This window comes from Rossellomorea sp. FM04394, assembly GCF_041889765.1.
Classification (GTDB): Bacteria; Bacillota; Bacilli; order Bacillales; family Bacillaceae_B; genus Rossellomorea; species Rossellomorea aquimaris_B.
Window position 1 is genome coordinate 3116935 of record NZ_CP168654.1, and the last position, 115343, is coordinate 3232277.

The following is a 115343-nucleotide window of genomic DNA, read 5'->3' on the forward strand; positions in this document are numbered from 1 at the left end:
TACCTTCTCCATGTTCGCCTCGTCACTCTTTTCTTCACCGGCATAGCGTGCAGAATACACTCCCGGACGACCTTCCAACGCATCGATGGCCAATCCAGAATCATCTGCGACCACCAGTTCACCTAATACTTCCGCAACCGTTTCAGCTTTCAGAATTGAATTTTCTTCAAACGTTTCACCAGTTTCTTCAACATCCTCAATGTGAGGAAGGTCTAGTAATGTTTGTACCTCATATCCGTATGGAGCAAACATATGTTGAAATTCTTTGGCTTTTCCCCTGTTTTTCGTGGCTATGATCACTCGTTTTGTCATTGAAGTCCCATCCCTTTATTGAAATCTTTTTACTATATCTCCTAATGATTGTTGCTGAATTTGGAATAGCTCGTGGATTCCTTCTTGTCCAAGCTTTAACAGTTGGTGCAGTTGGTCCATCGTGAAGGTTGCTTCTTCTCCTGTTCCCTGCAGCTCTACAAATTCACCTTCACCCGTCATGATGATGTTCATATCCACTAATGCACTGCTATCTTCAATATAATTCAAGTCAAGAACCGCTCCATGCTCTTCAACAATCCCCACACTTGTGGCTGCTAAGAAACTTTTCAGTGGGAAAGAAGAGATTTTTTTGCTGTCTTGAAGCTTTGCCACTGCGATTGCAGTGGCAACGAAAGCTCCCGTGATCGAAGCCGTTCTTGTCCCGCCGTCTGCTTGAATGACATCACAATCAATCCAGATTGTACGTTCCCCTAATGCGTCCAAATCGACTACAGATCGGAGCGCCCTTCCAATAAGACGTTGAATTTCCATTGTTCTTCCTGAAACCTTCCCTTTGGAAGATTCACGGATGTTTCTTGTTTCCGTTGCTCTTGGCAGCATGGAATATTCAGCTGTGATCCATCCTTTTCCACTATTTCTCATAAAAGGAGGCACCCGTTCTTCGATACTGGCATTACAAATGACCTTCGTTTCTCCAACTGTTATTAAGACTGAGCCTTCCGGATGCTTCACATAATCCGTCTCGATCTCAATATTCCGTAATTGATTCTTTTCTCTACCATCTGTTCTCATATCATTACCTCCTGTATTTTCGTGCGTTATGTAAAAACGGTCTAATCAAAAATAGAAGAGGCGGCATTTTGCCAACCTCTTTTCGGATGATTCTATAATAGTATATCAAAAAATTGCTATTTAAAAACTAATTGCATTCACATTTTCTGGTCTTGTCACTGGTTCTGTGATGGTTTCTCCGTCTTTGGACACTGCCGTTGCTTCACCATTCACCAGTACAGAGACCCCTTTAATTCCTTTTTGCTCTGTTAAAGAAAGAACCAGGGAATTCAGCATATGTTCAGAAACCATTTTTTCTTCAAGGCTTCCATAAACTGCTTCGTTGAAATTCAGTGTAACGGTTCCATCCTCAAGTTTCGGATCATCCAATAGTTTTGCACCTGTAAAATCACTTGCCAGTGAAGATGAATATCCTGGTCCATCAATTAATTCATTCACCACCGCGGTGACTTCATCAACCGAATTCGAGCTCACACGCTTGGTGACAGGTACGTAATACGTTTTATCATCACTTTGGGACACGTAATAAACCGTGAGTGGTTTAGTGGAGGTAGGATCCACAACACCAGAAGTATCCACGTTGATTCCTACTTTTCTCGTTAATCCTTTCTCATCGATCGGTGTTCCATTAACAGGCATTTCAGTCAGGGGATAACCGTTCACCCGAAGCTCTACTTTTTCAACAGATTCAAATTGAGTAAGCGTCCACGTGACGGATTGAAGAATTTTCTGCTCATCTTCAGGCTGGTAGTTATTGAATTCCGGAGAGAAATCTGCAATGGCCGTCCCTTCTTTAATATCCACCGTCACTTGCGTATCAGCGGGAAGCACGGCTCTGAACCCATTCGGCAGCACGTTTTGAACCGGCCCGTTCACGACCAGGTACTCAAGAGCTTGCTTAGCCACACTTTCTTCCCCCGGAAGCGGCAATGATTGAGATACAACATATCCGTTTTTATCGATTAAATAAAGCTCGGTCATGACCGTTTCAGCATTGGCTTCTTCCTTGCTCACTTCTTTCTCTGCGTCCTCTCCTTTAGCCGTATCCACTTTTTCCCCTTCTTTTAAGTAGGATAGATCTTGAGGAGGATCGATCTTTTCTTTATCATCACCGAAACTGAGTAATCCACAACCTGAAAGATACACTGAAGAAGCTAAAACCGTTACAGCTATTGACACCTTTGCTTTTTTCGCCATTGGGAAACCTCCTAAAAGACAGTTTGTACTAACATATATACGAGCCTGGTCTATAAAATAGACCGAAACTTTAATAAAAATAGTACAGCCTAATGTGGAGGCGGCTTGGTCCTAAACTTAAACGGCTGTGTGTCGAATTTTGTAAAACGGTCGATATACTGAAAATAAGGTTGATATGTTGCAAAAACGGTTGATATATTGAAATGACGGTCGATACATCAGAATAACGGTTGATAAATTAAAATGACGGTCGATATCCCTGCCACCGCACTCGCTTCATTCCCCCGAAGCAGTTAAATCCCTCCACCATAGCGGATTTCACCAATTTTCAGTCCATTCATAGCCCGATTGCCCATAAAAAAACCATCCGACCACAAGATACTAATCCTGCAATCGAATGGTTTCTGCTTTTACTTCCCCAACTGTCAGCCAATCGGAGGCAATGCTTGAAAAAATGGCCGATGACCCCGTGGTGAAAAAGCGATGCTGTGGGTGCTGCACTCCCCTGTATAGGAGATTGTAATAATCAAGAATCGTACTCACTTCCCGTGCCGTTTCATCTCCGGAGCTTATCACACTGATCTCCGGACCCATGTAGGCTTTGATCTTGGGCTGTAAGAGCGGATAGTGGGTGCAACCTAATATCAGCGTATCAATACCCGAATCTTTAATAGGTTGAAGAGTCTCTTCCACTATGTCTGCCGCCATTGAGCTATTGTATTCCCCACTCTCTACTAAAGGGACGAATTTCGGACAGGCAAGTGAAGTGACATCCAGGCTGCCGTGCAGGGAGTGAAGAGCTTCTACATAGGCGCCGCTATTAATCGTTCCCACTGTTCCCAACACACCGATCCTTTTATTATGAGTGTGCTTGATTGCCGCTCTCGCCCCGGGGTGAATGACGCCTATTACCGGGATGTCCAAATGGGTTTGAATTTCATCTAACACAACCGCAGTGGCCGTATTGCAAGCAATAATCAACATTTTTATATCATATTTAAGTAGATATTCGGTCATTTCCCATGTGAATGTTTTCACTTCTTGAGCTGTTCTGGGTCCGTAGGGACAACGGGCTGTGTCTCCGAGATAATAAATGGTCTCTTTAGGTAACTGCCTCATCACTTCTTTAGCGACGGTTAGCCCCCCTACCCCTGAATCAATGATGCCAATTGGTTGAATCACATTATTCCCTCATTCTGGTTTCATTTCTTGATGAAGTTTTGCTAAATTACCTTTTAATAATAGCACTTCCTGTTCAGAGAAATCCGTCAGGACACTCTGTAAATAATCTTGCCTTTTATTGATGACTTCTTCAATGATTCTTTCGCCCTCTTTTAACATATGAATGCGGACTACCCGGCGATCATTCTCATCCTTCACGCGTTCCACTAACTGATTTTTCTCCATTCTATCAACCAGATCCGTTGTGGTGCTGCATGCCAGGTACATTTTATTGGAAAGATCACCAATGGTCATATCTCCATATTCAAATAACCACTGCAGGGCTATGAACTGCGGAGGGGTGATGGTGTACTGACTTAAGATTTCTCTTCCTTTTTGCTTGATGATGGAGGATATGTATCGCAGGTCTTTCTCAATATCTGCAACAACTTGTAAATCTCCTTTGGCTTCTTTAGAATTCGTCATGATTACTCTCCTTTTTAAATCAGAAACTAGACATGTACTCCTTATTAAAAACGGGAATCGATCCAATAAGACCTTCCTGTTTTAGCTTCTATTATAATATGGGACAAAAGTGACATTGCTTACAGCCTGTACTTCCCCTACTAGCATTTTCGCTCTTTTGTTGTAAAATTTCAAGACAAGTTCTCGGAATGTCCCATAACTAAAAGAGACTGACTCTCATTCAAACATTAAAAGGCATCCGCGGAAGACCCGTTAATTGTTTGCCATCAGAATCAGTCCCTTACTTTTAAAGCTTGAGTTCCCCCATGCGAAGAAGCTCTACAACAGCTTGAGATCGCCCCTTCACTCCAAGCTTTTGCATGGCGTTGGAAATATGATTTCGAACTGTTTTTTCGCTAATAAATAGATCACTAGCTATTTCTTTAGTTGTTTTGTCTTGAACTAACAGTTCGAATACTTCTTTTTCTCTTTTGGTGAGCAACGGTTTGTGTGTAAAATCATTGTCCTTCAATTATGGTAACCCTCCTTGCCTTCGCCAGCTTTAAACCGCGGGGATGGGTATTGTCGGTCGTCAGAATATCATATGTGAAGGGAGGGTTTAGAGTGACATAGAGGAGGAAGTAAAATGAAAAATAGGCAATGGATTCATTCACACACTACGAAGGGCTGGAAACCGCCCTTTTGCAGTCAAGCTTTGCCTTCATTTCTTCCGTCCAGGGGACACCTTTTCCAGTCAGCTTCGATATTTGGACCATGGTTCCTCTACCTGTAAAGCAAACCTCTTCTTTTTCATTCAGACCCATATAGTGTAAATCTACTGAAGAATTCCCCACACTATTTGCCTTCACACATACCTTCAGCTGTTCGTCGAAGAATACTTGTTTTAGAAAATCACATTGTAAATCTGCGACGACAGGAATCGTCTCATGATCAGGTTTTACCCAATTTTGCATAAACCCTTTGTGTTTAAAAAATTCGATTCTAGCTTCTTCGAAATAAGTGAATGGAATCGTATTGTTCATATGTCCAAACATATCAGTCTCGGAAAATCGAACGTTAATATGGATTGAAAATGAAAATTCTTTTTGCCATGTTTCTATATCTTCAATGTATGTAAAATGTTTCAAGTTGGCTCCTCCTTTTGGGAAATGAATATAGATTAAGAAAATGAATCACCATTCATTATTTATTATAAGCTTTTTCTGAAAAATAAGAAACCTATAATGAACAAAAAAAGCACTTCCCATGAGGAAAGTGCTTTTTGACTTTTAAGATTAATCAACCATATGGTCGCTTCCGAAGAAGTTTTTAAACATTTGGAAAGTTGTCTCTCTGTTCAGTGCTGCGATCGAAGTCGTCAAAGGAATACCCTTCGGACAGGATTGAACACAGTTTTGAGAGTTCCCACAATTTGCAAGGCCACCGTCGCCCATGATCGATTCAAGTCGCTCATCCTGGTTCATAGCACCCGTCGGATGGGCATTGAACAAGCGAACCTGTGATAATGGAGCAGGACCGATGAAGTCCGATTTACTGTTTACATTCGGACATGCTTCCAAACATACACCACATGTCATACATTTCGATAATTCATACGCCCATTGACGTTTCTTCTCAGGCATACGAGGTCCTGGACCAAGATCGTATGTTCCATCAATCGGAATCCAGGCTTTTACTTTCTTCAGGCTGTCGAACATGCGACTGCGGTCTACCTGCAGGTCACGAACAACAGGGAAAGTGCGCATAGGCTCCAAGCGGATCGGCTGTTCCAGTTGATCAACTAAAGCGGTACAAGACTGTCTTGGTTTCCCGTTGATCACCATTGAACATGCTCCACATACTTCTTCCAGGCAGTTCATATCCCAGTTGATCGGAGTAGTTTGTTCCCCTTTTGCATTGACCGGATTACGACGAATTTCCATCAATGCAGAAATAACGTTCATATTCGGACGATAATCAAGCTCGAACTCTTCTTGGAAAGGGGCTGCTTCCGGGCTTTCTTGACGAGTAATGATAAAACGGACTCTCTTGTTTTCACTCATCATTTATTTCCCCCTTTTTTCTTAGAATAGTCACGCTTACGTGGTGCAATCAATGAAGTATCTACTTCTTCGTAGTGGAATTCCGGTGAATTCGTCGCAGCATTGTATTTTGCCATCGTCGTTTTCAGGAATTCTTCATCATTACGTTCAGGGAAGTCAGGTTTGTAGTGAGCTCCACGGCTCTCGTTACGATTCAATGCACCGATCGTAATAACCCGGGCAAGCTGCAGCATGTTCCACAGTTGACGGGTGAATGTTGCCCCCTGGTTGCTCCATTTAGCCGTATCATTGATATTGATGTTTTGGTAACGTTCCATCAATTCCTGAATCTTTTCATCGGTTTGTTTAAGCTTATCGTTATGACGTACAACGGTTACGTTATCCGTCATCCACTCACCAAGCTCTTTATGGATGACATAGGCGTTCTCAGTACCATTCATTGACATGATCGTGTTCCATTTTTCTTCTTCCTGTTTCACATAGCGGTCGAATAAAGAAGAAGGTACAGATTCAACCGTTTTTTCTAAGCCTTCGATATATTTAATGGCATTAGGACCTGCAACCATACCACCATAAATAGCGGATAGTAATGAGTTTGCTCCTAAGCGGTTACCCCCGTGCTGAGAATAATCACACTCACCAGCAGCGAATAATCCAGGGATATTTGTCATTTGATCATAGTCCACCCATAGTCCACCCATAGAATAGTGAACGGCAGGGAAGATCTTCATTGGCACTTTACGCGGATCGTCACCCATGAACTTCTCATAGATTTCGATGATTCCGCCAAGCTTGATATCAAGCTCTTTCGAATCTTTATGAGATAGATCAAGATAAACCATGTTTTCACCGTTAATACCGAGCTTTTGGTTTACGCACACATCGAAGATTTCACGTGTTGCGATATCACGTGGTACAAGGTTTCCATATGCGGGATACTTCTCTTCAAGGAAGTACCACGGCTTACCATCTTTATATGTCCAGACTCTTCCACCTTCACCACGGGCCGATTCACTCATGAGGCGAAGCTTATCGTCCCCTGGAATGGCTGTCGGGTGAATTTGAATGAACTCACCATTTGCATAGTAAGCACCTTGTTGATATACGATCGATGCAGCTGAACCTGTATTAATGACAGAGTTCGTGGATTTACCGAAGATAATTCCAGGGCCCCCAGTTGCCATGATCACGGCATCAGCTGCGAACGATTTAATTTCCATTGTTTGAAGGTTTTGAGCAACGATTCCTCTTGCCACTCCTTCGTCATCCACCACTACGCCAAGGAATTCCCAACCTTCGAATTTATCCACTAATCCGGCTACTTCATGACGACGAACCTGCTCGTCCAGAGCATATAATAATTGCTGCCCAGTCGTTGCACCAGCAAAAGCGGTTCTATGATGCTGTGTTCCACCGAAACGACGGAAGTCCAGTAACCCTTCCGGTGTACGATTAAACATTACTCCCATACGATCGAGTAAATGAATAATTCCCGGTGCAGCTTCAGTCATTGCTTTAACCGGTGGCTGATTCGCTAAGAAATCCCCACCATAGACTGTATCATCAAAATGTTCCCAAGGAGAATCTCCTTCTCCCTTCGTATTAACGGCTCCATTAATACCACCTTGTGCACATACAGAGTGAGAACGCTTAACGGGTACCAGTGAGAATAAATCTACTTGCGTTCCTTTTTCTGCTGCTTTAATTGTGGCCATCAGGCCGGCTAAACCGCCACCGACAACGATGATTTTCCCTTTACTCATCGTGACTCACTCCTTTTCCTACCATACTTCGAGAGCACTTACTTAATCTATTAGACTTGTATCTATTTCTTCTTATACGAAAGCAAAAATTGCACGCATACCGACAACCGATAATGCTACAAAAATTCCGATCGTAACATATGTAGCAATTAATTGAGAACGAGGTGAAACAGTAATTCCCCAGCTTACGCAGAATGACCATAAACCATTCGCAAAGTGGAAGATCGTTGAAAGAACACCCAGCACATAAAATCCTAGCATGAATGGGTTTGATAAGATGTTTTCCATCATTTGAAAGTTCACTTCAGCTCCGAATGCTGCCGCAACTCTCGTTTCCCATACATGCCATGTAACGAAAATAAATGTGATTACTCCGGAAACACGTTGAAGTAAGAACATCCAGTTACGGAAATAGCCAAACTTACTTGCATTGTTCTTAGAAGTGAATGCAATGTAAATTCCGTAGATTGCATGGAAATACAATGGAAGGAAGATGATAAAAATTTCAAGGAAATAACGGAAAGGAAGACTTTCCATAAAGTGTGCCGCTTGGTTAAATGATTCTTCCCCACCAGTGGCAAAATGGTTCACGACTAAATGTTGTGTTAAAAATAATCCAACTGGAATAACACCTAGCAATGAATGAAGCCTGCGATAATTAAATTCTCGATTTCCAGCCATGATTTACCCCCCTTAATGATAAAATATGAATTCGTTTTCTAATGCATTTTCTAAGAATGACTAGACGACGATACATATTTTATATTGTAACAATTATGTGACATGTTCATTTTACTCCCAAGGAGTGGAAGCGTCAAGAAAACGTATACATAAATTCGACAATATCGCAAAAATATTTTTAATATAATGATAACAAAAAAGATGAGGCATTGCCCTGTTAAATGTTCGAAAATTCAAATAAATATCAAATAAAAGTTATACCACCAAAATATCCCATGGTCATTTTTTTGAGGTATGGGATGATAATTCCCCTTTTCATGTATATAATAGTTTTATAGAAAGAGGGGATTTACTTGGAACAGAAAAAAGAAGAAGTACATCAACCGTCCGTTCCAATCTTCGGATATGAAATTTTACGTGACATGTTGATTCCAGACATTTTAGGAAAGCATACACCCGATATTTTATACTGGGGTGGAAAACAGCTCTCTCGGAAATTCCCCCTTCAGTCATCAGAAGAAATGATATCGTTTTTCGATGAAGCCGGCTGGGGAACTCTTACACTGCTGGAACAAAAAAAGAATGAGATGACCTTTGAAATAAGCGGACCGGTGATAGAACGGCGCCTTGCCTTAAAATCGGATGTCACATTTAAACTGGAAACTGGCTTTCTTGCCGAACAAGTACAGTTACAAAAAAAGTGTGTGGCAGAAGCTGCTGAAGAACTACATAAACGGAGTCATTCAGTTAAAGTGATTGTAAGATGGGACGAGAAAGATAAAGTGGAATAGTCTTTACACAACATACTATTAATACTCTAATAAAGGGTTGCCCCACCAATTGATGGGGCAACCCTTTTTCACTTGTCCCGTTCTCTTCTTGTGGCTGTTATAACGTGACTTCTTCCATTTTCACCGCGTCCAGGTTAAATGCAGTATGTAGGACGCCTGCTGCTTTTTGCATATTTTTCTCGTCTACCACTGCAGATACTTTGATTTCAGACGTGCTGACCATTTTCACCACGATGTCATTTTGGGCTAATACTTCGAACATCTCCGCTGCCACACCCGGATTTGAGATCATACCAGAGCCTACGATCGATACTTTGGAAAGCTCACTTTCATGCTCAACATGAGTGAAGCCTAATTGCTCTTTGTTCCGTTCCAGAACAGCAAGGGTCTCCTCCAGATCTTGTTCTTTAATCGAAAATGATAAATTGGTTGTATTCTGATCGGTCTGGCTTTGAATAATGATGTCTACATTCAGATGATTTTGGGCTAAAGTGGTAAACACCGAAGATAATCCCGTCAATGCGTTTCCAAGTCCAAATACAGTTACACGTGTAATTTCACTTTCAAAGGCTACGCCTCTCACAATCAGGTTTTGTTCCATGCTTGCTTCCTCCTCAATATACGTTCCTTCAACTTTTTCAATACTGGACCTGACTTCTAACGGGATTTGATAATTCTTGGCAAATTCCACTGCCCGTGGATGCAGGACTCCAGCCCCTAAATTAGCCAGTTCCAGCATTTCATCATAGGAAATGGACGGTAACTTCCTTGCTCCTTGAATATAACGCGGGTCTGTTGTGTACACCCCGTCTACGTCTGTATAAATGTCACAGCGCTCAGCTTTCAAAGCAGCCGCAATCGCAACGGCAGTGGTATCCGATCCGCCGCGGCCGAGCGTTGTGATTTCACCCGTTTCTGTCATACCCTGGAATCCTGCTACGATCACAACTCTCCCGGATTGAAGGTGATGCATCATCTTTTCAGTATGAATATTGGTAATCCTCGCATTGCTATGAACGGATTCTGTTTCGATCCCGGCCTGCCAGCCAGTGAATGAAATGGCATCATGTCCTGCTTGGATCAGAGCCATCGTAAGGAGTGAAATGGTCACCTGTTCCCCTGTTGAGAGCAGCATATCCATTTCTCTTTTACTCGGTTGTGATGTAATTTCCCTCGCCAGTCCAACGAGGGTATCCGTCGTTTTACCCATGGCGGATACCACCACCACTACATCATTTCCTCTTTCTTTTTCTTCTGCAATTCTTGACGCAACATTTTGAATTCTTTCTACAGAACCTACTGAAGTCCCACCGAATTTTTGAACAATAATACTCACAGCTTCTCCCTCTTTCTAATTGAGTGCAATTTTACGACTCATTTTTTGATGGTGAAGAGTACAATCACAATCATCCTAAACGTTCATGGAACAGGCTCTTTTCCAAAGAAAAGCTCCTGTGCTGGATAATAAAAAAAGCAATGAGAATAGTATCTCATTGCTTTATGAACATACAGCAGAACAGACAAAATAGGTTCATCGGCATTGTGAGATAGCTCTCCAAGATTGAATCATCTTGACAATCCTACATTTCTTAAACGTAGAACCAGCGGAATCAGCATGAGTCTGAAACCACTTCGGCGAATCTCCCCTTTCCAGGCATCTCGACAGAGCTCATACTCCTCTTTGCCTGTACTCTTGAAGCTCGCACCTCTATCACCACTTTAAAAAGTGATAATGTTATAAATTTTCGTTAATTATAGCATAGGGGGAAAATTGATTCAATGTCTAATTGAAACAATATTTTATTTTATTATTCATTGGTGAGCAGTCTTGTATGAGCATGCGGTGGTTGATTTCCGCTTCAGGTGCTCGCTTTCTGCTGGCGGTGGTGAGCTTGCTAAGCTTTGTATAAGCGGTAGTGTGATGACATGGACCGTTCCTTTTCGCTCCAGGCACAATATTCCCCGGGGAGGAAGTCGAGCCTCCTCGGGCTTTGCCCTGCGGGGTCTCGACTTTTCCTCTATCTCCCGCAGGAGTAAAGTGCCTTCCGCTACAATCCACTCAGTGCTTCTAATGAAACAACAGTTTCTAATATCCTTTATTTCAACTTCTCAGCCAAAACCTTAGCAACGGCTTCAGGAATCCCTATCTCAATAAATTCCTCCACCGTTGCTTCTTTCATTTTCTTCATAGATCCAAAGTGTTTGAGGAGTTGCTTCTTCCGCTTTGGTCCGATGCCATCAATTTCATCAAGAGTAGATTGGAATGCGCTTTTCCCTCTGAGTTGTCGGTGGAAGGTGATGGCGAATCGGTGGACTTCATCCTGGATCCGCTGAAGCAAGTAAAATTCCTGGCTTCTCTTTTCAAGAGGAATGATTTCCAAAGGATTTCCATACAGCAGTTCCGATGTCTGGTGCTTATCGTCTTTTGCAAGGCCGCCAAGTGGGATATCCAACCCCAATTCATTCTCGATGACATCCCTCGCCGCTTCAATCTGCCCTTTCCCACCATCGATGATGATGAGATCCGGTAGAGGGAGACCATCCTTCAAGACTCTCGTATACCGTCTGCGAACAACCTCACGCATGGAATCATAATCATCAGGACCCTTCACGGTTTTGATTTTGTACTTTCGATATTCTTTCTTCGCGGGTTTCCCGTCAAGAAACACAATCATGGCAGATACGGGATCGGAACCTTGGATATTCGAGTTATCAAATGCTTCGATCCGGAAGGGAGTATAAATGCCCATATGTTCCCCAAGGCGCTCAATTGCCTTAATCGTTCTTTCCTCATCTCTTTCGATCAGGGCGAACTTTTCTTCCAGGGCCTGCTTCGCATTTTTCTCGGCAAGTTTCACAAGCTCCCTCTTCTTCCCCCGCTTTGGCTGGGTGATTTTCACGTCTAACAGCTTAGCAGCCAATTCCTCATCAATCACTTCCGGCAAAAATATTTCCTTTGGCTTAAAGTGATTTGATTTAGAATAAAACTGTCCTAGGAACGTAAGAAATTCATCCTCCGGTTCATTGTATAGAGGGAACAGTGACACATCCCGTTCAATGAGCTTACCTTGTCGTACGAAGAATACTTGAACACACATCCAGCCTTTATCGACGGAATAGCCAAAAACATCTCGATCGGTGAAATCGGTCATGGTCATTTTCTGCTTTTCCATCGTCGCTTCAATATGGAGAATCTGATCGCGGAATTCCTTCGCTCTTTCAAATTCCAGATTTTCAGATGCTTCATTCATTTTCACCGTAAGTTGATTCTTAATGTCCTTGTAACCTCCATTTAAGAATCGGGAAATTTCGTCAGTCATTTCACGGTACGTATCTTTGCTCACTTCTTTAATACAAGGAGCAAGACATTGGCCCATGTGATAGTACAAACACGCCCGATCAGGAAGGGTGGAACATTTCCGTAACGGATACAGACGATCCAGCAGCTTTTTGGTTTCATTAGCGGCCCCTACGTTTGGATAGGGACCAAAGTACCGCCCTTTCCCCCTTTGAACTTTACGGGTAGTTATGAGCCTTGGGTGCCTTTCATTCGTTAACTTAATAAAGGGATAGCTTTTATCATCCTTTAACATGACATTGTACTTAGGATCATATTTTTTGATTAGATTCATTTCGAGTACAAGGGCTTCCAGATCAGATGAGGTCATGATATATTCAAAGTCCTCTATTTCGCCTACCAATCGTTGAGTCTTTGCATCATGAGAACCCGTAAAATAGGAGCGCACACGATTTTTCAATACTTTTGCTTTTCCCACGTAAATAATCGTGCCTTGCCTATCCTTCATTAAATAACATCCGGGCTGATCTGGTAATAAAGCTAATTTATTTGTTATGGTAGGGTTCATTGTCTCTCTCCCTTCTTGTCCACCCATTTATAGACCGTGATGGTTGAATAAACAGGATCGAATAACTCCTGTGAATGAAATGATTGGACTTTTTCTATTTTTCCATTAAGGTCTTCAATACCCTGTTGTTTAAACCCTTTAACCACTGCATCGGTCAGATAGACCTCTTTTTGTGTATGCTCAATGTCTTGAAGAAATTGAGCATATGTTAACACACGGTTATGTGAGTACGGAGCATCAAGATACGAGTATACTCTTGTTTCTTCCCATGTGTACACCATAATGGGGCTTTCATCATTTTTCTCCTCGAAAAATGCCGCAGTTTGATATACGGCAGGCGGAGAAGAGTGGTAGCCTGACAACAAACTCACACTTGTTCCTATATGCAAAATGAACCACAGGCTCAGCACGATCATCTTCAAGATACTAAGTTTTTTCATCCATACCATTAATAAGAAAAAACCAAGTAATAAGGACAAAGGCAGAATATGTCTCGGCTTATCGATGTTTTGAGCAAATAGGCCCCAGAAAAAATAGGAGCTGAATGCAATCAGAAGCAAAGTAACGCCTGTACCAGGTTTCGTCCACCTTCCTCCATTTTTGACAGTTACTAAAAAGAGAAGCAGCGTGATGACCATGATAGAAAGTGATTGAGTAAATAATCCGTTCCAACCTATATTGATAAATATATAGTTCCCTAATCTTTCAAAAAATCCTGTATCGGGCTCTACTGTTCCTCCCCATTCAGTAAAGTGTCCGTCTGTAAACCCAAAGGCAATCTGCAGCAGGGTCTTTAGACTTCCTGCATTGGCCGCCAAAGCCGATAGCCATACTCCTTGAGAAAGTAGGAGGAGAGTGAGATGAAAAGCGATGGCTTTCACTTTTTCTGAACCATTTCCACTCTCCTTCCAAAACACAAACCAATAGTATAGGATCCCCGCACCAAAACCGATGTAGGATAATCGTATACCCATCAAAATGGCAAATAGTAGAATGGGAAGAACAGCCGCATCCTTCGTTTTCAGTATGACAGCCCGGTGCAGACTCCATAGATACCACCATAATACCGGGATAGCCGCACCTTCACTCATGGCTTGAACGGTCATCGCACTTGGGTAAGAAAGGGAAAATAGGAAAAGCGTCGCAATGATCGCTTTCTTTCCCGCAAGGTAATGTCCAAACAGCCAATAAACAGGAAGAATCGAACTAACCAGCATAATCGTATTAAAAAGCTGAAGGGATAGAACCGCGTCATCGATAAAGGTGTGAACCATCATTCCCCCGAAAATGAAAAAAGGGTACCCCGGAAAATGAGGCTGCATCTTCAATAAATCAAATTCGAGGACTCCCAGAGCATAATCGACTTCGTCCCAGCTGGAAGCATAGGGCGGAAGGAATATAAGTCTATATATGAAGTACAGGCTGAATACAGCCAGAATACTTATCATCCATTTGTTAATATGTTTATCGATCATTGTTTTTCTCCTGTTTCTCTCCAAATAAAAACCAACTCAGTTTGAAAACCTTCTTAGCCTATTGTAAGGCTTTCTAAGAATGGTTTCCAATCATGAGTTGGTTCAGGGGGATTTAAGCATTTATTGAATTCACATCTTCTGATTTCTTGATCGTCTTTTTCTGTTGTTCCATCCCGGCAGGTACGGACTTTCGTTTAAAAGGATTAATGAGTTTATCCGTTCGGATCAAGTATATCCATAAGAATACGAATCCGAAGTAGAACCAGTAGGCAAGAACCTGTTCAATCGTCGGGTTGTGGCTGTAGCCGAACATTGCCGCCATGAACAGACCGACTTGACCGCTGATCAGAACATCATTACCTGTGTCTCTCTCATAGTGAAGCTCATCTTGAAAGTGCTCAGGCATGATCTCCACAAGATTATATACTTCCGCGGGTTTTCCTTCTGCTGTTGTATATAAAGAGCCCATGATCCCAAGATCCTGCAGGATTCCAACTCCTTGAACAAGTAAGCCCGCTGCGATGAACATGATCAGCAAGCCTGTCACATTAAAGAACGTTTTCAATTTGAATTTCATGGCACCTGAGAAGAACGCATATCCAAGAACCATGGCAAGTAACAATCCACTAAGCGCTCCGTAGCTTGTGAATACCTTCGTTACGTCCCCTCCACTGATGGCAGCGAAGAAAAACACGGTTTCGACACCTTCACGAAGAACAATGAGATAAGAGTGAATAATCATGGCGGATACACTTCCTGCCGTCAGTGCCGCATTGATTTTCTTCTCCATCTCCGTGTTGATTCCTTTAGACTGTTTCCTCATCCAGCCAACCATATGAGTTAAGAGGAGTACAGAGGCAAACATGATTCCGACCTTCAAATATACTTCCGCTCCAAAGCTTGCAAAGCCTGTCAGGACGACTTGGAACAGTAAAGCGACTAAAAAGCTGGATACAAGAGCAAGCAATACTCCCACGTAAACCCATTTCTTATATTTGTCTGCTTTCAGCCTTGTAAGGTAAGAAAGAATCAGCCCTACAATCAGAATAGCTTCCAAAGACTCTCTCAGTGTGATCAAAAATGCTTGGAAATCCACTTTGTTTCCCCCTTTGTTACCTCGGTGCTACTGTTTATTTTTACGTTTATTGATGGTAATCAGAACAATGAGAATCAAAATAAGTGCAAGTGAGAAGTAAAGCCAGAAGCTTGAACTTCCTCCTTCACCTATCCCATCTAAAAACCCAAGATTCTCCTCATTCAAATGACTTTCGTCCGCTTTTTCAGAAGGAATGGGAAATAACGGTCTCAGGGTTTTGATGATTGACTCTACTTCTTTATCGAAAGCCTCGGGATCATTATCCTTGCTTCCGATCCCAAATAATCCCGGATTGCCCAAAGAATTTAACGCAGAATCAAATGAAGCATAAATTTTATCCGCATCTTCCTGACTCTTTTCTTCCACCATATGTGGCTCTAAAACGTTAAAGGTCCCTCTTGCCTTTGCAAGGAGAAGCTTTGCCTGGCCATAGTCATCAAACTGCTCTTGGGCAAAATGCAATCTTCTTTCGATATTCAGCATCAATGCTGCTCTCCAGCTTTCTAATAAAAGATCCTTGTCTTTTTCCTCGAAGGCTTTGTTTATGTCGGGCTGCACCTTTGAAAAATACAGTTCAAAATCCTTTTCATACGAATCATATATTTTCTTTGCGTTATCCCAGTCATCATTCGCTAAGCTGTTTTCCAGCTCTTTATACGCTTCTGCGATTTTCTCTTCTCCTGGATCCCCATAAGAATAAGCAGATGCCTGTGAAGGGATAAATATGTAATTGAGAATAAATATCAATGTAAGGCTAAAAAAAAGGCTTTTTTTCATATGGAAATCCTCCTACATTTTCAATGATAATGATTATCATTATACTTGTCAATACGATTTTAAAGGCTTTCAAGTGATGTTTCAGAAATTTTGTGAACATTATGTTGAATATCTACCTTTTTTACAGGCCGTTTCATTTCTTTCATAATGGCCGGTAACACATTAAACATATAGGCTTTGAACTTGATGAAGGATTGACCCTTCGTCCGGACTCTATATTCAATCGGGACTTCCGTCATTCTGAAGCCTTTACGCATGATATTTAGAGTCACCACTTGAGCATAGTTATAGTCATGAATGATTTCTGCATGTTCCATTACTTGTTTCGAGAATGCCCTCATCCCTGATTGACCATCATGGATCCACGTTCTAAGTAACACGCATTGTAGGAATGTAAAACAATAATTGCCGAGACGGCGATGAATTCTCATCCCTTCGATGGTTCCTTTAAAGCGGGATCCCATCGTATAGTCTGCTTGATTCTTGAATATAGGCTCTAATAGCTCGGGAATTTGAGATGCGGGATACTCTCCATCCGCATCAATCATGACGCCAATGTCAGCTCCCTTCCGTAACGATTCCTTTAATCCCCTTCTTACAGCTGCCCCTAATCCTGAATTGCGCTCCATATGTACGATATAGTCTGCTCCTGCTTCTTTCGCTACTTTAACGGTGTCATCGGTCGATCCATCATTTACAACCAATACTTCCACTTTAACGTGAGGATGGAACCCTCTGGGAATGTCACGGATGACATCCCCGATGGTTTCCTCTTCGTTATAAGCAGGCAAAAAAACAACAACCTTCTGTTTATTCACGATGCTCTTCCTTTCTTCTGAATGCTTCTTCTAAAACAGGTCCACGTGCATGGCTTGGGAATGGTGCTCCCAGGATATGAGCGATGGTACTGGCCATGGAAACAAGACTATACTTTGTCTCTATCTTGCGTCCCTTATGGATATTAGGTCCATGCATGATAAATGGAACGAATCGTTCTCCTTCATCAAGATGCCCATGTCCCCCGATTCCATCAGCCTGCCCATGATCGGCACAGATAAATAATGTTGTATTTTCCATCTTGCCTTCCTCTTTCATCCATTGGACAAAATCTTCAATCAAGCTGTCTGCTTCTTTTATCTTTTGTAAATATTCATCATATAAGACCCCGCGGCTGTGCCCCGTTTGATCCGTCGCGATCATTTGAACGATGAACAAATCGGGATCCTGTTCTTTCATAATATGTTTCGCTTTTCTCATAATCGTCGGATCCGCTTTATCGTTATGCATGACGGCTGTGAACGTATCAACGTCAGACCCCATGGAATCGACCAGATGGGCAACACCTAGAAGCCTTCCCTTCTTCCCTACTTTTCGTAAAGAGTCAAAAATACTTTCGACTTTAATCCCCAGCTTCCAAACCATATTGGAGGTGATTCCGTGTTCAAACGGATACGTACCGGTGAACATGGATGAAAAACACACAACCGTACGGGCAGGATATACCGTTTCCATGTTAGAGAATTCTGTTCCCTCTGCCTTAAGAGAATCCAAAAACGGGGTTTCCGCTTCTTGGAATCGTTCCTTCCTCATACCGTCCACCACAATGACCACTACACGATCTGCCCGATCCTCTTTCCATTCTTCCGCTTCCTTTGCATACTCTTCATACACCTTTGGCTTCCAATCGAATAAATAACGGTGAAGAATGAATGTGAAAACCAAGAGACCTCCAAAAAAGCTCAAGAACTGGACGATTGGCAGCTGCTGGCCTGTAGCTAGGAGCGAATACGTGTATTGCCAGTAAGCAAGTAATAAAAGAACTTTAGGGAGCTGCTCCTGAGCATTCCCGCTTGTAGAGTCACTGTTCTTCAGTACGAGCTTCCAGAACCTCGTGAAGTTGAGCCACGACGTTCCGATGCGTAAATGGTAATATAATGTTCCCCAGAACAAAATCGTGAAGAAAAAGTAAAGACCGACCCCTAACAGGGATAACCCGAGATTCCAATCCCATCCAATGATCAGGTAAGCAACAATCGGTATCCACAGGTAGTTTCTCAGAAATAATGGAAAATCATAAACAAAAAACAATATAAAAAGTGGCAGGGTGATCGCTAAACTAATCGTGAAATTCAACCAGAATGATAACGATGCAACATCACCAATATGAAAGAGAAGCATCGTCCCTACCGTAAAAATGGGTGTGAAGGGCTTACCTTCATTTAATAAATTCCAGCAGCGTGCTGCTACCTTTTCAAACTTAGAGGCGCTTTTCACTTCATGCCCCTCCTTTTCTTTTTCTTAATTTTTTTATGAGAGTTGGGGAAATGGGATACTTCAATAAGGCATAAAGACCGACAGAATATGAGAATACGAATTTTATTCCATGTGTCAAAACCGCAATGGCAATTCCTTTTTCAAACGGTATGGAGAATTGGCTGAGACCAAAAGCCATGATCGTTTCATAGTTCGCAAGCCCGCCGGGAGTAATTTGAAAAACCTGCCCGAGTATGGTCAGACTATTCACCCATATCCCTTGAAAAGTGGATATTCCTGTGCTTGTTGCGATACAAACAGACAGTAAAAGGGCCGCTTCCAATATCCAACTAATGAAAACAAGGAAAAACGCATAGAAAAATCCCCTCCCCTTTATGAGGGAGAGCATGACTTTCCATTGATGATGGAGAAATTGACGTTTGTAATAAGAGATCACTCCTATCGCCAGGGTAACTCCTCCCACAACTAAAAGAATTTCTTGTGATAATGGATTTTCCAAAGCTACAAACGATATCCCCAAAGAAACCAATAGACAAAGTGAGAGAATATCCATCAACCTTACTATAATAACAGATTGTGCAGAAGCTGATTTAGACAATCCTTCTCTTTCATATAAAATATACGAACGAATCACATCGCCGCCTTTGACTGGCAGTAGATGATTAAGTGCCAAGCTGTACCAAAGCCCATACATGGCACTGGCAAGCTTGATGTTATCACCCAATAGTTTTTTCGTGGCCATGCCTTTTAAATAAAATGAAGAACCATAAATGAACAACCCCGACATCACCAGGACGGGATGAAGAATCAGTTGGGATAAAAGCCGTTTAAACTGCATATGGTCCCAGCCAGTTGCAATGAACCATATGAAGTAGCAAACGATCCCGATTCCGATTAAGTACGTAAAATATTTATAAATGCTTTTCATTTTGCTTTGCCCACAGAAGGGTATTCCCTATTCCGTCTTCAATGGTGGTGGTTGGAGAATATCCCAAATGCAATTCAGCCTTGGAAATATCTGAATGTGTAGAAATAACATCTCCCATACGGTACGTGTCGTAGTGTACGTTCATTTCAGGAAAATGGGGACGAAGAATCTCTAATAAGGCAGTCATTTTCACAACCCGGCCACTTCCCAGATTATAGGTTTCTCCCCTTTTCCCCTTTTGTAAGGTCAATTGTATTCCATGGATGATATCATCAATATACGTATAGTCCCGTCCACTATCACTGCCAAAAATGGAGATGGACTCGTTCTTTAAAAGTTTCGATATGAATTTAGGGATCGCCATATCCGGTCTTCCCCAGGGACCATACACCGTAAAGAAACGAAGAATGTTCACATGCATATCGTACATATGAGCATACATATGGCAGAAGCTTTCTGCACTCCATTTAGAAGCTGCATATGGAGAAATGGTCATCCCATCTGCATCTTCTTCCTTTAACGCCCTTCCCGGTTTATCTCCATAAACAGAGGATGATGAAGCGAACAATAAGCGCTTGACTCCCGCTTCTCCACAAGCTTCTATAATATTAATCGTTGCTTTAATATCATAATCAACATACTTCAGCGGCTCTTCCAATGAATAGGCCACCCCCGGCAATGCAGCTAAATGTATGACCGCGTCGGGCTTTAATTTATGGATGATGGCTTTGGTCTTCTCACGATCTACCAAATCCACCTCATATAAATCCCTTGCAGGGAATTGAATCTCTTTCAAATGCTGTTTCTTCCGATCGGTTGAATAATAGGTATGGAAACAATCAATGATTGACACCTGATAACCCTTACTCATAAGACTTTGGGTAAGGTGCATCCCGATAAATCCCGCACCGCCTGTTATCACGATTTTCACTTTCATCACACTCTCTTGACTTTTAGACAATAGGTCTAGTTTAGCACAATTCCCGCTGGAGAATAAAAATTACTTAAAAATAGAGACTGACCCCATATAACGGGCCAGCCTCTATATACTAGATTATAATTGATTCAGGATGTTAAGGATAGCTTCACTGTGCTGCTTCGCTTCATCTGCTTTTTCAGAAGAGATCGCTTCAAACCATTTTTGAGAAAGATCAAACAGCTCTTGTGATTTCTCTTCTCCAAGTTGGTTCTTCACGTTCACCTCTAGCATTTTAACAAACATATTTCCTTCCATTGCCTCTACCTTGGCTGTCGCAACATCACCGGACTCTACAGCTGCTGCAGCTTCTTCGTGATACCCTGCTGCTTTCCCTTTGATTGCTTTTGTATAAAGTGAATTGACTTTCTCAGCATCAATCGTAGATGGATCATTTTCCAGCGAGAAGATAGAATCCAATTCATTCGCGCTAGCTTCGTCTCCACCAGCTAAAGATCCTTTAATCGCTTGAAGGAACCCATATCCTTCTGCTTGCATAATCGCTAACTCTTCCGTATTTCCTTCTTCAACCGCTTTGCTGATTTTTTCAGCATACGATTTGGAAGCAAGGTAATAGCTTTGATAGATGGATTTATCTGTCACTTGCTTATAAACAGCGAAGTCTTCCGCATTTGAATCAGCCAATGCCTCTTCCTGTAGAGACAGACCGTTGTTGATGTTTTCTACCATGCTGGATTCACCTGATAACTCGTATAAGCCATCACGCTTTTCTGCTGTAGGGATGAATACATTTTCAGCTAAATACTTGACCTCAGCAAACTTTGCTTTTGCATCATCCGCTTTATCAGCCTCCAGATCTTCCCCCGCTTGACCTTGTAATCCTTTTTGAACTTGATAGAAATACGATTGTGTTAATTTATCAATGATTTGACGTGCAACGTTTTTCTCAAGCTCACCTGATTTACCGCCGGAAATAGCCGCTTCAATCCCTTGAGAAAATTCACCATTCACTTCATTTACTGATGCTTGCAACTCAGAAGTATAAATGTCATTTACAGTATCCCAATTTACTTCCTTGTCTTCTTTCATCTTCTCTAATTCAGCTTTCATATCTGAATACGCTTTAACCTGTGATTCCGCATTAAGTGTCATCTCATCTTTTGCTTCTTCTTTTGGTTCTTCTTTCTTCTCTTCTGACGATTGATCTGCTTCTTTTGGTTCCTCCGATGCGCTACCGCAACCTGCTAATACAGAACCTGATAAAAGAAATGCTGCAAAAATTTTGGATAAGTCTCTCTTTTTCATATGTATGTACCCCCAGAATGTATTGAATATATAAATGATAATGATTTTCATTTCCGTTTAAAATTATATCGAGAATGATTCTCATAGTCAACGTTTTTTGAAAATTTTGTTCAAACAAAAAAAAACACCGGGGCTGTAATGTCAGCCTCGGCATTTTAAAAGAATTTCTTATGCATGTTTGTTTAATAGTTCAGCAAGTGCTTCCTTAGGTTGGAAACCGATCACTTTATCTACAACTTCGCCGTCTTTAAGGACAACTAATGTCGGGATACTCATAACACCGTATTTACCTGCTGTTTCCTGATTTTCATCAACGTCAACTTTGACGATTTTCACTTTGTCGCCCATTTCGCTATCTAACTCTTCCAGTACTGGAGCGATCATTTTACAAGGTCCACACCAAGGTGCCCAGAAATCCGCTAATACCAGTCCAGAATTTGTTTCAGTTGAGAATGATTGATCAGTTGCATTTGTAATTGCCATTTATATGCGCCTCCTAAATCTTTGAATGTAACGTAAGTATATCACCGTTTTTTGGGGGATGCTATTAATCTGCTCGTAGGTAATATGCCCTTCATAAAACGGAATATACAAGGAATGCAAAAATAAGGAGCAGCCATCTGGCCGCATCCTTATCGGTACTTCATATTATGTTCATACCCTCATAACGCCACTGTAAAACGTCGGTGTGGATTAAGAAGAAGATACTTTAAGCTTTTTAAATTCTTCTGTAAGCATCGGTACCACTTCGAATAGGTCACCAACGATTCCGTAATCCGCTACGTTAAAGATGTTCGCTTCTGGATCTTTGTTAATCGCAACGATTACTTTTGAATTCGACATCCCTGCTAAATGCTGGATTGCTCCGGAAATACCACATGCAATATAGAGGTCAGGCGTTACCACTTTACCTGTTTGGCCAATCTGTAAGGAATAGTCACAGTAATCTGCATCACATGCTCCACGGGATGCCCCTACAGCCCCACCAAGTACATCTGCCAGTTCCTTAAGAGGATTGAAGCCATCTTCACTTTTCACTCCGCGTCCGCCGGCGATAATGACTTTCGCTTCTGATAAGTCTACACCTTCGCTTGCTTTACGAACGACTTCTTTAATGATCGTACGTAAGTCCTTGATGTCGACGGAAAGGGAAGTGACTTCTCCTGTACGTGACTCATCTTTCGCTAATGGTTCGATGTTATTAGGGCGGATCGTCGCAAAAATCAATCCGTCAGTCACGATTTTCTTTTCAAATGCTTTTCCTGAATAAATCGGTCTTGTGAAAACGAGGTTTCCGCCAGCTTCCTCAAGATCTGTCGCATCCGAGATCAATCCTGAACTTAATTTGCTTGCCACTTTAGGAGATAAGTCTTTCCCAAGGGCAGTATGTCCAAAGATGATTCCTTCTGGTTTCTCTTCCTCAATCACAGAAAGAATCGCTTGTGAATAACCGTCCGAAGTATATTGTTCCAGCTTATCGTTTTCGACAACCACTACTTTGTCTGCTCCATACTGAATCATTTCTTCGCCTAAAGCGCTTACACTTTTACCAATTAAAACGGCTACCACTTCTCCGCCTTCAGCTACTGTTTTACCTGCCGCAATTGCTTCAAAGGAAACATTACGTAATGATCCGTCCCGAACTTCTCCAAGTACCAATACTTTTCTCGCCATGTTAAATACCCCCTGAATGTTAGTTATTCCTTTGACCTTGCCTTATATAACTTTCGCTTCATTACGAAGAAGTGAAACAAGCTCTGATACTTGAGCATCCAATTCGCCTTCTAACACTTTACCTGCTTCCTTCTTCGGTGGAAGGTAGATTTCAATTGTTTTTGTTTTCGCTTCTACTTCATCTTCATCTAAATCCAAATCATCCAATTCCACTTCATCAAGAGGCTTTTTCTTTGCCTTCATGATTCCTGGCAGTGATGGATAACGAGGCTCATTCAAACCTTGTTGTGCCGTTACTAATAGTGGCAGAGATGTTTCAATTACCTCAGAGTCCCCTTCTACATCGCGAGTGACCGTTACGGTTTCACCATCGATTTCCAACTTTGTGATCGTTGTTACATATGGGATATCAAGTTGCTCGGCTACTCGGGGACCAACTTGTCCAGATCCACCATCAATCGCAACATTACCCGCAAGAATCAAGTCAACTTCCTGCTCTTTTAAATAGTGAGCCAACACTTTCGCTGTAGTGAATTGGTCTCCATAATCAAGATCGTCTTCTGTGTTGATCAGGACTGCTTTGTCTGCCCCCATCGCCAATGCTGTTCTCAGCTGCTTCTCGCTTTCTTCTCCGCCAACTGATACGACCGTCACTTCTCCACCATGTGCATCGCGAACTTGAATTGCTTCTTCCACTGCATATTCATCGTAAGGATTTATGATAAATTCAGCTCCATCTTCAGCAATTTGACCGTTTTGGATCGAAATTTTCTCCTCAGTATCAAACGTTCTTTTCAAAAGTACATAGATGTTCATCCGTAAGTCCCTCCTAATAATGTAAACATTCTTTCCCTTAAAAAGATTTCGACAATTTAACCCCTTTGAATGGGCAGCTTGAACGGAAACTTCCATTCAAGACTGCCCCTCAATAAGAGTTTACTATATTACAAGAATGTATTCTAGCCTTTAAAGTGTGGTTCGCGCTTTTCGACAAAAGCTGAAATACCCTCTTTGGCATCAGCTGATACAAATATTTCACCGAAAAGATCCGATTCTCTCATTACGCCTTCATAGAAACGGTCATCTTTAGTATAACTCAACAGCTCAATGGCTGCTTTCATCGCTCCAGGGCTCTTCTTCGCAATCTTATCGGCCATTTCCTTCGCTTTATCGAAGAGCTGATCTTCAGGGTATGCCTTATTGGCAAGTCCCCACTGTACAGCTTCGGTTCCGCTGATTGGTTCACTCGTTAATAGCATTTCTGCCGCTTTTGCCCTGCCTACCAATTTAGGTAAGCGCTGGGAGCCGGCAAATCCAGGAACAAGCCCTAACTGAAGCTCTGGTAAACCAAGCTTTGCATTCTCGCTGACCAATCGGATGTGACATCCCATTGCAAGCTCCAATCCCCCGCCTAAAGCGGCTCCATGAATGGCTGCAATGATCGGCTTTGAAAAGTTCTCCATCCGTTCGAAAACGTCCTGGCCTTTTTTCGCCAATTGAGAGAATTCTTCTCCGCTTTCAATCGTCGTGAATTCTTTAATGTCAGCACCCGCAGAGAAGAAGCGGCCCTCACCTTTCAGTAAGATCACTCTGACGTCAGCGTTTTCTTCAAGCTCATCCAGAACTGCATCGATTTCTTTAATAAGTCCACTGGCTAATGCATTAGCAGGAGGCCTTTGGATCAGAACCGTTGCTACCTTTCCCTCTAATGACCATGATAAACTTTCCATCTCTCATCCCCCTAAACTAATTTAGTTCCTGCCGCCACATCCATGAAGTAATAGTTTGTGAATAGCAGGGACTTGAGCAACTAAGTCATACTTCTGATCGTTCATCACCCACGTTGTCACCATTTCATCCAGAGTGCCGAAGATCATTTGCCGGGCAAGCCGGACGTCCAGATCACTGGAAAACTCTCCGGATTCTACTCCGCTAATCAGGATTTTATCGACTAATTGCAGATATCCCTTTAACACATCATTGATCTTTAAGCGGATCTCCTTATTGGACTGCCTGAGCTCCAGTTGTGTCACAATCGCTAGATGGTGATCATCCGACAGAATTTTACAATGATTTTCAATCATCACTAATAATTTCTCTGAAACTGTCTGTTTTCCTGCAATAACTTCCTCAATTTTTTCGACAAAGAGTACCATTTTTTCTTTAAACAACGAAATCAGGATATCTTCTTTATTTTTAAAATAGAGATAAATCGTTCCATCAGCGACTCCGGCCTGTTTCGCGATCTTGGACACTTGTGCCTGATGGTAACCATTTTCAGCTATAACGATAACAGCAGCATCGATAATTTGTTTGTATTTAGGTTTATTTCGTTTCATGGGTTCTTGACCTGCCTTAAGAAAATATGAATGACTGTTCATTCATATTTTTATATTAAAAGGTTTCTCTTTACTTGTCAAGAAGAGATGCCTTGTCCAATTATACAACAAAAAGAAAAAGCCCAATGGTATTCATTTAACTTGTTTTCTGTTCTTCCTCTATCTTTTGGCGCTCTTCGTCTACAAGTGCCCTGCGTAATATTTTTCCTACAGCCGTCTTTGGAAGCTCTTTTCTAAATTCATAAATCCGGGGTACCTTGTAGGCTGCCAGGAATTTACGGGCAAATTCATTGAGTTCTTCCTCTGTCAGGGACTCCCCTTCTTTCAGGACCACATACGCCTTTACGGTTTCTCCCCTGTATTCATCTGGAACGCCTGCAGCTACAACCTCTTGAATCGCAGGATGTTCATAAAGGACCTCTTCTATTTCACGAGGGTAAATATTAAAGCCTCCGGCAATGATCATATCCTTCTTGCGATCAACGACATAGAAGTAGCCTCTCTCATCCATATACCCCAAATCTCCCGTCAATAGCCAGCCATCCTTTAACGTTTGTTCGGTTTCCTCTGGACGATTCCAGTAACCCTTCATCACTTGGGGACCTTTCACGACGATTTCACCCATTTCATTCGGCGGAAGCGGTTCCCCTGTTTCAAGTGAAAAGATGGCTGCATCCGTGCTTGGCCAAGGAACTCCTACGCTTCCCTTTATTCTTTCTTTATCCCAAAGAAAATTGGAATGCGTGACAGGTGAAGATTCTGTCAATCCATAGCCTTCAACCAGTTTCCCTCCGGTGACGTCTTCGAATTGCTGCTGCACTTCAACCGGCAATGGGGCGCTTCCACTAAGGCATGAGTCGATGGAGGATAAGTCATAATCCTTCAGGTCGGGATGATTCAACAGGCCGATATAGATGGTGGGTGCACCGGGAAACAGGGTGGGTTTCTGCTTTTGAATGGTTTTCAAGGTTGTTTCGGGATCAAATTTAGGGAGTAGGATCATTTTGTATCCCTGCATGACGGATAAGATCATAACCGCTGTCATTCCGTACACATGAAAGAATGGAAGTATTCCAAGAACCCGTTCTTCGCCTTTTTTACATTTATAAAGCCACGCATCACACATGGAAGCATTGGCTACAAGATTCTTATGGGTAAGCATGACCCCTTTTGGAAAACCTGTCGTACCGCCTGTGTATTGAAGGAGGGCCACATCGTTTTCAAAATCAAATTCATGTTGCGTGCTTTCCGGTTTGGCTGTTTTCATAATCTCCGTAAAAAGATGATTCTGTCCTGAATGGTTCACTTTTACCACAATGCCATATTGTTTCTTCTGGATGAATGGGTAGATGAGATTCTTAGGAAATGGAAGGTAGTCTTTGATAGCGGTTACAATGATGTGTTCAAGTTCGGTATCCTTCATTGCTTTTGATACTCTTGGATACAAAATATCCAATGTCAGGATCACCTTGGCACCTGAGTCCTTCATTTGGTATTCAATTTCCCTCTCCATATATAATGGATTGGTTTGTACGACAATTCCACCTGCGTAGAGAATGCCATAGTACGCGATGACGGATTGAGGAGTATTCGGCAGCATGATCGCCACCCGGTCATCTTTCTTGATTCCAAGCGTTTTAAGATAATGGGCGAATTTGAGTGCCGATTCATGTAATTCTGTGTAGGTCAACTCCTTGCCCATAAATTGAATGGCCACTTTACTGCCATAAAGGGTAGCTGCCTCGGTTAAATAAGACTGCAGTGGTTTTTCAATCAGATCGAGCTCCGTTGGAATCTCTGCTGGATATTCAGCAAACCATGGTTTGTTCATTGTAATCCCTCCCTTTGAATATTTAGAAAATTTCTTCTATTCACCATTATAATATAAGGGGACTTCAGTTACAATTTGAATTCAATCCACTCGATACTTTTTTCCTACTCTTCAGGCTTGACCTTCCTCACAGATGATTTTCACAAAGAAAAAAGACTGCCTATTCAACCATATGACAGTCTGCTCGTACATTATTATTATTTTAGCATTGTTTCAATCTCCAAGCTCTTTTCACAGAGTGAATCGATTGTGTTAACCATCGTTCTAAGTTCTACCGCTACGTAAAGAACAACATATAAATGATTCCAACGAGTAAAAAGCCCCCACATAGAGTGAGTAAAACCTTCGCCAATGTTTCCATATTTCCTCTCCTTACGATATACCTGCCCCTATGACATAGGATAAACCAACTGAAATAACTAATGAAATGAAGCCCACTGCCCGGTTATCATTTGCAATTTCTTCGTCAATCTTAAATTTAGGCGTCAGAAATTCATAAATGAAATAGCCGATCAGTAATAGGAAAAATCCGAACACACCCCATCCGATCGTGGTCAGGATAGTATCATTGTGGCTGATGGAATGGCGGAAAATATTCGCAATCCCAAATATTTTCCCTCCAGTTGCCATCGCCACGGCCAGATTACCTTTTTTTATTTCTTCCCAATTTCTATACTTTGTCACCAGTTCGAAAATGGCCAGGAACAGAATCAAACATAAAATGACCACGCTGTAATTACCAGCCGTCTGAACAAATTCATTTTCCCAAAAGTTCTCCATTGCAAAGCTCCCTTTAACGCTTTAATTAAGCCGTTTTTTAGAATTCCCACATAGGGCAGAGTCTTATTTAAATTGAACGACTGTGACACCCGTACCACCTTCGCCTGCATCTCCGAAACGAATGTTTTTAACCGACCGGTGATTTTTCAAGTACTCCTGAACTCCCTGTCTTAAAGCTCCCGTACCTTTCCCATGAATAATGGAAACGCGTGGATACCCTGCGAGGAGTGCATCATCGATGTACTTCTCCACTCTAGATAACGCATTTTCGAAACGCTCACCACGTAAATCCAGTTCAAGACTGACATGAAAGTCTTTTCCTTTCACTGTGGCGAGTGGCTTGGTTTCAACCTTTTGTTGAGATTGAATGAATTCAAGATCTGATTCCTTCACCTTCATTTTCATGATGCCCATCTGTACTTGCCATTCTTTCGCAGACACTCGTTCAACCAAGTGGCCTTTTTGATCAAAGCTCAAGACTTTGACTTCGTCCCCTGGTTTTAACTCATGCTTCGTTTGGTTGACTTTTTTCTTTTGACCGGACGTTTTCAATTTCGGTGTAGCTTCTTCCAATTGTTTTTTCGCATGGATCAGTTCATGCTCTTTGATTTGAGCTGATTTTTCCTGTTGCATTTTTCGTAAATCTTTAATCACTTGTTCAGCTTCTGCCTTTGCCTTTTCAACCACTTCAGTCGCTTTTTGTTGAGCTTTTTCGTACAGTGTATCTTTTTTCTCGTAATACTCCATCATTTGCTTTTGCATATCTTTATGCATTTTCTCTGCTTGTCTTAAAAGTTCATGGGCTTCCTCAAGCTCCCGTTCACCCTGACGTCTGCTGTCTTCGAGGGAGGCAATCATATTCTCCACTTCTTTGCTATCCGTTCCGATATGGGACTTCGCTCTATGAATGACATGATCGGATAGCCCCAAACGCTTCGAAATCTCAAATGCATTACTTCTTCCCGGAACCCCGAGCAAGAGCTTATAGGTGGGACTTAATGTTTCTACATTAAATTCCACACTCGCATTCACGACCCCTTCACGATTATATCCGTACGCTTTCAACTCGGGATAGTGGGTGGTAGCCACGACTCTTGCTCCCGTCCCATGCACTTCATCCAGAATGGAAATGGCCAGGGCCGCACCTTCTTGAGGGTCTGTTCCTGCACCTAACTCATCAAACAACACTAAGCTCTCATGATCTACTTTTTTTAGGATGTCGACTATATTCACCATATGGGAAGAGAAGGTACTTAAGCTTTGTTCAATCGATTGCTCATCCCCGATATCAGCGTAAATGGTGCGGAAGACGCCCACTTCAGATCCATCAAGGGCCGGGATCGGGAGACCGGCCTGCGCCATCAAACTTGTTAATCCCAATGTTTTCAGGGTAACGGTTTTCCCCCCGGTATTTGGACCCGTAATGACAATGGAAGAAAAGTCATTCCCTAACTCAATGTCATTCGCCACAGCCTCATCTATAGGGAGAAGAGGATGCCGGGCTTTATTTAACTTTATTCGTCGTTCATTGTTGATTGTTGGTTTAGATCCTTTGATGGATCGTCCGAACTTTGCTTTTGTGAACATAAAATCGATGTCTGATAAAACACTGACGATCAAGAGCAGTTCTTCTCCGGCTTCTTGTACGCTTTCAGAGAGTTCCTGGAGAATCTTTTCGATTTCTGATTGTTCTTTTAATCGAAGCTCACGCAGTTGATTATTCAGCTGAACTATTGCTTCAGGTTCAATAAACAGGGTTTGCCCCGATGATGATTGATCATGAATGATGCCGCCATATTGACCCCTGTACTCCTGTTTCACTGGAATCACGTATCGATCATTACGAATCGTGATGATCGCATCGGATAACATTTTTTGAGCGTTGGATGAACGGATCATTCGTTCAAGTTTTTCACGGATCCGTCCTTCATTGGCCCGGAGCTGTGTACGGATGGTGCGGAGGGCTTCACTGGCTGTATCCAGGATTTCTCCGTTATCATCCACGACTTTCCTAATATCCTGTTCTAAATAGGGTAGGGGGATGACCGTGCCCATTTTCCCTTGAAGCAGGGGAATGTCCACCTCTTCCTCCAGTAACTCTTCTACAAAAAGAGTAAGCTTCCTGCTTGCCCGGATCGTACTGGCCACCTGAACAAACTCTGAGGGAGAAAGCATCCCTCCTATCTGTGCACGCTTGACGTGTGGACGTATATCGAAAATCCCGCCTAATGGGGCATGACCTTTCAACCTGAGGATGGTCATGGCTTCATCCGTCTCTTCATGAAGAGCTGTAATTTCCTCATACTCCAAGGACGGCATGAGAGAGGCTACCCTTGCATGCCCAAGTGCGGATGCAGCATATTGCTTTAATAATTCTTTGATCTTATCAAACTCTAACGTCTTTAATACTTTAGAATTCACGGAATGTATTCCACCTTTATCAGTTTCGCTTAATAAATTCGATTAACTCTTTCTTATCCCATGTATTGATCACGGATTCTTTTTGGATCCAGCCTTTGCGCGCCGTTCCGATCCCTATCTTCATAAATTCCAGGTGATCAGTACTGTGAGCATCTGTGTTAATCACCAATTTCACATTCTGCTCCTGGGCTTTTCGGATATTTTCGGCAGAAAGATCGAGACGATTCGGATTTGCATTAAGCTCCAATGCCGTACCGGTTTCTTTCGCCAGCTGGATAAGAAGATCCATATCTACGTCATAGCCTTCTCTTCGGCCAATGATTCTCCCTGTAGGATGAGCGATGATATCCACATGGGCACTCTTCAGGGCCGTTGTCAGTCTTTCCATGATCTTTTCCTTGGATTGTGAAAAGCTCGAGTGAATCGAGGCAATCACAAGGTCCACTTTTTCAAGGATGTCATCCTCATAATCCAACGTACCATCAGGGAGTATATCCATTTCGATTCCAGAAAGAACTTCTATGTCATCATACTTCTTGTTGATCTCTTTAATTTCATCGATTTGCTTAAGTAATCGTTCCGTAGTCAGCCCGTTTGCCACACGTAAGTACTGGGAGTGATCTGTGATGGCCATATATTGATATCCTTTGGCACGGCAAGCCTCAACCATTTCTTCGATGGAAAACGCACCATCCGACCAGGTGGAGTGCATATGAAGATCCCCTTTTATGTCTTCTAAAGTGATGAGGGAATAATCTTTATGGAACTCTTCCACTTCTTTCCCATCTTCCCTCAGCTCAGGTGGGATCAAGGGCAGATCAAAATGGTGATAAAACTCTTCTTCGGTTTTAAATGTCTTTATTTCACCGGTTTCAGTATTCTCGACGCCATATTCACTGATCTTTTCCCCGCGTTCTTTGGCCAGCTGGCGCATGCGGACATTATGATCCTTTGACCCTGTGAAATGGTGAAGGGCCGTAGCAAATTCTTCAGGCTTCACGATCCGGAAGTCAATGCTTACATCCCAATTGTAGGAGAGAGTAAGTGAAACTTTCGTATCCCCTGCCGCGATGGTTTCAACGATATTGGGCAGCTTCAACAATCCTTCCTTTACCTCTTGGGGATGCTCTGTTGCCAGAATGAAATCAAGGTCCTTGATCGTTTCCCTCATCCTTCTTAAGCTTCCCGCTCTTGAAAAGGTCTGGATACTGTCCATCCCGAAAAAAAAACCTTCAATCTCCTCAGCGATGCCATTCATAAAAGCGATCGGCAGGCGATTTGGTCTTTTCCCCACCTGTTCGATGGATGCCAGGATCTTCTCTTCCGTCTTCTTACCGAAGCCTGCTAAACCTTGTACTTTATTTGCTTTACACGCTTCCTCCAAGTCTTCGATACGTTCAACCCCGAGTTCACTGTAAAGCTTTGCAATTTTCTTTCCACCTAAACCAGGTAATTGAAGGAGGGGGATCAATCCCTTTGGAACTTCTTCCTTTAACTCTTCAAGGACAGAAGATGTGCCTTCATTTATGTATTCCTCGATAACTCCAGCCGTTCCTTTGCCGATTCCGCTCAACTTCGTAAAGTCACTTATTTCATGTAAGCTACGGTCATCATTCTCAAGTGCAGCCGCCGCTTTTCGATAGGCGGATATTTTAAAAGAGTTTTCGCCCTTCAATTCCATATATATCGCAATTTCCTCTAATAATTTTATAATATCTTTTTTATTCAAGAGATTCACCCACTATCTTAGAATTAACGATTAGGATCCTTTAAGCTTCCCAGTCCTCAGCAAAAGCAAAATGACTCCATTTATATAGTAGCAAAATTGGTATAAAAAGAAAAAAGACTGACATATAAGATGAACTTTTTTCGTTAAGGTCAGCCTAACGAATCAGAGTTCCATACTTATAGTCAGCCCCTTCTTCAGGCTACATATTCAATCCACCAAGATTTCACCATATCAGAGAAAACTGGGGTATGTTTTACCATCGCTTGCGCAATAAACGAGTTATTGATGAATGCTTGAACCGACTCGATCGGCAATAATACGGCGATAAATAATAGAATAAAAATCATTAAGTATGCTTCAATGAAGCCTAATATCCCTCCGCCAAGAACATTCAACTGCTTTAATAGAGGCAGATGTGCGACAAAGTCCAGCATCGATCCAATGATTTGCAGAATGATCCGTACCGCAAAGAATATCAGGGCAAATGCAATGACCCGGTAATACGCTTGATCTAGATTCGTCGATTCAAAAATCATATTCAACGTGGATTGCTCGTCCAGTACAGGATAAGGAATCCATAAAGTTAATTTTGGTGCAAGCTGATCATAATATATGTATGCTACAATAAAAGAAACAATAAATCCGAATATGTGGATCACCTGCAAAATGAATCCACGTTTTAAACCTATTAAAAATCCTATCACCAGGATGATCAACAAAGCTAAGTCCAACATCTTTTTTTCAATCCTTTAATCGTTTAATTTCTCGCTCCAGATCTTCAAACCTTTCTTGAAGTTTGATGTAATCATTCACGGCATTCACCGCTGTCAAAACGGCGAGCCTGCCTGTGTCGAGAGACGGATTCATGGAGTTGATTTCTCTCATTTTGTCATCCACCTTCGAACAAACAAAACGGATCTGACTTGTTGATTCAGTCCCAACAATCGTATATTGTTGACCATATATGTCTACAGTGGTGCGATTTTTTTGTTCTTCAGACAACCTGAAAGCCCCCCATTCATAAGAATCCTAAACATAATCATACCATGAAATCTTTTTATTTTGGAAGGAATTTGTCATATCAGCTCACATTTTTTATAATACTTAAGAATTTTGTCATAAGGAGAGAGAAACTTGGCTAATACCGTCATTCAAGCAAACAAAGAAATGATAGAGAAAATGAAGCACCATTACGGAAACGTACTAACGGACAAACTGCCACCGGGTGCTGTTTTTGTAGCAAAACCTTCCGGCTGTACAATCACGGCATATAAATCGGGGAAAGTGTTGTTTCAGGGATCTAACGGAGAAGGAGAAGCAAGTCAGTGGGGCACCAGTGAACCTCCAAAAGTGAAATCACCTTCCAAGGGAACGACGACACTGCCTGAAAACTTTGCCGATTGGTCTGTCATCGGATCCGATGAAGTGGGCACAGGCGACTTTTTCGGACCGATCACTGTCGTGAGTGCTTACGTGAAGAAGGAGCATATTCCACTCATGAAGGAGCTCGGGGTAAAGGATTCCAAAAATTTATCCGACCCTCAAATTATCAATATTGCAAGGGATTTAATTGCAGCGATTCCGTATTCCCTGCTCATACTCCACAACCCAAAATATAATGCGATGCAAGAAAAAGGAATGACTCAAGGGAAGATGAAGGCTCTCTTGCACAATCAGGCTATCCTGAATCTGCTGGACAAAATGTCCCCGGAACTACCTGAAGGAATATTGATTGATCAGTTTGTTGAAAAGAATACATACTACAAGCATATTTCTGCACAAAAGAAAATCCAAAGAGATCGCGTGTACTTCAGCACAAAAGGTGAAAGCATCCATTTGGCTGTAGCCGCAGCATCGATCATTGCCCGTTATGCCTTCCTAAAGGAAATGGACAAATTGAGTGCCAAAGCGGGTGTCGAAATCCCGAAAGGAGCCGGTAAGCACGTGGATGTTGCAGCAGCCAAAATCATCAAACGCAGAGGGATTGAAGAATTAAAATCCATGACAAAGTGGCATTTTGCGAATAGTGAGAAGGCGATGAAGTTAGCCAGGAAATAAATAATATCCCCATCGGTTGTGCCGGTGGGGATTTCTCTTTGGATGGTAGTGTTATCTTGGTTCAGCAGTTGAATTATGAACGATATTCTCCTGCTGAATTTACTGCTGAATTCACCGCAATATTCACCTGTTAAAATCCCCTCGATATTCTCCTGCTGAATTCATCGCAATATTCACCTGTTAAAATCCCCTCGATATTCTCCTGCTGAATTCACCGCAATATTCACCTGTTAAAATCCCCTCGATATTCTCCTGCTGAATTCACCGCAATATTCACCTGTTAAAATCCCCTCGATATTCTCCTGCTGAATTCACCGCAATATTCACCTGTTAAAATCCCCTCGATATTCTCCTGCTGAATTCACCGCAATATTCACCTGTTAAAATCCCCTCGATATTCTCCTGCTGAATTCACCGCAATATTCACCTGTTAAAATCCACCTAATATTCTCCTGCTGAATTCACCGCAATATTCACCTGTTAAAATTCCCTCGATATTCTCCTGCTGAATTCACCGCAGTATTCACCTGTTAAAATCCGTTCATTTTTCAACAGGCAAAACCCTCTCCAAACAGCAAAAAGGTGCCAGACCATTGTCTGACACCTTCCAATTGAGTGTATTACCCTCTCAACTCGGCTCCTGCTTTTTCCTTCACTGTTTCCAGTACTTTATCATGTACTTTCACTACTTCTTCATCCGTCAATGTCTTCGCCGGATCGAAGTACTTCAAGGAGAACGCAAGGGATTTCTTGCCTGCTTCCATATGCTCCCCTTCATAAAGATCGAAGACGGACACTTCCTTCAGAAGCTTGCCTCCAGCGTCTTTAATGATCGATCCAAGCTCCCCGGCTTTCACATCCACGTCCACTACAAGCGCGATGTCTCTTGTAATCGATGGATGACGCGGGATTGGCGTGTAGCTTAATGCCGGCTTTTCATAATGGAAGATTGGAGATGCCTTCAGCTCGAACACATAGGTTTCGTTCAGGTCCAGCTCTTTTTCCGCTTCCGGATGAATCGCTCCTACAAAACCGATGACTTCATTGTCCAGTAGAATTTCAGCCGTTCTTCCCGGGTGCATGCCATCTACAGCTGCCTGGCGGTAAGAGACTGCTTCAGAAACGCCGATTTCTTCGAACAGCCCTTCAAGGATACCTTTCGCAACGTAGAAGTCAGCAGGTTTCTTCTCTCCCTGCCAAGGATGCAAGTGCCATAGGCCCGTCAAAGCCCCTGCGATATGCTCCTCTTCCTTAGGAAGCTCTTCTCCTGGTTCCTGTAAGAAAACGGATCCCACTTCATAAAATGCAAGTGAGTCATTTTGACGTGCTTTATTGTACGAAAGCACTTCAAGAAGCTGTGGAATGATGCTTAAACGGAGATTGCTTCGCTCTTCACTCATTGGCATCAATAAGCGGACAGGCTCTCTTACGTCCAGTGCATATTGGGTTGCTTTCTTATCGTTTGTCAGTGAATACGTAATCCCTTGCAGGAGTCCTGCTCCTTCTAAATAACGGCGGACCGTACGGCGTTTCAACTGATGATTTGATAATCCGCCAGGTGTTGATTCTCCCTTGGGCAGAGTCATTGGAAGGTTGTCATAACCGTAAAGACGTGCCACTTCTTCAAGTAAATCTTCAGGAATGGTAATATCCCCTCTTCTTGTAGGAGCCGTTACAACAAACGTTTCTCCATTGACCGTAACATCAAATTGAAGTCGGCGGAAGATATCTTCGACTGTGTCAGTTGAAATGGATGTTCCCAGTGAAGAATTGATTTTTTCTAATGTAATCTCGACTTTAACTGGTTCAACGTCCAGTTCGTTGAATAATACAGTGCCTTCAAGCACTTCCCCCTGTGCATATTCTGCCATCAATTGAGCCGCTCTTTCGCCTGCTTTCAGGACACGGTCAGGGTCCACTCCCTTTTCATAACGGGTGCTCGCTTCACTTCGCAGTCCGTGGTCTTTCGAAGCTCCCCTTACGATCGCACCTGTGAAATAAGCCGCTTCAAGAAGGACAGTCGTGGTATCGTTCTGGACCTCTGAATTCGCTCCACCCATCACTCCGGCAAGGGCAACAGGCTCACTGCCATTTGTGATCACCAGCTGGCTGCTTGATAGGGTTCTTTCTGCATCATCAAGTGTGACGAATGTCTCCCCATCAGTCGCACGACGAACAAGGATTTCCTTTGAACCAAGTCGATCGTAGTCAAATGCATGAAGCGGCTGACCATATTCCAATAATACGTAGTTCGTAATATCGACTACATTATTATGTGGTCGGATCCCGGCTGAGATCAACGCATTTTGCATCCATAAAGGAGATGGGCCTATTTTGACATTTTTAATGATTTTAGCACCGTATAGAGGATTATCTTCTTTCGCCTCTACTTTTACCGATACATAATCCGATGCCTTTTCGCTGCTTTCGGATAACTCCGTTTTAGGAAGTTTTACGTCACGATCCAAAATGGCTGCTACTTCATACGCCACTCCCAGCATGCTTAAGCAATCAGAACGATTAGGCGTTAAGCCCAATTCAAGGATCGCATCATCAAGATTCAATAATTCCACAGCATCTCTGCCTACTTCAGCATCATCCGAGAATACATAAATTCCTTCTGCATGTTCTTTTGGTACGAGCTTGCCTTCCACCCCAAGCTCTTGCAGGGAACAGATCATACCGTGAGATGCTTCGCCGCGGAGCTTGGCTTTCTTGATTTTGAAGTTACCCGGCAGGACCGCTCCAACCTTTGCAACAGCCACTTTTTGACCCTTCGCCACGTTTGGTGCCCCGCAAATGATTTGAGCAGGTTCTTCCTCCCCTACATCCACTAAGCATTTATTTAATTTATCCGCATCTGGATGGGGCTCACATTGCAGGACATGGCCGACGACGACATTTTTGATTTCTTCCCCGATCCGTTCTACACCTTCTACTTCAATCCCGCTTCTTGTAATCTTCTCTGCTAACTCTTCAGGTGTGACACCCGATAAGTCTACATAATTTTCTAACCATTTATATGAAACAAACATGTGTTAGTACCTCCTACCGATTTTCTTTTACTCTTGAGTTCCGAACTGAGTGACAAAGCGCGTGTCGTTTGTGTAGAAATGACGGATATCATCGATTCCGTATTTCAGCATGGCAATACGTTCAGGTCCCATTCCGAATGCGAAGCCTGTATATTTCTTTGAATCAAACCCTGCCATTTCGAGAACGTTCGGATGAACCATTCCAGCCCCAAGGATTTCGATCCAGCCAGTTCCTTTACATACACGACAGCCTTTTCCGCCACAGATTTTACATGAGATATCCATCTCGACAGAAGGCTCTGTGAATGGGAAGAAGCTCGGGCGCAAACGGATTTCACGATCTTCGCCGAACATTTTCTTCGCAAATACATTTAGTGTTCCCTTCAGGTCACTCATGCGGATGTCTTCGTCGATGACAAGCCCCTCGATTTGAGTAAATTGATGAGAGTGTGTTGCGTCATCTGTATCCCGGCGATACACTTTCCCCGGACAGATGATTTTAATCGGTCCTTTACCTTTAGCCATTTCCATCGTTCTTGCCTGCACAGGTGACGTATGGGTACGCAGGAGGGTTTCTTCTGTAATATAGAAGGAATCCTGCATGTCCCTGGCCGGGTGTCCCTTAGGAAGGTTCAGGGCCTCGAAGTTATAATAATCCTTTTCCACTTCAGGTCCTTCAGCAACGGTGTAGCCCATTCCGATGAACAGGTCTTCGATTTCTTCGACAATCATCGTAAGCGGATGATGATTCCCTTTTTTCACAGGACGCCCGGGTAACGTGACATCGATGGTTTCAGATTGAAGCTTCTTTTCAACCGCTTCTTTTTCAAGAACGGCCTGTTTTGCTTCAATCGTTTCTGTAATCGCTCCACGAACTTCATTCGCAAGGGCTCCCATCTTAGGGCGCTCTTCTGCTGAAAGTTTCCCCATGCCTTTCAGAGCTTCGGTTACAGGTCCTTTTTTCCCCAGATAAGCTACACGGATATTGTTCAGTTCTTTTAAGTCCTGTGCTACGTTCACTTTTTCGATTGCTTCTTGCTGAAGGGATCGTAATTTGTCCTCCATTTATACTTCCTCCTTTAATGTATATCGTCCGAATGATCGTACCGGGTTGGTTTAAAAACAAATAAAAAAACCCCATCCCAAAAAGGGACGAGGTTTATATCGCGGTACCACCCTTATAAGCATATCTATAGGCTGCAGACATACTCACTTCATTCGGATAACGGCTTTGCCGGAGCATCTTTACATTCATCAAATGAATGGTCCCGATGCCAACTCGAGAGGTGAAATCTTCACATCATGTTTTCTTAAGGATGCTTACAGTCCAGGGCATCCTCTCCCTTGAAGAAGGTCATGTGCTACTTTCCTCTTTCAACGTTTTTAAGTTATATGTGCATTATTATAGTGAATTTCCCGCCATAATTCAAACCTTTTCACGAAATTCACTGCCCATTTTTAAAATAGTATAATAAAACCCCTGCAGCGATCGCTACATTTAATGATTCACTCTTTCCATAGATAGGAATATAAAGGTTTTGATCGGTCTCCCTTAAGAGCTCTTCCGACATGCCATTCCCTTCGTTTCCTACGATGAGGGCATAAGAAGATTGTGGCTTGATCGTGGTATACTCCACACCTTCTTCAAGAGCCGTCCCATAAACGGTGATGCCGCGCTCTTTCAGTGCTGATATGGTTTCAGGTAATCCCCTTCTGACAATCGGTATATGAAAGTGACTTCCTTGTGCAGAGCGTAATACCTTAGGGTTATATGGGTCAACCGTCCCCTTGCCTAACACAATCATGTCAATGCCCGCTGCATCGGCCGTGCGAATGATCGTCCCGATATTCCCGGGATCCTGAAGGCCATCGAGAAGCATGAATGTTGCTGCCTTTTCAATATCATACTCATCTTCTTTTTGCTTACATACGGCAAAGATACCTTGAGAGGTCTCCGTATCAGACAAAGCTTTACCGACTTCTTCTGAAACCATGGTGATGGAAATGGAGTCTACCGTCCATTTCTGCGGCAGATCGATTCCCTCCACTTGAATCAGTTCAAGGACCGTATCCTCCTGCTTTAATGCTTCCTCCACCAGGTGAAAGCCTTCAATTATGTATGTACGGGATGAATCCCGTTCTTTTTTTGTTAATAATTTTTTCCACTGCTTCACAACAGGGTTTTTCGAGGATTGAATATACTTCAATCGTATCCGCTCCTTTAAATTACTATTCAACGTCTCATTATACCTTAACTTTCCTACATAATAAATTCAATCCTGAGACAAGATAACAATGAATTCCTCATCCTATCGAAAAAGGAGAAATGTGTGATGAATCTTAACTTACGAAAAGCGATCATACACAACGTATCTGGTAACAACCAGGACGAGCTGAGAGATACCATCGTTGACGCAATCCAGGGAGGAGAAGAAAAAACCCTTCCAGGTCTCGGTGTACTCCTTGAAGTCTTCTGGCAAAACGCAGATCCCCAGGAACAAAAAATGGTCCTCGAAACATTGGAGGAATCATTGCAGCAGCAGCAACCACAGTAATGACTTGGGTAACCCTGAAAATGGGTTGCCCTTGTTTATTTCCACCCTCCATATTAAAATCTTCCCCTTATTAGTTTTACTGCATCTCTTTCAGTGGTAATGAAAAAATACATAAGTAAACGGAAGGGGAAAAGGATGTATGAGTCAGAAGAAAAGCGCATTAGTGATCATCGACATGATTAATACGTTTGATTTTCAAGGCGGAGAGGAATTATACGAAAACACGTTGAAGATTGTAGGAAATATACATGAGTTGAAGACAAAAGCGAAAAAAGCTGGCATGCCGATTATTTATGTAAATGATAATTACGGTCTATGGCAGGACAATATGAATGACATCATCGAGCATTGCAAAAAGAAAAAAGGAGAAACCGTAATCGAAAGACTTCACCCTGATACAGATGACTATTTTATCATCAAACCGAAGCATTCCTGTTTTTTCGGGACGCAGCTTGATATCCTCCTTCACCAGCTGGATGTAAAACACCTGATCTTAACAGGAATCGCAGGGGACATCTGTGTACTCTACACCGCCAATGATGCCTATATGAGAGAGTATGAACTATCGATACCGAAGGATTGCATGGCTTCAGAAACAGATGAAGACAATGAGAGTGCCCTTCGCATCATCAAGAAAACGATTGACGCCGACATGACCCTATCGAATCAAATGACTTTATAAGGACAACTACACCATCTCATGAAAAAGAGACCCTAATCCGATAGGGTCTCTTTCCTTACAATCAATCAAATGTAATTTTCGCCACTGTATCTTTATCTAACTTCTTGATCACTTCTGTAATTAATTTAACCGCATTCTCATAATCATCGCGATGAAGCATCGCTGCATGGGAATGAATATAGCGGGTCGCAATGGTGATCGACAAAGCAGGAACTCCGTTGGCCGTTAGATGAATCGCCCCGGAGTCAGTACCACCGCCGGCGATGGCATCAAATTGATACGGAATGTTATGCTCATCCGCTGTATCTGTTACAAAGTCACGAAGCCCTTTGTGAGAAACCATGGATGCATCATACAGGATGATTTGAGGGCCTTCACCCATTTTACTTGATGCTTCCTTGTCAGAAACGCCAGGTGTATCTCCTGCAATTCCAACATCTACACCAAAGGCAATGTCAGGCTGGATTTTAGCTGCGGAGGTTCTCGCACCGCGCAGACCTACCTCTTCTTGCACTGTACCTACACCATACACCACGTTAGGATGTTTTTGATCTTTCAGGTTTTTCAATACATCAATGGCAATCGCACATCCGATGCGGTTATCCCATGCTTTCGCAAGGAGCATTTTTTCGTTGTTCATCACTGTGAATTCGAAATGAGGGACAACCATATCCCCCGGCTTCACACCCCACTCCTGTACTTCCTCACGGCTTGAAGCACCGATATCAATAAACATATCTTTAATATCAACCGGCTTTTTACGGGCTTCCGGAGGCAGGATATGTGGTGGTTTTGAACCGATTATACCCGTTACTTCCCCTTTACCCGTCACGATCGTCACACGCTGGGCAAGCATGACTTGTGACCACCAGCCGCCAACTGTTTGAAAACGCAGGAACCCTTTGTTGTCGATTTGAGTGATCATGAAGCCGACTTCATCAAGATGCCCGGCCACCATGATCTTAGGTCCGTTTTCGTCGCCGACTTTTTTAGCGATCAAGCTTCCAAGATTATCTGTTGTGATTTCATCTGCAAATGGCTCTATGTATTTCTTCATTACGTTTCGTACTTCTCGTTCATTACCCGGTACACCTTTTGCATCGGTTAAATCCTTGAGCATTGTCAATGTTTCATCTAATTTTGTCACTATTTCGACCCCCTAAATGTTGATACCCTACCATTATACTAAAATCTGTCGGATTCATCAAAATTTCCTGAATCTTCTTTACTGTCCGGAAGTAGATGTCACCGATTAATATCCTTCTTTTTGACGAGTATAATTCACTTCATTCTTCTTTACATACGCTTCGAATACCTCTTCATGGGAGAACCCTAACAGTTCACCCAAATACACATAATGCCTGAACAATTGTTGGAAATGCCCGACCGAACGTTCTTCAGCAAAGTGATTCGCCGATTTGAATACTTCCAGGAATTGTTTCGTGACATCTTCATTTCCGAAATTCGTTTCCCCTAAATCAAACTGCTGGATACCGATTTCAAGCCCCAGGGAGAGAATAAAATGAATTCCGTCTACAAATTCTTCAAGGATCACTTCCTTTGATGAAGATGATTTCTTACTCCAAAACTTAAAGCTTCTCGTTTCATTGGCCAGTTCCCCAACTTCGACAAGCAGTGCAAGGATCTTCTTTTCAATTAAATCTGCATTCTGCAACCCGTGTTCTTCTTCGATATGCTGATCCAGCTTCTCCTGCATGTCCAATAACTTTTCAATATTCATGACGTTTTCTCCTCTCACGATGTCTATATTTTTTATGTTCTCTCTTAGTATGACAAATTTTCAAACAAATTTTAAATAAAATGAAACCTTTTTCTGTTTTTATCGTAAATAATAGGAGAATACTTATGCCTAGGGAGGTAATGGTAATGCTTTGGCTTATTCGGTTAGTGATTTTTTCCCTTATTGTTTATCTATTATACCGCAGTGTGAAATACATTATGGACCCAAAGCGAAAACTGGAACTTGCCCAGGAGCAGAAACGCTTTTACTTTCTCGATGATCAGGAAAATGTACGTAAGAATTTTCACGTAACGTATAAAGGAGTTCTTTTTGAAGGAGAAAAATATTTAGGGGCAACAGAAGAATCCTTCGAAGTGGTTTCCATCTTTCTTTGGTCAACAAATATCTCTTCATTAAAGGGGTTTACCCAAGAAGATTTTCAATACCTACAAAATGAAATCAGAGAAAGATACCCGAATGCAAAGTTGGATTGGAAAAGTCCCATTCGTGAATTCCTTCAAAAAAAGCAGTAAAAAAACGGCTGGTCAGCCGTTTTTTATTTACCCGGAAAGAACTCTCTCCATTCAATCACTCTTACTTTTTCTCTTAGAAGGTAAAATAGAACGATGAGTGCCAGGAAAATCATGACGAGTATAGGAGGGGAAAATTGTTTGATGTATTGACCGAAAACCGTGTAAAAAAACGCCAGGGGAATATTTGAAATTACAGAGGCTCGGATGAAAGGCTTAAGCTTTTTCTTCCGTTCAAGTAAACATAGGTTCAACAGCTGATAATGGACAAAAGGAATTAACCGCAGTATGGCGATTTGACCGGTTGTGAGAGTAGCATTTCTTCCAAACCATTTCTCCTTCAATCTCAGGAGCTTTTCATAAAAAGATGTAAAGCTCTTTATAACAAAATAAAAAGTAACAGATAAGAGCGTTAATCCAATCAATGAGTACAGAGTGCCGAATATACTTCCGAAAAGCACTCCTCCCGCCATACATACAAGGGCTACCGGAATGAACAAAAATTGCCTTAGGATATGAAACAAGATAAACAGAACAGGAGCCATATACCCGCTAGCTTCCATGAGGGCGAATGCAGCAACCAACCGTTCGTCCATGGCTAAGGTGACCTCCTTCTGCTTTTCTAAGTTGTTTATACGTACTCTCTATATAGTATGTAAAGAAGACGGGTTAAAGAATGAAAAATTTAATTTCTACAATTTAGTATTCAGCCAGATAAACAGTACACTATGAAGCATGACGAGAAGCGGGAACCCGAAAGCAAATACTTTATGTTTCGTTTTATGTCTGTATACCTTCATTCCCATATAGGCGCCGATGCTGCCACCCAGAATCGCGACCTGCCACAAAGTACTCTCCTTGATGCGATATTCATTCCGCTGCGCTTTTCTTTTATCCCTGCCCATGATGATAAAGCCGATGATATTGATGACAATGGCATATAGATATAAGATACCTGTAATTGTATCCATGATTTCTACCTGCTTTCTGAATTGATTATTGATATAAGAAGGTTCTTCTCGTAAAGTTTGTTACTTTCTTAAAGAAGAAAGTAGTAGTTGATTTCCGCTCCAGGATGCTCGCTTTCCGCGGGGCTGGCGGTGAGCCTCCTCTGCTGCGCCTGTGGGGTCTCACCTGTCCAGCTATTCCCGCAGGAGTCGAGCATCCTGCAGCGAGAATCAGCTTTCTGAGCATGTAACCTTAATGGAAAACAATTTAAAAAAGAGTCTTAACAAACAATTTAATTTAAGGTAAGGAAAGATAGATTTTCCTTTTATGGAAATTATTTTTTAGTAATATTGTTTTCTTGCACACCGTGAAGCTCTGTCACGAAAAAACTAATAAAAATGGTGAGGGGAACTGCGTAGACTCCTACGGAAGTACGGGCGTGCCGAGACCCCGGAAGCGAAGCTGAGGAGGCTCGGCCGAACGTCCGCGGAAAGCGGAGCAGTTCCCCTCACCATTCAGCACATACTAATGGACAGAGGCTAAGCGAATAAAGCCTATAAGAAAGGACCGGCCAGAGGCCAGTCCTTTTTTTGTCTGCTAGCTTAGCAGGTTATTATTTGTTTAGTTGAGCTTTAGCAGCGTCAGCTAATTGGTTGAATGCTTTTTCGTCAGAAATCGCAAGCTCAGCAAGCATTTTGCGGTTTACTTCGATACCAGCAAGCTTCAATCCGTGCATTAAACGGCTGTAAGAAAGACCGTTCATACGTGCAGCCGCATTGATACGTGTGATCCATAATTTACGGAAATCACGTTTCTTTTGGCGACGGTCACGATAAGCATACATGTATGATTTCATGACTTGTTGATTTGCTACTTTATATAAAGTATGTTTTGAACCGAAATAACCTTTGGCTAATTTAAGAACTTTTTTACGACGTCTGCGTGTTACTGTTCCGCCTTTTACGCGTGGCATAATAATTCCCTCCTGTTTCTATTACTTCTTATTTTAGGTTGTCAAGCATATGACGAATGCGTTTGAAATCTCCTTTAGAGACAACAGCCGCTTTACGTAGCTTACGCTTTGCTTTAGTAGATTTGTTTGCGAATAAGTGGCTTGTGTAAGCGTGTGAACGTTTAAGTTTACCAGAACCTGTTTTCTTGAAACGCTTAGCTGAGCCGCGGTGAGTTTTCATTTTTGGCATGTGCTTTTCCTCCTCGGGTCCTCTTATTTTTCGTTAACTGGTGCAAGCACCAAGAACATACTGCGACCATCCATTTTCGGTTTTGATTCAACGGTTGCTACATCTTTACACTCATCTGAGAAGCGATCCAGAACGCGTTGACCAATTTCTTTGTGCGTGATCGCACGACCTTTAAATCGGATTGACGCTTTAACTTTGTCTCCTTTTTCAAGGAACTTACGAGCGTTACGAAGCTTAGTGTTGAAATCATGCTCATCAATCGTCGGGCTTAAACGCACCTCTTTAAGATTGATGATCTTCTGATTCTTACGCGCTTCTTTTTCTTTCTTCTGTTGTTCAAACTTAAACTTACCGTAGTCCATGATACGAGCAACGGGTGGTTTTGCATTTGGAGCAACAAGAACAAGATCAAGATTTACACGTTCAGCAATTTCAAGAGCTTCATTCTTGGTTTTAATCCCAAGTTGCTCACCATTTTGATCGATAAGACGTACTTCACGGGCACGAATCGTTTCGTTTAAGATCATGTCTTTGCTAATAATTAGCCACCTCCAAGGTTTATTAAAAGAATACACGGCTTTGGTCGACGCACTCGCTTCCTTTTTTTGCATGCAACACACAAAAAAAGATGCGAGTGTCGAAACACCCGCACCTGATTATTAAGCATATATAAATGGCTTTAATAGTCAATCACATACCTGTAAACAGCTTTAAAGCGTTATTCAGGTGAGAAGCGGGTAGCTTCTACTTGTACCAAACTGTATTCAATTCACCTTAGATACTATATCACATGACAAAACCGCTGTCAAATAATCATTTAATATCACAACGTATTTCATAATATCAGACATCTAAGGAGAGTGCAACAGTTTTTTTGAATTTTATATGGGAGGGACGGACCTTGATGCAAGGTCCGTCCCTCTTCCTCGTTTTATCGTTTTGCTTCTTTTGTGATGTGGCCGATAAACTCTTCAAGGGAGATCGTTTCTGATTTCTGCTCTCCGTATTTACGGACGTTGACAGCCGTTTCCTTGATTTCATTGTCACCCACCACAAGCATGTAAGGGACTTTGCTCATCTGTGCTTCGCGGATTTTGTAGCCGATCTTTTCATTACGGTCATCGATCTCAATGCGTAATCCTTCAGCTTGCAGCTTTTCCTTCACTTCTTTAGCATAGTCAAAGTGAACATCCGGAGAAACCGGGATCACCTGGACCTGTGTCGGAGCGAGCCAAGTCGGGAATGCCCCTTTGTATTCTTCGATCAGGAAGGCCACAAAGCGTTCCATCGTGGATACGACTCCACGGTGGATGACTACCGGGCGATGCTGTTTCCCATCTTCTCCTACATATGTTAGATCAAAGCGCTCAGGAAGTAAGAAGTCCAGTTGAACAGTGGAGAGCGTTTCTTCCTTGCCAAGTGCCGTTTTCACTTGAACGTCCAGTTTAGGGCCATAGAATGCCGCTTCCCCTTCTGCTTCAAAGTACTCAACATCCAGTTCATCCATGGCTTCCTTGATCATTCCCTGTGCACGGTTCCACATCTCATCATCATCAAAGTACTTCTCAGTATCCTCGGGGTCACGATAAGAAAGACGGAAGGAATAGTCATTCAGATCAAAGTCTTTGTATACTTCCTGAACGAGGCGCACGACACGCTTGAATTCTTCCTTGATTTGATCCGGACGGACAAAGATATGGGCATCATTCAACGTCATCCCACGCACACGCTGCAGTCCTGACAGGGCACCTGATAACTCGTAACGATGCATCGTACCAAGCTCGGCGATACGGATCGGAAGCTCACGATAGCTGTGAATGCCGTTTTTGTAAATCATCATATGATGAGGGCAGTTCATAGGGCGAAGAACAAGGTCTTCGTTATCCATCTCCATGACAGGGAACATGTTTTCCTGATAGTGATCCCAATGACCGCTTGTTTTATAAAGCTCAACGCTTCCCATTACAGGAGTGTACACGTGATCATAGCCTAGGCGCTCTTCTTTATCCACGATATAGCGCTCGATGATGCGACGGATCGTTGCACCTTTAGGAAGCCACATCGGCAGACCTTGTCCCACTTTTTGTGAGTTCATGAACAGGTTTAATTCTTTTCCGATTTTACGGTGATCACGCTCTTTCGCTTCTTCTAAAAGACGAAGATGCTCTTCCAGGTCTTCTTTCTTGAAGAAAGCTGTACCGTAGATCCGTTGAAGCATTTTGTTATCGCTGTTTCCGCGCCAATATGCCCCGGCGATGCTTAACAGTTTGAATTCTTTAATTTTATTAGTGGACGGAATGTGGATCCCACGACATAAATCGAAGAATTCACCTTGCTCATAAATAGAGACTTGCTCGCCCTCCGGAATCGCCTCAAGCAATTCGAGCTTATACTCGTCACCGATTTCTTCATACATTTTCTGCGCTTCGTCACGGCTGACTTCATTACGGACCACATCTAAGTTTTCACCAGTGATCTTCTTCATTTCTTTCTCGATCAGCGGCAGGTCCTCTGGTGTAAACGTGTGCTCGGAATCAATATCATAATAAAACCCGCCTTCGATGACCGGCCCGATCCCAAGCTTTGTTTCAGGGTATAAACGTTTAATCGCCTGTGCCATTAAATGGGCTGTACTGTGACGAAGAATTTCCAGTGCATCTTCTCCTGGAGGTGTAACGATTTCAATCGCTCCATCTTCCTGGATCCCCGTACGCAAGTCGATTAATACTCCATCTATCTTACCAGCGAGCGCCTTCTTCTTCAGTCCGGGACTGATGGACGCAGCAATTTCTTCTGTTGTGGTCCCCTTGGGAAACTCCTTGACATTTCCATCGGGGAACTGAATTTTCACTACTTCTGACATGTGGTTTCACTCCTTAAATAATCTCTATAAAACATAAAAAACCCCGCCCCTTCACGTTTGAAGGGACGAGGTTAATAAGTAAACTCGTGGTTCCACCCAACTTCTCATTGTGCACAAAAGTACAGACAATGACTTCATTGAAAACGAATAACGACATTTAGCCGTCAACCAATACTTTGGATCCAAGCGGATTCCGTTCATGATTGAAGTTCCGAGGTGGTAAATATCACTACCGAATTAGGAAGCTTGCAGCCGAATGACTTCCCTCTCTGTGAATGGAATAGGAATATTGTTGTCCTCATCATAACCTTTATTTATTGACTTATTATGTAGGTATTATAATTGGTTATGTTGTGAAAAGCAAGTGCCTATTCATTCGCGATATCCCAGGAAGGATAAAGGAGTGGATCGGGAAAATAACTCAACGGCAGCAGATCGATCCGTTCTTCAAAAATATTCTGAAGCGTCCTGATCAATTGATGGTCGCCGTTTCCATACACAAGTATCTTTTCCGGGGCAAGTGATAGTAACGGGGCAATGGTGTACGAATCAACGTATAACGGGTGATTGGTCAGAAGGCGTTTATCGATCGCCTTTGTCAGTTCCTGCCTTGTCACCTCTTTCATGTCTTCATCAAAGAAACGAAAGCCGTAACCCGTCGAGTACAGATGGATCGTGCGCATTTTCTGCTCCCTTGATGCCAGATACTCCCGCAGCATGTGAACAAACATTTGATATTCCTGCTCCATCTTATATTCGTCGATGGCAAGATCCACCATGAGGAGCAGTCTCTCCTGGAGCTTCTTCAGCCTGAACTTGCTAAAGGAGTCGAATGATATCGGTGCCTTCCCTTCCAATAAAAGCTCCAGGCTGTCATGGACGTATTTGGACTCGTCCCATTCCCCGATCAGCTCCATCAATTCGGGCCGTTCCCCCATCCTCATTTCTGATACGATTTCTAATATTTGATTGATTTCATCAACATCTTCATAGAAGTAATTTCCCCTGAGGGCTGATTCGGACCAGTCCATGCATTTATCATTTAAGACAAAGTGGGAAACCCCATTGAACAGTTTTTCTTTTTCCTTGAAGAAGGGGGAAACCTCTATCGTCAGATTATAGTGAGTTGTATGTTGAAATAGTGTTTCATGAAACCATGATTGTATGAACTCTTTATTGAGGTATTCTTGAAGCTTTACCGCATCATTTTTTTGCTTAAAAATAAATTCAATCAAACTTTCTCGCCTCCTTAAACCCAATTCCCTGATTTATATATATGGGAGGCTTGTATAAATTAGAAGTTGATGAGTGAATTTAATTGTCTCTTTTCTTTTGTAATGGATTCCATGAAGATGCTTACGCTTAAGTGCGCGCTGACTGAATCCGGCCGATTTCGCCGATAATCCGGCCGCTTCTTTCGAAAATCGGGCCGTTCCTCTTTAAAATCCAGCCGAAATCAGTAATAATCCAGCCGTTTCCATTAAAAATCCGGCCGTCTTACAATAATTGTTAATTCACATTAGGCTGAATCAGCTCCATAAAAAAAGAAAGGAGCATCGCATGCGACTCTCCTCTCTTTTAAGCTATTCTCTTCTATTCCTTCCATCAATCAACACAGGCTGGGACAAGTATTTAATCCGCTCCATGATCCGTGCAGCCTTGAGTTTTTCTTCTTCTCCTCGTTGGCTGTAGGTCAAGTGATGGGTCAGCTCGTTGAAGTTGAAGTTGGATGTGAAGAATGTCGGCAGGTTCTCAAGCATTCTGTACTGGAGGATCGTCCCCAGGATTTCATCCCTTCCCCAGCTGGACATGGTTTCTGCACCGATGTCATCCAGCATGAGGATCGGTGCAGATTTCACCATTTCCAGCTTTTCATTTACCGAGTTATCTCCCAGCGATTGCTTGATTTCTCTGAAGAACTCGGGAACGTAAACAATCAGGGACGCTATTTTTTTCTGGGCAAGTTCGTTGGCCATTGCCCCTAACAAATAGGACTTACCAACTCCGAACTTCCCGTAAAAATAGAGTCCTTTCATTTTTTCTCCTTCAGAATAATTCTCTACGAAATTCTTCGCCAATCGCACAGCTTCCAATCGGCTTTTCGAATCGAGGTCCAGGGTTGAGAAGGAGGCCTGTAAAATATCCTTCGGCACATACAGGCTCTTGATAAGACGCTGGGCGCTCGTTCTTTCATCGTGAATGACCTTTCGAGGGCAGCGATGGTAATCGATGTCGATGGTGTTGCCCCTGATCACTAAGTGGGGATCATACCCCTCCATCATATTCTTACATTCCTGTAAAGAAGGGCAGTAACGGCACTCCTTACTTTGAGAAATGTATTCATATAACTTCATCAGACTTTCATTGACCATTTCACCTGTTACGAGGCCTTCATTTCTTCGAATAAAATCTTTCACATCATTGTTTTCTAGAATCTCTTTTTTCATTTGTTCATATCTTTGTTGAAACGAACCAGAAGCCGCCAACCTTTTCAGGGTGTTATTTATTCTTTCCACCGCTACGTTCACCTACTTCCGAAAATTTTTAAGCTCTTCTTCGAGTTTTTTCTTCTCTGCCTCGAAATCGTATCCTTCCTGAGAGGATTCGTTTTCTTTCTCCGTTTCCTCTTCCTTGAACCATTCCGGGAGTTTTTCTGTCCGGATCGGCTTTCTTCGTCTATTCGTTTTCGTTTCCTTTTTCCCTTCAGCCCACTCAAGGTACTGCTTGTGTTCTTTCTTAGCTAAATCCATTGCTTCACTTGCAGTCGTAACCTTTTTCCTCGACCAATGAGAAGCGATTTTTTCCATATATCCCTTTGTCAGCTTCATGTCTGTCTTTAATAAAACATATTGTATAAGGACGTTCATAACACCTAGCGGCAGCTTCTGTGACATGAGCACCTCTTCCACGGCCTGCAGGTCAGACTTGGAAGGTGAACCGCCATTCGAAATATCAGATAGTACGTCTTTTGGAGACGTGTTTTCCAGGTATTCAATCAGCTCTTCTTCTTTGGAGAGGGGTTTATTCGCTGGTGCAGGTTTCTTGACCCCGATTCTGGTAGTCAAATCGGGCAATTGATCACCTGTTTGAAGCCCATACCAATCCCGTGCGGTTTTACGCAATAATTCTATATCGATGGTATCATCTGCATCCAGGGAACTTAAGACGATATTTTTCATTTGAAGGGGATCAATCCCATATAAATAACTCAGCTTTAGGACCGTTTCCTTCACGGTAGCTGTAAAGGCTTTTCTCGGAACCATGGATTCGGATAGCCCTGCCAGCAATAACTGAAAATCAAAATCGATTTCGTCTAATGGAATCCCTTCATTCTTTCCATATTTCATATATTGTTCACCAGACTTGGTTTCTGAATCCACATTTGCATCATGGTGAAGAAAATTAATTTGCTCCGATGTGAAAACATCTTGAAAGGATCGAGTGATATTCGAGTACTGCTGTTTATCAACCGTTTCGTCAGTAAAAAACTTCTTCAAACGCAAGTAATGAGTTCTGCCGATTTTCCGGTAAAGATACACATTCAACATACCATCATGAAAGAATTCCTGAGGAGAAAGGGGAGGCTGCAGTTCATAAAGAAAGCTGCGATCCCCGTTGTCCCTTTTTTCATATGCCTTTAACAAGCCGATCCCCTCAAGCTTCATCCGCGCTTCGTAGACGTCCTGAAGATTCACGGACAGAACGTTCATAAGGTGATAATGGGTGGAATCAGTCGACCAGAGCCGATTTTCTTCCACTTCTCCCCATAAACTCATATAAAGACTGTAGCAAACCGGACCAATTAAAGGCTGGTACAGAAATGTAATGATTTTCCGATCATATTCCTGAAGCATCCCATTTGTCCCTACCGTGTAGGGATCGATTGGCTGTATTTCATTCCAATGCTTCTTCATCATAGTTGGATTCTACCTTTCAAAGAAATAAAGAGAAAAGAGCTAAAGAATTACATCTTCAGCTCATTCTTCTACTCTTTTTTTATTAATTCTTTCAGTTCGTCTATAAATACATTAATATCCTTAAACTGTCGATATACAGATGCAAAGCGTACGTATGCAACTTCATCTACCTTGGCAAGTTGGTCCATGACCATCTCCCCGATCTTTACGGATTCCACTTCAGAAGCACCTTGATTCCGGAGTTCCTTTTCAATATCCGTAGAGATCTTTTCTAATCTTTCAAGAGGCACCGGGCGCTTCTCACAGGCCTTGATCAGCCCTCTCAAAATCTTCTCTCGACTAAACTCTTCTCTTACCCCTTCTTTTTTCACCACAATTAAAGGAAGCTCTTCAACCTTCTCGAAGGTCGTGAAGCGGAACGTGCATTCTTCACATTCTCTTCTTCTCCTGATCGAACGTCCTTCATCAGCAGGCCGGGAGTCGACCACTCGGGTACCATTATGCTGGCAAGACGGGCATTTCATAATATCAGCTCCGTTATTACATACTATTACTTTCATCATATAAAAAAGCTGCGCTATACACAAGCTTCTATGGGATTTACCGTTATTTCACTTTTGTCAATTCGCTTTCAAGCTTCTGATAATAATGGCTGATCTGCGCTTTTAATACCGTATATGTACCAAAGATCTTCCCTTTCTCTGCACTCACCTTGAAATCGACTGCCGTTTCAAAAGGTCTTACCGTGATGACGGTTGCGACGATGAATAGTTGGGGAGTCCCATTTTTACGGACCGTGATTTCCCCTCTGTCCTTTGACTGGGAAATTACCTCATACTCAGAGGATGAGAATAACTCTAATACTGCATTAAATGCACCTTGATGCATGGATTTATAATATCGTGACTGCAGGTCTTTATCTTCGTGCTGATCAGATGTCTCACATTCTGATTGAAATCGTTTAAACAGGGTACGTATTCCGCTCATATAAAGTTCCTCCCTTTATTTACCCTTATTTTACACGAAAACCACACGAATGAAAATTCAAAATCAAATCATATACAAAGCATAAAAAAAAGAGATGCATCTAACCATGCATCTCTTCTGAGTTATTTTCGATTAAAGGGCTTGAGCCTGAGACTTTTTAACTTGTACCGGACCCATACCACGTGGCAATTCGATTGTTTCACGCGTGTCAGCACCCAGAGCATCTGCAATATATTCAGCAGCGATGTTAGGATCTAAATCACCGCAAGTATATACATCAATACTGGCATAACCATGTTCAGGAAAACTGTGAATAGTCAGATGTGATTCTGAAATGATCACAACTCCACTAACACCTTGAGGAGCAAATTTATGGAAAGCTACCTCACGAACTTCTGCACCTGATTTAAGTGCAGCATCGACGAATGTTTTTTCAATTCCTACTACATCGTTTAATTTTTCAAAATCGCAACCCCATAATTCTGAGATTACATGACGACCCATTGTTTCCATTGAGTGTTTCCCCCTTTGACATAATTTTTTTCGTCAAAATGAACGAATCCTTTGGCAAAATCTTAACTACCACGGGGGAAAGTTAGTCCGAAGAGGTCCTAACCCTTTAAGTAGTTAAATCAGTATTCATTTGCTAATAAGAAGTTCACGAAAAATAGTATACTTTGTTTAAAAGTGTTTTGCAATAAATTTTTATAAACTTTTTTAAGTGGATATTACGAATTCCTCTTTCACTTTTTGACAAATACAATACTGTAGTAATTTTATATTCTAATCGTTGACCGTTCCTTTCCGCTTCAGGCACAAGATTCCCGGGGGAGGAAGTCGAGCCTCCTCGGGCTTTGCCCTGCGGGGTCTCGACTTTTCCTCTATTTCCCGCAGGAGTCAAGTGCCTTCCGCTGCAATCCACTCTGTGATACTACACTTTTTCTAACTATAATAAACTTAAAAAAGCACTTTGGTAGAAAGTTGTTCCTATATCTTTCTGCCAAAGAACACCGATATACTCACTTGTGAAAAGCAACAAATTTACGATAAGCGCCTTTAATAAATTTCACAAGAAAAAGAACGCACCATAAAAGGTACGTTCTAAGGATGCAGCTTATTGTTTATGTTGGTTCTTTCAAACGTTTACTTCTTGTTTGGCGTTCATTTTTGATGCAACGAATTTAGCCAGATCGACGACGCGGCATGAATAGCCCCACTCGTTATCGTACCAGGCCAGTACCTTCACTTTTCGATCTCCCATTACCATCGTGGATAACCCGTCGATGATCGCTGAATGGGGATTTGTATTAAAGTCGATCGATACCAATGGTTCTGTTGTGTATTGCAGCACTCCATGTAAAGAACCAAGGGATGCTGTAATAAATGCTTCGTTGATTTCTTCTACTGTTACGTCTCTTTTCACATCTACAACCAGGTCCACTAGTGAAACATTTGGTGTAGGCACGCGTAATGCCATTCCGTGAAGCTTGCCGTTTAATTGAGGCAGAACCAATGACAATGCTTTTGCTGCTCCAGTCGTTGTCGGAATGATCGACTGGCCGCACGCTCTTGCTCTTCTCAAATCTTTATGTGGATTATCAATATTTTTTTGGTCATTTGTGTAAGCGTGGACTGTTGTCATTAGTCCGTTTTCAATACCAAATTGCTCATCTAATACCTTCGCAACCGGCGCTAAGCAGTTCGTTGTACAAGATGCATTTGAAATCACGCTGTGTTCTTCAATATTTAATGCGCTTTCATTTACACCCATAACAATCGTAACGTCTTCATTTTTACCCGGGGCCGTCAGGATGACTTTTTTGGCACCCGCTTCTAGATGCAGGCTCGCTTTGTCTTTTGAATTGAATTTTCCTGTTGCTTCAATCACGATATCGATCTCTAATTCGTTCCAAGGCAATGCTTTAGGATCACGATTGCTTAATAGTAGGACACGTTTCCCGTTGACGATGAGTGCGTCATCTTCTGTTATCACATCTGCCTGGAATGTTCCATGATTTGTGTCATACTTTATTAAATGGGCTAGCGTTTCAGCCGGGTAGCTTGCGTTAATGGCTACAACCTCTAAGTTTTCCTCTAATATTGCTTTTCTGAAAACCATTCTTCCAATACGTCCAAAACCATTGATTGCAATTTTCGCCTTCATAAATCCGGCTCCCCTCTATATTAATGTTATACTTATATGTTTATTTGCTAAAAATAGTATAACATATTTAGAGAATTAGTTAATAAGTATTTTGCGGATTTTTAATGTTTTATTATTCTGACAAATCGGCTTATTGAATGTATATTTTTGGGGTATGGATTCATGCATTGATATTGATTTAAATATTGACCGTTCCTTTCCGCTGCAGGCACTTGCTTTCCGCGGGGCGGGCGGTGAGCCTCCTCGGCTGCGCCTGCGGGGTCTCACCTGTCCCGCTATTCCCGCAGGAGTCAAGTGCCTTCCGCTGCAATCCACTCTGTGCTGATATATGTTTAGTGCCTATACATTTGAAAGACAAACACCTTAAAGCCTCTCTAGTTACGATTAGAATTTCTCCTATATACAAATACAAACCAAAAATCAATATTTATCGCCATAACTACTAATTATCTAGCGGACCATAATAAAAAGCCGACAAGAGGTTTCTTGTCGGCTCATCTGTCATTCTATGGTTTTAGATTCCACTCCACTAATAGTGCATCAAGCTGTTCTTTGGTTTCATGTAAAGAACCGTTGTTGTCGATGACTGCGTCGGCAAGGTTTGCTTTGTCCTTTAAGGGGGATTGGGAAGCGATGCGTGCTTGTGCTTCTTCCCTTGTAAAGTGATTGCGTTCCATCAGACGGGATAGTTGGGTTTCTTCGTTGACGTATACCACGAGCGTGCGATCAACCATCCACGTCAAATCGCTTTCGAATAAAAGCGGGATATCCATGAAAATAGTGTTTTTACCAGCTGCAATGGCTTCATCCTTATGTGCAAGCATCATGCTTCTGACGGCAGGATGCACGATTCCATTTAGCTTTTTCCGTTTTTCTTCTGAGTTAAAGATGATTTGACCGAGTTTTTCCCGATTGATGGTTGAATCGTGATCGTGCAATATGTGTTCACCGAATTCTTCCACAATCGCTAGATAAGCAGGCTGATCAACTTCAACCACCATTCGGGCGGCAAGATCGGCGTCTATTATCGTATATCCTTTTTCATTTAACATAGTGGACACTGTACTTTTACCGCTTGCAATGCCACCTGTTAATCCTATTATGGTTGCCATTATCGAATTCCTTTCTACCTCAGCCACTAAAACCGCAGGATCCCTATAAGGATCAGCAGAACCCCTGGAATAAATGATACTCTGTGAATCCATCGTAAATGAGAGAAGAATTCTCCCATCTTCAATCCTGAGAATAAGAACGTGAAGCTCATCACCAGGATTGCCAACGTAAGTAATAATGGCGAGAAACTTAATAACGCGGCACCAATTCCGGCACCGAATGCATCGAGAGATAGGGCGATTCCAAGCATGAATGCCTCGATTCCTGTTATCGTACCCGATCTATCAAAGTCTGCCGTTAACGGCCTTCTTAAAATTTGGATCACCAATCCTATGGATTTAATCTCAAAGTTAATCAACGTCTTTTCTTGGGATAATACCGTTTCTTTTTCCGGTCTAAAGAACTGGTACAGTACGGCCGCTCCTATTACAACCAGAATCAGGCCGCCGATTCTGCCGGCCCAAACCGGTGTGATGATGGCCCCGATGGTTTGACCAAGCAACATGGCTACCAATAAAGAGCTTGCCGAACAAATGGATATGATGCTGATTGATTTTGTAGGGATCTTCACTTTTCGTAATCCGTAGGTTAAACCGGTGCTAAAACTATCTAGACTTACAGCAAACGCCAGCAGTAATAAGGAGATTGTTTCACTCATCTAATAGCCCTCCCAAAAATCATTACAATACTATATGGTAAGGGCTTATCAGATGTTAATTGTTCTCTCTAACGTTGGCAATCGGGACAATAGTGTGTCCCCCTCCCTGCTGAAACCTTCTTCTCAATGGGGGTACCACACTTACGGCAAGGTTCTTCTTTCCGACTATATACGTAGAGGTTCTGTTGGAACATCCCCATTTGTCCTTGGGAATTTACGTAGGATCGAATCGTACTTCCACCCATTTCAACCGCTTCTTCCAACGTTCGGATTATTTCCTGGTGGAGCCGCTCAATTTCTTCCTGTGATAGGGATTTCGACTTCCGGTCGGGATGTATACCCGCACGGAATAATGCTTCATCTACATAGATGTTCCCCAGTCCCACAAGAACGGTCTGATCTAATAATGTGGCTTTTACAATTCTCTCTGTCTTGCTCAACTTCTCTGTTAAGTAGTCTGTTGTAAACTCGGATTGGAATGGCTCAGGTCCCAGCTGCAGGAGGGGAAGATGAAGTAATTCCTCCCCTTTCCTGAATAGATGCATCGTTCCGAATTTCCGGACATCGCGGTATCTGAGTTCCGTGTTATCCGTAAAATGAAAGATGACGTGGGTGTGCTTTTCAATGGGATCCCCACTATCGGACAGGTTATACTTCCCCTCCATTCTCAAGTGAGAAACAAGGGCCACGTCGTTTAAATAAAAGATCAGGAATTTCCCTCTTCTTCTCATTTCAAGAATTTCCTGCCCCTTCAGGCTATGGACAAATTCATCGGATTCGTCCGGGTTTTTAATCATTTTAGGCCAAAAAACCGAAACGTCCCTGATCTTCTTTCCAATCACAAGAAGCTCAAGCGTCTTTCTGACAGTTTCTACTTCAGGCAGCTCAGGCACTATGCCGCCACCTCCTTCTGAAAACTCTACTATTTCGCGTCGTACCACGTTTGGCCGTATGAGTAATCGACCTTTAACGGAACCTCCAGCTCCATTGCATTTTCCATCACTTCAGGAACAATCTTCTTCAATACTTCAATTTCTTCTTCAGGTGCTTCAAAGATCAATTCATCATGTACCTGTAACAATAATCGGGATTGAAGATTTTCTTCTTTTAATCGCGCTGCCATATCAATCATCGCCTTCTTGATGATATCCGCTGCACTTCCTTGAATCGGTGTGTTCATCGCTGTACGTTCAGCGAAGCTTCTCAGGTTGAAATTACGGCTCGTGATTTCAGGGAGGTAACGTCGTCGATTCAAGAGGGTCGTGACATACCCTTTCTGTTTTGCATCCTGAACGATGTCATCCATGTATTCTTTTACACCAGGGAAGCTTTCTAAATACTTCTTAATGAATTCCCCTGCTTCTTTACGGGTGATATCCAAGCTTTGAGAAAGACCGTAGTCACTGATTCCATAGACGATTCCGAAGTTAACGGCTTTCGCATGTCTTCTCATATTGGATGTGACCTCGTCCTTCGCCACCCCGAAGACGTCCATCGCTGTTTTCGTATGGATGTCCATGTCATTCCTGAAGGCTTCAACTAATTTTTCATCCTTGGCAATATGAGCAAGTACTCGCAGTTCAATTTGAGAATAGTCAGCAGCGAACATCACCCAGCCTTTTTCAGATGGAATGAACGCCTGGCGGATCTTTCTCCCTTCCTCAAGCCTGATCGGGATATTTTGCAGGTTAGGGTCTGTCGAGCTTAACCGGCCAGTTTGTGTAAGGGCCTGGTTGAATCGTGTATGAATCTTACTCGAATCTTTATGGACGACCTTCAATAACCCTTCTAGATAAGTGGATTGTAACTTCCCTAACTGACGGTAATGCAGGATATGATCAATGATTTCATGCTTGGACTGAAGTTTTTCAAGTACGTCAGCAGAAGTGGAATAACCGGTTTTCGTTTTCTTCACGACCGGTAATCCCAGTTTTTCAAAAAGGATCACGCCAAGCTGCTTCGGAGAATTGATGTTAAAGCTTTCGCCGGCTTGTTCATGGATATTCTTTTCTAATTCTTCCAAGCGGTGAGCTAATTCATCCTTCATGGCGAGCAAACGCTCCTGGTCCACTTTGACGCCAGTGAATTCCATCTCGGCCAAAATAAGAGCAAGTGGTAATTCTAACTCGGTAAATAATTCATAGAGATCATTTTCTTTCAACTCTTCCATACAAGTGTTCTTTAACTCATGCAGAATGAATGCTTTTCGTGCAAGATGCTCTGATAGAATGTCAGTAGAAGGGATTTTCTGCTTCGCACCTTTTCCATAAACCGCTTCATCCGATTCGATCGAAGGCTGACCGTGTCCTTTTGAGATGGAAGCGAAATCTTCACTGGATTCAGAAGGATTAATAATATAGGACGCTAACAGGAGATCGAACTCAATCCCTTTCATATCGATTCCTTGTCTTTTTAAAGCAACCACGGTTTCCTTCGAATTGTAAACATATTTCGCTGCACTTTCATTTTCAGCCCAATCCTTAAAGGCTTCTGAATTCAATGCGGTTTCAAGTGTAAAGAAAATCGTGCCTTTCTCATTGTGCAGGCTCATCCCGATTACTTCTCCGAGGTGATAATTCTCCTCTAGCATTTCGATGTATAATGAGCTCTCGTTTGTAAGATGTTCTTCTTTGATGGTTTCGACTATTTCAAAGGAGATATCATCGAGTTCCTGTGGCTCATCCTGAACGGTTTCACCCATTTTCTCCAGTAGTGAGTTGAATCCTAGATCCCGGTAAACTTCCTTCAGTTTCCCTTCATCCATTCCATCATAATTCAACTCGTCCACTCCAATTTCGATCGGGGCTTCTCTGAGGATGGTCGCCAGCTCCTTACTCATGATCGCTTGTTCTTTATTTTCCTCCAGCTTTTCTTTTAACTTTTTCCCACTGACCTGATCGATGGAGTCAAGCAGTTTTTCAAGGGAATCAAATTCTTTTAAGAGCTTGATTGCCGTTTTCTCACCTACACCCGGCACGCCTGGAATATTATCTGAGCTATCCCCCATAAGACCCTTCATATCGATGATGCGATCAGGAGTGATTTCCCACTTTTCTTTTATATGCTCCGGGGTGTACACTTCGATATCCGTTATGCCCTTTCTCGTAATACAAACCGTCGTAGTCTTCGAGCTTAACTGTGTTAAGTCCTTATCCCCGGAATACACTTTTACCTCAAACCCGTCAGATTCGGCTTGCAGAGAGAGCGTTCCGATAATATCATCCGCTTCATAGTTTTCTTTTTCATAGCGTTTAATTCCGTAAGCATCCAACAGCTCGCGGATATATGGGAACTGCTCTGACAATTCCGGTGGCGTCTTTTGTCTGCCGCCTTTGTATTCCGTGAATGTCTTATGTCTGAAAGTCGTTTTTCCGGCATCGAACGCGACTAAAATGTGTGATGGTTTTTCGTCTTCCAATATTTTTTGCAGCATGGTGGTAAAACCGTATACTGCGTTTGTATGTACACCTTTGTCGTTATTCAACAAAGGCAGTGCGAAGAATGCACGGTAAGCAATGCTATTGCCGTCAATCAATACTAATTTTTTGGACATGTAAGTACCTCCTGTAAAGGCTTCTGTTTCTATATGTTTATTCTATCATGTTGGGGAATGAAAGGAAAAATGGGGACCTTATAATCGATAAAGGGGAGAATAAGATCATATCAACTATCTTTTAGAAACCAGCCTAAGTGTAAAAAAACTCTTGAAGAATGGGATGCCCCCTATCTTCAAGAGTTTCTTCTCTTTTATTCCGTATACCCCATTAACAGCCTAGCGTAAGGGGAGTCGGATGGTAAAATGATGACCGTTTTATCATCCACTGTTTTCTTATAAGTCTCCAACGTTTTATATAGGTCATAGAAGTCGGGATCCTTGGAGAACGATTTGTTGTAAATCTGTGCCGCTTCCGATTCTCCTTCTGCCCTGATGACATTGGCGTCTGCCCCTGCTTTTGCCAGCAGCTCCTTCACTTCACGATCTGTTTCAGCCGTGATTCTTTGTTTCTCAGCATCCCCCATGGAAAGGTATTCCTGAGCCTTTGATTCACGTTCTGAAATCATGCGTGTATAAACAGAATTTTCATTTGCTTCCGGTAAGTCTGTTCGCTTCATGCGAACATCCTGAACGACTATGCCATATCCATCCCGCTCCAGCAGCTCATTCACCTTTGCGGTCACTCGGTCATTTAAGCTTCCACGGGAAGACTTTTCATCATTGATGATTTCATCATACTCCAGCTGACCAAGCTCTGACCTGACGACAGAGTAGATGAACTCTTCCATTTTCGTCTCTGCATTGATCACCGTTCTTGCATTTTTGATCATTTTAAGAGGGTCTTCGATGCGCCATACGGCATAGTTGTCGATGAGCATCCGTTTTTTATCTTTCGTATTGATCTCGGCTTCCGTTACATCATATGTCATTTGATGCTTAGGAAGGGTCGTGACAGACTGAATGAACGGGATCTTATATTTCAAACCGGGTTCTTTGTCTATTCTCACTACTTCCCCGAATTGACGGACCACTTTATACTCTCCTTCTTTGACAATGAAGAGACTGGTAAACAGCAGAAGAAGGACGGCAGCGAGAATGACTAGGAAGATTCCTAATTTTGTATACCGCTTCCATTCGATGGGTTCTTTCTTTTTCTGATTGATCTCGAAGACGTTTTGATTACTCATTCTCTTCACTCCCTTCCTGCTTCACCGGGGCGTTCTGATTTTCAAGCTGTCGAATCGGGAAGTACTTCAACGTTTCTCCACTATCCTTCATAATGTAGATTTCCGCATTCGGTAAAACATTCTCCAGGGTCTCAAGCACAAGACGTTTCCTTGTGATCTCAGGATTCGATTTGTATTCGTTATATAGCTTATCAAATACGGCTACATCCCCGCGGGCCTGTTCCACGCGTGCAATCTTATCCCCTTTTGCCCTTGACATGATCGCATCTTTTTCACCTTGGGCTTCATTTGACCGCTGGTTCCGGTATTTCTTTGCCTCATTGATTTTCGTGTTCATCGTTTCCCTTGCGTCCGTCACCGCTGTAAAGGCTGAGCGAACCTCTGCATTCGGCAGCTCCACATCCTGTAATTTGACTGCGAGTATGGAAATACCAATATCGTAATCATCGATGAGAGTGGTTAATAAATCCCTCACGTCTGCCTCGATTTCAGCTTTCCCCGACGTTAACGCATCATCTATCAAAGAGCTTCCTATAATGCTTCTTAATGAAGATGAAGTGGCATCGTACAGGATTTCTTTCGGGTTGTCAGAGTTAAATAAGTAACTTTCAGGATCCGTGATTTTCCATTGAACCACGAGATCGGCGAGAACGATATATTCATCTCCGGTGATCATCTTCGTTTCTTTAGGGAAATCTTTTATCTTCCCGTCCTTTTCTTCATAGCCGAATTGAAGACTGAAGGTTTCTTTCGATAGGACTTCAACGGTTTGCATTGGCCACGGCATCTTGAAATGCAGCCCAGGCTCAACAACCGGCTCTCCTGCTTCTCCAAAGGTCAATACAAGCGCTTGTTCCGATTCATCAACGGTATACCATGAAGTCAATAACACAACGATCAAAATGATCGCTGCCACAACCATCCCTGTCACCATGTAAATTCGTTTTAAAGTCATATGCACCCTCCCTTTTCTATCTCTATATCTTATTAAGTGCCTACTAAGATATACGGACTTACTACAAAAAGGTTTCAAGAACATTAAGAGAAGATGACAAATAAAGGTAGTTTACTATTGAAAGAAAGTAATAGCTTGAGGGAAAAGTGGATGCATAAAGCCGGCACGTAAAGTTTCGACCTACACAAGCATCGACTTTAAAGGTAACGCTTTCAAAATAAAAAGCGAAAAGACGAGAACGGGGTTAGTTCTCGCCTTTTCTTAACACCTTGGATGAAGGGGTTTCACTTAGTATCGTAACACCCTTTTATTAACAGGATTTAAACCTATTGTAAATCCAATGTAAAATAATTGTAAACTTACTAAGAATTTCTCCTATCTTCCCCAAACGAATAGTTTGGAGCCTGTTTATATAAGGAGACTGTAAACGTCGTGCCTTCATTCACTTCACTGTCAACTTCAATACTTCCTTCATGGGCTTCAATAATATGCTTCACAATGGCTAAACCTAAGCCGGTTCCGCCAGAATTACGGCTTCTTGCTTTGTCCACGCGGTAAAATCGTTCAAAAATACGTGGAAGTTCTTCTTTACTAATTCCCATGCCATTATCCTTGACGCTAACATGAACTCTTTCTTTATCTTCCATCACTGAAATCAGGACATCTCCGCCTTTAGGAGTGTAAACAATGGCATTGCTGATCAAGTTAATAAAAACTTGCTTTAATCGATAGGAGTCCACTTCCGCAATCCCCCTTGAATCAAAGGAGGTTTGAAGAGAAATGTCTTTTGATTTCGCTTTTTCTTTCAGAATCGGAATCACGTCGTCAATGAGGGCAGCAACCTCGACCTCTTGCAGGGTAAGCTCGAATCCCTGTTTTTCAATCTTGGACAATTCCAACAGGTCTTGTATAAGAGATTGGAGGCGGTCGCTTTCCATCAGGATGATATCCAAGAAAGATTTTAACGTATCCGGATCATTCATCGCCCCATCCAATAACGTTTCCGAGAAACCTTTAATGGAGGTGATCGGCGTTTTCAACTCATGAGAAACATTCGCCACAAAGTCTTTTCTCATTTGCTCAAGTTTTTTGAGTTCCGTGATGTCATGGAAGACCACGACAATCCCTTTCCACTCATCGTTATGACCGATGATTGGCGCCCCATATACTTCATAATGCTTGCGCTCTATTTTATGAGGAAGAAGGATCTGCTTTCTTAACCGTTCCTCAGTCATGAAGATTTCTTCCACAAGCTTATTGACTTCCTGATAGTGAATGACCTCATGGTATCTGACTTTTTTCAGCTGACTTTCTTTCAGATTAAAGAAATCCCTGAACGTCTTGTTCGTCAGTACAACAAATCCGCGATGATCAATCAACAGAAGGGCACTTCCCATGTTTTCAATCAGCGTCGTCAAGCGATCCTGCTGCATTTCCTGTGAATTCACCATTTCCTGCAGATTACGGGCGAGAATGTTAATGGAGGTACTTAACATAGTCGTTTCATCCAGGCGGTCTTCGTATGTCCTTGCCCGATAATTCCCTTTGGCGAGCTCCATTGCCACATTCGTTGCCGATTCAATGGGCTTTGTATACCTCACCGTAATTCTCGATCCCAATATGATAATGAGAATTAACGCGAGACCCAGGGAAATGGATAGCACAAACCAAATTTGCTGTATCCCTTTCTCGAAGGCTTCTACCTCGGTACTCATGATAAGGAGTCCATTTAATTGCTTATTATCCCCCTTAAGCGGGTACCAATAATACCTGTACTCTACACCCGAAGTCACAAGTTTTCTATGCTTTTGCTTTACATCCCAGTTCTCCTGGATTTCATTGATGATCCTCTTTTGCTGAGGACCAACCAGTGATTCCGATGTTTCCGTATCATGGACTACACTCCCTGATTTATCTAGGATGGTAATCCTGACATCCAATATGTCACTCAATTCCTTGATCATGTCCGGATTGATTTCTTTCGGTGTCCCGTTTTCTTCAATGGAATTAGCCAATAACCTTGCTTCTTTCTGAATACGGGAATTAAATGTATCCAGATAGAAATTCTTGAAGATTTGACCTAGAAGCAAACCAAGACCTATTAATACAGCGATGATCAGGGTGATTAGAGCAAAAAGAAGTTTTGTTCTAAACTTGGTCATCGATTTTTAGGCTCCTCCAATTTATAACCAAGACCACGGATGGTTTTAATATAAGTAGGCTTTTTCGTGTTGGACTCAATTTTTTCCCGCAGATGGCTAATATGCACATCCACAATTCTCGTATCCCCTGCGAAATCATAGTTCCATACCGCACTCAGCAGTTGATCTCTCGTCAACACTCTGCCTTTATTATCCGTCAAGTATAATAGTAGCTCGAATTCTTTGGGTGTTAATTCCAGTAATTCCCCTTGGAAATACGCCTCATATTGTTCAGGATACACCTTTAATTCCCCGACTTCCTTGTAATCGGTCGGTTCCTGGGCAGGTTCTGCCGCTTCCTGAATGGCCTGGCTGCGTCTGAGGATCGCCTTGACCCTGGCAACCACTTCGCGTGGACTGAACGGCTTGGTCATATAGTCGTCTGCCCCAAGCTCCAACCCAAGAACTTTATCAAATTCGTCATCCTTAGCCGTTAACATAAGAATCGGGATATTAATCTTCCTTTGTCTCAGCTCTTTACACACTTCAATTCCATCCATGGAAGGAAGCATGAGGTCAAGAATAATCAAGTCAGGGGATTGCTCAATCGCTTTATCCCTACCTTCTTCACCATCATTTGCCGTTGTAACGGCATAACCGGATTGCTCAAGATTGTACTTTAAGAGCGTTGCAATAGATTGTTCATCATCGACTACCAAGATTTTTTTGCTCATTTATAGTGCCTCCATACAAAAGAAAATTTACCCCAACATCCAACGTAATTATGTAATTGTACTTTCATTATAATATAAATCTCGGGGCTTACCATCATTTAAAGAGATTTAACACTTTTTAGATTTCTTGCCGTAGGTTACTAAACAGTCCAGAGTTTGTTCTTTTCTATTATATGATGCACTTCACGCGCTTTCTTTATCATTTTTTGAATAATAAAAAGAGCTAGGACAAAACTAAAAAACCATGATTCGAGGACGAACAGTAGAAGTGTGGGTTCTTAACACCGCTAATGATTTCCGTGCAAGACTACGCTTTCCGCGGGTAGCCCGTGAGCCTCCTCGGCAAGCCTGCGGGGTCTCACATAAGCTACATTTCCCGCAGGAGTCTTCGTCTTGCACTCAAATCAACCGCTGGAAACAGCTTAAAACAAATGGATGAATATAAATAATAAACCCGAACCAATCTGCCTACTAGGAAGCAGATTGGTTCGGGTTTTACTTAGGCTAAAACACTTTTGTCTCAGCCTCCTTAAGTTGTTTAGAAGTTTTCTAATGCATGGCTATTCATTTTCTCTAATCGGTGAGGGGGGCATACTTTAATGGTACCTTTGATGACCTTCTCATCTTCTTCATTGGTAGCTGATACTTCGATCGTTACCAAATGAGTGTGGGGATCCACTTCCGTCACTTCAAACAGGAATTGTACTGTTGCGTAATGATAGACCGGCTTAGGGAATTCAATGTTTTGCTCTACGATATGAGAGCCCGGACCCGGCAGATATTTCGAAACGGCTGAAGTGATGATGCCCGTTAACATGATTGATGGAACGATCGGCTTTTTGAATGGCGTCTGAGAAGCATAATCATGCTGGATGTATAATGGATTGGCATCGTTTGTGAGCCCAAGGTAGAGAAGCAGTTCGTTATCTTCTATTTTTTCTGTAAGGGTCAGCTTTTCTCCAATCGTCATTTCCTCGATTTTTCTTCCCAGTTTTCTCTTTTTCCCTAATAACATAAGAAGCACCTCCGCATATGTAAACGATTACAATTTTAAATAATAAAAATTGTTTTTATTATCTGTCTATTAATATTTTAACATTTATAGGGTTTCCATACAAAGAGTTTTTACGCATGAGGTGTTTAATTTAATAGAACATCATTTCGTAAAGATTAGTTGATAAAACTTTCTCGATAAGCATGTGATTGTTGATTTCCGCTCCAGGTGCTCGCTTTCCGCGGGGCGTGAGTTGAGCCTCCTCGGGCTATGCCCTGTGGGGTCTCAACTTTCTCGCTATTCCCGCAGGAGTCGAGCACCTTCCGCTACAATCAACTTTCAGGTAATATTTCTTCTTTGAAAATTAACAACAAAAATTTTTAGCAATTTTAATCCACAATCGCCTCCGTTATATTAATAAGATCCAAGTACATAAAACCGAATAAAAATGATAGATGCTATTAAAAGTATAGTCATTTCCGAAAAAGTTAATATAGCTTGTTTAGGGTATTCTGAATAATTCATCTCGAAGTATCCTCTAACCGCATAATCTAGTAGATAAAAAAAGACAACTGCAATTAAAAATAGGTAGGTTAAATCTTCATAATAAAACAACCAAATATAAAGTAGAAATATTCTTTGGAGGCAAACGCTACTTACAAAAAAACTGACTTCCAATATGGAAGCCAGTTTTGGATTGAAAGTGTATTAAGCCAATGAAGACATGACGTTTTTGACAGCGTCTGCGGAGTTGGATAGTGCCGCTTTCTCTTCTTCGGTTAGCTCGAGTTCGATGATTTTTTCCAGGCCGTTTCCACCGAGGATGGTCGGGACCCCAAGGTAGATGCCTTCGAATCCGTATTCGCCTTCCAAGTAAGCGATGGCCGGGATGACACGGCGTTGATCTTTAAGGATTGCTTCTACCATTTGAACAAGTGAAGCAGCAGGAGCATAATAAGCACTTCCGTTACCTAGAAGGCCTACAATCTCTCCCCCACCTTTACGGGTACGCTCGACGATTGCGTCCAAACGGTCTTTAGGGATCAACGTTTCCAGAGGGATTCCTCCAGCGTATGAGTAACGAATAAGAGGAACCATGTCATCCCCGTGACCACCAAGAACGAATCCTGTAATATCTTTTACAGAAAGGTTTAACTCTTGAGCGACAAACGTACGGAAACGGGCTGTATCCAGAACGCCTGATTGTCCGATAACGCGCTCTTTAGGGAACCCTGACTCTTTGAATACTGTATACGTCATAGCATCCACCGGATTTGTCAGAACGATGATGTAGCAATCTGGAGAATACTTAACGATTTGCTGCGTGACCGATTTCATGACCTTTTGATTGGTTTGAACCAGATCATCGCGGCTCATTCCTGGTTTACGGGCAATCCCTGCAGTGATTACAACGATATCAGAATCCTTTGTATCCTCGTAATTGGAAGTACCAATGATGTTTGAATCAAATCCCTGTACCGGGCTTGCTTCCAGCATATCCAGCGCTTTCCCTTTCGTTGGGTCTTCATTTTGAGGAATATCAACCAGTACAACATCTCCAAGCTCTTTCTGAGCGAGCATCAATGCTGTGGTCGCCCCTGTGAATCCCCCACCGATAACAGATACTTTTCTACGTTTAATTGCCATCATAATTCCTCCTATTCGTGTCATTATGTAAAGGAAGGAGTGCTCCAGTACGAAGCACCCCACCCTATTTCAAATTAAACTTACTCCATGTTCTCGATTAAAGCAGAACCGAACTCAGAACATTTCACTTCTGTTGCTCCATCCATCAGACGGGCAAAGTCGTATGTTACCACTTTAGAAGCGATTGTTTTTTCCATTGATTTTGTGATCAGGTTAGCAGCTTCTGTCCAACCAAGGTGTTCAAGCATTAGGACACCTGAAAGGATAACAGAAGATGGATTTACTTTATCCATACCTGCATATTTAGGAGCAGTTCCATGAGTTGCCTCAAAGATTGCATGTCCTGTTTCGTAGTTGATGTTTGCTCCAGGAGCAATACCGATTCCACCAACTTGAGCAGCAAGAGCATCAGAGATGTAATCTCCGTTTAAGTTCATTGTTGCCACTACATCAAACTCAGCTGGACGAGTAAGGATTTGTTGTAGGAAGATATCAGCGATTGAATCCTTCACGATGATCTTACCTGCTGCTTCAGCTTCAGATTGAGCTTTGTTAGCCGCTTCCAATCCGTCAGCTTCCTTGATCTTGTCATATTGAGCCCAAGTGAATACTTTATCGCCGAACTCTTTCTCAGCAAGCTCGTAACCCCAGTTTTTGAAAGCTCCTTCAGTGAACTTCATGATGTTCCCTTTGTGAACCAGCGTTACTGATTTACGGCCTTCTGTGATCGCGTAATTGATCGCTGCACGAACAAGACGGCTTGTACCTTCTTCAGATACAGGCTTGATGCCGATACCGGAAGTTTCAGGGAAACGGATTTTATTAACACCCATTTCATCTTGAAGGAAGCTGATTAATTTCTTGACTTCATCAGAACCTTTAGCGTATTCGATGCCTGCATAGATATCTTCAGTGTTTTCACGGAAGATGACCATGTCAGTGTCTTCAGGACGCTTAACCGGTGATGGAACACCTTCGAAGTAGCGTACCGGACGCAGGCAAGTGAACAGGTCTAATTCCTGGCGAAGCGCAACGTTCAATGAACGGATTCCGCCGCCGACAGGAGTCGTAAGAGGACCTTTGATGGCGATGAAATACTCACGGATCGCTTCAAGTGTATCATTTGGAAGCCATTCACCCGTTTTGTTGAATGCTTTTTCTCCGGCATATACTTCTTTCCATGAGATTTTGCGTTCGCCTTTATATGCTTTTTCAACAGAAGCATCTAAAACGCGTTGAGCTGCCGCCCAAATATCAGGACCCGTTCCGTCACCTTCAATGAATGGAACGATTGGATTGTTAGGCACATTAAGTTGGCCGTTCTGGTTTGTAATTTTTTCACCTTGTGTCATTATGTAACCTCCATTTTTTCATTATCAAAGGGGATGACCCATAAGTTACCCATGTTGAGTCATTCCCCTTCTCTTATTATTACACCAATATTTTTACTATTTGTAAATATTGATGATTAACCTCTTTGTTCAACCGGAACATATTCCTGCTTACCAGGCCCTACATAATCAGCACGAGGACGGATCAGGCGGTTGTTTGAATATTGTTCCAGGATGTGTGCCAACCAGCCGGATACACGGCTTACAGCAAAGATCGGAGTGAATAGATCATGATCGATACCCAGGCTGTGGTAGACAGATGCTGAGTAGAAATCAACATTTGGCGGCAAGCCTTTATTTGACGTAAATACGTCTTCTACCTTAACGGACATTTCGTAGTATTCACTTTGTCCCGTTAATTCAGTTAATTTTTTGGACATTTCTTTAAGATGCTTCGCACGAGGGTCTCCCTGACGGTAAACGCGGTGACCGAAGCCCATGATTTTTTCTTTTTTCTCTAATTTGTCCAGGATATATGATTCTGCTTTATCAACCGATCCGATTTCAGTAAGCATCTTCATTACCTGCTCGTTCGCCCCACCGTGCAGAGGTCCTTTTAAAGCACCGATGGCAGCAGTGACGCCTGAATATACATCAGAAAGAGTAGCGACACAAACACGTGCAGTGAATGTGGAAGCGTTTAACTCGTGATCCGCATGAAGAACAAGTGCTTTATTGAAAGCCTCGATCTCAACCGGCTCTGGATCTTTACCTGTCAGCATATATAGGAAATTAGCAGCGAATCCTAAATCCTTGCGAGGTGCAATAGGCTCTTGTCCATTGCGGATCCGTGAAAAGCTCGTTACGATCGTAGGGATCTTGGCTTGAAGACGAACAGCTTTTAAATAGTTTTCCTTCTCGTCCATTACATCTGCTTTCTCATCATATAATCCAAGTAAAGATACAGCAGAACGTAAAGCAGCCATAGGATGGACTTCCTTGATGTTATACATCTTGAAGTGCTCGATGACCTCTTTAGGCAATTCAGCGTTATCTGCTAACAGCTCTGTAAATTCCTGAAGCTCTGATGAAGTAGGCAGTTTCAGATGCCATAATAAGTAGATAACCTCTTCAAAGCTGGCATTGTTTGCTAAATCATCGATGTTGTAGCCAACATATGTAAGAGTATCGTCAATGATCGAACTGATGGACGATGTCGTTGCTACAACTCCTTCTAATCCGCGAGTTGCTGTCATAATAACCTCTCCTTTTGTTAAGTATTTCTCTTTACCCATTTTCATATGAGCATAAAACCCTACAAGACTATCAATTAAGTCAGTAGGCTTGTTTAAAAAGAACATAAATAAAATGTTGAGCGTTTGCTCAATTCCTATACAAAAAATGATTCCCGGCTCTACGGTAGTGAAAAAACTACTTCATTGAGCTTGGGATGCGCTTACATTTCCTATTATAAACAATTATCTGACTTTTGTGAATGAAAACGCACTAATTTCTATAAAAATTATTTTTCTAGAAAAATAAACCATGCAAGAGTATTGTCATAAAGTGAGAGAGTACAAGCATTTACAGACTTTGTTGGACTTGCTTTAGAGGAATAAATAGATGTGGAAAATGTATATTCAAATTCAGAAATTCAGCGTTAGGAAGATATTCGGTTCCCTGCCTCCTGTGAAGCCGGGTTAGGTGCGCTTCACCCGGCACGGATTAAAAGAACTCATATAATTTCATCGCGAGGTATGCAATTCCTGCACCAATCAGCGGTCCGACAGCTACTCCTTTAAAAAACGCCACCGCAAGGACAGTTCCGAGAACTAGAGCTGTCGTAATATGGGGATCATCTTCCAACAGTGTCAATCCACTCTTCGCAATTAAGGCGACCGCCATTCCTGAAGCAAGGGCAATCCACGCATAGGGTGACTTCAATGAATCATATAGATCTTTAAAGCCGATTTCACCTGTAGCGATTGGTGCCAATACAGCAATGGTGATGATTGTGACCCCCCAGTTAATACCCTTGGACTGAATGGTGGCAAACACCTTTTCATCGAGGCCCGCCAGCTTAAGTATAATTAAAAATGCTACGGCTATAATAATGGATTGGTTCTTGGCAATGAAGCCTATCCCCAATAAGAGCAGCAAAAACATAAATGGCTGAGACATGTGAATACTCTTCCTTCCTATCCTAAATCCAATCATTATCCTACCATATCAACGTTCTCTATAAAAACGAGAAACATCTTTAAATTAAACTTCCTTTCATTTCCTGTCTCATTTAAAATAGAAGTAGAAAGTCGGGTAGGAGGGAAGCCTTTGAATGTAGAATATGTTTATCGAACGATACGGTTCTTGATCGTTGTAGCTATCGTTATACTCTCATTGATTTCATTCTATTACATATGGAAACTTGCTTATCCGTTTATCATTGCCGTTGCCATCGCACTACTTATCAATCCTCTGGTGAATTGGCTTGAAAGATGGCTGCCGAGGATATGGGCTGTTGCTTTATCTCTCATATTGATTGTTGCAATCTTTATTGGGCTTATCACCCTGCTGATTGCGGAAATCGTTTCCGGCGCGAATTATTTAGCTGAGGTGCTTCCTAAGCATGTTGAAACCTTGGTCAAATATGCCGAGGATATCATCGTAGGTCAAGTCATTCCACTATACAACCAGCTGTCAGGTTTATTCAAGAACCTTGAAGCCGGACAACAGGACACCATACTAGAAAATGTCCAGAATGCCGGAACAAAAATCGCTACGTCAGCAGGGGACTTCCTGCAAAACTTTTTCACCAAATTGCCTCAGTTGATTTCATGGATCCCAAATGCGGCATCCGTCCTGATTTTTGCAGCTTTAGCGACATTCTTTATAAGCAAGGACTGGTATACATTATCGGCTAAAGCAGAGAAAGTCATTCCCGGTAAAGCCATGAGCAGCGGCAGAAAAGTATTTATCGATTTGAAAAAGGCGCTATTCGGATTCATCAGGGCTCAATTCACCCTCATATCGATCACGGCGATCATCGTTTTAATCGGATTGATCATCCTGAGAGTGGATTACGCCATCACCATTGCACTCGTCACGGGTCTCGTTGATATCTTGCCCTACCTCGGCACAGGAGCGGTTTTCGTTCCCTGGATCATCTATGAATTCATAACAGGAAACGTCGGATTAGGCATCGGTTTATCCGTGCTCTATCTGGTTGTCGTGGTACAGCGTCAAATCATGGAGCCGAAAGTACTGTCATCAAGCATCGGACTCGATCCACTTGCCACCCTGATTGCTCTCTTTGTCGGCTTTAAGCTCATCGGGTTTCTTGGATTGATCGTTGGTCCCGTTGTGCTGGTCATCCTATCCACTCTAAAGAGAGCCGGTGTTTTTGAAGATACGTGGAAGTTTATAATGGGTGTGAAATAGGAAAAAGCACTGCTACCGGTGAGCAGTGCTTTTTTATTATCTGTAAATAATCACATTTCCATTATTGATCCAACGCTTGAATAGTTTATAAATAAAGGGTTTAAACATTTTACGAGTTGGTGGAAGTAATAATAGGAATCCGATCGCATCGGTAATAAAACCTGGCGTCAACAGAACGACCCCTCCAACCAGGATGCATAAACCATCTATGATCGCGTCACCCGGTAACTGACCGTACTGCATATCCTGCTGCGCTTTCCGTAGCGTTTCCATTCCTTGCTTCTTTGCTAAATAAGCTCCCAGAATTCCTGTCGTAATGATCAGTAAAACAGTCGGGATCAAGCCAAACGCTTGTCCGGATAGAACCAGCAGCCCAATTTCCAATGCGGGCACAATAATTAATAATAACAATATATATCTCATGAGGGATTCCTCCATACATTTAATACTTATTGGTTTCTATTATAACATATTAAGTATTACTTGGTATTATGCGAGGGTTGTCTTGGAGAAAGACGGCATGTTTAAGCTATTGAATCGGAAACAGATTATAGTTTGGGCTTTGTTGCACTTTTTTTCGCGTTGTTGGGACATTTTCGTCGGTTGTTGCGGCATTTTTGGCGTTTGTTGGGGCACTTTCGCCGGTTGCTAGGGCATTTTCTATCTAACTTGTGCCACTTTCCCCAATACTCGTGCCAAATTGTGAACACCGGTCAACAACGACAGAATCATCTACTCAAAAAAAAAGCCGGAGTCCACATAAGACTCCGGCTTTCATTCATTTCTTATAGTACGCTTGCATGACCGTTATAGATGACTCCGCGGGTAGCATCTACTGTGATTTCCTGGCCATTTGTGAATATAGAAGTGGCATTGTCTACACCAACAACGACAGGGATTCCTAAATTGATCCCTACTACTGCTGCATGACTTGTTAAACCGCCCTCTTCTACGATAAGAGCCGAGCATTTTTCCAGGGCTGGCATCATTTCTTTATCTGTTCCGATTGTAACAAGCACATTTCCAGGTTGTGTGTTCTTTACAGCTTCTGCTGCAGAAGTAGCAACAACCGCTTTACCGTAAGCAGATTTACGGCCGATTCCTTGGCCTTTTGCCACGATATCGCCTACCACATGGATTTTCATCAGATTTGTTGTTCCTGATTCACCAATTGGAACACCTGCTGTGATGATAATACGATCTCCATGCTTCGTCATACCTGAATTGACACTTTCTTCTACTGCCATATCAAGCATTTCGTCAGTAGTCGTCACTTTACGTCCGACTGTTGGGTAAACACCCCAGACAAGTGCCAATCGGCGTGATACGGAATCTGTTCCCGTTACTGCCACGATTGGAGCTTTAGGACGGTATTTAGAAATCATGCGGGCTGTATGTCCGCTTTCTGTAGGAGCCACGATAGCATTTACATCAAGGTTAAGGGCCGTGTGTGCTACAGATTGACCGATGGCATCCGTCATATTATGCTCACTGTCTTTGCTGCGTGCCGAGAGGATCTCATTGAAATCCAGTGCCGTTTCTGCTCTTGAAGCAATGTTATGCATCGTTTGAACAGCTTCTACAGGATACGTACCTGCAGCTGTTTCACCTGAAAGCATGATTGCATCTGTACCATCGAAGATTGCATTGGCAACGTCACTTGCTTCCGCTCTTGTAGGTCTTGGGTTGCGCTGCATGGAATCAAGCATTTGAGTTGCCGTGATCACAGGCTTGCCAAGTGAGTTACATTTCTTGATCAACATCTTCTGAACCAATGGTACTTCTTCAGCAGGGATTTCCACACCAAGATCTCCACGGGCCACCATCAATCCGTCTGAGACTTCAAGGATTTCATTGATATTATCTACACCCTCTTGATTCTCGATCTTAGGGATGATTTGAATATGAGAAGCGTTGTGTTCTTCCAATAATTGACGGATTTCCAATACGTCAGAAGCACGACGGACAAATGATGCCGCAATGAAGTCAACGCCTTGACCGATACCGAATACGATATCACTTGCATCTTTTTCCGTAATCCCCGGTAGGTTCACCGATACACCGGGTACGTTTACACCTTTTTTGTTCTTAAGTGTCCCACTATTGGCCACATATGTGTGAATTTCGCCGTTGGCTTTATCGATTTCCGTTACTTCCAAACCGATCAAACCGTCGTCAAGAAGGATTTTAGAACCAACATGCACATCATCAATCAATCCTTCGTATGTAACGGAGAATTTCTCAGTTGTTCCCAGTACTTCTTTCATGGAAACGATGACGTTTGAACCTTGCATTAATTCGATGGCACCGTCTTGCATATTATTCGTGCGGATTTCCGGGCCTTTTGTGTCCAGAAGGATTCCGACTGTCTTACCTGCTTTTTCAGCAGCTGCTCTGATGTTTTTAATACGTTGTCCATGCTCATCGTGGTCACCGTGTGAAAAGTTTAAGCGGGAAACGTTCATTCCGGCTTCGATTAGTTGAGATAACTTTTCAACACTCTCACTTGCAGGACCAATGGTACATACTATTTTCGTTTTTCTCATTTTCTTTACCTCCTGAAATCTTACAACAATTTAGATTGAAAGCTCTTTGGAAAGTCTGTACATGTCCAAATCGATTTGATGCGGCTTTGCAAGTGCTTCAATAATATCGTAATCAACTAGCTGATTCTTCTCAATCCCTACTGCTCTTCCGCCTTTTCCTTCGATCAACAGCTCGACTGCACGTGCACCTAGACGGCTTGCAAGGACACGGTCTGATGCAGTTGGTGTTCCGCCACGTTGAATATGACCCAATACAGAGACACGGGTATCCATTCCTGTTGCTTCAGTGAAACGATTAGCAAATTCATTTGCTGACATGACACCTTCAGCCACGATGATCACACTGTGCTTCTTCCCGCGCTCCTGGCCTTTTTTCAAGCGGGTCACTACATCATCAAGGTCGAATTTTTCTTCAGGGATCAGGATGGTTTCAGCCCCGCCTGCAAGACCTGACCACAGAGCAAGATCTCCTGCATTGCGACCCATGACTTCGATGATGAATGTTCTTTCATGTGAGGTTGCCGTATCGCGAATCTTATCAATCGCATCAATGACCGTATTAAGGGCTGTATCGAATCCGATTGTATATTCGGTTCCCGGAATATCGTTATCGATCGTCCCCGGTACACCGACACATGGATATCCCCATTCGGTTAAGGCTTTTGCTCCCTGGTAAGATCCATCTCCACCAATGACAACAAGACCTTCAATTCCATGCTTTTCTAATTGCTGTATGCCTTTTTGCTGACCTTCTTTTGTTTTGAACTCTTCACAGCGGGCTGTATACAGCATCGTACCGCCACGATGAATAATGTCACCAACGGAACCAAGTTCAAGCTTCTTGATGTTTCCGTTAATCAATCCATTATAACCCTGATAAATTCCGTACACTTCTATATCAAGGAAAATGGCTTTACGTACAACCGCACGAACGGCTGCATTCATACCTGGTGAATCCCCACCACTTGTTAATACGCCAATCTTTTTCACTACGATCACCTCATTAAGAAATATGCCTTTATATGTAAATGAATGGTACAACTTGTTAATGGTTTCACATATATCTGAGAAAGGAAAATGGTACAATCTATCCTCTTGCATTCATTACATTATTATGGACCAATAGACTATGGATTATTTCTAAAATAACATGAAGATTCAAGGTTCTCAACAAGTTACGCTAACGAAATGCAAAAGACGAAATAATCTATTAAATGGAAGCGTTTTAATTGTTAAAACCTTCAAAATATCGTCACAAATCTTTATATCAAAGGAAAATTAATGAAAAAGACTGACAAAAGGTTATTCCTATTTGTCAGTCCATAGTTCATTATGATTTTACCCCAATTAAATCATTTAAAACTGAATATTCACCCATCGCTTTAAATTTTTCATAACGATGCTGTATCAATTCATCTTTCTTCATTGGGATTAGTTCTTTCAAGGATGCCTTTAATACTTCATTGATATATTGTGCTTGCTCTTCGACATCTTTATGAGCACCGCCTTTAACTTCGGTGACGATTTCATCAATGATTCCAAGCTCCTTCAGATCCGGTGCCGTGATTTTCATGGATTCAGCCGCACGTTTCGCTTGTGTGGAATCCTTCCACAGAATGGCTGCAGCCCCTTCAGGTGAAATCACGGAATAAGTGGAGTTTTCAAGCATGTGAATGTGGTTACCCACTCCCAGTGCAAGGGCACCCCCACTTCCACCTTCCCCGATGACCATGCAGATCACGGGAACGGTCAAGCCTGCCATTTCGACAAGGTTCCTTGCAATGGCTTCACTTTGGCCTCTTTCCTCTGCCGCTTTACCGGGATAGGCACCCTTAGTGTCAATGAAGCAAATGATCGGACGATTGAACTTGTCCGCTTGCTTCATCAATCGCAAGGCTTTTCGGTACCCTTCTGGATGGGGCATCCCAAAGTTCCGGCGGATATTTTCTTTCGTATCTTTCCCTCTTTGGTGGCCGATGATGGTCACAGGGACATCATGAAATTTCCCTACGCCTGAGACAATGGCTTCATCATCCCCATACAGGCGGTCACCGTGCATTTCGATAAAGTCCGTGAATAAATACTTTATATAATCCAGAGTGGTCGGACGATTAGGATGACGGGCCACTTGCACTCTTTCCCACGGCTTCATGTTTTCGTAGATATCGTTTTCAAGCTTCGTGAGCCTACTCTCCAGTTTCTCGATTTCCTTGGATAAATCGACGTCCGAATTCTGAGTGAATTCCTTAAGCTCCGCTATTTTTTTCTTGAGCTCAACTACAGGCTTTTCAAATTCCATCTCATTTACCATGGCAGATCACCGTCCCACTGATGTATATCAAGTACTGTCCCGATTTTCTCTTTTAACTCAAGTCTCGAAATGACTCCGTCAAGTTGACCATGCTTCAATAAAAATTCTGATGTCTGGAAGTCTTCCGGTAAGTCCTCCCTGATTGTCTGTTCAATGATCCTTCTGCCTGCGAAGCCGATAAGTGCTCCAGGCTCAGCAAAGTTATAGTCCCCTACGGACGCGAAACTTGCGGATACCCCGCCTGTGGTTGGGTGCGTCATGATCGAGATGAAGAGTCCCCCGTTTTCACTCAAACGATTGAGGGCCACACTGGTCTTGGCCATCTGCATCAGGGAAAGGACACCTTCCTGCATCCTAGCGCCCCCAGATGCCGTAAAGATAATGAATGGGACTTTTCGTTTGTCGGCTTCTTCAATGGCCCTAGTAATTTTCTCACCGACCACAGAGCCCATACTTCCCATTCTGAAACGTGAATCCATAATGGCCGTGACCACTTCGATCCCGTTCACCTTACCTGAACCAGTTAAAACCGCTTCGTTCATACCTGTCTTCTTTCGGTCCTTTTCCACTTTCCCCTCATAATCAGGAAAGTTCAAAGGATTACCAGAAGTAAGTTCATGATCTAACTCTTTGAACGTACCTTCATCTATAAAACTATCGACTCTCTCTGGAGAGCTCATCCCATGATGATATCCGCAATGAATGCAAACCTTTAGGTTTTTTTGAAGTTCTTTCGTGTACATGATTTTTTTGCAATCAGGACATTTGGTCATGATGCCTTCCGGAACGTCTTGTTTAGCCGCTTCGGAAGGGATCGTTGCATATTTTTTCTTTTTGGATTTATTAAAAAGTTCCTTAAGCAAGGTGAAACCTCCTTAACTAATTACAGTAGCTTGTCTTTCTTCTGAAGGGAAAATGAAGATAACAAATGCTGAAAATCATTTTCCCAGAACCGGCTGCCGCTTTCGTTTCTAGTAGTAAATGCACGATATAAAACTGCTTGACTATCAGTTTAATGGAAAGGTTTAAAAAAAGATGTTGGAAATTGTCGCATCTTTATCGACAATTTCCCTGACCCTTTTATACGTCTCTTGCACAGTCTCTTTATCTTGTCTTTCTATTCCGTGAAGCATAGAGGTAATCTCTTCCCTCATTTGATCCGTTATCTTGATTTCTCCACAAATCAATGATTCAAAGTCATTTAAGATATTCCAGATCCGCTGAGCCAAATGATTGGCGCTCATCATTACAATGTCCCTGAACACCTCATCCAGGTTTTCAGCCCTTGAAGCAGTTTCCAGAAGTGCAGCCATCTGCTTTTCTTCTAGAAATAAACCTTTCAGCGCTTCTTTTTCAATCATCATTTTCGTATAGAGTATATCCTCCTGTGCCTTGTGATCCTGCAGGATGAACATGCCCAGTAGATCGATCAGATGATGATCCCGAAAGTCCCTTAAAAAGGTGCCTTCGCCTCTTTTCGTTTCAATCAGCCCCAACAATTCCAAGGCTCTTAATGCTTCCCTTACTGAAGAACGCCCAACGTTCAATCGTTCCGACAGTTCTCTTTCAGAAGGGATTTTATCTCCTGGCTGAAGGCCATCCTTCGATATCATTTCCCGTAGTTGGTGAACAATTCCAATATATACCTTTGCGTGAGTATGGAGAGAGTTCACTTCCGTCATCATTCACTCTTCCCGATAACCGCTAGATCTTCCGTCTTTTTACGAATTTCTTCAGGATCCACCTTCAGACGGGCTACTCCCGTCTCCATGGCTGCCTTTGCGACCGCAGCCGCAACGGCAGGTGCTACACGCTTATCGAACGGAGCAGGAATGACATAGTCTTCATTCAATTCATCTTCACTGATTAAAGATGCAATCGCTTCAACAGCGGCCTGCTTCATTTTTTCATTGATGTGAGTGGCGCGTACATCCAGAGCCCCGCGGAAAATTCCCGGGAATGCCAGAACATTATTCACTTGGTTAGGAAAATCGGATCGACCGGTACCCACCACTTTTGCTCCAGCCGCTTTTGCAAGGGCAGGCATAATTTCCGGAACAGGATTGGCCATGGCGAAAATGATTGGATCCTTCTTCATGGAAGAAACCATTTCTTCCGTTAACGCCCCTGCAACAGATACACCGATAAATACGTCTGCATCTTTTAATACTTCCGACAATCCGCCTTTGATGTGGTCCTTATTGGTAAACTTGGCCACTTCGTCCTTAATGGCGTTCATTCCTTCAGGACGACCTTCGTAAATCGCTCCCTTGGAATCACACATGATGATATCTCTCACTCCATAGCGGTAAAGAAGCTTAATGATCGCCATGCCGGCAGCACCGGCTCCATTTGCCACTACTCTGATTTCAGACATCTTCTTCCCGACAATCTTAAGAGCGTTCACAAGGCCTGCCACGGTTACAATGGCCGTACCATGCTGATCATCGTGAAACACTGGAATATTCGTTTCTTTCTTCAAACGTTCTTCGATTTCAAAGCAATTAGGAGCCGCAATGTCCTCTAAATTCACTCCGCCAAATGTAGGCTCAAGAAGTTTCACCGTTTCTACAATCTTGTCCACATCCGTCGTGTTCAAACAGATAGGGAACGCATCTACCCCCGCAAAGCTTTTGAATAGAACCGCTTTTCCTTCCATAACGGGCAGGGCAGCTTCCGGTCCGATATTACCCAGCCCTAAAACAGCTGTACCATCTGAAACAACGGCCACCATATTCCCTTTCATCGTATAATCGTAAACCGTTTCAGGCTTGTCATAAATAACCTTACAAGGTTCGGCTACCCCAGGTGAGTATGCCAGGCTCAGGTCATCCGCATTTCGGACTTCCACCTTGGACTTTGATTCTAATTTCCCTTTATTCACTCGATGCATATGCAGCGCTTCTTCACGTAATGACAAATTGACTCACTCCTTCTGATTCTTTACATGCTATGGATCGATCCATGCTTACACGAATCTTCTAAATGTAAATATATATAGTAAAAATGATAAGTTCAGAGGTGGTCAGACCACCTTTTTCTATTAAACAATAATATAAATATTGTGTTTAGTAAAGTATGTTATTGCAATATCACATTTGATTTACCGAGAATTTGATGCAATTCACTTATGGCCGCTTCAGACGGGATCACGCGTAAATTGTCTGGAAGCTGAATGCTCTTTTTATCCCGTTCATAATAAACGATCACCGGGTTCTTCCCTTTAAAGCGTTTAATGGTTTGGTGAATGTGCTGCATACACGCGTCTTCATCCTGACCCTTGGCAATTTTCAAATAAAGCTTCTGATCCCTTTCGTTCACTTTTCTTTCAGCCTCTTCCGTGGTTTCAAGCTGATTCACAATGAACTGAAGTTTATCGTTGCGATCTTCCACGTTACCTCCAAACAGAAGAATGTTTCCTTCTTTCAAAAGCGTCATATTATGACGATAAACATTTGGGAACACCACTGCCTCGATCTCGCCACTTTCATCACCTATTTCAAGGAATGCCATTACTTCCCCTTTTTTCGTCCGGATGGATTTCACTCCCATAATATAACCGCCAATTGTGATTTTCGAAGCCTTCTGAAGATCGGCTATTTGCTGCAGGCCAAGCTGGTCAAACAGGGGACGATGGGAAGAAACGGGATGATTGGATAGGTAGAGCCCCAGTACCTGCTTCTCGAATTGAAGCATGGTATCAATCGTCATATCCTCCACTTCCACGTATTTCGGTTTCAAGAGGAATGCTTCTTCTTCATGAAATAAATCAAGATCATCTTCGGGATTGACAAGCTCTGCATGCTGAGCCGCTACATCCAGGCTCGCAAGGAGAGTAGCCCGATCCACTTCAAATTCATCGAACGCCCCTGCCAACACCAGATTTTCAAGGATTTTACGGTTAATGGTTTTGGAAGAAACCCTCATGCAAAAATCAAACAGATCCTGAAATGGCTTTTCTTTTCTTGCACGAATGATTTCCTTTAAGGCTGCTGCCCCTATTCCCTTAATGGCCCCCAGGCTATAACGGATACGATTCTTACCTTCCACTGTGAAAACAAACTGACTCGTATTAATGGACGGGGGTAAAATCTCAAGGTCATAAAGCTTTGCTTCCCTAATATATTGAGCCACCTTCGTCTCATTCCCTACTACAGACGTTAGGAGGGAAGAAATGAAAAAAGCTGGATAATGCGCTTTTAAATACGCCAGTTGATAGGCGATCATGCTATACGCAACGGCATGTGACCGGTTGAAACCATAATCTGCGAATCTCACAATCAGGTCATAAATCGTATGTGCCACTTCTTCTGTATAGCCTTTCCGAATCGAACCGGAAACAAAATGCTCCCGCTCCTGATCGAGTACATCTTTCTTCTTCTTCGAAACCGCTCTTCTGAGCAAATCTGCTTCCCCGAGTGAGAAGCCGGCCATTTTCGAAGCAATTTGCATGATTTGTTCCTGATAAACAATGACGCCATAAGTCATTTCAAGAATTTGCTTTAAGTCTGGCAAAGGATATTCCACCTTTTCCACGCCGTGCTTCCGTTTAATATACGTCGGGATATTTTCCATCGGCCCCGGACGGTACAACGCGTTAACGGCCACAATATCTTCAAATGAATTAGGCTTCAGTCTTTTTAAAACATTTCGCATTCCTTCTGATTCAAGCTGGAAAATCCCATTGGTCAGCCCTTTACTTAATAATTCAAAGGTTTTAGGGTCATTCATGGGTATAGACTCAATGGAGAATGATTTATTGGTTCCCATTTGGACGTTCTTCACAATTCTTTCTAAAATACTCAGATTACGGAGTCCAAGGAAATCCATTTTCAGCAATCCGATTTCTTCCAGTATATCCATAGAGAATTGAGTAAGGTGGATACCGGATGCACTGCCCTGGATGGGTACCCACTGCACTAACGGAGCTTCACTCATCACGACTCCCGCCGCATGGGTCGACGTATGTCTTGGAAGTCCTTCAAGTTTAAGAGCCGTCTGAAATAATTTCTTATAATGATCAGAGCCCGTCACAAATTCGCGGAATCCCTTGGACTTTTCATAGGCTTCCTGCAGGGTGATCCCCAACTGATTAGGGACAAGCTTGGATACTTGCTCCTGCTCCTTCATATTCAAGCCGAATACACGACCTGTATCACGAAGGGCTGCCTTTGCTGCAAAGGTCCCGAACGTAATGATCTGGGCAACGTGAAGGCTCCCATACTTTCCTTCCACATACTCGATCACTTCGTCCCGTCTGTGATCGGGAAAATCGATATCGATATCAGGCATGGACACCCGTTCTGGATTTAAAAATCGTTCAAACAGCAAATGATGCTCGATCGGGTCCACATCCGTAATCCTCAATGCGTAAGATACCAAGGAACCGGCTGCCGATCCCCTCCCAGGTCCTGTCAGGATCTTTCTTTCTTTCGCAAACTTCATAAAATCCCAGACAATCAGGAAGTAATCGCTGAATCCCATCCTGCCGATGACTTCAAGCTCATAATCCAATCGCTCTATGTACTCATCCGAAACCGTTTCTACCCTCTCACTTAGTCCCTTTTCACATAGATGGGTCAATTCCTGCAGGGCAGACACCCCTTCAGGCAGAGGATATTTGGGGAGGAGCTGTTGATGAAAGGGGATGGTCAGGTGGCACTGATCCGCAATCTTCATCGTGTTTTCGAGTTCCGTGACATGATCAGAAAATAAATCCACCATCTGCTCTTTGGACTTGAAGTAATACTCCTGTGAACCCAACACGTCCCGGTCATCTTCAGAGAGCTTCACTCCGTCACGGATCGCACCCATGCACTCGTGGGCGAAATGATCTTCCTGATCGAGGTACTGCACATCATTGGTCGCGACCATTTCTGTCCCCGTCTCTTCAGCTACCTGCTCAAGGAGAGGGATCAGAGTATCCTCAGACGGAATCCCGTGCTTTTGAATGCTTAAATAAAAGGAGTCCCTCCCGAACATTTGTTGATAGGCGTGAATGCACTCTTTCGCTTTTTCACTTTCATCATTCAACAATAGGCTCTCAATCTCCCCCTTGATCCCCGGAGTGATGGCAATCAGACCATCGCTATAAGAAGCGAGCCACTTTAACGGAAGCCCGTCCTTCGACTTCGCCCCGATGGCACTCGAGATTTTCAATAGATTCTGATAGCCCGTTTGATTTTTCACAAGGAGGACCAAAGGATGGGAGCCTTCCTCTGAGGCAATATCTGCGGTAAGTCCGATGATCGGCTTGATACCTTCTTTTAAACACGCCTTGTAAAAAGGGATGGCGGCATACATCATATTTTTATCGGTCAAGGCAAGCGCCTTATACCCTGAATTCTTCGCTTTATGTACAAGTCCATTTATCGAAATCGTGCTAGACAAGAGACTATAGGCACTCGCTATTTGTAAATGAACAAATGACATGTTATGCACAACCTTTTTCTCAATATACTTTTATTATAGGAAAGAAACCGCAAAAAAGAAAATATGTTCTCCCTCATATCTTGTCTACTCTCCCCATATAGTTATCGTAAAGACACGTAATAGATGGAGATGATGAAATGGCAGAAGCTTTCTTTCCGGAATTATTCAAAAGCTTCTTTATTGCTATGGGGGTATTGCTGGGGGGCTCCCTCCTCGGCGGGCTGGCCTCTTTCGCCATGGGGCAGCCTTTATTCATTGAAATGAGACGACTATCCGATTTCCTGCGCATCTGGGCCATCATCGCAGCGATCGGCGGCACTTTCGATACGGTTTACAGCTTTGAAAAAGGCTTCCTGAATGGAGAGACGAAAGAACTCTTCAAACAATTCCTATTGATTCTTTCCGCTTTAGGAGGAGCCAACACCGCTGCCATGATCATTTCATGGCTCACACAGGAGCATATGCCGTCATGAGAATCCCACCCTTTTACCGGCTTCCATCCTGGCAGCGATTCTTTGCAGGGATGGTTGTAGGAGGAATCATCAGTTGGATGATCTTCTTATTCATGTTCGGCACCATGCATGAGAAGCAAGCGCAGAAAATAGAGGAACAGAAACATGACATTAGCAAACTGAAAAACACCCTCTCCTATCTTCAAGAAGAATACAAACAATTAAACAACGAAAACGAAGACGGACTCACCATCCAGGAAGTCAAAGTGAAGATCATCAACAATACGAAAACAAAAGTCGAATTACTCAGTATACATGAAACTGAGGACCGGTTAAGCGAGGATTTGCGGAGCCTTTTGACCAAGGACTTAGAAACAGTGTATGGGAATAAGGAACTCATCAAGAAGATCATTGAAAATAAAACCGTTAAATTGAATGATAAGTCCTTTAATTTGAAAGTGCGGGAGATGTACTTTTATACGACTACGCAGATTACGTTGGAGTTGAGGTATGAGGAGTGATGAGCTTAGTTTTGTTGTGAACCTGTCGGATGACAGGTTCTTTTTTGTTAAATTCGTGCACTTTAATAGTGAAACCGGCATCTAGAGCGGTCATTTGCTTGTCGGTATCCCTATTCGATACGCATTTGGTGGTATTTTCTATCTCCCTTTTTACTTGATTGCGTCATTTTCAGTGTTAATTGCGCCAATTTCCAATATTATCTAATTTACCTAATGTTCCTCTCCCCCCTCTGTATCTTCCAATAAAATGATCAAAACGCTTGGTGCCTATAACAAAGACAGGCTCGATTCATGGGGATCACCTGACCTTAGTTGAAAAAATTGAAAGATAGACTTTTACTTTATGACTTTCGCTAGTCCTAAAGCAAGATGCTCCCAAAGGATTTTCTCTACGATCTGAGATTTTTTTTCGTCACACTCCACAATGAGAATGACTTCAGATTGCTTCCCCTTTAATCTATGCTTTTCCCGATTTTTGAGAGAGACAAGGAACAACCGGATCACCAGTCCAACCACAAACCCTCCAATTGCACCGATTAACCCCCAATAGATGGGACCCCACTTCAGTTCAAAACCGATGCTAGCCGTGACGACAGAAGATGCTGTGGCCAGAGGCATCGCAATATCAATAAGGGATAATCCGTCGGACCGGTGCAACGTATCAAATAGTTTCCTGCTTTCTTTCCGATTATCAAGTGGGACTGCATATATATCTTCCTTATTTATCCCTATTTTCTCTAAGTTTGCGATAGCAATTTCTAAAAAGATATGATTTTCGAAAGTTGAAAACAATTGCATGGTCATATACGTTTTTTTCCTTTCAGAATGTGAAATGTTCTTTTTTGATAATGTTCTTTTAAAAAACGCCTCTGTTCTTTCTCATAAAGTTTATTATTTTCGACTGTGTTCATATAGGCATCGACTATAGCAAACCCATATAGGGAGGGAAACATCAGCAACCACTCAGGATTCAATACCTCAGTAGCTCTTTCGATTTCCCCAATAAAAAGCAAGGATACTCCTTCCAACATGTGAGAGTAGTAAAAGAACACAACACTCCAAACGATTACGACAAGTGCTGTCACGATCCGATGAATGTAAAGCTGCCCCAACCCAGGCATAAATAAAGACCATAATGCTGCTAAGAAGGGGTTTCTTTTATCCAAATAATTCATTTCCAATGCCGCGATACTAAAGGTGTTTATTTTGTGATCCTCACGTTCAGAGAGAATATAAACGTTATTTAAATCCACGGTCGTGCGGTAACTATCCCAGATCGCAAAGATGTAGACCGGAATATAAATCAAGAGCCAGCGGGTATCCAATACCTCTTTAGCCATAGGTACGTTCCCCTGGAAAGAATAAATCATGGCCAGATTGACATGTGCTTTCAGATTTATTACGACTTCCCAAGTTAACAAAAGGTATCCTCTTATATACTTAGAAAGTAATAAATGGCCAAACCCGGGAAAAGACACTGACCACCATGCAATGATGTACGGATTCCTTAAATGTATTTGGGTTGTTCCAAGTATACTGACATGAGCGGTGTATCTCCTTGCAGTGTTATCATTCGTATAGTTATCCAATAAGAGCCCATCCTCAAAAATTCAATAATACCTTTATATTTCCATACTTTTGAATATTTATGATAACTGTTTCCTTAATTGGATTTGAAAAAAACATATCTTTCAAGACGAGCTCAATCGCAATAAATACATATTTACTCATGATAGTGAAATCCCCTTTTTACATTTCAATTAATTCTTATTAGGACTGCACTCATAGTGAAAGATCCAAACATTCAAAAAAACATGAGAATAACTCCAACATCCATTCGTTGTACATCATGTAAAGGCCTTTCAACCATATAAGGAGCGAAGTAAATGAAAAGTTCACCGACCAATTTCATCATCAGGTTAAAAAAGAAAAAAGAGGATGCATTGGTGTACATTATCGATGCTTACATGCCACTCGTGAAAACCATTGCCAAAAAGATTTTGCACAACAGAAATCGACTTGATATCGATGAATGTATCAACGATGTGTTCCTGACCGTCTGGCAAAATGCCTATCAGTTTAAAGGAGAACCTGAGGACTTCAAAAAATGGATCGGGATGATCACAAAGTATAAAGCAATCGACCGATATCGGCAGGCAGAGAAGCGCAACGCACGTGAACAAACGGACGAATCCCTACTTCAAAAAGGAAGTTCTCTCGAAACCGATACCCTAGTGTTGCAGCGGGAAGAAAAAAATGAATTATTAACGGCGATCAGCCAGCTTGAGGACCTGGACCGGGATATTTTCATGATGAAATATTATTTGGATTTAACGAACAAGGAAATTGCAGATCAATTAAACCTTTCGAAAGCGGCAGTGGATAACCGTTTATACCGCGGAAAGAAAAAGTTAGCGTCGAATGTGAAATTAAAGGAGCGGCTAGTATGAGCAAGAAGGAATGGATAGATTTAGATATAGATTCACTTGAACTTGAAGAAGTGACAGAATTGGAAAAAAAGCGCGTGAAACAGCATGTACTAAAGAAGCGCGAAAAGAAGCACGCATGGAGGAATATCGCTGTGGCATCCGTTATGCTGATCGGAATCTCCACTGCTGCGGGTTATGCCTACCCTTCGTTCGCAACACAGATCCCTTTTATGGACAATGTCATTCAGTATTTCAGTCATGAGACCTACCAAGAGTTTGGTGAGTTCTCGACTGATATCGGTCTGGCTGAGACGAGTAACGGTGTGACCGTCATGATCGACAATGCCGTGTATGACGGCACGAATATTACAGTATCCTATGCCATCGAAACAGATAAAGACTTTGGGGAAGACATCCACAGCGGAGGACATTGGTTCGATATTGCAGGTTCGAACGGAAGCGGCGGAAGCAGTGAAATCACGAAGATCAGCGACAACCGCTATGTCGGTTTGTCGACGATTACCCCGAGTTTCAAAGGCGGCGGGTATCCCGACAAGGTGGAAATCACGTGGGAACCAAAGACACTATACAGTATTTCTAATGATGTAAAGGTCGATGGAGATTGGTCCTTCGCCTTTTCGTTGAAAAGACTGGAGGGAAATGTCAGGCTTGTAAACGAAACTGTTAAAACGCAGGATATTCACTTTACGTTAAAATCATTTGAGGTTACCGATGTTTCAACAGTGATCAACTATGAACAGGTGGTGACAGACACATTTCTCGAGGAATGGTCGGAAGTTTCACCGGTATTCAAAGTGACGGACGACCTGGGTCATGTCTACATGGATGGAACGGGAGGCGGCGGCTTTTCAGCGGATAATGGCAGAACACTGGAAGGCACGACAGCATTCGGTACCATTCAAGAAGGTGCAACTAAACTCATCATCACACCCGTGGAAATTGCCAGTCTAGGGTCCGGGAAAGACCATACTAAAATGGAACTCCAACCTATTATCATTGATTTATAAAAGTAATCCCCCTTCCCCTATTGAAGTTGAACGACTTTAATAGGGGATATTCTTGCTCAGGGTAAATTTCTCTTATTCTCTTTTCATGGATGGATATTATATATCTACCTCCTCTATTTCATATTCCTCAAAAACAACCCGTACTCCTCCGTAAACCGCTCTGCCTCTTCAAGGAACGGGTAGTGGTTACTCTTCTCAAAGATGATCAATCTGGAATCCGGTATACCTTCAGCCATTTCAATCGAGTACTTTAATGGACACTGGACATCATATCTCCCACACATGACTAACGCGGGGACTGAAATAAACGCCAGTTTTCTTGTGATATCATACACTTGTAGTTCACGTATAAAAAAGTTCATGCGTGCAGCAGACATCCCTTTATATATATCAAGGTTAAAAAGCTCATGATATTTCTCAGGTTTATGTAATGACAATTTCGTTCTTTCAACTGAAAGCTCTTTCCGCTTTTCAAGGGATAAATCCGGTTGCTTCAACGCTTCAATCAGTTCCTGCATCCTGCCAAAGTCAGGGTGCGCTTTGTTGTAGATGCAGGCTTCCGAAAAGGTCATATACTCTCTCGCAGCCGCCCCGACAATCACATTGAAATCCAGACTTTTTGAGAAGTGAATTCCGTAGAGGACCCCCAACATCCCTCCAGTAGAATGACCGGCAAATCCCCACTGACGAAATCCTAACCATTCCCGTACCGCCTCCAGATCAAATATGGTTTCCAGCATACTCAGCTGATACGATTCATTTGCTTTGTCAGAGCCCCCTGCTTCCCGCAAGTTGATCAAGAAGACCTGGTTGGTTCCTGTGAACGCCTCTGCAAAATAGTCTCCAGTATGATTGAACTCGGAATAATGGTGGGTGACGCATAGGGGATCTCCCTGTCCTTTGATAAAAACTTCAAATACTCCACGAGTTGTATGCAGTAATTTCCTTTCCCATTTCTTCATCCCTACACCCCTCTTTTTTACTTTAAATAAGGTCTCACCTGATATGGAATAAGCCTACCAGTTTACTGCCTGTCAACCATATGGCACCCTTCCTATTCACTTATCTTTTTTATATCACTAGCGCTCACTCTTCCAAGAGAGCCTTCTTCTAACACTTCGTCCACTTCAACGACAATTTTATCTCCCTCAGAAAATTCTTGGGCATCTTCAGTTTCTACATATAAAAAGGTCATAACAAAATTCGCTAATTCTTCCCGTTTTACTTTCTTCAACGACTCGTAGTCGGTGGCAGTCAAATCCTCTCCAATCAATATCTGATTCTCCTGGATCTCCATGATGTAACCGTAGATGACATTTTCATTGTTTTTTGAAGGATGTTTAGATGAATGGATGATGTACTCTGCAATTACAGTGAACGGTTTGGAACTTTCATGAGAGCCGCAGGCATTCCAGTTAAGGGTTTGATTGCCTCCATTTATCTTCACTTGCATGAAGTAATTGTCCGCCTGTTTTCCTTTAGGACATTCATCACTCGTAGGCTTAGAGTTTAAATAATTCGCCAACACCAACTGCTTATATACCTCTTGCTTATCCTTATCCTTCAGTTTTATTGTTTGTCTTTCTCCTTCTTTACCGTACCTTAGGTCCACTTCAAAAACATCCTGGCGTTGTACATCATACGAAGCAGTGAGAATATCCCACATTTTCCCCTGTACTCCATCACAATCTGTAAGATAATAAGACAGATTAGTAGGATTCTCTTCCCGTTTCAGTTTTCCGCATTGAAAGGTATCCACTCCGCCATTTCCATATTGATCTCTCGTAAAGTCATTTTTCACCTCTATATGGTTCCCATCGTAAGATAAATCCGTTACAATGGGATCCCCTTCTATCGTATAGTGGATGACTCTTAAATCTCCTTTTTCACCTTTTTTTACCTGATGAAAATAGTTTTCCATATTATCCAGCCCTGTGATTCCACCGTGCATATCCACCACATCAGCATTCAGTTCAGAGTCCGCTTCATCAGTAGGCTGTGCAGCCTGATCTGATTCCCCGCATCCGGTGAGAATGAAGAGAATAACGGCAAGTATCCACACCCATTTTTGAGTTACCATCATCAGTCCTCCTGTTTATAAGCAATGAGTAGTACAAACATGTTATAGCATTTAAAAGAGTATTAAATTAGAGGTTATATCTTTGAAATAGTTCGGGGTAATGGAAGGAATATCCTTTATATTAAAAGAATAGGAAGGGGATAAAGTTTGTAGATACCCGTTCATTGTATTAATAATGAGGTTCTTAAATAGAAGGAGGAATTTTTTATGCTGTTTATGATGATTGTCAAGGCCTCGAAGAATTCGGAAGCTGGAAATCTCCCAAGCCCTGAACTTATTGAAGCCATGACGAAGTACAATGAGGAATTGGTTAAGGCAGGTGTGCGGGTAGCGGCAAAAGGACTTCATCCAAGTTCAAATGGGATTCGCCTCTCGTACCCTGAATCAGGGGGAAAACCGGTGCTTACAGAAGGTCCATTCCCTGAAACAGACGAATTAGTTGCAGGTTTTTTTCTAATCGATGTGAAGTCGAGGAAAGAAGCCATCGAGTGGGCCATGCGAATGCCTGATCCACAAGGACATGGAGAAGGTCAGATTGAATTACGTCAAGTATTTGAGGCATCGGAGCCAACTAGTAAACAGTGATGACATTGGTGAATCCACTGAAGAAAAAATCGTAAAAGAATTCCGGAAAACAATTTTTTTAACGAAGGTTTGTTGGAATATAAACGTTAATAAACAAGCTCAGAGCCTTAAACTCTGAGCTTGTTTCGTCCCTAGTAACCTCTTAATATTATTTAGATCAGCCGGACGCTGACTGACTGCCAAACATCTCAAAGAAGAATGCTTCTTCCGTTTTTCTACACGCTCTTTCCATATTTCAACCTTTCTAAAGTCTCTCCTTCAGGCTGATTTCCGTTCAATCCCGCGGAGCCACGCCGTTAACACAACAGCTCCTGCCACCATGATGGCACCGATCCAAGGTGTATGGATCAAACCGATTCCATCCACAATCATTCCTCCGACAAAGGAACCGATGGCAATCCCGACGTTAAATGCCGCGATATTCAAGGCTGACGCCACATTGACCGCTGACGGTACATACTTTTCAGCCAGGTTTACAACAAGGACCTGCAGCCCTGGCACGTTCATGAAAGCGAATAATCCCATTAGGAAGATTGCGATCAGACCTGCCACTTTAAATGGTGCTGCGAAGGTAAGAGCTACTAGAATGATGGCTTGTAGAACAAACATCCAGAATAACGCTTTTAACGGATTTTTATTGGATGCTTTCCCACCGACGACATTTCCGATGGCAACGGCAATTCCGTATACGAGAAGGATGATACTTACCCATTTCGCGCTGAATCCTGTTACGTCTTCTAATAATGGTGTTAAATACGTGAACGCGACGAACGTTCCGCCATACCCAAGGGCTGTAATGGCAAAGGCTAGTAATAATTTGCCGTTTGTTAGAATCTTAAATTGTTCACTGAACTTGGCAGGTGGTGCTTCTTTCAAGTTTTTCGGTACAAGAATGGAACTGGCAATGATTCCTACAATTCCGAGAAGAGCAACTCCCCAGAATGTCGCTCTCCACCCGAATGCCTGTCCGATGAATGTCCCCAGTGGTACTCCTGTAACGGTCGCAACCGTCAATCCTGTGAACATAAAGGCAATGGCACTCGCCCGCTTATGGGCAGGCACTAGATCGGCCGCAATCGTCGATCCGATCGAGAAGAAGATCCCGTGGGAAAACGCTGTGATAAAACGTGCAACTAACAATAGTCCAAAGCTTGTGGACATCGCCGCAACCGAGTTTCCTACGATGAATAGGAGCATCAAGGACATAAGCAGAGATTTTCTGCTCATCTTACTGGTCAATGCCGTCAACACCGGTGCTCCGATGGCCACTCCTATGGCATAACCTGAAATCAATAATCCTGCGAGTGTGATCGATATCGATAAATCATCGGCAATCGATGATAATAATCCAACGGGAACAAACTCTGTCGTCCCTATCCCAAAGGCACTGATGGCAAGGGCAAGTAACGCCGGTGTGCCGCCTTTCGTTTTTGGTTTATCTATAGTAGCTGAAGTTGAACTCATAACGAAACTTCCTCCTTAATTGGTTGTATGATGTTAATAAATGAAGAAACGAAGGCGCCTTTCGTTCCCCTGTACACATCATGATAATGGGTACAATAATAAGTGAAAAGTACGCACTTTAAAGTCATGTAGGTACTTTTTTGTAACCTAGGGACTTCCAAGTGCCTATATACTTTTCAAACCCCTTCCGCTGAATCCGGCAGGTACTGTTTGAAAAGCTAAACTGAATTATGAGGGATGGCTAACTTTTTGGGAAGAACGCACTTTGAAGTGGCATAGGCACCTTGAAGTACCTATGAACGGTAAGCTCTTTCCTAGTCAAACGGCTGGGAAGTGGGTACACTGAAAAAGGAATGATGTTATAGAGGAGAGTAGATGATGAAAGCACTTGTGTTTGAAAAGTTCGGGGGACCTGATGTCCTGCATTACCAAGAAATCGATGCGCCGGAACTCGGACAGGATGACGTTTTAGTTGAAATGAAGGCAATCGGCCTGAATTTCGCCGATGTATATAGAAGAAAAGGAAATTATCACTTAGCAGGAAACCCTCCTTACATATGCGGATATGAAGGGGCAGGGGTTGTCAAAAGTGTCGGAAGCAATGTCACAGGAATTGTAGTCGGAGACCGCATTGCTTTTGCCGATGTACCGTATGCAAACGCTGAACTTGTGGCCGTGCCTAAAGAGAAAGCTATACCACTACCAGACGATATTTCGTTTGAGACAGCTGCCTCCCTTCTATTACAAGGCTTGACTGCCCATTACTTAACGAAAGACAGCTATCGGATAAAAGCCGGAGATATCGTTTTAGTTCATGCAGCAGCAGGCGGAGTCGGTCAGCTTCTTGTTCAACTCATCAAGATACGGGGAGGCACCGTCATTGGGTTAACGTCTTCCGAAGAAAAGAGGCAGGCGGCGCTTGCGGTTGGAGCCGACCATATGTTTTTATACAGTGAAGACTGGAAGCAGAACGTGCAGGATGTGACGGATGGTAAAGGCGTAGACGTCGTATACGAATCAGTCGGTTCGACGTTGTTGGACAGTTTCGAATCAACTCGCATCGGAGGGACGGTCGTATTCTTCGGTATGGCGGGAGGCGATCCTGTTTCCGTTGATCCCCGCATGCTAATGGACACCTCTAAAACCCTGACCGGCGGAGATCTGTGGAATGTGTTAACCTCTCACGAAGAACGGGTGAACCGCTCCCACGAATTATTCGGTTGGATTCAGGAAGGAAAGTTAGTGGTTTCTGAACCAACGAGTTTTCCTTTAAGCGAAGGGGCAAAGGCTCATGCACATTTGGAGAGTCGAAAGAGTACCGGCAAAATTTTATTGATTCCTTGAATCAGGGGCAGCAGATGCTGCTCTTTTTTTTGTGTACACTTTACCCCCTCCCCACACTCCAGTTTCAAATACAGAAACTCCCCTTCATAATTTGAAGCAAACTTCCCACACTATTACTATATACATTGTGCAAAGGAGACCTGCATATGAGCCAATACGAAGTGTCAACCTTAAAGAAGGGATTACAGATTATCGATGTTCTGATGATGAAGGGAGAAATGACTCTAACGGACGTCATGGAGCATTTTGAGTGGAATAAAACAACGACATTCCGTCTGCTTTACACGCTGGAGAAGATGGATTATATCCAAAAGGGGATTCATGGTTATACGCTTACCGAGAAATCATCCAAACCAAAACAGCCACATGATCCGTTGGTCGATTGGGTATCCGTGCCGGCCATGTATGAACTGAGTAAGAAACTCGGGGAAACTATGTATATCGGGATCTTAGACGGGACGGATGTGGTGACAACACAGATTGTGGACGGGACTCACGCCATGAGGATCCATTCTACCATAGGGGACCGGGATCCAGCCCATGGAAGCGCCCTTGGGAAAGCGATTCTCGCCTTTATGGAACTCGATACCCAGGAGTCATTCTTAAGGTATCTTCAATATGCCAAAACGACGATTCACACCTTTGACGACCGGCAGCTGTTCCTGTATCACCTAAAAGCCATTAAGGATCAAGGGTATGCCGTCGATGATGAAGAAACGGAAATCGGCGTACGATGCATTGCAGCCCCGATTTATGTTAATGGACGTGTAATGGCAAGCGTCGCGATCTCTGGACCTGTCTCCCGCTTGTCCAAAAAATTGGACAAAACCATCAGCAAGGCGTTGATGGAATGCAGTAAAAGGATTTCTGAACAGTTAGAACGTAAATAAGGAGGTTATCATCATGAAATCAATCACACCTAAAAGCATGATTGCCCTTATTGCATTGGCAATCAGTGCATTTGCCATCGGTACGACCGAATTTGTCATCGTCGGTTTACTTCAGACGGTGGCGTCGGACCTTTCGATTTCGGTCACGAAAGCCGGTACCCTTGTCTCTGGTTATGCGGCTGCCATTGCCATCGGGACGCCGATTGTGACGGCATTGACCAACAGGCTGCCGAAGAAAGGTTTGCTTCTTAGCTTGTTAATTATCTTTATTGCAGGAAACGCATTATCTGCTTTTGCAGATACGTACAGCCTGCTGCTTCTTTCACGCATCATTACGGCTGTTGCACACGGGGTCTTCTTTGCCATCGCGGCCACCGTTGCAGCGGAAATCGTTCCGAAAGACAAGCAAGCCCAGGCGATTTCGATCATGTTCACGGGCTTGACCGTTGCGACCATCCTGGGTGTTCCATTCGGCACACTAATCGGTCAGAACCTTGGCTGGCGAGCGACATTCCTTGCCGTAGCAGTCTTAGGGGTCATTGCGTTAATCGCAAATTGGCTGTCCATCGACAAGCCTGAAAGAAAAGAAGAAAAACTGACCGTAAGAGATATCGGCAGACTGATCGGTAATCCGAGGATCATTCTGGCTCTTCTTATGACATCCTTTGGGTTTGGAGGAACGTTCGCCTTATTCACCTACTTAACACCGATATTGGAAAAGGTGAGCAGCATTTCACCTAATCACATCTTTTGGATGCTCCTTCTTTACGGGGCAGCCACGGCATTGGGAAATATCATCGGTGGAAAAATCACGAACCAGCATCCTGTCAAGGCACTCAGGTGGGTGTTTCTGTTTCAACTCATCGCCTTACTACTGCAGATCGTCCTGCTTCCAAATACGATGTTGAGCTATCTTTCCGTTGTATTACTCGGACTGTTCGCTTTCATGATGTCTCCAGGCGTTCAATCCTATATCGTTTCACTCGCTGAGAAACTTGTCCCGAGTGCAAAAGATCTCGCTTCGGCACTGAATATTTCAGGATTCAATATCGGGATTGCGGGGGGCTCTGCGCTTGGCGGACTAGCCATCGATTCTATGGAATACCTGGATACTGCCTGGATAGGCGGCATCATGGTACTCGTTGCCCTGATACTGGCAGTCATTAATTACCGCTTGGATGAAAAACAAAAACTATTTTAAAGGAGAATGTAATATGAACACTGAACAATTACTGCAAGTAGAGGATTCTTTATCATTTACTTCTTTTTCAAACGAAGATGCCCTTCAGCTTGGAATGGAACTTGTCAACCTAGCTAAAGAAAATGGGGTCAACATCGCCGTACACGTGGAGCGGAACCGTGTCCCATTATTCACCCATCTAATGGACGGGACCTCAGAAGAAAATGTGTACTGGCTTCATAGGAAAAAGAGAGTAGTAGATCACTATAATCACAGTACTCAATTCATCGCTGCACGCTTTGAGGAAAGCGGACTTCAGCACGACGAGCACTCATTGTTGTCGCCTTCGGAATACCAAGCGATCGGTGGCTCCCTTCCCATTCGCCTTGAAGGTGCCGGGGTCATCGGGAGCGTGACGGTAGCTGGATTGACTCCGGAACTAGATCACAAATATGCGGTGAAGGGTGTAGAGCGTTTTTTGGCTAAATGAGCAAATAGAGCCCCGCTTCCTATATAGGAAGCGGGGCTCTTGGTATCACGATAAGTCCTGCGACAACCGAATCATATCCCTGCACTGAATCCCATTCTCAAAAATGGGTTCAGGATAGTGCCTGACGAAGAAGTCCAAATCCACCCCGACAATCCTGAATCCACACTTTTGATAAAGGGCCAACTGGCCAATGCCTGAATTTCCGGTACCCACTTCGATGGTCTTGTAACCTCTCTCCCTGGCCACTTTTACGGCATCCATCACCAGCTGCTTACCAATCCCTCTGCCATGCATCTCTTCCGCAACCGCCACATTCACTAGCTCAACGGTTTCGGGCCTTGTTGGAAGTAATACGTATACTCCTACAATCTTTTGTTCAAGCTCCGCTACAAAGCATTCCCCCCTTGAAACGTATTCCTTCACAATCTCCTCTGAAGGATCTGCCAAGAGGAGCAATTCCATTGGATGTTCTTCATCTGTCTTTCGTTTTCTGATCATCATTTCTTGCCTCCACTGAATGTTTGAAAGGTATTCGTGATCATTTCCAACCTAAGCATACCTTATTCTTTTTGGGGGCGTAATGGCGTTTCTACATAGTAAGAGAAAAAAATATTCATCTAGGCATAACCCCTTTACTCACCAAAATGAAATAGTATACTAAGCATATATTCTTCATCTTGAAGTTAGTGGTTTATGCAGGACCCCTGAAGTAATTTGAAAAATTCCTTATTTGTAGCGGCTTACCAGAGTGATTGGTAAGCTATTTTTTTAGGGATTTTTGGATGTATATACTCTTTGATGGTACCCGCAATTCATTGTTCCATGTACATGAAAATGCAACACAAAGACGTCAAGCACCCTGTTTTAGTATGCTTGACGCCTCGTCTCCTGCTTTCTAACGATTAGTACTCCTCATTCACAACCGAAAATTCATCAATCACGTCGCCCTCGGATGTTCGGGTGATGAACGTGATCGTATCCTTATCCACCTTCGCACTCATATACACGGCGATGTTTTCCATGTTGACGTATTCGAATGTATCATCTGCCACTGCATCGTAGTGCTTTTTACCAGTGGTGCCGGCGACTACATAAACCGTTCCATTATCATCCTCTTTGCCTTCTTTCAGCTTCTTCGTCCTGCCATAAGCATGATCGTGACCGGAGAAGACGATGTCGATTCCAAGTTCATCGGCAACCGGAGGCAGCTTCTCCTTCATGATTTCATTGCCGCCAAACGGATTCGTATAGTATGGAGGCTTATGAGTCACAAGAATTTTCCAAGGTTTATCCGAGCTCTCCATATCTTGTTTTAGCCATTCCAATTGTTGATCAAGCACTTTGCTGTCACTTGTAAAGCCCAGCACACTGATATGCATGTTGTGATAATCAACGGAATACGTACCGCCTTTGTCTGCATCCGGACCATTTTCAGGTGAGCCAAGAATCGCTTTTGCTATACTGGCATCATTGTCTCCCATGTATTCATGGTTCCCCAGAGCCGCAACAAGATTGGTCGTGCGGATCTGATCATACTGACTCATTACTCCCAAAACATCATCCCATTGATTGAATTTAGATGATTCATCGATGAGGTCTCCGACATGAATCATAAATGCAGGGTCCTGATCATTTAGATCAGAAAGGATCTGATCGAACAGGCTCAAGTCAGATGGTGATTGCGTGTCACCCAATACCGCAAACTCGAATTGATCGCTTCTCTTCAAAGTAGTGAATTCCTTCATTTCACTCCAAGTCTCGCCATTTCCAACTCGGTATACATACGTCGTGTCCTGCTTTAGCTTCTCCACTGTGACCTGATTGACTCGAACGATACCATTTTTGGTAATATCCAACTCTCCAGTGAAGACCTCGTGACTCCATGATCCCTTTGCGGTTAGAAGGCTCTTATCGCCTTTCTTGTCATAATCCTTCTTTCTTGCATATTGCACGATAGGCGTTTTATCTTTTCCTAGTGGACTGGACATCCAGGTAAACGTTTTAGACTTATAAGGATCATCCGTGGTTGGTGAAATAACATTTTTCATTTCTTCTGCTTCCACTAAAGCTGGATACGTTTGTGTGTCAAACTTGAAGGAATATCTCCCGTCTTTCACCGAGTATAGTGTGATTTTCTTGATGTCATCTGTAATGGAATTCACAACGAGTGAACCGTCACCTTCTGTTTTCCCAAGTGAAAGAGGCTCCTCGTTTCCATCTATGGACGCGAAAACCTCCGCACCACTGACAGGCTGACCTTCTTGATCCATCACCTTAAGTGCTGCAGGCTCCCCGATTAAAATGGGATCTGCTTCGACGTTTAGCACTGCCTCTACTTCAACACTCAAAGGTTTCATAGAATAGGTAGAAATGAATGTTTCTTCTTGAGGTTGAGCATACGTGACTTCTCCCTTGATCATCTCAACATTCAGTTTACTTCCCTCATCTGTCGATTCAGGAATCCTTAATTGAATGTTCGCAGCTTCTGCTGTTGGACCTTCTTCACCACTATTCACTAGATGTAAAGCAAGGATTCCCGTTTCACTGTCATAATTTGATGTACTTCCGGTAAAGCCGGGAGAGAATGTAACATCCTCAACTGGAAACGTTTTACCCACTTGGAGTTTCATAGTAGATTCAGAGATTTCAGCTGGATTGGTCACTTTAACAGGCAGTTCAAATTGATCCCCTAAGAATGCCTTCTCCTGTTTTGGAATGATTTCGATCTTTGCAGATCCTGTATTCACTGTAAAATAGCCTGTTTTAACGGCCTGGTTCCCAAATTTATCAGGGACCATCAAGGTAAATTCATGTGTACCATCCGCCCACTGTAATCCGCTCAGGGAAACTGAGCCATCCATATCATAAGAGAAGTGTCCCGCACGCTTGGAATACTCCTCTCCATCCACGAACCATTTGATCTTCTCCCAATCAATTCCTGTCTTGAATGGATCGTCTTCGTACTCATGCACGTCTGCTTTCAGATTCACTGAGCTGGTTGTATATTCTTTCTCTTCTGCATTAACGGATTCAATGACAGGTGGATATAAGTCATCTACTTTTTCTCCGTAAACCGCACGGATATTATCAATATAAAGAGATCCTTTTGTCATGGGGCCTGTGATGCCCGATTTCGTCGACATCATCCTGAAAGCCTGTGTCCCAGATACTTTAAATGGTCCTGTAAAAGTGGAGGGAATATCGGCTTCGATGTATTTCCAGCCGATCCAGTCAACCCCCGGCTTCTCACCGGTCAGATTGATCGATTGATTCTTATTGTTCCCATCCACAATCAACATTCTTAGCCAGTACCCCTGTGCTTCAGGTGTTCCATATACCCACATTCCGATGCTCTGTGGATCTCCTTCAATTTCCGCATTCACTCCCGGACCGGTATATACTCCAAGGGTTGTTCCAGTCAGTGCATTCGTGAAATCAAAATCAAGCTTTAAAGACTGATCCCCAAATCGAACCGGATCGGGATAGTTTGATAGACTCAGAGTCCCTACTTCTCCCCGATTCGCTGTAGCTGTCTTCCACGTGCCTAAGTCGTCTTCGAAGTCAAATAACACTTTTGGAAGCGTGCCGACAGAAATGTTCAACTGTGCTATAAGATCCGTGTTTTTCAGCTTTGCCTTGATTATTCCGTTCACACTTTGGTCATTCGTATGAAGGACACCTTCGTCATCAATCGTGCCTAGTCCTTCAGGAATTTCAAACTCTACGTCATCGAGTTTCCAATCGACAACCCGCTTTTCAAACGTTGTGATGAGTCCCAATGGAATCTCACTGTTTCTGGCAACAGTCAGCTCCGGTGAAGAAAAGGCAATCTTGTCAGGTGTAGCGACCTCAATGATGCTTTTGCCGACTTCTTCACCTTGATAGTTCAACACCACGTGAAATTGACCTGTTTTACCATTGGATTGAAACACTCCATTTTCATCAATCGTACCGAATGACGAATCGGATAATTCCCATGTCAGTCCAGAATTTGGAAGAGGTGCCGAAGCCATGGCCTTATCCCTGCCTTTTGCACTGAAGGTAATAGTAGACCCCGGTGTGAAGGACTGATCATAAGGATAGACATATGCAGAGTGAAAGGCATGATCTGAAGGCTCTTTTGATACAACAAGCCATGAGTTGGCCACGCTTCTCTCTCCACGGTCGGAAGGCATATTGTCGACCTCGAGATCATCCCCGCCAAGTGTGCGGGTTGTATAAGTAGAGGAGCCGCCACCATCCAGATTGAGAGCCGTCACGGCCCCTAAATCAATCATCAACTGAGCTAAATCAGGCATGGAGATTCCGCTTGAATAAGGCTCCTGCCTGCCGTCTATCACTGCAAAAAACACATCTCCATCAGCTTTTATCCCGACAGCCGTTCGAGGCTCTTTATCCGCTCCGGTTTGGGGAGTTTGATAGATTTGGCTGTTCTTTACGAGAATCGCATTTCCACCAAGGGCTTCTTGCAATTCATCCTTGACTACATCATACTCGGCATTGCTTCCGATCACGGCTTCCCCGGACTTTTTCATTCCAAAGAAACCCCACCCTTGACGAAGTTGATCTTTGATGCCGATTCCATCTTTGAACACAATCCCTGTTGGTTCTCCTGTCGCCATATTATAAAAATCGGCGTTCACGGCAGCCACCACTTTATGATTTTCTCCATCTGCGGCACTTGCCTGCTGCCTCACAGGTTGAAGCCCGAACTCCTCCCCGTCATTTGGTGTTCCCGCTTCAATCGACACGCTGGGGTTCTGAACATCCACGTCCATTACAAAACTCTCAATCTTCTTCCCATCGCTGCCTTCAAAGCTGTAATGCTTCTCCATCACACCTGGTGCAAGGTCTGCACGGTATTCATTGATCGGTGTCTGAACCACTGGAGAATCTAAATCGAAATCACCCAGTGCTTTTGCAAAATTTGGTGAAACCATACTGCCGGCGACTGCAATTGACAGTACAACAGGTAATACCCTCTTGAAGGATTTCCTCATCATTAAGCCCCCCATAATCATTTTCCACATTTCGATAAAATTCATCGATAACTGACATGCTTATCATAGTGGAAAAATATTAATGGAATGTATATTTTTTGTTAATTTAGAAGAATGAAACAAAAAGGGGCAATAGGGCCTATTTATTCTATCTTCAGCTCTTTCAACATGCGAAACACAGGAATTATTATGAAGATGTGTATAACTTCACTTAATTTAGATAATCAACAAAGATTCTATACAATTGAAATAATGAGTATCTTAAAAAGCTGTAGATCAGCTACCTGATCTACAGCTTCACCCGACATCCCACAAAGACATCTTTTATTTCGTCGACATTTTCGACCATAAACGTAGGGTCAGACTGACTTATTTCTTCAAATGAACCATATCCATACGTCACCCCAATGGAGTCAATGCCGGTATGATGTGCCCCAATCATATCGTGCTTCCGATCACCTATCATAATAAAGTTTCCTGGTTCATATTCATGATAGACTTCTAGAATGTATTGAATGATTTCAGCTTTTGACGTTCTTGTTCCATCGAGGTTGCTTCCTGCAATCAGGTCAAAATATTGGTCAATAGTAAAATACTTTAGGATCTGTTCAGCAAACACAGTAGGCTTTGATGTTGCAACCACCAACGTAAATCCATTTTCTTTTAACATTTTCAATAGTGATGGAATATTTGGATAGAGCTTGTTTTCAAACATTCCCTTCTCCTTGAACCGCTCTCTGTAAAAATCAATGGCTCTTTGTGTTTTCAGCTCATCAAAATCGTAATGTTCAGCAAATGACACTTGTAGTGGCGGCCCAATAAAACATTCTAGCTTTTGAGCATCTGGCACCTCAATGTCCAAATTCTCTAAAGCATATTGCACGGATTTTGTTATCCCTTCTTTTGGGTCGGAAAGTGTTCCATCTAAATCGAATAGAATGATTTTGTATTTGCTCATATAAACTCCTTTCATGTTAAGCAGGGGTCTGACGCAGATATTTAATCTCTCACTTTCTTTTGATATTTGCCGCCGATACCAGATCATTCAAATATTCCATCTTGCTCAAATCCTTATGATTATTCTGATCTGCCCGATAGCTGTCCTTAGAGGACGCCTCATAAACGTGCAAATATTGTTGAGGATTCAGCAAATAATAGCGCACATCTCCATTTTGATGCACTTTCAGGTCTTCTATTTTTATACCTGCGAATTCCGGTAACGTGTCAATGATGCCAAACTCAACAGACAACCCATCTTTCGAGAATTCATGTTCATGCAAATCTATGAGGGTATAGCCCATTGAATTCATGATCTCTACAATCTCATTCCAGTTATGTATGGATGTTTCAGCTGGCACTTCCCATCCCCTCTTATCACCGGGCACATGTATGTCGAGGTCCTGTGCGTCCCAACTTCTGTCGGTGACCACTTCCAATCCAACTGAGCCCATAAGCAATGGAGTAATGCCAATCCCATTTAGCTTCCGTGCAACTTCAATAAACACATTAAACTTATGATGATTCGCCTTCATTGAAAAACTCCTCCCTGAGAATACTCATCCGCAACCTAGTATCGGTTCTTCTGCATCATCCATTATCAATTCTCTTAATGTTACGTTTGGCCATTGTGTCGTTTTCATTTTCGTTTTCTTTTCAACCATGAATGCTTCTGTAATACTCTAATATGTCAAGGAGAATCGCTTTGTTGTATCCCGTTCTCCCATGGATTCTTTCAACCCATTCTTCCACCGTCTCAAGCTTTGAATCCTTCATAAGACCTTCTGTCGTACTCAGAAAACTCTCCCAGTTATAAAATTCCCAATGAGCAATTTCTGATTTGTACGGGATCCTGCACTCCAATAATGGATGGTTCTTTATCAAATGTTGAGAATGCTCCGCAGCCTTCAGGAAGATATCCATCTCTATTCGATCAGTCTGGAAAACCTGTTTCGATACTTTTCCATTCGGTCGATGATAGTGGATTTCGGTACCTGATGGATGGGACTGAACGTGGACCCTTGCAGCAGGAAAGAAACCATCTACTTTTTCGTTGGTATAATCGGGACTCTTCGTATCTATTAATATCGGATTCAACCACTGGTCGCCCAAGTCACATAGAAACCGTTCCCCTTTTTCATTCAATGCGATGACAGCTGCATGAGCCTCTTCCGAATTCAAATCATGACCTACAGGATATGCCTCGACACCATCCCTTTTAAACTCATCCAGTAACCAGAGTGCAAGATCGAAACAATTCCCGGACATGCCGAATTGTTCCCGATGCTCCCGCATAAGAGAGACATCCCGCTGTTTCTTCACACTTCCCTGATGATAAAACCAAACCTTCGTTAACGTTTCCATGGGAAAATCATTAAATTTACTCCATGTCTTTAAAATGCTGTCTGAAGCGTTCATTCTTGCACCTCGGATTCTTTATTCGATTGATTTATGTATGTTCATTTAGATTGAACGACTATTGATCCCGACTTGAGATTTTTGTTCCTCTTTCAGAGAATTCAATCCGGAAACCCAATAATTGAACATCCTTGTCGGATATTATTCTGTATCAACACTTACTTGCTTCCTCTTAATACTTCTCATTTTGAGATAAGAGAAATTCTCGGAATACAGGTGTATTAATTTAAATAATCCCGAACCTCTTCAACGCAAATGAAATACCATCCTCTCCTGATTTTTTCGTGACGTAATCCGCAACCTTTTTCAATCTGTCGCTTCCATTTCCCATCGCAATGCCAAGACCTGCCAGTTCCAGCATATCCACATCATTATCCCCGTCTCCGAAAGCGATCACTTCTGATGGATGAAGTTCGTAGTAATCTAATACTTTCCTTATGGCTAGTGACTTCGACACGTCTTCTTGTAATACATTTAAAACGTATGGATGCCATCTTCTGAAGGTTAAATGGGGAAACTTCTGTTGGTACGATTTGACAATGTCATCCGTTGCAAATAGACACATCAAATAGACTTCCTGTTCATGAATCAGGTCGTCCGTTTCAGGGTAGCCCTCCAGTGACAACGTCTCCTTCAAAGCCCTGGATATCCCCTCTTCCTGTACACCATTCATCCTGAAGCAGTCTGTGTAAAAGGAAAGACCATGTTTTCCTTTTGAGTAATCCACGATCTCCTGCACCAATTTACGATCCATGGGAACCTTATGAATTACTTCTTCCCTGTGTCTGACATAGCCGCCATTTGCGGTGATGAACGTATCGATCCCTAAGTCTTTTAATTCCTGACACATGGATAATGGCCGGCCTGTTGCTGCCACGAGTTTCAATCCTTTGTTTTTTAGAGTACGTAAGGTATCTTTCGTTTTATCAGGTATACTTCCATTTTCGTGATGTGTGATCGTACCATCGATGTCAAAGAAGACGATTTTATACTTCATTTCCTATCCTCCTCGATCAAATCTTTCCTAGAACGAACTTACTTAATCACGATTTCTCCTATTAGAATCCACATTAAATTGAATAATCGAATTCGTAACTTCATCTTTTTCTAGCCCGATTGTATTATTACTGACAATTCCAATTATTCCAGTTTACTTACAGTAACTCAATGATTTGTAATAAAAAAAGCTTATCCTTTGTTTTCGGATAAGCTTCTCTCTTTGAATTTGGATCTTCAGCTTTCCACGTTATCTTATGTACCTTGAATCACAAATAGCTTCCTTTCAATCAACGGTGTGACGGCCAAGATCCCTGCATCTTCCTGATTAAAATAATCTGCCCAGTATGGTAGGCCTCGTGCATCATGATGTCCAGAAGTTTTTCTTCAAGAGAAGCTTCTTCAATCTTTGCGTCCGATGTTTTACTGAGCGCTTCTCTTAATCTGCTTTGAGCCGTCTCAACACGTTCAATAACAGTGATCCATTCCTTATCATCATTTAGTTGTTCTGTTAAGGAGAAGGTTTCATTCCCATCAAGTTTCCGTGTCCATTCACGCCCTTCTAATTGGGCTGTAAGCCTCTCTTTATAATAAATAAGGTGATTAACATTCTCCCATATGGTTTTAGTCGCCTCTCCTGTCGGTGTCCACATAGCCTGTTCCGCGGTGAGTCCTTCTATTGCAGGCATGAGTGGGGCATACCAACTTTCCTTGTCGTACGTAGTATCAAGCATTCTTAAGAGCAAGTCAGTTCGATTCATGATCATCTTCCTCCTTAATAATGATGTTTCATATAATTAGTACTTCATCATAAAGAGAAGAACTCCTTCTTTTACCATTCCCTCACTCTTTTTCACATAAAGTAAGCCGTCCATGAAAATAGTAAGAGCATACGCAAAAAAGGAGAATCCACCATGAAAAGAGCCATCCTCTTTACCATCATCCTTGCTCTTATATTTCCATTAGCACCTGTGTCATCCAAGCTTCAATTGAAAGCTGCCTTCATCAGGGAAGGGAATTTGTGGACATTGATAGATGGCCAGGAATCACAAATAACGAATATCGGCAACGTCCACTCAAAGCCCAAATGGTCGGCCGACGGCTCCCTCCTCGCCTATCAAGTAGAGGCATCAACGAAAGGGGATTCAGAGCTATGGACCTACAATCTCAAAACCGGTAAAAAGAAGAGAATTTCTTATAACGGTCATTCTCCAGAATGGGCTCCCCATAAAAACCATGTTGCCTATACCAACAAAGGAATTTTAGATGTCTCAGACCTCAAGCGATTCTACAACATTGCAACCGGGGTCAGTGCCTTTACATGGCTTCCGGACGGTACCGGATTTCTTCTTTCTTCATCCGGCACTCTCAGCCCGGATGGCTGGTCAAGCGCATCTTTGTTCACAAAAGAAGTAGGCGATGATTATGAGGATATTGTCCTCTTTGGAGGGGTGGAGCCATTCTTCACACTCCCAAAGGAAATTGGGACAACGGATCAAAACCAATTAATTGCCGTATATGCAGAGCAGCTGACCTATTCGCCGAGCGGCAAGTGGATTTCCTTTGTTGTGTCTCCAACCGCCTCCTGGTCCATGGACAGTAATATGGTTTGCATCATTGATAAGGCAGGAAAAAACTTCGAAGTACTAGACGAGATGATTTTGCAAGTAGGCGAACCCAAGTGGTCTCCCTCCACTGATACGATTGCGTATATAGCCGGCGGTGGAAGAATTGTTTTCGGGTTCAAAAACAAGGATTTAAAGGTGAAGGAAATGCCTGTTTCAGGAACCTACACCCCTGCCAATTACGCTGATCTCGATTTCAATTGGATGACGGACAAGTCACTGGTCGTATCGCGAATTAAAGAACAAGAGTGGACAAATGACTTTAGTAAGCATCCGCTCCCTGCGCTCTACACCCTTACTATAGATACGAAAAAACAACTGAAAATAACGAGTCCCCCAAAATGGTTTGGAGATTATGCTCCTCAGTTCATCCCATCCATTGAAAAGCTCGTTTGGCTGAGGGGGAGATCTATAACAGATACAAAAAGGAACCTATGGGTAGCGAATAGGGATGGTACTGAAGCAAAAGAATGGGTACGAAATATTGAGGAGATTGTATTTTTTAAAGATGACTCCTTAAACTGAGCTAGTTATTAATCCTCATTAAAATAAAAACTGTTAAACAGCGCTCCCCGTTTAACAGTTTTTTCGTGTTATATGAAATACATCATTCCATGGAATGATCATTAAGAGGGCTCTGCCTTGATGGTTCTATTGAGCAATCTGCCTACTCTCGTTGTTCAAGATGCCTTCTTTATCCTGTACCATTACCTCTTTCGGCACCGCAAACAAATACGTCACTACAAATGCTGCCACAAAGATAAGAACGGATACAATGACGTATACTGCCAACTGATTCCATTCATAAATGTACATCAAAGGTGATAGGACAACAGCCAATCCGTAAGAGTTGGCCTTGATATTCAATAAAGATAGAATGGCTCCCCCGACGGCCGAACAAGCAATCATCACATAAAGCGGTTTCATACTGTACCGCATGACGACACCAAATAGGGCTGGTTCGCTCACACCGAGGATTTGCGTGACCGCAGCACTGTATCCTGTTACTTTCACTGTGCTTTTTTTTGCTTTTACCGTAATTCCCAGACAGGTTCCCGCATTGGCGAATCCGTACATGGCACATAGGGTGATGAGTGGGTTGAAGCCAGTATTGGCAAGGAGCGTCGTTTCAATGGCGATAAACAAGTGATGCATCCCCGTCATTACGGCTAACGGATACAGGAAACCGATGAACAATCCTCCGACCCCAAGTGGAGCTTTAATCAACTGAGTGATCACATTCACCAAGCCCATTTCTACAAAATGCAATAATGGCCCTAAAACTAGTAAGCCCATGATCATCATTGATAATAACACTAAGAAAGGGGTGAAGATTAAATCCAACGCATTTGGCATGATAGCACGTAATTTCTTCTCCAGTTTCGCTCCGATGATCCCAACCACCATAGCAGTTAACACGCTTCCCTGATAACCAACCACCGGTATGAAGCCAAAGGCCATGATTGGTTCCACTCCACTATTGATATCCGCCACTGCATACGCATTTGGCAGAGCTGGTGAAACAAGCATCAAACCAACGACAAATCCGATGATCGGCATCCCTCCAAAATTCCGGAACGCAGACCAGCAAATCAAGGCTGGAAGGAATGCAAACGCCGTGTCTGTCAGAACCGAAATCAGGGTCTGAAAAGAATCAGGGATATCTCCATTGCTCATCCCCAGCAGTCCCAGGAATGCGTCACTGAACACCACACCCTTCAAACCAAGGAATAAACCAGTGGCGGCAATGATGGGAATAATGGGGATGAAAATATCTGCGAGCGTCCTCACCGCTTTCCGAATCCCTTTTTCTTTTTTGGTAGAACCGACAGGGGACTGCATCTCATCGTCCAACTGGCTGCCCTTCAAAGCTGCATATACTTTATTCACCGTACCTGCACCAAGAATCACCTGATACTGACCCGCATTATAAAATACACCTTTCACCTCATCGATTCTCTCGATTGCCTCATCATCAATCACTTCACGATCCTTCACAGATAAGCGCAATCTCGTTGCACAGTGCACAAATGATTCAATGTTATCCTCACCAATGACTGCTACAATTTCGTTTCCGATTCGTTCATATTTATTTTCACTCAAGTTGCCCCACTTCTTTCTTTAAAAGGATTAGTGCCTGATAAGGCTTTAAAGAATCTTCATGTTGTGAAACCTCTTCTTTATAGTTGTTCAATAAAACATCATATTGGTGATAGTCTACTTCCAACGTTTCGTTTTCTGGAGAAAAATTGAAATAACAAACAATCTCTTTATCTTCAAATCTTCGCTTATACGCAACCAATGTCGGGTGCTCTTCCAAGATCGGCTCAATTTCTCCATAAATCAAGCAATCATTGGACTGCCTTACTTCAATGATTTTTTTATAGAAATTCAGGATGGAATCCGGGTCGAGTTCTTGATGCTCTCTATTAATGGTATCGAAATTCTCGTTCATTCCTAACCAGGGTTCTACTTTAGAGAATCCTCCATATTCCTTTTCATTCCAGTGAAATGGCGTTCTGGAATTATCCCGGCTTCTCAGATTGATAAAATGGAGGGAATCTTTAGGACTGAATCCTTCTTTGATTGCCCGGTAATACTGATCAATACTTGAAATATCATCAAATTCTCCGATGCTTTCCCGTTTGAAATTTGTCATGCCGATTTCTTGTCCTTGATAGATAAAGGGTGTTCCACGGAGATAGAAATACATGGCACCAAGCATGGTTGCCGAATAAAAGTTCCTATTTTTTTCTTCTTTAACATACTTGCTGAGGGAACGGTTTTGATCATGATTCTCCAGGAAATTTGCTCCCCATCCGACCTTTTGAATTTCCTTTTGACTCGTGAAGATCAGTTTCTTTAAGTCAAGGACCTCCCAATCCACTCGCTTAAACCACTCACTGCCCGAAGCAACATCTAGATCCGCATACCTGAAATCGAAGATCATGGAAAAGTAGCCATTCTCACCTATGTAATCCCCATATTGTTCATAGGGCACTCCAGGTGCTTCCCCAATCGTGACACAATTATATTTAGCAAACGTTTCTTCGTTCAACTCGTGAAGGAACAGGTCAATCCCAGTTTGATTGCGTGCCTTCTTCGTACATTTCACAAGACCGTCCACACCATCTGCAGGAAGATCATCATAGGCTTGATCCTTTTTAATAAACGTGATGGCATCCACCCTGAACCCGGCAATTCCCTTATCCAGCCAATAATTGACCATTTGATACAATTCATCCCTGACCGCTTTGTTTTCCCAATTTAGGTCAGGCTGCTTTACGCCAAAGGAATGGAAATAATACTCATCCCGACCTTTAAGAGGCTCCCATACACTCCCACCGAAAACCGAGCGCCAGTTGTTAGGGGGATTTCCGTCTTTTCCTGATTTTATAATATAGTAATCTCGATATCTGCTACTTTCAGGATTCTTCAGTAGATCTTGGAACCAGGGATGCTCATCCGACGTATGATTAATGACCAGGTCTAGGACAATCTTGATCCCCTTCTCCCCGGCCCTTTCTATCAACTCATCGAGGTCTTTCATATCCCCGAATTCCGGATTCATTTGATAATAGTCAGAAATATCATATCCATTATCCGCCATAGGGGATTGATATATGGGACAAATCCATATCATCGTGATTCCAAGAGAGTTCAAATAATCCAGCTTCTGTGTAATTCCTTTAATATCACCAATTCCGTCTTGGTTTGAATCATAAAAGCTTTTAGGATAAATCTGATAAATGACTTCTTTTTGCCACCATTTCTGGTTCACTTTGAGTCCTCCTTGATTGTATATGGTATCGGTTTCATATTGAAGTAAAAAAAAAGTGGTTGACTTAGTTGTTTCAAAAGAAACTTACGAATATGGTATCGGTTCCATACTTAGCTAAAAAAAATAGTCCCACCTGATAATGGTTTCTATCTTTATTATAATGAGAGCATTTTCATTTTGTCAACGCTTTCTTCTGGAAATCGCCGGAGAGATAGACAAGCGATAATACTTACGTAACCTGATTATCGCTTTACACCCGCTTCTCACTAAGCCCTTTCCCACTGCGTGATTTAAAAGTGATTTCTTTCAAAAGAGTGAGACACTCTGATCATTTTACGCCTTTTTCATGTCGATTGTCTAATAATCAGTTCAATGGGCAACTCAACGTTCCGGATCTCCATCTCAGGATTCTCCAGCATCTCTATCATGACCTCGATTGATTTATCGCCCATCTGATCAACAGGCTGGCGAATCGTCGTTAATTTCGGATCAAGGATCTCTGCAAGAGGCTGATCGTCGAACCCAATGATGGCAAGGTCATCTGGAATCAATAGTCCGTGCTGTTTTGCCTCCATCATGACTCCGGCAGCAACTTCATCACTTCCTGTAAAAACGGCCGTTGGACGGTCTTTCATCTCAAGGATCTGGTTCAGAACACTACGACCATCTTCAATTGTATGCTGATCAACAAAAATCCATTTCGGATTTACCTTAATCCCCGCATGATTCATGGCTTTCTGAAATCCATGATTCCGATCTTTCCCTTTTCCCTCTTCATCAAACAAACCACCTGTACAATATGCGATCTTATGATGACCTTTCTTAAGCAAATGCTCAATACCCAAATACGCTCCCTTTTCTTGATCCAAGCGAATCATAGGGACACTGGCGTCATTTACGTAATCATTACACAGTAAAATGGCTCCATACTCTTTGTACAATCTGATCATTTCCCATTCATTTTCAATGGAGGTCATAATGATGCCATCGACCTGCTTCGTCTTTAATAAATCCATGAAGGCCAATTCTTTCTCTTTATCTTCATTGCTTTGACAAATCAGCACCTGGTGCCCTTTTTTATAGGCAGCCTGTTCAATGGAATCCACTAAATAAGCAAAGAACGGATTCACAATACGGGGAACGATGACACCAATCGTAGTCGTTAACTGGCCCCTCAATCTTCTCGCAGCCGGGTTCGGTGTATAACCCAGTTCCTTCATCGCCTGGTGCACAAGGTCCCTCTTCTTATCTGATACATAAGGATGATTGTTAATCACACGGGAAACGGTCGTTTTGGACAATCCCGATAATTTTGCAACATCTGAAATAGTGGCCATTCCTTTATCACTCCGGTCAGTATGAAATCAGTTTCATACCCTATTTTACTGTAGTCGGGTTAGGGAACGCAATGGATTGTTAATATGGGGTACGGACCTTTGTTCATTTAATCGTTAACATCTGGTGTGTCACTGGAGGTTAGTCCCTTTACCTTATGGCGAAATAGAAGAGGACACTCGCAAAGGAGTGCCTTTAATTATAACGATAGGATCATCCCCGGCTTTCTATACTTTCATCACTAAGCTGCCTGGTCTTTTTCCAGTCACTCATTAATCTCCCAAACGATCACATCAAATATCTCCCCATCCGCATAAAGCACGAACGCCCACTCACCCCGTTCAGGAATGGTAACAGAGGAAGGTGTATGAACATCCGCACCGTTGTTCTCCCCGCCCAGAGGAATCGTCCAGCTCTCACCATTATTCAATATAGGATAAACGGTTCCCGACTCTCCTTTATGATACCCAACTACGGTTAGTTCTGAAGCGTCCGTATTCCATAGATGCCACATCCACTTTTGTCCGGTCAGACTTGGCATGTCGGCACCAATGATGCCTGATTTGTTTTCATTCCCGATTATATTCCGGCCAAATATGGTGGCCTTCCGATCCCAGTTGATCTTTTCAAAGTCACGTTTCTGAACGTAGTCAGGGATATCCTCGGGTAACTTGACATGGCTGACCTCTTCCTGTTCACCTACATTTACGACGACATCACCGTAAGCCTTGCCGTCAAGATAGATTTCATATCTCCATAATCCGCTAAATGGGACCTGAAAACTCGTGGAGAAGCGCTGTAGACTTGAGTACCCTGGTGAAGGTTCCGTTATTTTTTTAGGCGATACTACCTCCATTCGTTTCCCTGTTTCCTTGTGAACTGCCGACATTGAGAGTTCTTTCCCTTTAAATGTGTCAAACGAATCTTTGAAACTGAAAATATATCCTGAAACCTTGCCCGCATGCAGTTCGGGATCAGGAAAGATGCTGAAAACGACCTGATCATTCTCCTGATAATCGTGAGAGACTTTCCATGAGTTTGGACTGCCGTTGGTCGATCCATTTTGTTTGACCAACAATTCGGTTGATACAAAAAATCCTAATAAACAAATGGCGGCAGTGGTCATAATGAAGATGATGAATGGGTTTGGCCTTTTTGTCTGGACAGGACTATGAACGGCCTGCCGAATCTTATGTCTTTGAAGCTCCGTAAAGTGACGGCCTCTGTGAGTCGTAGAATCCATTGCCCCCTTCAAATCACTAAGCTTATTCTTCATCCCGTTCCCACCTTTCCATCCTATTTTTCAGCTTACTCCGGCCTCTGTTTAACCTTGTTTTAATCGTATTCGAGTTCAACCTCAGCAACTCCGTGATTTCCTCAATGGAACATTCCTCATAATAGTAAAGAATGATGACCTCCCGATACTTCACCGGCAGGTCCAAGACACATCTTGAAAGTAACTCTTCCTCACTTCGTTTCAACAAGCTCATTTCAGGTAACGGTTCCTTTGAAGTGAAAAGAGATAACAGGCTTGAATTCATTACCACTCTCTTAAACGCGGAACTTTTCAGGACATCCTTCGCTCGATTAATGACTAGTCGATAGATCCACGCTTTGAATGAAATGATCTCATCTATTTTTTCATAATGCCTGAAGCAGGTGATAAACACATCCTGCACGATGTCTTCCGCCTGACTCCAATCGTTGACATAGTTGTAAGCCAATTTCGTCAACCGTTCGCCGTATTCATCCATGATTGTTTCAAGCCACGCATCCCGGTCTGAATGGTCTTCGTTCTTAACCTTTCTCACACAAGCCTCACCTCATTCCCCTTTAGTGCTAAGACGAATCAATCAGCGGTTGGTTTCACTTTTAAAAAAAACTACCTCTAACTGCTTTCAACACATCTATTGAAGTATCCTTTGATTAATCCAGAAAATAACATATACTTTTAATAGATTAGAAGGAGGGGAATGACGTGGCTATTCACCATAAAATCATCGGAGAAGGCTTTCCCATCGTGATGATCCATGGGTGGACTCTGGACCATCAAGCGATGATGCATGCAATGGAACCGAATTTCGAGAACCGCACCGGATGGAAAAGGATATACATAGACCTGCCGGGAATGGGGTTGTCGGAGCCCCAACCATCCATCAAGAATTCCGACGATATGTTAGGAGCCGTGGTTGGTTTATTAGACAAGCTGATTCCCGACCAACCCTTCATTGTTTGCGGGTATTCGTATGGGGGATATATGGCGAGGGGAATCGTTCAGGCAAGACATGAGAAGGTCCGAGGTTTAATGCTCCTCGCACCTATGGTCATACCCGATACTGAAAAAAGAGAACTACCGCAGCAGATTGTATTGAAAAAGGATTCTCATTTGCTATCGAACCTCACTTCACTGGAAGCCGAAGCTTTTGGCTCCATGGGTGTCGTTCAAGGCATGAGGGAATGGGAAAGGTTCCGGGACGACATCCTGCTTCCTTCCACTCAAACGAATGAGGAGTTCGCAAACAGGATCCGGGAAAATGGATATGGCTTCACCTTCGACCTCTCACATAAACTTGACGATCCGACGCTGATTATAACAGGACGGCAAGACCATGTAGTCGGTTATCAGGATGCGTGGCGACTGATAGAGAACTATCCACGAGCCACCTTTGCCGTGCTCGATATGGGTGGTCATAATGTGCAGATCGAGCAGGAGGGTGTCTTCGATTCTTTGGTGCAAAACTGGATGGACAGGTTGAAATCGAAAATGTTGGAACAGTCGTGAGATTATAAAAAAGACCATTCGTGTAAAGGGAATCTTCAATTTATGGAGCAGGTTAGTATATTTACATATTAATAATGAATTATAAGGTGATAAGTTGATGATAGGAGTAAGTATAGCAACGAAGTGGGAATATGAAGCGACATTGGAATATTTCGGCATAAAAGATAATGAACGTTTCGCTTATCCTTATGGCGAGTATTTCATAAGAACCATTCATGATACTGAACTTGTTTTTTATAGTACCGGTGTAAGAAAAGTAAATGGCGTTGGTGGTAATCAGTATATGATTTCTACATTTCATTTAACGAAAGTAATCGTTGCTGGAACCTGTGCAGGAATAGATGATACGTTTAGTAATTTGGATATTTTAGTACCCGATAAAGCCGTTCAATATGATTGCACAGTAAAAGAAGTCGAGCCTCTTATTAAACAATCGTTCATAGTCGATATCGACCTATCAAACTATGGAAATGACTTTTATACCGGAACAATCGGCACCGCAGATAAAGCAGTAGTTATGTGGAAGGACTATTTAGAACTTAAAGAAAACAAAATAACAATAGCCGATACAGAAGCAGGTGCAATTGCTTATATCTGTAAGAAGAATGATGTTGAATGTATTATTATCAAAGGAATATCTGATTTTCCAACAGATGAAAGAAA

Annotated in this window: 105 protein-coding genes, 1 riboswitch and 1 other annotated feature (2 of these 107 only partly in view); of the genes, 18 read left to right on the top strand and 87 right to left on the bottom strand. The window is 42.7% G+C overall.

Going from position 1 to position 115343, the window contains the following annotated elements; all coding sequences use genetic code 11:
* From ACCB35_RS15795 to ACCB35_RS15840, 10 genes are all read right to left on the bottom strand, one after another.
* A protein-coding gene (locus tag ACCB35_RS15795) for an XTP/dITP diphosphatase (protein ID WP_374054431.1) crosses the window boundary here: on the bottom strand, positions 1–312 show its 5' portion. The gene continues 285 nt to the left of window position 1, outside the view; the window shows 312 of its 597 coding nt (coding positions 1–312); the start codon lies at positions 310–312; its stop codon lies off the left edge, out of view.
* Positions 313–327: 15 nt separating this feature from the next.
* Positions 328–1065: a ribonuclease PH gene (gene rph, locus ACCB35_RS15800; protein ID WP_044340484.1), complete on the bottom strand. Its 738-nt coding sequence runs from the start codon at positions 1063–1065 to the stop codon at positions 328–330.
* A gap of 120 nt (positions 1066–1185) precedes the next feature.
* Positions 1186–2262: a GerMN domain-containing protein gene (locus ACCB35_RS15805; RefSeq protein ID WP_374054432.1), complete on the bottom strand. Its 1077-nt coding sequence runs from the start codon at positions 2260–2262 to the stop codon at positions 1186–1188.
* A gap of 381 nt (positions 2263–2643) precedes the next feature.
* Positions 2644–3444, bottom strand: coding sequence for a glutamate racemase (gene racE, locus ACCB35_RS15810; protein ID WP_374054433.1), 801 nt, complete (start codon positions 3442–3444; stop codon positions 2644–2646).
* A gap of 9 nt (positions 3445–3453) precedes the next feature.
* Positions 3454–3909 carry a MarR family winged helix-turn-helix transcriptional regulator gene (locus ACCB35_RS15815; RefSeq protein WP_044340481.1) on the bottom strand — a complete coding sequence of 152 codons (456 nt, stop codon included), beginning with the start codon at positions 3907–3909 and terminating at the stop codon, positions 3454–3456.
* A 286-nt stretch (positions 3910–4195) separates the two neighbouring features.
* On the bottom strand, positions 4196–4420 hold the full coding sequence (locus ACCB35_RS15820) for a response regulator transcription factor (protein ID WP_032087424.1): 225 nt from the start codon (positions 4418–4420) through the stop codon (positions 4196–4198).
* A gap of 145 nt (positions 4421–4565) precedes the next feature.
* Complete coding sequence (locus ACCB35_RS15825; protein WP_044340480.1) at positions 4566–5036, bottom strand: thioesterase family protein; 471 nt, start codon at positions 5034–5036, stop codon at positions 4566–4568.
* Between the two features lie 147 nt (positions 5037–5183).
* Positions 5184–5951, bottom strand: coding sequence for a succinate dehydrogenase iron-sulfur subunit (gene sdhB, locus ACCB35_RS15830; RefSeq protein WP_044340496.1), 768 nt, complete (start codon positions 5949–5951; stop codon positions 5184–5186).
* Positions 5951–7714 (bottom strand): succinate dehydrogenase flavoprotein subunit, encoded by a 1764-nt coding sequence (gene sdhA / locus ACCB35_RS15835; protein ID WP_044340479.1) that lies wholly within the window; start codon positions 7712–7714, stop codon positions 5951–5953. Before sdhA ends, sdhB begins: the two co-directional genes overlap by 1 nt.
* 72 nt (positions 7715–7786) lie before the next feature.
* Positions 7787–8395 (bottom strand): succinate dehydrogenase cytochrome b558 subunit, encoded by a 609-nt coding sequence (locus ACCB35_RS15840; RefSeq protein ID WP_044340478.1) that lies wholly within the window; start codon positions 8393–8395, stop codon positions 7787–7789.
* A 353-nt stretch (positions 8396–8748) separates the two neighbouring features.
* On the opposite strand from ACCB35_RS15840, the gene ACCB35_RS15845 reads away from it, so the two are divergent.
* Entirely contained in the window at positions 8749–9186 is a 438-nt protein-coding gene (locus ACCB35_RS15845) for a YslB family protein (protein ID WP_044340477.1), read from the top strand.
* Positions 9187–9283: 97 nt separating this feature from the next.
* Here the strand turns inward: ACCB35_RS15845 and ACCB35_RS15850 are convergent, their stop codons facing one another.
* The 21 genes from ACCB35_RS15850 to zapA form a co-directional block, all read right to left on the bottom strand.
* Complete coding sequence (locus tag ACCB35_RS15850; protein WP_374054434.1) at positions 9284–10522, bottom strand: aspartate kinase; 1239 nt, start codon at positions 10520–10522, stop codon at positions 9284–9286.
* Between the two features lie 204 nt (positions 10523–10726).
* Positions 10727–10905, bottom strand: a riboswitch (Lysine riboswitch).
* A 377-nt stretch (positions 10906–11282) separates the two neighbouring features.
* Positions 11283–13052 carry an excinuclease ABC subunit UvrC gene (gene uvrC, locus ACCB35_RS15855; protein WP_374054435.1) on the bottom strand — a complete coding sequence of 590 codons (1770 nt, stop codon included), beginning with the start codon at positions 13050–13052 and terminating at the stop codon, positions 11283–11285.
* Complete coding sequence (locus ACCB35_RS15860; RefSeq protein ID WP_374054436.1) at positions 13049–14527, bottom strand: nucleoporin-interacting protein; 1479 nt, start codon at positions 14525–14527, stop codon at positions 13049–13051. Before ACCB35_RS15860 ends, uvrC begins: the two co-directional genes overlap by 4 nt.
* Positions 14528–14639: 112 nt before the next feature.
* Complete coding sequence (locus ACCB35_RS15865; RefSeq protein WP_374054437.1) at positions 14640–15623, bottom strand: FTR1 family protein; 984 nt, start codon at positions 15621–15623, stop codon at positions 14640–14642.
* A gap of 27 nt (positions 15624–15650) precedes the next feature.
* The gene (locus ACCB35_RS15870) at positions 15651–16400 is read right to left on the bottom strand and encodes a hypothetical protein (protein ID WP_374054438.1); all 750 of its coding nucleotides are present in this window, start codon (positions 16398–16400) and stop codon (positions 15651–15653) included.
* A 59-nt stretch (positions 16401–16459) separates the two neighbouring features.
* Positions 16460–17218: a glycosyltransferase family 2 protein gene (locus ACCB35_RS15875; RefSeq protein WP_374054439.1), complete on the bottom strand. Its 759-nt coding sequence runs from the start codon at positions 17216–17218 to the stop codon at positions 16460–16462.
* Positions 17211–18674, bottom strand: a complete 1464-nt coding sequence (locus tag ACCB35_RS15880; protein WP_374054440.1) for an alkaline phosphatase family protein — start codon at positions 18672–18674, stop codon at positions 17211–17213. Before ACCB35_RS15880 ends, ACCB35_RS15875 begins: the two co-directional genes overlap by 8 nt.
* A 1-nt stretch (position 18675) precedes the next feature.
* Positions 18676–19602, bottom strand: a complete 927-nt coding sequence (locus tag ACCB35_RS15885) for a lysylphosphatidylglycerol synthase transmembrane domain-containing protein (protein WP_374054441.1) — start codon at positions 19600–19602, stop codon at positions 18676–18678.
* On the bottom strand, positions 19586–20533 hold the full coding sequence (locus tag ACCB35_RS15890) for an NAD-dependent epimerase/dehydratase family protein (protein ID WP_374057043.1): 948 nt from the start codon (positions 20531–20533) through the stop codon (positions 19586–19588). The genes ACCB35_RS15885 and ACCB35_RS15890 overlap by 17 nt, the downstream gene beginning before the upstream one ends.
* A 123-nt stretch (positions 20534–20656) precedes the next feature.
* Positions 20657–21895: a hypothetical protein gene (locus ACCB35_RS15895; protein WP_374054442.1), complete on the bottom strand. Its 1239-nt coding sequence runs from the start codon at positions 21893–21895 to the stop codon at positions 20657–20659.
* Positions 21896–22012: 117 nt separating this feature from the next.
* Complete coding sequence (gene trxA, locus ACCB35_RS15900) at positions 22013–22327, bottom strand: thioredoxin (RefSeq protein WP_044340467.1); 315 nt, start codon at positions 22325–22327, stop codon at positions 22013–22015.
* A gap of 210 nt (positions 22328–22537) precedes the next feature.
* Entirely contained in the window at positions 22538–23518 is a 981-nt protein-coding gene (locus ACCB35_RS15905; protein ID WP_044340466.1) for an electron transfer flavoprotein subunit alpha/FixB family protein, read from the bottom strand.
* Between the two features lie 42 nt (positions 23519–23560).
* On the bottom strand, positions 23561–24334 hold the full coding sequence (locus ACCB35_RS15910; protein ID WP_374054443.1) for an electron transfer flavoprotein subunit beta: 774 nt from the start codon (positions 24332–24334) through the stop codon (positions 23561–23563).
* A 143-nt stretch (positions 24335–24477) separates the two neighbouring features.
* Positions 24478–25248, bottom strand: coding sequence for an enoyl-CoA hydratase (locus ACCB35_RS15915; RefSeq protein ID WP_044340464.1), 771 nt, complete (start codon positions 25246–25248; stop codon positions 24478–24480).
* A 21-nt stretch (positions 25249–25269) separates the two neighbouring features.
* Positions 25270–25857 carry a TetR/AcrR family transcriptional regulator gene (locus ACCB35_RS15920; protein WP_374054444.1) on the bottom strand — a complete coding sequence of 196 codons (588 nt, stop codon included), beginning with the start codon at positions 25855–25857 and terminating at the stop codon, positions 25270–25272.
* A gap of 136 nt (positions 25858–25993) precedes the next feature.
* On the bottom strand, positions 25994–27688 hold the full coding sequence (locus ACCB35_RS15925; RefSeq protein WP_374054445.1) for a long-chain-fatty-acid--CoA ligase: 1695 nt from the start codon (positions 27686–27688) through the stop codon (positions 25994–25996).
* A 372-nt stretch (positions 27689–28060) separates the two neighbouring features.
* Positions 28061–28468, bottom strand: coding sequence for a DUF350 domain-containing protein (locus ACCB35_RS15930; RefSeq protein WP_044340462.1), 408 nt, complete (start codon positions 28466–28468; stop codon positions 28061–28063).
* Between the two features lie 63 nt (positions 28469–28531).
* Entirely contained in the window at positions 28532–30889 is a 2358-nt protein-coding gene (locus ACCB35_RS15935; protein WP_374054446.1) for an endonuclease MutS2, read from the bottom strand.
* Positions 30890–30908: 19 nt separating this feature from the next.
* Positions 30909–32618 (bottom strand): DNA polymerase/3'-5' exonuclease PolX, encoded by a 1710-nt coding sequence (gene polX / locus ACCB35_RS15940; RefSeq protein ID WP_374054447.1) that lies wholly within the window; start codon positions 32616–32618, stop codon positions 30909–30911.
* Positions 32619–32812: 194 nt separating this feature from the next.
* The gene (locus ACCB35_RS15945; RefSeq protein WP_044340460.1) at positions 32813–33352 is read right to left on the bottom strand and encodes a CvpA family protein; all 540 of its coding nucleotides are present in this window, start codon (positions 33350–33352) and stop codon (positions 32813–32815) included.
* 7 nt (positions 33353–33359) lie between these two features.
* Complete coding sequence (gene zapA, locus ACCB35_RS15950) at positions 33360–33620, bottom strand: cell division protein ZapA (RefSeq protein WP_044340459.1); 261 nt, start codon at positions 33618–33620, stop codon at positions 33360–33362.
* Positions 33621–33752: 132 nt separating this feature from the next.
* Between zapA and rnhC the strand changes: the two genes are divergently transcribed.
* On the top strand, positions 33753–34676 hold the full coding sequence (gene rnhC / locus ACCB35_RS15955; protein ID WP_374054448.1) for a ribonuclease HIII: 924 nt from the start codon (positions 33753–33755) through the stop codon (positions 34674–34676).
* A gap of 620 nt (positions 34677–35296) precedes the next feature.
* Here the strand turns inward: rnhC and pheT are convergent.
* From pheT to ACCB35_RS15970, 3 genes are all read right to left on the bottom strand, one after another.
* Positions 35297–37711: a phenylalanine--tRNA ligase subunit beta gene (gene pheT / locus ACCB35_RS15960; RefSeq protein ID WP_374054449.1), complete on the bottom strand. Its 2415-nt coding sequence runs from the start codon at positions 37709–37711 to the stop codon at positions 35297–35299.
* A gap of 27 nt (positions 37712–37738) precedes the next feature.
* Positions 37739–38776, bottom strand: a complete 1038-nt coding sequence (gene pheS / locus ACCB35_RS15965) for a phenylalanine--tRNA ligase subunit alpha (RefSeq protein WP_044340456.1) — start codon at positions 38774–38776, stop codon at positions 37739–37741.
* 380 nt (positions 38777–39156) lie between these two features.
* Complete coding sequence (locus ACCB35_RS15970) at positions 39157–39918, bottom strand: TrmH family RNA methyltransferase (RefSeq protein WP_374054450.1); 762 nt, start codon at positions 39916–39918, stop codon at positions 39157–39159.
* Positions 39919–40044: 126 nt separating this feature from the next.
* On the opposite strand from ACCB35_RS15970, the gene sspI reads away from it, so the two are divergent.
* Positions 40045–40266 (top strand): small acid-soluble spore protein SspI, encoded by a 222-nt coding sequence (gene sspI / locus ACCB35_RS15975; protein ID WP_044340454.1) that lies wholly within the window; start codon positions 40045–40047, stop codon positions 40264–40266.
* A gap of 139 nt (positions 40267–40405) precedes the next feature.
* Positions 40406–40948, top strand: coding sequence for a cysteine hydrolase family protein (locus ACCB35_RS15980; RefSeq protein WP_374054451.1), 543 nt, complete (start codon positions 40406–40408; stop codon positions 40946–40948).
* A gap of 61 nt (positions 40949–41009) precedes the next feature.
* On the opposite strand, the gene ACCB35_RS15985 is transcribed toward ACCB35_RS15980, so the two are convergent.
* Complete coding sequence (locus ACCB35_RS15985; protein ID WP_374054452.1) at positions 41010–42095, bottom strand: M42 family metallopeptidase; 1086 nt, start codon at positions 42093–42095, stop codon at positions 41010–41012.
* A gap of 105 nt (positions 42096–42200) precedes the next feature.
* On the bottom strand, positions 42201–42689 hold the full coding sequence (locus ACCB35_RS15990; protein WP_044340451.1) for a dUTP diphosphatase: 489 nt from the start codon (positions 42687–42689) through the stop codon (positions 42201–42203).
* Positions 42690–42835: 146 nt separating this feature from the next.
* On the opposite strand from ACCB35_RS15990, the gene ACCB35_RS15995 reads away from it, so the two are divergent.
* Positions 42836–43222, top strand: a complete 387-nt coding sequence (locus tag ACCB35_RS15995; RefSeq protein WP_374054453.1) for a sigma-w pathway protein ysdB — start codon at positions 42836–42838, stop codon at positions 43220–43222.
* 23 nt (positions 43223–43245) lie between these two features.
* On the opposite strand, the gene ACCB35_RS16000 is transcribed toward ACCB35_RS15995, so the two are convergent.
* From ACCB35_RS16000 to ACCB35_RS16125, 26 genes are all read right to left on the bottom strand, one after another.
* Positions 43246–43815, bottom strand: a complete 570-nt coding sequence (locus tag ACCB35_RS16000; RefSeq protein WP_374054454.1) for a TVP38/TMEM64 family protein — start codon at positions 43813–43815, stop codon at positions 43246–43248.
* Between the two features lie 96 nt (positions 43816–43911).
* Positions 43912–44190 carry a DUF1294 domain-containing protein gene (locus ACCB35_RS16005; protein WP_374054455.1) on the bottom strand — a complete coding sequence of 93 codons (279 nt, stop codon included), beginning with the start codon at positions 44188–44190 and terminating at the stop codon, positions 43912–43914.
* A gap of 590 nt (positions 44191–44780) precedes the next feature.
* Positions 44781–45140 carry a 50S ribosomal protein L20 gene (rplT, locus tag ACCB35_RS16010; protein ID WP_034757014.1) on the bottom strand — a complete coding sequence of 120 codons (360 nt, stop codon included), beginning with the start codon at positions 45138–45140 and terminating at the stop codon, positions 44781–44783.
* A gap of 28 nt (positions 45141–45168) precedes the next feature.
* On the bottom strand, positions 45169–45369 hold the full coding sequence (gene rpmI, locus ACCB35_RS16015; RefSeq protein WP_032087387.1) for a 50S ribosomal protein L35: 201 nt from the start codon (positions 45367–45369) through the stop codon (positions 45169–45171).
* A 23-nt stretch (positions 45370–45392) separates the two neighbouring features.
* Positions 45393–45896 (bottom strand): translation initiation factor IF-3, encoded by a 504-nt coding sequence (gene infC / locus ACCB35_RS16020; RefSeq protein ID WP_044340447.1) that lies wholly within the window; start codon positions 45894–45896, stop codon positions 45393–45395.
* An 89-nt stretch (positions 45897–45985) separates the two neighbouring features.
* Positions 45986–46125, bottom strand: a sequence feature (ribosomal protein L20 leader region).
* A gap of 175 nt (positions 46126–46300) precedes the next feature.
* Positions 46301–48232: a threonine--tRNA ligase gene (gene thrS, locus ACCB35_RS16025; RefSeq protein WP_374054456.1), complete on the bottom strand. Its 1932-nt coding sequence runs from the start codon at positions 48230–48232 to the stop codon at positions 46301–46303.
* 368 nt (positions 48233–48600) lie between these two features.
* Positions 48601–49467 carry a putative sporulation protein YtxC gene (locus ACCB35_RS16030; RefSeq protein WP_374054457.1) on the bottom strand — a complete coding sequence of 289 codons (867 nt, stop codon included), beginning with the start codon at positions 49465–49467 and terminating at the stop codon, positions 48601–48603.
* 348 nt (positions 49468–49815) lie between these two features.
* On the bottom strand, positions 49816–50748 hold the full coding sequence (gene dnaI / locus ACCB35_RS16035; protein ID WP_374054458.1) for a primosomal protein DnaI: 933 nt from the start codon (positions 50746–50748) through the stop codon (positions 49816–49818).
* A gap of 12 nt (positions 50749–50760) precedes the next feature.
* Positions 50761–52146: a replication initiation and membrane attachment family protein gene (locus ACCB35_RS16040; RefSeq protein WP_374057044.1), complete on the bottom strand. Its 1386-nt coding sequence runs from the start codon at positions 52144–52146 to the stop codon at positions 50761–50763.
* A gap of 71 nt (positions 52147–52217) precedes the next feature.
* On the bottom strand, positions 52218–52673 hold the full coding sequence (gene nrdR, locus ACCB35_RS16045; protein ID WP_044340490.1) for a transcriptional regulator NrdR: 456 nt from the start codon (positions 52671–52673) through the stop codon (positions 52218–52220).
* Positions 52674–52755: 82 nt separating this feature from the next.
* Positions 52756–53136, bottom strand: a complete 381-nt coding sequence (locus tag ACCB35_RS16050; RefSeq protein ID WP_374054459.1) for a cytosolic protein — start codon at positions 53134–53136, stop codon at positions 52756–52758.
* Positions 53137–53268: 132 nt separating this feature from the next.
* Positions 53269–53649 carry an adenosylmethionine decarboxylase gene (gene speD, locus ACCB35_RS16055; protein WP_034756998.1) on the bottom strand — a complete coding sequence of 127 codons (381 nt, stop codon included), beginning with the start codon at positions 53647–53649 and terminating at the stop codon, positions 53269–53271.
* 622 nt (positions 53650–54271) lie between these two features.
* Positions 54272–55300 carry a glyceraldehyde-3-phosphate dehydrogenase gene (locus ACCB35_RS16060; protein ID WP_374054460.1) on the bottom strand — a complete coding sequence of 343 codons (1029 nt, stop codon included), beginning with the start codon at positions 55298–55300 and terminating at the stop codon, positions 54272–54274.
* A gap of 506 nt (positions 55301–55806) precedes the next feature.
* Positions 55807–56412, bottom strand: coding sequence for a dephospho-CoA kinase (gene coaE, locus ACCB35_RS16065; protein WP_374054461.1), 606 nt, complete (start codon positions 56410–56412; stop codon positions 55807–55809).
* A 26-nt stretch (positions 56413–56438) separates the two neighbouring features.
* Positions 56439–57071, bottom strand: a complete 633-nt coding sequence (ytaF, locus tag ACCB35_RS16070) for a sporulation membrane protein YtaF (RefSeq protein ID WP_374054462.1) — start codon at positions 57069–57071, stop codon at positions 56439–56441.
* Positions 57072–57139: 68 nt separating this feature from the next.
* On the bottom strand, positions 57140–57964 hold the full coding sequence (mutM, locus tag ACCB35_RS16075; RefSeq protein WP_374057045.1) for a DNA-formamidopyrimidine glycosylase: 825 nt from the start codon (positions 57962–57964) through the stop codon (positions 57140–57142).
* 29 nt (positions 57965–57993) lie between these two features.
* A complete protein-coding gene (gene polA / locus ACCB35_RS16080; RefSeq protein ID WP_374054463.1) occupies positions 57994–60624 on the bottom strand; it encodes a DNA polymerase I in 2631 nt (876 codons plus the stop codon).
* Between the two features lie 194 nt (positions 60625–60818).
* A complete protein-coding gene (hflC, locus tag ACCB35_RS16085) occupies positions 60819–61754 on the bottom strand; it encodes a protease modulator HflC (protein WP_374054464.1) in 936 nt (311 codons plus the stop codon).
* Positions 61747–62709, bottom strand: a complete 963-nt coding sequence (hflK, locus tag ACCB35_RS16090; protein WP_044339263.1) for an FtsH protease activity modulator HflK — start codon at positions 62707–62709, stop codon at positions 61747–61749. The genes hflC and hflK overlap by 8 nt, the downstream gene beginning before the upstream one ends.
* Before the next feature lie 362 nt (positions 62710–63071).
* Positions 63072–64871, bottom strand: a complete 1800-nt coding sequence (gene pnpS, locus ACCB35_RS16095) for a two-component system histidine kinase PnpS (RefSeq protein WP_374054465.1) — start codon at positions 64869–64871, stop codon at positions 63072–63074.
* Positions 64868–65584, bottom strand: a complete 717-nt coding sequence (locus ACCB35_RS16100) for a response regulator transcription factor (RefSeq protein ID WP_374054466.1) — start codon at positions 65582–65584, stop codon at positions 64868–64870. Before ACCB35_RS16100 ends, pnpS begins: the two co-directional genes overlap by 4 nt.
* A gap of 538 nt (positions 65585–66122) precedes the next feature.
* Positions 66123–66599 (bottom strand): MaoC family dehydratase, encoded by a 477-nt coding sequence (locus tag ACCB35_RS16105; RefSeq protein WP_374054467.1) that lies wholly within the window; start codon positions 66597–66599, stop codon positions 66123–66125.
* A 687-nt stretch (positions 66600–67286) separates the two neighbouring features.
* Entirely contained in the window at positions 67287–68225 is a 939-nt protein-coding gene (mdh, locus tag ACCB35_RS16110) for a malate dehydrogenase (protein ID WP_044339272.1), read from the bottom strand.
* Between the two features lie 80 nt (positions 68226–68305).
* The gene (icd, locus tag ACCB35_RS16115) at positions 68306–69577 is read right to left on the bottom strand and encodes an NADP-dependent isocitrate dehydrogenase (RefSeq protein WP_044339273.1); all 1272 of its coding nucleotides are present in this window, start codon (positions 69575–69577) and stop codon (positions 68306–68308) included.
* Between the two features lie 116 nt (positions 69578–69693).
* On the bottom strand, positions 69694–70812 hold the full coding sequence (citZ, locus tag ACCB35_RS16120; protein ID WP_044339274.1) for a citrate synthase: 1119 nt from the start codon (positions 70810–70812) through the stop codon (positions 69694–69696).
* Between the two features lie 469 nt (positions 70813–71281).
* Complete coding sequence (locus tag ACCB35_RS16125) at positions 71282–71737, bottom strand: DUF441 domain-containing protein (protein WP_374054468.1); 456 nt, start codon at positions 71735–71737, stop codon at positions 71282–71284.
* Between the two features lie 150 nt (positions 71738–71887).
* Between ACCB35_RS16125 and ytvI the strand changes: the two genes are divergently transcribed.
* Entirely contained in the window at positions 71888–72994 is a 1107-nt protein-coding gene (gene ytvI / locus ACCB35_RS16130) for a sporulation integral membrane protein YtvI (protein ID WP_374054469.1), read from the top strand.
* A gap of 36 nt (positions 72995–73030) precedes the next feature.
* On the opposite strand, the gene ACCB35_RS16135 is transcribed toward ytvI, so the two are convergent.
* The 8 genes from ACCB35_RS16135 to dnaE form a co-directional block, all read right to left on the bottom strand.
* Positions 73031–73417, bottom strand: coding sequence for an FxsA family protein (locus tag ACCB35_RS16135; RefSeq protein ID WP_044339278.1), 387 nt, complete (start codon positions 73415–73417; stop codon positions 73031–73033).
* Between the two features lie 362 nt (positions 73418–73779).
* Complete coding sequence (gene pyk, locus ACCB35_RS16140; protein ID WP_374054470.1) at positions 73780–75540, bottom strand: pyruvate kinase; 1761 nt, start codon at positions 75538–75540, stop codon at positions 73780–73782.
* Positions 75541–75570: 30 nt separating this feature from the next.
* Positions 75571–76530: a 6-phosphofructokinase gene (gene pfkA / locus ACCB35_RS16145; protein ID WP_044339458.1), complete on the bottom strand. Its 960-nt coding sequence runs from the start codon at positions 76528–76530 to the stop codon at positions 75571–75573.
* Between the two features lie 340 nt (positions 76531–76870).
* Positions 76871–77851: an acetyl-CoA carboxylase carboxyl transferase subunit alpha gene (accA, locus tag ACCB35_RS16150; RefSeq protein WP_374054471.1), complete on the bottom strand. Its 981-nt coding sequence runs from the start codon at positions 77849–77851 to the stop codon at positions 76871–76873.
* A complete protein-coding gene (gene accD, locus ACCB35_RS16155) occupies positions 77845–78714 on the bottom strand; it encodes an acetyl-CoA carboxylase, carboxyltransferase subunit beta (protein ID WP_044339281.1) in 870 nt (289 codons plus the stop codon). Before accD ends, accA begins: the two co-directional genes overlap by 7 nt.
* Before the next feature lie 162 nt (positions 78715–78876).
* Complete coding sequence (locus ACCB35_RS16160; protein WP_374057046.1) at positions 78877–79464, bottom strand: FadR/GntR family transcriptional regulator; 588 nt, start codon at positions 79462–79464, stop codon at positions 78877–78879.
* 68 nt (positions 79465–79532) lie between these two features.
* A complete protein-coding gene (locus tag ACCB35_RS16165; RefSeq protein WP_044339282.1) occupies positions 79533–80771 on the bottom strand; it encodes an NADP-dependent malic enzyme in 1239 nt (412 codons plus the stop codon).
* Positions 80772–80932: 161 nt separating this feature from the next.
* Entirely contained in the window at positions 80933–84283 is a 3351-nt protein-coding gene (dnaE, locus tag ACCB35_RS16170; RefSeq protein ID WP_374054472.1) for a DNA polymerase III subunit alpha, read from the bottom strand.
* A gap of 137 nt (positions 84284–84420) precedes the next feature.
* Between dnaE and ACCB35_RS16175 the strand changes: the two genes are divergently transcribed.
* Entirely contained in the window at positions 84421–84756 is a 336-nt protein-coding gene (locus ACCB35_RS16175) for a YtrH family sporulation protein (protein WP_044339284.1), read from the top strand.
* Complete coding sequence (gene ytrI, locus ACCB35_RS16180; RefSeq protein WP_374054473.1) at positions 84753–85256, top strand: sporulation membrane protein YtrI; 504 nt, start codon at positions 84753–84755, stop codon at positions 85254–85256. Before ACCB35_RS16175 ends, ytrI begins: the two co-directional genes overlap by 4 nt.
* 336 nt (positions 85257–85592) lie before the next feature.
* Here the strand turns inward: ytrI and ACCB35_RS16185 are convergent, their stop codons facing one another.
* Positions 85593–86054 (bottom strand): hypothetical protein, encoded by a 462-nt coding sequence (locus ACCB35_RS16185; protein WP_374057047.1) that lies wholly within the window; start codon positions 86052–86054, stop codon positions 85593–85595.
* Positions 86055–86056: 2 nt separating this feature from the next.
* Positions 86057–86845 (bottom strand): hypothetical protein, encoded by a 789-nt coding sequence (locus ACCB35_RS16190; RefSeq protein ID WP_374054474.1) that lies wholly within the window; start codon positions 86843–86845, stop codon positions 86057–86059.
* A gap of 297 nt (positions 86846–87142) precedes the next feature.
* Here ACCB35_RS16190 and ACCB35_RS16195 point away from each other — a divergent pair, with 297 nt between their 5' ends.
* Positions 87143–87706 carry a sigma-70 family RNA polymerase sigma factor gene (locus ACCB35_RS16195; protein WP_374054475.1) on the top strand — a complete coding sequence of 188 codons (564 nt, stop codon included), beginning with the start codon at positions 87143–87145 and terminating at the stop codon, positions 87704–87706.
* Positions 87703–88713 (top strand): DUF4179 domain-containing protein, encoded by a 1011-nt coding sequence (locus tag ACCB35_RS16200; protein WP_374054476.1) that lies wholly within the window; start codon positions 87703–87705, stop codon positions 88711–88713. Before ACCB35_RS16195 ends, ACCB35_RS16200 begins: the two co-directional genes overlap by 4 nt.
* A gap of 113 nt (positions 88714–88826) precedes the next feature.
* Here ACCB35_RS16200 and ACCB35_RS16205 read toward each other — a convergent pair whose 3' ends face one another.
* Positions 88827–89675 (bottom strand): alpha/beta fold hydrolase, encoded by an 849-nt coding sequence (locus ACCB35_RS16205; protein WP_374054477.1) that lies wholly within the window; start codon positions 89673–89675, stop codon positions 88827–88829.
* A 92-nt stretch (positions 89676–89767) separates the two neighbouring features.
* Positions 89768–90796 (bottom strand): DUF4362 domain-containing protein, encoded by a 1029-nt coding sequence (locus ACCB35_RS16210; protein ID WP_374054478.1) that lies wholly within the window; start codon positions 90794–90796, stop codon positions 89768–89770.
* 204 nt (positions 90797–91000) lie between these two features.
* Here ACCB35_RS16210 and ACCB35_RS16215 point away from each other — a divergent pair, with 204 nt between their 5' ends.
* Complete coding sequence (locus tag ACCB35_RS16215) at positions 91001–91378, top strand: YciI family protein (RefSeq protein WP_374054479.1); 378 nt, start codon at positions 91001–91003, stop codon at positions 91376–91378.
* Positions 91379–91636: 258 nt separating this feature from the next.
* Here the strand turns inward: ACCB35_RS16215 and ACCB35_RS16220 are convergent, their stop codons facing one another.
* Complete coding sequence (locus ACCB35_RS16220) at positions 91637–92842, bottom strand: MFS transporter (RefSeq protein ID WP_374054480.1); 1206 nt, start codon at positions 92840–92842, stop codon at positions 91637–91639.
* A 378-nt stretch (positions 92843–93220) separates the two neighbouring features.
* Here ACCB35_RS16220 and ACCB35_RS16225 point away from each other — a divergent pair, with 378 nt between their 5' ends.
* The 4 genes from ACCB35_RS16225 to ACCB35_RS16240 all read left to right on the top strand — a co-directional run bounded on the left by ACCB35_RS16225 (position 93221) and on the right by ACCB35_RS16240 (position 96746).
* Positions 93221–94186, top strand: a complete 966-nt coding sequence (locus ACCB35_RS16225) for a quinone oxidoreductase (RefSeq protein WP_374057048.1) — start codon at positions 93221–93223, stop codon at positions 94184–94186.
* Between the two features lie 146 nt (positions 94187–94332).
* Entirely contained in the window at positions 94333–95076 is a 744-nt protein-coding gene (locus ACCB35_RS16230) for an IclR family transcriptional regulator (protein ID WP_374054481.1), read from the top strand.
* A 13-nt stretch (positions 95077–95089) separates the two neighbouring features.
* A complete protein-coding gene (locus ACCB35_RS16235) occupies positions 95090–96277 on the top strand; it encodes an MFS transporter (protein ID WP_374054482.1) in 1188 nt (395 codons plus the stop codon).
* A 13-nt stretch (positions 96278–96290) separates the two neighbouring features.
* Positions 96291–96746, top strand: coding sequence for a heme-binding protein (locus ACCB35_RS16240; protein ID WP_374054483.1), 456 nt, complete (start codon positions 96291–96293; stop codon positions 96744–96746).
* 45 nt (positions 96747–96791) lie between these two features.
* Here ACCB35_RS16240 and ACCB35_RS16245 read toward each other — a convergent pair whose 3' ends face one another.
* The 7 genes from ACCB35_RS16245 to ACCB35_RS16275 form a co-directional block, all read right to left on the bottom strand.
* On the bottom strand, positions 96792–97247 hold the full coding sequence (locus ACCB35_RS16245; protein ID WP_374054484.1) for a GNAT family N-acetyltransferase: 456 nt from the start codon (positions 97245–97247) through the stop codon (positions 96792–96794).
* 401 nt (positions 97248–97648) lie between these two features.
* Positions 97649–101749, bottom strand: coding sequence for a phosphodiester glycosidase family protein (locus ACCB35_RS16250; RefSeq protein ID WP_374054485.1), 4101 nt, complete (start codon positions 101747–101749; stop codon positions 97649–97651).
* Positions 101750–102035: 286 nt separating this feature from the next.
* Entirely contained in the window at positions 102036–102704 is a 669-nt protein-coding gene (locus tag ACCB35_RS16255; RefSeq protein WP_374054486.1) for an HAD family hydrolase, read from the bottom strand.
* A gap of 49 nt (positions 102705–102753) precedes the next feature.
* Positions 102754–103278: a phosphoribosylanthranilate isomerase gene (locus ACCB35_RS16260; protein WP_374054487.1), complete on the bottom strand. Its 525-nt coding sequence runs from the start codon at positions 103276–103278 to the stop codon at positions 102754–102756.
* 121 nt (positions 103279–103399) lie between these two features.
* The gene (locus tag ACCB35_RS16265; RefSeq protein ID WP_374054488.1) at positions 103400–104161 is read right to left on the bottom strand and encodes a hypothetical protein; all 762 of its coding nucleotides are present in this window, start codon (positions 104159–104161) and stop codon (positions 103400–103402) included.
* Positions 104162–104387: 226 nt separating this feature from the next.
* Positions 104388–105158: a Cof-type HAD-IIB family hydrolase gene (locus ACCB35_RS16270; RefSeq protein WP_374054489.1), complete on the bottom strand. Its 771-nt coding sequence runs from the start codon at positions 105156–105158 to the stop codon at positions 104388–104390.
* A 289-nt stretch (positions 105159–105447) separates the two neighbouring features.
* Positions 105448–105918: a DinB family protein gene (locus ACCB35_RS16275; protein ID WP_374054490.1), complete on the bottom strand. Its 471-nt coding sequence runs from the start codon at positions 105916–105918 to the stop codon at positions 105448–105450.
* A 153-nt stretch (positions 105919–106071) separates the two neighbouring features.
* Here ACCB35_RS16275 and ACCB35_RS16280 point away from each other — a divergent pair, with 153 nt between their 5' ends.
* Positions 106072–107307 carry a hypothetical protein gene (locus tag ACCB35_RS16280; protein ID WP_374054491.1) on the top strand — a complete coding sequence of 412 codons (1236 nt, stop codon included), beginning with the start codon at positions 106072–106074 and terminating at the stop codon, positions 107305–107307.
* Positions 107308–107433: 126 nt separating this feature from the next.
* On the opposite strand, the gene ACCB35_RS16285 is transcribed toward ACCB35_RS16280, so the two are convergent.
* The 5 genes from ACCB35_RS16285 to ACCB35_RS16305 all read right to left on the bottom strand — a co-directional run bounded on the left by ACCB35_RS16285 (position 107434) and on the right by ACCB35_RS16305 (position 113709).
* Positions 107434–108885 carry a PTS transporter subunit EIIC gene (locus ACCB35_RS16285; RefSeq protein WP_374054492.1) on the bottom strand — a complete coding sequence of 484 codons (1452 nt, stop codon included), beginning with the start codon at positions 108883–108885 and terminating at the stop codon, positions 107434–107436.
* Entirely contained in the window at positions 108878–110563 is a 1686-nt protein-coding gene (locus ACCB35_RS16290) for an alpha-glucosidase (RefSeq protein WP_374054493.1), read from the bottom strand. Before ACCB35_RS16290 ends, ACCB35_RS16285 begins: the two co-directional genes overlap by 8 nt.
* 344 nt (positions 110564–110907) lie before the next feature.
* The gene (locus tag ACCB35_RS16295) at positions 110908–111900 is read right to left on the bottom strand and encodes a LacI family DNA-binding transcriptional regulator (protein ID WP_374054494.1); all 993 of its coding nucleotides are present in this window, start codon (positions 111898–111900) and stop codon (positions 110908–110910) included.
* Positions 111901–112163: 263 nt separating this feature from the next.
* Complete coding sequence (locus ACCB35_RS16300; RefSeq protein ID WP_374054495.1) at positions 112164–113174, bottom strand: hypothetical protein; 1011 nt, start codon at positions 113172–113174, stop codon at positions 112164–112166.
* Entirely contained in the window at positions 113164–113709 is a 546-nt protein-coding gene (locus tag ACCB35_RS16305) for a sigma-70 family RNA polymerase sigma factor (RefSeq protein ID WP_374054496.1), read from the bottom strand. The genes ACCB35_RS16300 and ACCB35_RS16305 overlap by 11 nt, the downstream gene beginning before the upstream one ends.
* A 167-nt stretch (positions 113710–113876) precedes the next feature.
* On the opposite strand from ACCB35_RS16305, the gene ACCB35_RS16310 reads away from it, so the two are divergent.
* Positions 113877–114680 carry an alpha/beta fold hydrolase gene (locus tag ACCB35_RS16310; RefSeq protein ID WP_374054497.1) on the top strand — a complete coding sequence of 268 codons (804 nt, stop codon included), beginning with the start codon at positions 113877–113879 and terminating at the stop codon, positions 114678–114680.
* Positions 114681–114777: 97 nt separating this feature from the next.
* Positions 114778–115343, top strand: the 5' portion of a protein-coding gene (locus tag ACCB35_RS16315) for a permease (protein ID WP_374054498.1). The gene runs 106 nt beyond the window's last position; only the first 566 of its 672 coding nucleotides appear in the window; it begins with the start codon at positions 114778–114780; its stop codon lies beyond the right edge, outside the window.

What these genes read in the sequence shown, in the direction of transcription:
- rph (WP_044340484.1), bottom strand. Translation starts at nt 1,065, where the DNA reads ATGAGAACAGATGGTAGAGAAAAGAATCAATTACGGAATATTGAGATC.
- ACCB35_RS15805 (WP_374054432.1), bottom strand. Translation starts at nt 2,262, where the DNA reads ATGGCGAAAAAAGCAAAGGTGTCAATAGCTGTAACGGTTTTAGCTTCT.
- ACCB35_RS15815 (WP_044340481.1), bottom strand. Translation starts at nt 3,909, where the DNA reads ATGACGAATTCTAAAGAAGCCAAAGGAGATTTACAAGTTGTTGCAGAT.
- sdhB (WP_044340496.1), bottom strand. Translation starts at nt 5,951, where the DNA reads ATGAGTGAAAACAAGAGAGTCCGTTTTATCATTACTCGTCAAGAAAGC.
- sdhA (WP_044340479.1), bottom strand. Translation starts at nt 7,714, where the DNA reads ATGAGTAAAGGGAAAATCATCGTTGTCGGTGGCGGTTTAGCCGGCCTG.
- ACCB35_RS15840 (WP_044340478.1), bottom strand. Translation starts at nt 8,395, where the DNA reads ATGGCTGGAAATCGAGAATTTAATTATCGCAGGCTTCATTCATTGCTA.
- uvrC (WP_374054435.1), bottom strand. Translation starts at nt 13,052, where the DNA reads ATGAACCCTACCATAACAAATAAATTAGCTTTATTACCAGATCAGCCC.
- ACCB35_RS15860 (WP_374054436.1), bottom strand. Translation starts at nt 14,527, where the DNA reads ATGATCGATAAACATATTAACAAATGGATGATAAGTATTCTGGCTGTA.
- ACCB35_RS15870 (WP_374054438.1), bottom strand. Translation starts at nt 16,400, where the DNA reads ATGAAAAAAAGCCTTTTTTTTAGCCTTACATTGATATTTATTCTCAAT.
- ACCB35_RS15885 (WP_374054441.1), bottom strand. Translation starts at nt 19,602, where the DNA reads ATGAAAAGCATTTATAAATATTTTACGTACTTAATCGGAATCGGGATC.
- ACCB35_RS15895 (WP_374054442.1), bottom strand. Translation starts at nt 21,895, where the DNA reads ATGAAAATCATTATCATTTATATATTCAATACATTCTGGGGGTACATA.
- trxA (WP_044340467.1), bottom strand. Translation starts at nt 22,327, where the DNA reads ATGGCAATTACAAATGCAACTGATCAATCATTCTCAACTGAAACAAAT.
- ACCB35_RS15905 (WP_044340466.1), bottom strand. Translation starts at nt 23,518, where the DNA reads ATGGCGAGAAAAGTATTGGTACTTGGAGAAGTTCGGGACGGATCATTA.
- ACCB35_RS15910 (WP_374054443.1), bottom strand. Translation starts at nt 24,334, where the DNA reads ATGAACATCTATGTACTTTTGAAAAGAACGTTTGATACTGAGGAGAAA.
- ACCB35_RS15915 (WP_044340464.1), bottom strand. Translation starts at nt 25,248, where the DNA reads ATGGAAAGTTTATCATGGTCATTAGAGGGAAAGGTAGCAACGGTTCTG.
- ACCB35_RS15920 (WP_374054444.1), bottom strand. Translation starts at nt 25,857, where the DNA reads ATGAAACGAAATAAACCTAAATACAAACAAATTATCGATGCTGCTGTT.
- ACCB35_RS15925 (WP_374054445.1), bottom strand. Translation starts at nt 27,688, where the DNA reads ATGAACAAACCATGGTTTGCTGAATATCCAGCAGAGATTCCAACGGAG.
- ACCB35_RS15930 (WP_044340462.1), bottom strand. Translation starts at nt 28,468, where the DNA reads ATGGAGAACTTTTGGGAAAATGAATTTGTTCAGACGGCTGGTAATTAC.
- ACCB35_RS15945 (WP_044340460.1), bottom strand. Translation starts at nt 33,352, where the DNA reads ATGTTGGACTTAGCTTTGTTGATCATCCTGGTGATAGGATTTTTAATA.
- pheT (WP_374054449.1), bottom strand. Translation starts at nt 37,711, where the DNA reads ATGTTTGTTTCATATAAATGGTTAGAAAATTATGTAGACTTATCGGGT.
- pheS (WP_044340456.1), bottom strand. Translation starts at nt 38,776, where the DNA reads ATGGAGGACAAATTACGATCCCTTCAGCAAGAAGCAATCGAAAAAGTG.
- sspI (WP_044340454.1), top strand. Translation starts at nt 40,045, where the DNA reads ATGAATCTTAACTTACGAAAAGCGATCATACACAACGTATCTGGTAAC.
- ACCB35_RS15980 (WP_374054451.1), top strand. Translation starts at nt 40,406, where the DNA reads ATGAGTCAGAAGAAAAGCGCATTAGTGATCATCGACATGATTAATACG.
- ACCB35_RS15990 (WP_044340451.1), bottom strand. Translation starts at nt 42,689, where the DNA reads ATGAATATTGAAAAGTTATTGGACATGCAGGAGAAGCTGGATCAGCAT.
- ACCB35_RS15995 (WP_374054453.1), top strand. Translation starts at nt 42,836, where the DNA reads ATGCTTTGGCTTATTCGGTTAGTGATTTTTTCCCTTATTGTTTATCTA.
- ACCB35_RS16000 (WP_374054454.1), bottom strand. Translation starts at nt 43,815, where the DNA reads ATGGACGAACGGTTGGTTGCTGCATTCGCCCTCATGGAAGCTAGCGGG.
- ACCB35_RS16005 (WP_374054455.1), bottom strand. Translation starts at nt 44,190, where the DNA reads ATGGATACAATTACAGGTATCTTATATCTATATGCCATTGTCATCAAT.
- rplT (WP_034757014.1), bottom strand. Translation starts at nt 45,140, where the DNA reads ATGCCACGCGTAAAAGGCGGAACAGTAACACGCAGACGTCGTAAAAAA.
- rpmI (WP_032087387.1), bottom strand. Translation starts at nt 45,369, where the DNA reads ATGCCAAAAATGAAAACTCACCGCGGCTCAGCTAAGCGTTTCAAGAAA.
- infC (WP_044340447.1), bottom strand. Translation starts at nt 45,896, where the DNA reads ATGATCTTAAACGAAACGATTCGTGCCCGTGAAGTACGTCTTATCGAT.
- thrS (WP_374054456.1), bottom strand. Translation starts at nt 48,232, where the DNA reads ATGTCAGAAGTAGTGAAAATTCAGTTCCCCGATGGAAATGTCAAGGAG.
- ACCB35_RS16040 (WP_374057044.1), bottom strand. Translation starts at nt 52,146, where the DNA reads ATGAAGAAGCATTGGAATGAAATACAGCCAATCGATCCCTACACGGTA.
- nrdR (WP_044340490.1), bottom strand. Translation starts at nt 52,673, where the DNA reads ATGAAATGCCCGTCTTGCCAGCATAATGGTACCCGAGTGGTCGACTCC.
- ACCB35_RS16050 (WP_374054459.1), bottom strand. Translation starts at nt 53,136, where the DNA reads ATGAGCGGAATACGTACCCTGTTTAAACGATTTCAATCAGAATGTGAG.
- speD (WP_034756998.1), bottom strand. Translation starts at nt 53,649, where the DNA reads ATGGAAACAATGGGTCGTCATGTAATCTCAGAATTATGGGGTTGCGAT.
- ACCB35_RS16060 (WP_374054460.1), bottom strand. Translation starts at nt 55,300, where the DNA reads ATGAAGGCGAAAATTGCAATCAATGGTTTTGGACGTATTGGAAGAATG.
- coaE (WP_374054461.1), bottom strand. Translation starts at nt 56,412, where the DNA reads ATGGCAACCATAATAGGATTAACAGGTGGCATTGCAAGCGGTAAAAGT.
- ytaF (WP_374054462.1), bottom strand. Translation starts at nt 57,071, where the DNA reads ATGAGTGAAACAATCTCCTTATTACTGCTGGCGTTTGCTGTAAGTCTA.
- polA (WP_374054463.1), bottom strand. Translation starts at nt 60,624, where the DNA reads ATGTCCAAAAAATTAGTATTGATTGACGGCAATAGCATTGCTTACCGT.
- hflC (WP_374054464.1), bottom strand. Translation starts at nt 61,754, where the DNA reads ATGAGTAATCAAAACGTCTTCGAGATCAATCAGAAAAAGAAAGAACCC.
- hflK (WP_044339263.1), bottom strand. Translation starts at nt 62,709, where the DNA reads ATGACTTTAAAACGAATTTACATGGTGACAGGGATGGTTGTGGCAGCG.
- pnpS (WP_374054465.1), bottom strand. Translation starts at nt 64,871, where the DNA reads ATGACCAAGTTTAGAACAAAACTTCTTTTTGCTCTAATCACCCTGATC.
- ACCB35_RS16100 (WP_374054466.1), bottom strand. Translation starts at nt 65,584, where the DNA reads ATGAGCAAAAAAATCTTGGTAGTCGATGATGAACAATCTATTGCAACG.
- ACCB35_RS16105 (WP_374054467.1), bottom strand. Translation starts at nt 66,599, where the DNA reads ATGTTATTAGGGAAAAAGAGAAAACTGGGAAGAAAAATCGAGGAAATG.
- mdh (WP_044339272.1), bottom strand. Translation starts at nt 68,225, where the DNA reads ATGGCAATTAAACGTAGAAAAGTATCTGTTATCGGTGGGGGATTCACA.
- icd (WP_044339273.1), bottom strand. Translation starts at nt 69,577, where the DNA reads ATGACACAAGGTGAAAAAATTACAAACCAGAACGGCCAACTTAATGTG.
- citZ (WP_044339274.1), bottom strand. Translation starts at nt 70,812, where the DNA reads ATGACAGCAACTCGCGGATTAGAAGGAGTTGTAGCAACGACATCGTCC.
- ACCB35_RS16125 (WP_374054468.1), bottom strand. Translation starts at nt 71,737, where the DNA reads ATGTCTCAGCCATTTATGTTTTTGCTGCTCTTATTGGGGATAGGCTTC.
- ACCB35_RS16135 (WP_044339278.1), bottom strand. Translation starts at nt 73,417, where the DNA reads ATGAGATATATATTGTTATTATTAATTATTGTGCCCGCATTGGAAATT.
- pyk (WP_374054470.1), bottom strand. Translation starts at nt 75,540, where the DNA reads ATGAGAAAAACGAAAATAGTATGTACCATTGGTCCTGCAAGTGAGAGT.
- accA (WP_374054471.1), bottom strand. Translation starts at nt 77,851, where the DNA reads ATGGTAAATGAGATGGAATTTGAAAAGCCTGTAGTTGAGCTCAAGAAA.
- ACCB35_RS16160 (WP_374057046.1), bottom strand. Translation starts at nt 79,464, where the DNA reads ATGATATCGAAGGATGGCCTTCAGCCAGGAGATAAAATCCCTTCTGAA.
- dnaE (WP_374054472.1), bottom strand. Translation starts at nt 84,283, where the DNA reads ATGTCATTTGTTCATTTACAAATAGCGAGTGCCTATAGTCTCTTGTCT.
- ACCB35_RS16175 (WP_044339284.1), top strand. Translation starts at nt 84,421, where the DNA reads ATGGCAGAAGCTTTCTTTCCGGAATTATTCAAAAGCTTCTTTATTGCT.
- ytrI (WP_374054473.1), top strand. Translation starts at nt 84,753, where the DNA reads ATGAGAATCCCACCCTTTTACCGGCTTCCATCCTGGCAGCGATTCTTT.
- ACCB35_RS16185 (WP_374057047.1), bottom strand. Translation starts at nt 86,054, where the DNA reads ATGCAATTGTTTTCAACTTTCGAAAATCATATCTTTTTAGAAATTGCT.
- ACCB35_RS16195 (WP_374054475.1), top strand. Translation starts at nt 87,143, where the DNA reads ATGAAAAGTTCACCGACCAATTTCATCATCAGGTTAAAAAAGAAAAAA.
- ACCB35_RS16200 (WP_374054476.1), top strand. Translation starts at nt 87,703, where the DNA reads ATGAGCAAGAAGGAATGGATAGATTTAGATATAGATTCACTTGAACTT.
- ACCB35_RS16205 (WP_374054477.1), bottom strand. Translation starts at nt 89,675, where the DNA reads ATGAAGAAATGGGAAAGGAAATTACTGCATACAACTCGTGGAGTATTT.
- ACCB35_RS16210 (WP_374054478.1), bottom strand. Translation starts at nt 90,796, where the DNA reads ATGATGGTAACTCAAAAATGGGTGTGGATACTTGCCGTTATTCTCTTC.
- ACCB35_RS16215 (WP_374054479.1), top strand. Translation starts at nt 91,001, where the DNA reads ATGCTGTTTATGATGATTGTCAAGGCCTCGAAGAATTCGGAAGCTGGA.
- ACCB35_RS16220 (WP_374054480.1), bottom strand. Translation starts at nt 92,842, where the DNA reads ATGAGTTCAACTTCAGCTACTATAGATAAACCAAAAACGAAAGGCGGC.
- ACCB35_RS16225 (WP_374057048.1), top strand. Translation starts at nt 93,221, where the DNA reads ATGAAAGCACTTGTGTTTGAAAAGTTCGGGGGACCTGATGTCCTGCAT.
- ACCB35_RS16230 (WP_374054481.1), top strand. Translation starts at nt 94,333, where the DNA reads ATGAGCCAATACGAAGTGTCAACCTTAAAGAAGGGATTACAGATTATC.
- ACCB35_RS16235 (WP_374054482.1), top strand. Translation starts at nt 95,090, where the DNA reads ATGAAATCAATCACACCTAAAAGCATGATTGCCCTTATTGCATTGGCA.
- ACCB35_RS16240 (WP_374054483.1), top strand. Translation starts at nt 96,291, where the DNA reads ATGAACACTGAACAATTACTGCAAGTAGAGGATTCTTTATCATTTACT.
- ACCB35_RS16245 (WP_374054484.1), bottom strand. Translation starts at nt 97,247, where the DNA reads ATGATGATCAGAAAACGAAAGACAGATGAAGAACATCCAATGGAATTG.
- ACCB35_RS16250 (WP_374054485.1), bottom strand. Translation starts at nt 101,749, where the DNA reads ATGATGAGGAAATCCTTCAAGAGGGTATTACCTGTTGTACTGTCAATT.
- ACCB35_RS16255 (WP_374054486.1), bottom strand. Translation starts at nt 102,704, where the DNA reads ATGAGCAAATACAAAATCATTCTATTCGATTTAGATGGAACACTTTCC.
- ACCB35_RS16260 (WP_374054487.1), bottom strand. Translation starts at nt 103,278, where the DNA reads ATGAAGGCGAATCATCATAAGTTTAATGTGTTTATTGAAGTTGCACGG.
- ACCB35_RS16265 (WP_374054488.1), bottom strand. Translation starts at nt 104,161, where the DNA reads ATGAACGCTTCAGACAGCATTTTAAAGACATGGAGTAAATTTAATGAT.
- ACCB35_RS16270 (WP_374054489.1), bottom strand. Translation starts at nt 105,158, where the DNA reads ATGAAGTATAAAATCGTCTTCTTTGACATCGATGGTACGATCACACAT.
- ACCB35_RS16275 (WP_374054490.1), bottom strand. Translation starts at nt 105,918, where the DNA reads ATGAATCGAACTGACTTGCTCTTAAGAATGCTTGATACTACGTACGAC.
- ACCB35_RS16280 (WP_374054491.1), top strand. Translation starts at nt 106,072, where the DNA reads ATGAAAAGAGCCATCCTCTTTACCATCATCCTTGCTCTTATATTTCCA.
- ACCB35_RS16295 (WP_374054494.1), bottom strand. Translation starts at nt 111,900, where the DNA reads ATGGCCACTATTTCAGATGTTGCAAAATTATCGGGATTGTCCAAAACG.
- ACCB35_RS16300 (WP_374054495.1), bottom strand. Translation starts at nt 113,174, where the DNA reads ATGAAGAATAAGCTTAGTGATTTGAAGGGGGCAATGGATTCTACGACT.